General features: G+C 58.4%; 106 protein-coding genes, 1 other RNA gene, 4 pseudogenes and 1 other annotated feature (2 of these 112 cut by a window edge). Of the genes and pseudogenes, 77 read left to right on the forward strand and 34 right to left on the reverse strand.

The features are described 5' to 3' along the window. Positions 1-2,573 carry the 5' portion of a bifunctional acetaldehyde-CoA/alcohol dehydrogenase gene (gene adhE / locus B8P98_RS11415; RefSeq protein WP_025712019.1) on the reverse strand. The gene continues 103 nt to the left of window position 1, outside the view, so 2,573 of the gene's 2,676 nt are visible here — the first part of the coding sequence; it begins with the start codon at positions 2,571-2,573; its stop codon lies beyond the left edge, outside the window. A gap of 77 nt (positions 2,574-2,650) precedes the next feature. Here adhE and B8P98_RS30865 point away from each other — a divergent pair, with 77 nt between their 5' ends. The 8 genes from B8P98_RS30865 (at position 2,651) to B8P98_RS11450 (ending at position 10,909) form a co-directional block, all read left to right on the forward strand. Next, on the forward strand, positions 2,651-2,818 hold the full coding sequence (locus B8P98_RS30865; protein WP_051459233.1) for a hypothetical protein: 168 nt from the start codon (positions 2,651-2,653) through the stop codon (positions 2,816-2,818). Between the two features lie 231 nt (positions 2,819-3,049). After that, the gene (locus tag B8P98_RS11420) at positions 3,050-3,697 is read left to right on the forward strand and encodes a YchE family NAAT transporter (RefSeq protein WP_025712020.1); all 648 of its coding nucleotides are present in this window, start codon (positions 3,050-3,052) and stop codon (positions 3,695-3,697) included. A 740-nt stretch (positions 3,698-4,437) separates the two neighbouring features. Beyond that, positions 4,438-6,072, forward strand: coding sequence for an oligopeptide ABC transporter substrate-binding protein OppA (gene oppA, locus B8P98_RS11425; RefSeq protein WP_025712022.1), 1,635 nt, complete (start codon positions 4,438-4,440; stop codon positions 6,070-6,072). Between the two features lie 85 nt (positions 6,073-6,157). Then, positions 6,158-7,078, forward strand: a complete 921-nt coding sequence (gene oppB, locus B8P98_RS11430) for an oligopeptide ABC transporter permease OppB (RefSeq protein WP_080896702.1) — start codon at positions 6,158-6,160, stop codon at positions 7,076-7,078. A 14-nt stretch (positions 7,079-7,092) separates the two neighbouring features. After that, positions 7,093-8,001: an oligopeptide ABC transporter permease OppC gene (gene oppC / locus B8P98_RS11435; protein ID WP_025712024.1), complete on the forward strand. Its 909-nt coding sequence runs from the start codon at positions 7,093-7,095 to the stop codon at positions 7,999-8,001. A gap of 11 nt (positions 8,002-8,012) precedes the next feature. Then, positions 8,013-9,026, forward strand: a complete 1,014-nt coding sequence (gene oppD / locus B8P98_RS11440) for an ABC transporter ATP-binding protein (protein ID WP_004151853.1) — start codon at positions 8,013-8,015, stop codon at positions 9,024-9,026. Beyond that, a complete protein-coding gene (gene oppF / locus B8P98_RS11445) occupies positions 9,023-10,027 on the forward strand; it encodes a murein tripeptide/oligopeptide ABC transporter ATP-binding protein OppF (protein ID WP_025712025.1) in 1,005 nt (334 codons plus the stop codon). The genes oppD and oppF overlap by 4 nt, the downstream gene beginning before the upstream one ends. Positions 10,028-10,081: 54 nt before the next feature. Then, positions 10,082-10,909 (forward strand): ion transporter, encoded by an 828-nt coding sequence (locus B8P98_RS11450; RefSeq protein WP_025712026.1) that lies wholly within the window; start codon positions 10,082-10,084, stop codon positions 10,907-10,909. Positions 10,910-10,979: 70 nt separating this feature from the next. Here B8P98_RS11450 and B8P98_RS11455 read toward each other — a convergent pair whose 3' ends face one another. Further along, positions 10,980-11,309, reverse strand: a complete 330-nt coding sequence (locus B8P98_RS11455; protein ID WP_002910079.1) for an HI1450 family dsDNA-mimic protein — start codon at positions 11,307-11,309, stop codon at positions 10,980-10,982. A gap of 34 nt (positions 11,310-11,343) precedes the next feature. Further along, positions 11,344-12,804, reverse strand: coding sequence for a cardiolipin synthase (cls, locus tag B8P98_RS11460; RefSeq protein ID WP_004203158.1), 1,461 nt, complete (start codon positions 12,802-12,804; stop codon positions 11,344-11,346). A gap of 143 nt (positions 12,805-12,947) precedes the next feature. Between cls and B8P98_RS30455 the strand changes: the two genes are divergently transcribed. Then, positions 12,948-13,121 carry a YciY family protein gene (locus B8P98_RS30455; protein ID WP_132312360.1) on the forward strand — a complete coding sequence of 58 codons (174 nt, stop codon included), beginning with the start codon at positions 12,948-12,950 and terminating at the stop codon, positions 13,119-13,121. Between the two features lie 224 nt (positions 13,122-13,345). Here the strand turns inward: B8P98_RS30455 and B8P98_RS11470 are convergent. Together B8P98_RS11470 and B8P98_RS11475 are read right to left on the reverse strand one after the other, a co-directional pair. Continuing rightward, positions 13,346-13,994, reverse strand: a pseudogene (locus B8P98_RS11470) (YceI family protein). A gap of 492 nt (positions 13,995-14,486) precedes the next feature. After that, the gene (locus B8P98_RS11475) at positions 14,487-14,783 is read right to left on the reverse strand and encodes a YciI family protein (protein WP_002910042.1); all 297 of its coding nucleotides are present in this window, start codon (positions 14,781-14,783) and stop codon (positions 14,487-14,489) included. A 210-nt stretch (positions 14,784-14,993) separates the two neighbouring features. Here B8P98_RS11475 and tonB point away from each other — a divergent pair, with 210 nt between their 5' ends. Then, complete coding sequence (tonB, locus tag B8P98_RS11480) at positions 14,994-15,740, forward strand: TonB system transport protein TonB (protein ID WP_025712029.1); 747 nt, start codon at positions 14,994-14,996, stop codon at positions 15,738-15,740. A gap of 45 nt (positions 15,741-15,785) precedes the next feature. On the opposite strand, the gene B8P98_RS11485 is transcribed toward tonB, so the two are convergent. The 3 genes from B8P98_RS11485 to pfkB all read right to left on the reverse strand — a co-directional run bounded on the left by B8P98_RS11485 (position 15,786) and on the right by pfkB (position 18,074). After that, positions 15,786-16,658, reverse strand: coding sequence for a fructosamine kinase family protein (locus B8P98_RS11485; protein ID WP_080896703.1), 873 nt, complete (start codon positions 16,656-16,658; stop codon positions 15,786-15,788). 105 nt (positions 16,659-16,763) lie between these two features. Then, entirely contained in the window at positions 16,764-17,048 is a 285-nt protein-coding gene (ghoS, locus tag B8P98_RS11490; RefSeq protein ID WP_080896704.1) for a type V toxin-antitoxin system endoribonuclease antitoxin GhoS, read from the reverse strand. A gap of 93 nt (positions 17,049-17,141) precedes the next feature. Beyond that, positions 17,142-18,074 (reverse strand): 6-phosphofructokinase II, encoded by a 933-nt coding sequence (gene pfkB, locus B8P98_RS11495; RefSeq protein WP_025712032.1) that lies wholly within the window; start codon positions 18,072-18,074, stop codon positions 17,142-17,144. Positions 18,075-18,429: 355 nt separating this feature from the next. On the opposite strand from pfkB, the gene B8P98_RS11500 reads away from it, so the two are divergent. The 10 genes from B8P98_RS11500 to ihfA all read left to right on the forward strand — a co-directional run bounded on the left by B8P98_RS11500 (position 18,430) and on the right by ihfA (position 27,293). Further along, entirely contained in the window at positions 18,430-19,188 is a 759-nt protein-coding gene (locus B8P98_RS11500; protein ID WP_025712033.1) for a DUF481 domain-containing protein, read from the forward strand. Between the two features lie 270 nt (positions 19,189-19,458). Next, positions 19,459-19,692 carry a YdgH/BhsA/McbA family protein gene (locus B8P98_RS11505; protein ID WP_025712034.1) on the forward strand — a complete coding sequence of 78 codons (234 nt, stop codon included), beginning with the start codon at positions 19,459-19,461 and terminating at the stop codon, positions 19,690-19,692. 432 nt (positions 19,693-20,124) lie between these two features. Then, positions 20,125-22,053 carry a threonine--tRNA ligase gene (gene thrS, locus B8P98_RS11510; RefSeq protein ID WP_025712035.1) on the forward strand — a complete coding sequence of 643 codons (1,929 nt, stop codon included), beginning with the start codon at positions 20,125-20,127 and terminating at the stop codon, positions 22,051-22,053. A 3-nt stretch (positions 22,054-22,056) separates the two neighbouring features. Then, positions 22,057-22,599 carry a translation initiation factor IF-3 gene (gene infC, locus B8P98_RS11515; protein ID WP_004189469.1) on the forward strand — a complete coding sequence of 181 codons (543 nt, stop codon included), beginning with the start codon at positions 22,057-22,059 and terminating at the stop codon, positions 22,597-22,599. A gap of 92 nt (positions 22,600-22,691) precedes the next feature. Next, positions 22,692-22,889: a 50S ribosomal protein L35 gene (gene rpmI, locus B8P98_RS11520; RefSeq protein WP_001124225.1), complete on the forward strand. Its 198-nt coding sequence runs from the start codon at positions 22,692-22,694 to the stop codon at positions 22,887-22,889. 50 nt (positions 22,890-22,939) lie between these two features. Continuing rightward, the gene (gene rplT / locus B8P98_RS11525) at positions 22,940-23,296 is read left to right on the forward strand and encodes a 50S ribosomal protein L20 (RefSeq protein ID WP_000124850.1); all 357 of its coding nucleotides are present in this window, start codon (positions 22,940-22,942) and stop codon (positions 23,294-23,296) included. 118 nt (positions 23,297-23,414) lie between these two features. Continuing rightward, positions 23,415-23,539, forward strand: a sequence feature (Phe leader region). Continuing rightward, entirely contained in the window at positions 23,420-23,464 is a 45-nt protein-coding gene (gene pheM / locus B8P98_RS30460) for a pheST operon leader peptide PheM (protein WP_001386830.1), read from the forward strand. (Overlaps the previous feature by 45 nt.) Positions 23,540-23,602: 63 nt before the next feature. Then, the gene (pheS, locus tag B8P98_RS11530) at positions 23,603-24,586 is read left to right on the forward strand and encodes a phenylalanine--tRNA ligase subunit alpha (RefSeq protein WP_002909105.1); all 984 of its coding nucleotides are present in this window, start codon (positions 23,603-23,605) and stop codon (positions 24,584-24,586) included. 15 nt (positions 24,587-24,601) lie between these two features. Continuing rightward, positions 24,602-26,989, forward strand: coding sequence for a phenylalanine--tRNA ligase subunit beta (gene pheT, locus B8P98_RS11535; protein WP_025712037.1), 2,388 nt, complete (start codon positions 24,602-24,604; stop codon positions 26,987-26,989). A 4-nt stretch (positions 26,990-26,993) separates the two neighbouring features. Then, a complete protein-coding gene (gene ihfA, locus B8P98_RS11540) occupies positions 26,994-27,293 on the forward strand; it encodes an integration host factor subunit alpha (RefSeq protein WP_002909098.1) in 300 nt (99 codons plus the stop codon). Positions 27,294-27,345: 52 nt separating this feature from the next. Here the strand turns inward: ihfA and B8P98_RS11545 are convergent, their stop codons facing one another. From B8P98_RS11545 to B8P98_RS11555, 3 genes are read right to left on the reverse strand one after another with little or no spacing between them, the layout of a single operon-like run. After that, positions 27,346-27,699, reverse strand: a complete 354-nt coding sequence (locus tag B8P98_RS11545) for a RidA family protein (protein WP_095033015.1) — start codon at positions 27,697-27,699, stop codon at positions 27,346-27,348. Then, complete coding sequence (locus B8P98_RS11550; RefSeq protein ID WP_095033016.1) at positions 27,696-28,949, reverse strand: D-amino acid dehydrogenase; 1,254 nt, start codon at positions 28,947-28,949, stop codon at positions 27,696-27,698. Before B8P98_RS11550 ends, B8P98_RS11545 begins: the two co-directional genes overlap by 4 nt. 48 nt (positions 28,950-28,997) lie before the next feature. Beyond that, positions 28,998-29,912, reverse strand: a complete 915-nt coding sequence (locus B8P98_RS11555) for a LysR family transcriptional regulator (RefSeq protein WP_095033017.1) — start codon at positions 29,910-29,912, stop codon at positions 28,998-29,000. A gap of 278 nt (positions 29,913-30,190) precedes the next feature. Here B8P98_RS11555 and B8P98_RS11560 point away from each other — a divergent pair, with 278 nt between their 5' ends. Both B8P98_RS11560 and btuC read left to right on the forward strand, forming a co-directional pair. Next, the gene (locus tag B8P98_RS11560; protein ID WP_095033018.1) at positions 30,191-31,624 is read left to right on the forward strand and encodes a gluconate:proton symporter; all 1,434 of its coding nucleotides are present in this window, start codon (positions 30,191-30,193) and stop codon (positions 31,622-31,624) included. A 120-nt stretch (positions 31,625-31,744) separates the two neighbouring features. Beyond that, positions 31,745-32,731: a vitamin B12 ABC transporter permease BtuC gene (btuC, locus tag B8P98_RS11565; protein ID WP_095033019.1), complete on the forward strand. Its 987-nt coding sequence runs from the start codon at positions 31,745-31,747 to the stop codon at positions 32,729-32,731. Between the two features lie 36 nt (positions 32,732-32,767). On the opposite strand, the gene B8P98_RS11570 is transcribed toward btuC, so the two are convergent. Next, positions 32,768-33,568: a MetQ/NlpA family ABC transporter substrate-binding protein gene (locus B8P98_RS11570; RefSeq protein ID WP_002909085.1), complete on the reverse strand. Its 801-nt coding sequence runs from the start codon at positions 33,566-33,568 to the stop codon at positions 32,768-32,770. A 236-nt stretch (positions 33,569-33,804) separates the two neighbouring features. On the opposite strand from B8P98_RS11570, the gene B8P98_RS11575 reads away from it, so the two are divergent. The 4 genes from B8P98_RS11575 to selO all read left to right on the forward strand — a co-directional run bounded on the left by B8P98_RS11575 (position 33,805) and on the right by selO (position 37,207). Then, positions 33,805-34,356: a glutathione peroxidase gene (locus B8P98_RS11575; protein ID WP_025712043.1), complete on the forward strand. Its 552-nt coding sequence runs from the start codon at positions 33,805-33,807 to the stop codon at positions 34,354-34,356. Then, on the forward strand, positions 34,356-35,105 hold the full coding sequence (gene btuD, locus B8P98_RS11580) for a vitamin B12 ABC transporter ATP-binding protein BtuD (RefSeq protein ID WP_025712044.1): 750 nt from the start codon (positions 34,356-34,358) through the stop codon (positions 35,103-35,105). The genes B8P98_RS11575 and btuD overlap by 1 nt, the downstream gene beginning before the upstream one ends. Before the next feature lie 81 nt (positions 35,106-35,186). After that, positions 35,187-35,651, forward strand: coding sequence for an NlpC/P60 family protein (locus B8P98_RS11585; protein ID WP_025712045.1), 465 nt, complete (start codon positions 35,187-35,189; stop codon positions 35,649-35,651). 113 nt (positions 35,652-35,764) lie between these two features. Further along, positions 35,765-37,207, forward strand: a complete 1,443-nt coding sequence (gene selO, locus B8P98_RS11590) for a protein adenylyltransferase SelO (protein WP_095033020.1) — start codon at positions 35,765-35,767, stop codon at positions 37,205-37,207. Positions 37,208-37,236: 29 nt separating this feature from the next. On the opposite strand, the gene hemP is transcribed toward selO, so the two are convergent. The 4 genes from hemP to B8P98_RS30870 form a co-directional block, all read right to left on the reverse strand. Further along, positions 37,237-37,416, reverse strand: a complete 180-nt coding sequence (gene hemP, locus B8P98_RS11595; RefSeq protein WP_012967843.1) for a hemin uptake protein HemP — start codon at positions 37,414-37,416, stop codon at positions 37,237-37,239. A 156-nt stretch (positions 37,417-37,572) separates the two neighbouring features. Continuing rightward, the gene (gene aroH / locus B8P98_RS11600) at positions 37,573-38,619 is read right to left on the reverse strand and encodes a 3-deoxy-7-phosphoheptulonate synthase AroH (protein WP_095033633.1); all 1,047 of its coding nucleotides are present in this window, start codon (positions 38,617-38,619) and stop codon (positions 37,573-37,575) included. A 154-nt stretch (positions 38,620-38,773) separates the two neighbouring features. Beyond that, entirely contained in the window at positions 38,774-39,607 is an 834-nt protein-coding gene (gene ppsR, locus B8P98_RS11605; RefSeq protein ID WP_002909061.1) for a posphoenolpyruvate synthetase regulatory kinase/phosphorylase PpsR, read from the reverse strand. A gap of 144 nt (positions 39,608-39,751) precedes the next feature. Beyond that, entirely contained in the window at positions 39,752-39,871 is a 120-nt protein-coding gene (locus tag B8P98_RS30870) for a hypothetical protein (RefSeq protein ID WP_042929239.1), read from the reverse strand. Positions 39,872-39,946: 75 nt separating this feature from the next. Here B8P98_RS30870 and ppsA point away from each other — a divergent pair, with 75 nt between their 5' ends. Further along, entirely contained in the window at positions 39,947-42,325 is a 2,379-nt protein-coding gene (ppsA, locus tag B8P98_RS11615) for a phosphoenolpyruvate synthase (protein ID WP_025712050.1), read from the forward strand. An 86-nt stretch (positions 42,326-42,411) separates the two neighbouring features. On the opposite strand, the gene rprA is transcribed toward ppsA, so the two are convergent. Both rprA and ydiK read right to left on the reverse strand, forming a co-directional pair. Beyond that, positions 42,412-42,519, reverse strand: an RNA gene (rprA, locus tag B8P98_RS11620) — antisense sRNA RprA. Positions 42,520-42,710: 191 nt separating this feature from the next. Next, a complete protein-coding gene (gene ydiK / locus B8P98_RS11625; protein WP_025712051.1) occupies positions 42,711-43,823 on the reverse strand; it encodes an AI-2E family transporter YdiK in 1,113 nt (370 codons plus the stop codon). 218 nt (positions 43,824-44,041) lie between these two features. Here ydiK and ydiJ point away from each other — a divergent pair, with 218 nt between their 5' ends. From ydiJ to B8P98_RS11640, 3 genes are all read left to right on the forward strand, one after another. Beyond that, positions 44,042-47,098: a D-2-hydroxyglutarate dehydrogenase YdiJ gene (gene ydiJ, locus B8P98_RS11630; protein WP_080924314.1), complete on the forward strand. Its 3,057-nt coding sequence runs from the start codon at positions 44,042-44,044 to the stop codon at positions 47,096-47,098. After that, complete coding sequence (gene menI, locus B8P98_RS11635) at positions 47,095-47,505, forward strand: 1,4-dihydroxy-2-naphthoyl-CoA hydrolase (protein ID WP_025712054.1); 411 nt, start codon at positions 47,095-47,097, stop codon at positions 47,503-47,505. The genes ydiJ and menI overlap by 4 nt, the downstream gene beginning before the upstream one ends. Before the next feature lie 204 nt (positions 47,506-47,709). Continuing rightward, positions 47,710-47,958: a GlsB/YeaQ/YmgE family stress response membrane protein gene (locus tag B8P98_RS11640; RefSeq protein WP_002909014.1), complete on the forward strand. Its 249-nt coding sequence runs from the start codon at positions 47,710-47,712 to the stop codon at positions 47,956-47,958. Positions 47,959-48,065: 107 nt separating this feature from the next. On the opposite strand, the gene B8P98_RS11645 is transcribed toward B8P98_RS11640, so the two are convergent. Then, entirely contained in the window at positions 48,066-48,371 is a 306-nt protein-coding gene (locus tag B8P98_RS11645; RefSeq protein WP_025712055.1) for a hypothetical protein, read from the reverse strand. A 591-nt stretch (positions 48,372-48,962) separates the two neighbouring features. Between B8P98_RS11645 and B8P98_RS11660 the strand changes: the two genes are divergently transcribed. Beyond that, positions 48,963-49,940, forward strand: coding sequence for a DUF1852 domain-containing protein (locus B8P98_RS11660; protein ID WP_025712056.1), 978 nt, complete (start codon positions 48,963-48,965; stop codon positions 49,938-49,940). A gap of 24 nt (positions 49,941-49,964) precedes the next feature. Continuing rightward, entirely contained in the window at positions 49,965-50,996 is a 1,032-nt protein-coding gene (locus B8P98_RS11665; protein WP_025712057.1) for a methionine synthase, read from the forward strand. 53 nt (positions 50,997-51,049) lie between these two features. Here B8P98_RS11665 and B8P98_RS11670 read toward each other — a convergent pair whose 3' ends face one another. After that, positions 51,050-51,961: a LysR family transcriptional regulator gene (locus tag B8P98_RS11670; RefSeq protein WP_095033021.1), complete on the reverse strand. Its 912-nt coding sequence runs from the start codon at positions 51,959-51,961 to the stop codon at positions 51,050-51,052. A gap of 96 nt (positions 51,962-52,057) precedes the next feature. Here B8P98_RS11670 and B8P98_RS11675 point away from each other — a divergent pair, with 96 nt between their 5' ends. The 4 genes from B8P98_RS11675 to B8P98_RS11690 all read left to right on the forward strand — a co-directional run bounded on the left by B8P98_RS11675 (position 52,058) and on the right by B8P98_RS11690 (position 58,023). Further along, the gene (locus B8P98_RS11675; protein ID WP_095033022.1) at positions 52,058-53,059 is read left to right on the forward strand and encodes an NAD-dependent epimerase/dehydratase family protein; all 1,002 of its coding nucleotides are present in this window, start codon (positions 52,058-52,060) and stop codon (positions 53,057-53,059) included. Positions 53,060-53,213: 154 nt separating this feature from the next. Continuing rightward, positions 53,214-53,750, forward strand: coding sequence for a TetR/AcrR family transcriptional regulator (locus B8P98_RS11680; RefSeq protein WP_167382692.1), 537 nt, complete (start codon positions 53,214-53,216; stop codon positions 53,748-53,750). Positions 53,751-53,824: 74 nt separating this feature from the next. Further along, positions 53,825-54,934 carry an efflux RND transporter periplasmic adaptor subunit gene (locus B8P98_RS11685; RefSeq protein WP_095033024.1) on the forward strand — a complete coding sequence of 370 codons (1,110 nt, stop codon included), beginning with the start codon at positions 53,825-53,827 and terminating at the stop codon, positions 54,932-54,934. Further along, positions 54,931-58,023: an efflux RND transporter permease subunit gene (locus tag B8P98_RS11690; protein WP_095033025.1), complete on the forward strand. Its 3,093-nt coding sequence runs from the start codon at positions 54,931-54,933 to the stop codon at positions 58,021-58,023. Before B8P98_RS11685 ends, B8P98_RS11690 begins: the two co-directional genes overlap by 4 nt. A gap of 23 nt (positions 58,024-58,046) precedes the next feature. Here the strand turns inward: B8P98_RS11690 and lldD are convergent, their stop codons facing one another. Further along, on the reverse strand, positions 58,047-59,231 hold the full coding sequence (lldD, locus tag B8P98_RS11695; protein ID WP_025712063.1) for an FMN-dependent L-lactate dehydrogenase LldD: 1,185 nt from the start codon (positions 59,229-59,231) through the stop codon (positions 58,047-58,049). Between the two features lie 378 nt (positions 59,232-59,609). On the opposite strand from lldD, the gene B8P98_RS11700 reads away from it, so the two are divergent. The 8 genes from B8P98_RS11700 (at position 59,610) to ldtE (ending at position 66,883) form a co-directional block, all read left to right on the forward strand. Then, entirely contained in the window at positions 59,610-59,807 is a 198-nt protein-coding gene (locus B8P98_RS11700) for a hypothetical protein (RefSeq protein WP_004203090.1), read from the forward strand. A gap of 465 nt (positions 59,808-60,272) precedes the next feature. Beyond that, positions 60,273-60,650, forward strand: coding sequence for a Fe-S cluster assembly scaffold SufA (sufA, locus tag B8P98_RS11705; RefSeq protein ID WP_025712064.1), 378 nt, complete (start codon positions 60,273-60,275; stop codon positions 60,648-60,650). A 2-nt stretch (positions 60,651-60,652) separates the two neighbouring features. Continuing rightward, complete coding sequence (gene sufB, locus B8P98_RS11710) at positions 60,653-62,140, forward strand: Fe-S cluster assembly protein SufB (RefSeq protein WP_025712065.1); 1,488 nt, start codon at positions 60,653-60,655, stop codon at positions 62,138-62,140. Positions 62,141-62,156: 16 nt separating this feature from the next. Then, positions 62,157-62,903: a Fe-S cluster assembly ATPase SufC gene (gene sufC / locus B8P98_RS11715; RefSeq protein ID WP_025712066.1), complete on the forward strand. Its 747-nt coding sequence runs from the start codon at positions 62,157-62,159 to the stop codon at positions 62,901-62,903. Further along, entirely contained in the window at positions 62,878-64,152 is a 1,275-nt protein-coding gene (sufD, locus tag B8P98_RS11720) for a Fe-S cluster assembly protein SufD (protein WP_080896709.1), read from the forward strand. Before sufC ends, sufD begins: the two co-directional genes overlap by 26 nt. Beyond that, positions 64,149-65,369, forward strand: a complete 1,221-nt coding sequence (gene sufS, locus B8P98_RS11725) for a cysteine desulfurase SufS (protein WP_025712068.1) — start codon at positions 64,149-64,151, stop codon at positions 65,367-65,369. The genes sufD and sufS overlap by 4 nt, the downstream gene beginning before the upstream one ends. Before the next feature lie 11 nt (positions 65,370-65,380). Continuing rightward, a complete protein-coding gene (gene sufE, locus B8P98_RS11730; protein ID WP_025712069.1) occupies positions 65,381-65,797 on the forward strand; it encodes a cysteine desulfuration protein SufE in 417 nt (138 codons plus the stop codon). Positions 65,798-65,896: 99 nt separating this feature from the next. Then, entirely contained in the window at positions 65,897-66,883 is a 987-nt protein-coding gene (gene ldtE / locus B8P98_RS11735) for a L,D-transpeptidase LdtE (RefSeq protein ID WP_095033026.1), read from the forward strand. Between the two features lie 61 nt (positions 66,884-66,944). Here the strand turns inward: ldtE and B8P98_RS11740 are convergent, their stop codons facing one another. The 3 genes from B8P98_RS11740 to ynhH all read right to left on the reverse strand — a co-directional run bounded on the left by B8P98_RS11740 (position 66,945) and on the right by ynhH (position 69,098). Then, complete coding sequence (locus B8P98_RS11740) at positions 66,945-67,181, reverse strand: major outer membrane lipoprotein (RefSeq protein WP_002908860.1); 237 nt, start codon at positions 67,179-67,181, stop codon at positions 66,945-66,947. Positions 67,182-67,492: 311 nt separating this feature from the next. Then, positions 67,493-68,905: a pyruvate kinase PykF gene (gene pykF / locus B8P98_RS11745; RefSeq protein ID WP_025712072.1), complete on the reverse strand. Its 1,413-nt coding sequence runs from the start codon at positions 68,903-68,905 to the stop codon at positions 67,493-67,495. Positions 68,906-68,912: 7 nt separating this feature from the next. Then, a complete protein-coding gene (gene ynhH / locus B8P98_RS32130) occupies positions 68,913-69,098 on the reverse strand; it encodes a protein YnhH (protein WP_418268519.1) in 186 nt (61 codons plus the stop codon). Here ynhH and B8P98_RS30875 point away from each other — a divergent pair. Next, positions 69,043-69,174 carry a hypothetical protein gene (locus B8P98_RS30875; RefSeq protein WP_042929241.1) on the forward strand — a complete coding sequence of 44 codons (132 nt, stop codon included), beginning with the start codon at positions 69,043-69,045 and terminating at the stop codon, positions 69,172-69,174. The two genes, ynhH and B8P98_RS30875, sit on opposite strands and share 56 nt — an antisense overlap. A 236-nt stretch (positions 69,175-69,410) precedes the next feature. Then, positions 69,411-69,623, forward strand: coding sequence for a fumarate hydratase FumD (gene fumD, locus B8P98_RS11750; RefSeq protein ID WP_025712073.1), 213 nt, complete (start codon positions 69,411-69,413; stop codon positions 69,621-69,623). 17 nt (positions 69,624-69,640) lie between these two features. Here the strand turns inward: fumD and B8P98_RS11755 are convergent, their stop codons facing one another. Then, positions 69,641-70,279 carry a TetR family transcriptional regulator gene (locus B8P98_RS11755; protein ID WP_025712074.1) on the reverse strand — a complete coding sequence of 213 codons (639 nt, stop codon included), beginning with the start codon at positions 70,277-70,279 and terminating at the stop codon, positions 69,641-69,643. Between the two features lie 126 nt (positions 70,280-70,405). On the opposite strand from B8P98_RS11755, the gene B8P98_RS11760 reads away from it, so the two are divergent. From B8P98_RS11760 to B8P98_RS11775, 4 genes are all read left to right on the forward strand, one after another. Further along, positions 70,406-72,259 carry a bifunctional sugar phosphate isomerase/epimerase/4-hydroxyphenylpyruvate dioxygenase family protein gene (locus tag B8P98_RS11760; protein WP_080896711.1) on the forward strand — a complete coding sequence of 618 codons (1,854 nt, stop codon included), beginning with the start codon at positions 70,406-70,408 and terminating at the stop codon, positions 72,257-72,259. Positions 72,260-72,330: 71 nt separating this feature from the next. Next, positions 72,331-73,653 (forward strand): MFS transporter, encoded by a 1,323-nt coding sequence (locus tag B8P98_RS11765; RefSeq protein ID WP_025712076.1) that lies wholly within the window; start codon positions 72,331-72,333, stop codon positions 73,651-73,653. Positions 73,654-73,668: 15 nt separating this feature from the next. Beyond that, positions 73,669-74,505, forward strand: a complete 837-nt coding sequence (locus B8P98_RS11770; RefSeq protein WP_025712077.1) for a shikimate dehydrogenase family protein — start codon at positions 73,669-73,671, stop codon at positions 74,503-74,505. A 56-nt stretch (positions 74,506-74,561) separates the two neighbouring features. Then, a complete protein-coding gene (locus B8P98_RS11775; RefSeq protein WP_080896712.1) occupies positions 74,562-75,305 on the forward strand; it encodes a substrate-binding domain-containing protein in 744 nt (247 codons plus the stop codon). Here B8P98_RS11775 and B8P98_RS11780 read toward each other — a convergent pair. The 4 genes from B8P98_RS11780 to B8P98_RS11795 form a co-directional block, all read right to left on the reverse strand. Beyond that, complete coding sequence (locus B8P98_RS11780) at positions 75,289-76,038, reverse strand: ABC transporter ATP-binding protein (RefSeq protein WP_080896713.1); 750 nt, start codon at positions 76,036-76,038, stop codon at positions 75,289-75,291. The genes B8P98_RS11775 and B8P98_RS11780 overlap by 17 nt on opposite strands. Then, positions 76,035-77,042, reverse strand: a complete 1,008-nt coding sequence (locus B8P98_RS11785; RefSeq protein ID WP_095033027.1) for a FecCD family ABC transporter permease — start codon at positions 77,040-77,042, stop codon at positions 76,035-76,037. The genes B8P98_RS11780 and B8P98_RS11785 overlap by 4 nt, the downstream gene beginning before the upstream one ends. Next, on the reverse strand, positions 77,032-78,090 hold the full coding sequence (locus tag B8P98_RS11790) for an ABC transporter substrate-binding protein (protein WP_095033028.1): 1,059 nt from the start codon (positions 78,088-78,090) through the stop codon (positions 77,032-77,034). Before B8P98_RS11790 ends, B8P98_RS11785 begins: the two co-directional genes overlap by 11 nt. Positions 78,091-78,176: 86 nt before the next feature. Further along, positions 78,177-78,995: a DNA-binding transcriptional regulator gene (locus B8P98_RS11795; RefSeq protein WP_095033029.1), complete on the reverse strand. Its 819-nt coding sequence runs from the start codon at positions 78,993-78,995 to the stop codon at positions 78,177-78,179. A 177-nt stretch (positions 78,996-79,172) separates the two neighbouring features. Here B8P98_RS11795 and B8P98_RS11800 point away from each other — a divergent pair, with 177 nt between their 5' ends. The 8 genes from B8P98_RS11800 (at position 79,173) to B8P98_RS11835 (ending at position 87,540) form a co-directional block, all read left to right on the forward strand. Then, positions 79,173-80,837, forward strand: coding sequence for a bifunctional 3-(3-hydroxy-phenyl)propionate/3-hydroxycinnamic acid hydroxylase (locus B8P98_RS11800; protein ID WP_095033030.1), 1,665 nt, complete (start codon positions 79,173-79,175; stop codon positions 80,835-80,837). Position 80,838: 1 nt separating this feature from the next. Further along, positions 80,839-81,783: a 2,3-dihydroxyphenylpropionate/2,3-dihydroxicinnamic acid 1,2-dioxygenase gene (mhpB, locus tag B8P98_RS11805; protein WP_095033031.1), complete on the forward strand. Its 945-nt coding sequence runs from the start codon at positions 80,839-80,841 to the stop codon at positions 81,781-81,783. 17 nt (positions 81,784-81,800) lie between these two features. After that, positions 81,801-82,667: a 2-hydroxy-6-oxonona-2,4-dienedioate hydrolase gene (gene mhpC, locus B8P98_RS11810; RefSeq protein WP_095033032.1), complete on the forward strand. Its 867-nt coding sequence runs from the start codon at positions 81,801-81,803 to the stop codon at positions 82,665-82,667. Positions 82,668-82,677: 10 nt separating this feature from the next. Beyond that, entirely contained in the window at positions 82,678-83,484 is an 807-nt protein-coding gene (mhpD, locus tag B8P98_RS11815) for a 2-keto-4-pentenoate hydratase (protein ID WP_095033033.1), read from the forward strand. Further along, the gene (gene mhpF / locus B8P98_RS11820; protein WP_023297812.1) at positions 83,477-84,427 is read left to right on the forward strand and encodes an acetaldehyde dehydrogenase; all 951 of its coding nucleotides are present in this window, start codon (positions 83,477-83,479) and stop codon (positions 84,425-84,427) included. The genes mhpD and mhpF overlap by 8 nt, the downstream gene beginning before the upstream one ends. Continuing rightward, on the forward strand, positions 84,424-85,440 hold the full coding sequence (gene mhpE / locus B8P98_RS11825) for a 4-hydroxy-2-oxovalerate aldolase (RefSeq protein WP_025712089.1): 1,017 nt from the start codon (positions 84,424-84,426) through the stop codon (positions 85,438-85,440). Before mhpF ends, mhpE begins: the two co-directional genes overlap by 4 nt. Before the next feature lie 75 nt (positions 85,441-85,515). Beyond that, positions 85,516-86,712, forward strand: coding sequence for a 3-(3-hydroxy-phenyl)propionate transporter MhpT (gene mhpT / locus B8P98_RS11830; RefSeq protein ID WP_095033034.1), 1,197 nt, complete (start codon positions 85,516-85,518; stop codon positions 86,710-86,712). A 102-nt stretch (positions 86,713-86,814) separates the two neighbouring features. Continuing rightward, positions 86,815-87,540 (forward strand): polyphenol oxidase family protein, encoded by a 726-nt coding sequence (locus tag B8P98_RS11835; protein ID WP_095033035.1) that lies wholly within the window; start codon positions 86,815-86,817, stop codon positions 87,538-87,540. A 12-nt stretch (positions 87,541-87,552) separates the two neighbouring features. Here B8P98_RS11835 and B8P98_RS11840 read toward each other — a convergent pair whose 3' ends face one another. Continuing rightward, positions 87,553-89,133: a rhodanese homology domain-containing protein gene (locus B8P98_RS11840; protein WP_095033036.1), complete on the reverse strand. Its 1,581-nt coding sequence runs from the start codon at positions 89,131-89,133 to the stop codon at positions 87,553-87,555. A 5-nt stretch (positions 89,134-89,138) separates the two neighbouring features. Continuing rightward, positions 89,139-89,741 (reverse strand): cysteine dioxygenase family protein, encoded by a 603-nt coding sequence (locus tag B8P98_RS11845; RefSeq protein WP_025712092.1) that lies wholly within the window; start codon positions 89,739-89,741, stop codon positions 89,139-89,141. 107 nt (positions 89,742-89,848) lie between these two features. On the opposite strand from B8P98_RS11845, the gene B8P98_RS11850 reads away from it, so the two are divergent. From B8P98_RS11850 to B8P98_RS11890, 9 genes and pseudogenes are all read left to right on the forward strand, one after another. Further along, positions 89,849-90,742, forward strand: a complete 894-nt coding sequence (locus B8P98_RS11850) for a LysR family transcriptional regulator (protein WP_025712093.1) — start codon at positions 89,849-89,851, stop codon at positions 90,740-90,742. 144 nt (positions 90,743-90,886) lie between these two features. Continuing rightward, positions 90,887-91,982: pseudogene (locus B8P98_RS11855) on the forward strand (LLM class flavin-dependent oxidoreductase). Continuing rightward, positions 91,969-93,120, forward strand: a complete 1,152-nt coding sequence (locus B8P98_RS11860; RefSeq protein WP_167382657.1) for an acyl-CoA dehydrogenase family protein — start codon at positions 91,969-91,971, stop codon at positions 93,118-93,120. Before B8P98_RS11855 ends, B8P98_RS11860 begins: the two are co-directional and overlap by 14 nt. A gap of 5 nt (positions 93,121-93,125) precedes the next feature. After that, positions 93,126-94,088 carry an ABC transporter substrate-binding protein gene (locus tag B8P98_RS11865; RefSeq protein ID WP_023340331.1) on the forward strand — a complete coding sequence of 321 codons (963 nt, stop codon included), beginning with the start codon at positions 93,126-93,128 and terminating at the stop codon, positions 94,086-94,088. After that, a complete protein-coding gene (locus B8P98_RS11870) occupies positions 94,085-95,122 on the forward strand; it encodes an ABC transporter substrate-binding protein (protein WP_095033037.1) in 1,038 nt (345 codons plus the stop codon). Before B8P98_RS11865 ends, B8P98_RS11870 begins: the two co-directional genes overlap by 4 nt. Next, entirely contained in the window at positions 95,103-96,098 is a 996-nt protein-coding gene (locus B8P98_RS11875; protein WP_025712098.1) for an ABC transporter permease, read from the forward strand. The genes B8P98_RS11870 and B8P98_RS11875 overlap by 20 nt, the downstream gene beginning before the upstream one ends. After that, positions 96,092-96,865 carry an ABC transporter ATP-binding protein gene (locus B8P98_RS11880; RefSeq protein WP_022066096.1) on the forward strand — a complete coding sequence of 258 codons (774 nt, stop codon included), beginning with the start codon at positions 96,092-96,094 and terminating at the stop codon, positions 96,863-96,865. The genes B8P98_RS11875 and B8P98_RS11880 overlap by 7 nt, the downstream gene beginning before the upstream one ends. A 167-nt stretch (positions 96,866-97,032) precedes the next feature. Next, positions 97,033-99,201: a hypothetical protein gene (locus B8P98_RS11885; protein ID WP_227676614.1), complete on the forward strand. Its 2,169-nt coding sequence runs from the start codon at positions 97,033-97,035 to the stop codon at positions 99,199-99,201. Positions 99,202-99,269: 68 nt separating this feature from the next. Then, positions 99,270-100,946: a hypothetical protein gene (locus tag B8P98_RS11890; protein WP_227676613.1), complete on the forward strand. Its 1,677-nt coding sequence runs from the start codon at positions 99,270-99,272 to the stop codon at positions 100,944-100,946. A 66-nt stretch (positions 100,947-101,012) separates the two neighbouring features. Here the strand turns inward: B8P98_RS11890 and B8P98_RS11895 are convergent, their stop codons facing one another. Continuing rightward, positions 101,013-103,085, reverse strand: coding sequence for a TonB-dependent siderophore receptor (locus B8P98_RS11895; protein ID WP_095033040.1), 2,073 nt, complete (start codon positions 103,083-103,085; stop codon positions 101,013-101,015). A 505-nt stretch (positions 103,086-103,590) separates the two neighbouring features. Between B8P98_RS11895 and B8P98_RS11900 the strand changes: the two genes are divergently transcribed. The 9 genes and pseudogenes from B8P98_RS11900 (at position 103,591) to B8P98_RS11940 (ending at position 111,636) form a co-directional block, all read left to right on the forward strand. Next, complete coding sequence (locus tag B8P98_RS11900; protein WP_095033041.1) at positions 103,591-104,412, forward strand: ABC transporter ATP-binding protein; 822 nt, start codon at positions 103,591-103,593, stop codon at positions 104,410-104,412. Next, complete coding sequence (locus B8P98_RS11905) at positions 104,409-105,434, forward strand: FecCD family ABC transporter permease (RefSeq protein ID WP_095033042.1); 1,026 nt, start codon at positions 104,409-104,411, stop codon at positions 105,432-105,434. Before B8P98_RS11900 ends, B8P98_RS11905 begins: the two co-directional genes overlap by 4 nt. Continuing rightward, the gene (locus tag B8P98_RS11910; RefSeq protein WP_095033043.1) at positions 105,431-106,471 is read left to right on the forward strand and encodes a FecCD family ABC transporter permease; all 1,041 of its coding nucleotides are present in this window, start codon (positions 105,431-105,433) and stop codon (positions 106,469-106,471) included. The genes B8P98_RS11905 and B8P98_RS11910 overlap by 4 nt, the downstream gene beginning before the upstream one ends. Next, positions 106,461-107,438, forward strand: coding sequence for an ABC transporter substrate-binding protein (locus tag B8P98_RS11915; RefSeq protein WP_167382693.1), 978 nt, complete (start codon positions 106,461-106,463; stop codon positions 107,436-107,438). The genes B8P98_RS11910 and B8P98_RS11915 overlap by 11 nt, the downstream gene beginning before the upstream one ends. Beyond that, positions 107,404-108,337 (forward strand): annotated as a pseudogene (locus B8P98_RS11920) (MurR/RpiR family transcriptional regulator). Before B8P98_RS11915 ends, B8P98_RS11920 begins: the two are co-directional and overlap by 35 nt. Before the next feature lie 92 nt (positions 108,338-108,429). Next, on the forward strand, positions 108,430-109,197 hold the full coding sequence (locus B8P98_RS11925; protein ID WP_095033045.1) for a basic amino acid ABC transporter substrate-binding protein: 768 nt from the start codon (positions 108,430-108,432) through the stop codon (positions 109,195-109,197). Positions 109,198-109,260: 63 nt separating this feature from the next. Further along, a complete protein-coding gene (locus B8P98_RS11930; protein ID WP_008804505.1) occupies positions 109,261-110,025 on the forward strand; it encodes an amino acid ABC transporter permease in 765 nt (254 codons plus the stop codon). After that, positions 110,012-110,734 (forward strand): amino acid ABC transporter ATP-binding protein, encoded by a 723-nt coding sequence (locus B8P98_RS11935; protein WP_095033635.1) that lies wholly within the window; start codon positions 110,012-110,014, stop codon positions 110,732-110,734. The genes B8P98_RS11930 and B8P98_RS11935 overlap by 14 nt, the downstream gene beginning before the upstream one ends. Positions 110,735-111,032: 298 nt before the next feature. Continuing rightward, a pseudogene (locus B8P98_RS11940) lies at positions 111,033-111,636 on the forward strand (DUF1062 domain-containing protein). 128 nt (positions 111,637-111,764) lie between these two features. Here B8P98_RS11940 and B8P98_RS11945 read toward each other — a convergent pair. Together B8P98_RS11945 and B8P98_RS11950 are read right to left on the reverse strand one after the other, a co-directional pair. After that, on the reverse strand, positions 111,765-112,157 hold the full coding sequence (locus B8P98_RS11945; RefSeq protein WP_002908370.1) for a VOC family protein: 393 nt from the start codon (positions 112,155-112,157) through the stop codon (positions 111,765-111,767). A gap of 89 nt (positions 112,158-112,246) precedes the next feature. Further along, positions 112,247-113,446 carry an MFS transporter gene (locus tag B8P98_RS11950; protein ID WP_095033046.1) on the reverse strand — a complete coding sequence of 400 codons (1,200 nt, stop codon included), beginning with the start codon at positions 113,444-113,446 and terminating at the stop codon, positions 112,247-112,249. A 295-nt stretch (positions 113,447-113,741) separates the two neighbouring features. On the opposite strand from B8P98_RS11950, the gene B8P98_RS11955 reads away from it, so the two are divergent. Next, a protein-coding gene (locus B8P98_RS11955; protein ID WP_095033047.1) for a M20 aminoacylase family protein crosses the window boundary here: on the forward strand, positions 113,742-114,363 show its 5' portion. Its footprint extends 536 nt past the window's final position; 622 of the gene's 1,158 nt are visible here — the first part of the coding sequence; it begins with the start codon at positions 113,742-113,744; the stop codon falls past the right edge of the window.

Below are 114,363 nucleotides of genomic sequence, written 5' to 3' on the forward strand. Positions count from 1 at the left end.
AGAATCTGTTTCAGTTCGGAGATCAGCGGGTAGCGCGGGTTAGCGCCGGTGCACTGGTCGTCGAATGCATCTTCAGACAGCTTATCAACGTGGGCCAGGAAGTCAGCTTCCTGAACGCCAGCTTCGCGGATAGATTTCGGAATACCCAGCTCAGCTTTAATGCTTTCCAGCCATGCCAGCAGTTTCTCGATTTTCGCTGCGGTACGGTCGCCCGGTGCGGACAGACCCAGGTGGTCAGCGATTTCGGCGTAACGACGACGAGCCTGCGGACGGTCGTACTGGCTGAATGCGGTCTGCTTGGTCGGATTGTCATTCGCGTTGTAGCGGATAACGTTGCAGATCAGCAGGGCGTTGGCCAGACCGTGCGGAATATGGAACTGGGAACCCAGTTTGTGCGCCATGGAGTGACACACGCCGAGGAAGGCGTTCGCAAACGCGATACCGGCGATAGTTGCGGCACTGTGTACACGTTCACGGGCAACCGGGTTTTTGGAACCTTCGTGGTAAGAGGCCGGCAGGTACTCTTTCAGCAGTTTCAGAGCCTGCAGAGCCTGGCCGTCAGAGAACTCAGAAGCCAGTACGGAAACGTAAGCTTCCAGGGCGTGAGTGACGGCATCCAGACCACCGAACGCACACAGGGACTTCGGCATATCCATGACCAGGTTGGCGTCAACAATGGCCATATCCGGCGTCAGGGCATAGTCTGCCAGCGGATATTTCTGACCTGTTGCGTCATCGGTTACCACAGCAAACGGTGTCACTTCAGAACCGGTACCGGAGGTAGTGGTGATCGCCACCATCTTCGCTTTAACACCCATTTTCGGGAACTTGTAGATACGTTTACGGATATCCATAAAGCGCAGCGCCAGTTCTTCGAAGTGCGTTTCCGGATGTTCGTACATGACCCACATGATTTTCGCGGCATCCATCGGGGAACCACCACCCAGCGCGATGATCACGTCTGGTTTAAAGGAGTTCGCCAGGTCGGCACCTTTACGTACGATAGTCAGCGTCGGGTCAGCTTCAACTTCGAAGAAGACTTCAGTTTCAACACCCGCTGCTTTCAGTACGGAAGTGATCTGATCGGCATAGCCGTTGTTGAACAGGAAGCGGTCAGTCACGATCAGCGCGCGTTTGTGACCATCAGTAATCACTTCATCCAGTGCGATTGGCAGAGAGCCACGACGGAAGTAGATCGATTTCGGAAGTTTGTGCCACAACATGTTTTCAGCTCGCTTAGCAACGGTTTTCTTGTTGATCAGGTGTTTCGGACCAACGTTTTCAGAGATGGAGTTACCACCCCAGGAACCACAACCCAGAGTCAGGGAAGGCGCGAGTTTGAAGTTGTACAGGTCACCGATACCACCCTGAGATGCTGGGGTGTTGATCAGGATACGTGCGGTTTTCATCATCTGGCCAAAGTAAGCCACGCGAGCCGGCTGGTTATCCTGGTCGGTGTACAGGCAAGAGGTGTGACCGATACCGCCCATGGCAACCAGTTTTTCCGCTTTGGCTACTGCATCTTCGAAATCTTTCGCACGGTACATAGCCAGCGTCGGCGACAGTTTTTCGTGAGCAAACGGTTCGCTTTCGTCAACGTTGGTCACTTCACCGATCAGAATTTTGGTGGAGGCCGGAACAGTAAAGCCTGCCAGTTCAGCGATTTTCGCCGCTGGCTGACCAACGATAGCGGCGTTCAGCGCGCCATTTTTCAGAATGATATCCTGAACAGCTTTCAGTTCTTTACCTTGCAGCAGGTAACCGCCGTGGCTGGCGAAACGTTCGCGAACCGCGTCATAAACAGAATCAACCACAACAACAGACTGCTCAGAAGCACAGATAACGCCGTTATCGAAGGTTTTAGACATCAGTACGGATGCTACGGCGCGTTTGATGTCTGCAGTTTCATCGATTACTACCGGCGTGTTACCGGCACCAACACCGATAGCAGGTTTACCGGAGCTGTATGCTGCTTTCACCATGCCTGGACCACCGGTCGCGAGGATCAGGTTGATGTCCGGGTGGTGCATCAGGGCGTTAGACAGCTCAACAGACGGCTGATCGATCCAGCCAATCAGGTCTTTTGGCGCACCGGCAGCGATGGCAGCCTGCAGCACGATGTCAGCGGCTTTGTTGGTGGCTTCTTTAGCACGCGGATGCGGAGAGAAGATGATGGCGTTACGGGTCTTCAGGCTAATGAGCGATTTGAAGATGGCTGTGGAAGTCGGGTTAGTGGTCGGTACGATACCGCAAATGATACCGATAGGTTCAGCGATAGTGATGGTACCAAAAGTGTCGTCTTCTGACAGGACGCCACAGGTCTTTTCATCTTTATAGGCGTTGTAGATATATTCAGAAGCGAAGTGGTTTTTGATCACTTTGTCTTCTACGATACCCATTCCGGATTCGGCAACGGCCATTTTAGCGAGAGGGATTCGAGCATCTGCGGCGGCCAGAGCGGCTGCACGGAAGATTTTGTCGACTTGTTCTTGAGTGAAACTGGCATATTCACGCTGGGCTTTCTTGACACGCTCAACAAGCGCGTTCAGTTCAGCGATATTAGTAACAGCCATAATGCTCTCCTGATAATGTTAAACTTTTTTAGTAAATCAGTTGCTCGATTCGACATTATAGACAGGCTGTTAACAGCTTGCATGTAAATGTTTATGTAGAAAAATCAGGGTGCTGTTTTACCGATTTACTAAAAAAGCTTTGTCTCTTTCTCTGTCAGGTACTGCTGCCTTCCACTCTGTTGGTGTCATCAAGATTACTCACTTCTGAGTACAAAATACGTGATTTAGATCAAATATTGGCGTAGCTGATACCTTTCAGCTGGCTGCTTTTTAACCGATTCAATCAAGTGTAATGGGAGGGTTTTGAAATTAAAGAAATAGTTAGCATTAAATACACATATATCCAACATTCGATACATATCACCGGGTTATGCATATTTATAATGAATATTGCAGGCAAAAAGCGTATGTTTCGCGCAGTTATCTTATGCTGATAACAGTCAACCGCCAATTTTGATGATGCTGCGGAGCCCAATGTGACTCAATCTTTGTTCGATTTTTCTGCATATTTTAAATTTTTCATCGGCTTATTTGCGTTGGTCAACCCGGTCGGCATTATTCCGGTGTTCATTAGTATGACGAGCTACCAACCGGCAGCAGTGCGGAATAAGACCAATCTGACGGCTAACCTGTCGGTGGCGATCATCCTTCTGACATCATTGTTTCTGGGGGATGGCATTCTGCAAATTTTTGGTATTTCCATCGATTCCTTCCGCATCGCTGGTGGGATCCTGGTGGTCACTATTGCGATGTCGATGATAAGCGGCAAGCTCGGTGAAGATAAACAGAACAAGCAGGAGAAGTCAGAGACGGCGGTTCGGGAGAGTATCGGTGTCGTGCCGCTTGCGCTACCGCTAATGGCCGGGCCGGGGGCAATCAGTTCCACCATCGTTTGGGGAACCCGCTATCACTCATGGGTGCACCTGCTCGGCTTTTCTCTGGCGATTGCCGTTTTTGCCCTCTGCTGCTGGGGCATATTCCGTATGGCGCCCTGGCTGGTGCGTCTGTTAGGGCAAACGGGGATTAACGTCATCACTCGTATCATGGGCTTGCTGCTGATGGCGCTCGGTATCGAGTTCATTGTGACCGGTATTAAAGCTCTTTTCCCGGGGCTGCTTAACTAGTTATTCGCCATGCAGGCGTGACGGTTCGCGTTCACGCCTGCGCGATTATTAGCAAAACCTATTGATGAAAGCGAATTCCGCTGCCGGGATAATGTTTTGCAATGATGTCTGTAATTTCATATTTTTCATTTACATATGAAACATTTCTCTTTGTCTTCTGCTCGCGCTTTTCCCCACGGAGATGTTATTTTCCTCACATCATTCTCTGGCACTTGCTGTCGGATCATTGAAATGATATTAGTAATTTTAACAAGGCTGTAGATGAATGTGCTAAAAAGTAACCTTTTGTTAAATTTTTGTACAAAAAACCATCTTTTTGCCTGATCCCGTTCTGCTGGTCGCTGCAAATATCATATTTATATGATTAATAATGATATTTTTATATTTATGGCATGTGGCAACACCCTGTGTCGATAGCAAAACGGGCAATAAAAGAGAATCCGGTAACATATTTGCAAATTGCATTGGCGGAGGTGTTTACCTTTTGATACTTTCCGCCGTTATCGTCTGCTGAATGATATGCGTAAATGAGAATTATTTTTAATTAACTCATTTCGCCAGAACGACCCTCCAGCGAGGGCAACGAATCGACGTCAAGACTGCCAATCGAGCGGTCGTAATAAATAAGTCGGTGATAGCAATCTGCCAACCGCAAACTCCTGCGTTGGACAGATCCCGAAAACGGGGAAAAACAGGCTGGTTAAAAAACCAGTAATTATAATGACTGGAGTTACAACACAATGACCATCATCACTAAAAAACGTTTGATCGCCGCGGGAGTGCTATCCGCACTGATCGCCGGCAATATGGCTATGGCAGCGGATGTCCCGGCCGGTGTGCAGTTGGCAGATAAGCAAACGCTGGTGCGAAATAGCGGCGCCGAGCCGCAATCGCTGGACCCGAATAAAATTGAAGGGGTCCCCGAGGCGAATATTAGCCGCGATCTGTTCGAAGGTTTGTTGAATACCTCGCCGAAAGATGGCCACCCGATCCCTGGGGTGGCGGAGAGCTGGGATAATAAAGATTTTAAAGTCTGGACCTTCCATCTGCGTAAAGATGCAAAATGGTCTAACGGCGAGCCGGTGACTGCCCAGGACTTCGTTTATAGCTGGCAGCGTCTGGTGGACCCGAAAACAGCGTCTCCCTATGCCAGCTACCCGCAGTATGGTCATATCCTCAATGTTGACGAAATCATCGACGGCAAGAAAGCGCCAGGCGAGCTGGGCGTAAAAGCCATTGATGACCACACCCTGGAAGTCACTCTCAGCGAGCCGGTTCCCTATTTTTACAAACTGCTGGTTAACCCGGCGATGTCTCCTGTCTACAAACCGGCCATTGAAAAATTTGGCGAGAAGTGGACACAGCCTGGCAATATCGTCACCAATGGCGCGTATACTCTGAAAGACTGGGTGGTCAACGAACGTATTGTCATGGAGCGCAACCCGCACTACTGGGATAATGCCAAAACCGTTATCAACACCGTGACCTGGCTGCCGACCTCTTCCGAAGTGACCTATGTTAACCGCTATCGCAGTGGTGAACTGGACATGACCTATAACCAGCTGCCGATCGAACTCTTCCAGAAGCTGAAAAAAGAGATCCCCAACGAGCTGCACGTTGACCCGTATCTGTGTACCTATTATTACGAAATCAACAACCAGAAAGCGCCGTTCACCGACGTACGCGTGCGTACCGCGCTGAAGCTGGGTCTGGACCGCGACATCATTGCTAACAAGGTGAAAGGTCAGGGCGATCTGCCGGCCTATGGTTACACGCCGCCGTATACCGATGGCGCGAAACTGAGCGAGCCGGAATGGTTTACCTGGTCGCAGGAAAAACGTAATGAAGAAGCGAAGAAACTGCTGGCCGAAGCCGGCTATACCGCAGATAAACCGTTAACCTTCAACCTGCTGTATAACACCTCTGATCTGCACAAGAAGCTGGCGATTGCCGCCGCCTCGCTGTGGCGTAAAAACCTGGGCATTGACGTGAAGCTGGTCAATCAGGAGTGGAAAACGTTCCTCGATACTCGTCATCAGGGCACCTATGACGTGGCGCGCGCGGGCTGGTGCGCCGACTATAACGAGCCAACCTCCTTCCTGAACACCATGCTCTCTGACAGCTCAATGAATACCGCGCACTATAAGAGCCCGGCGTTCGATAAAATTATGGCTGAATCCGTAAAAGCGTCAGATGAAGCGCAGCGCACGGCAGCCTATGCGAAAGCGGAACAGCAGCTGGACAAAGACAGCGCGATCGTACCGGTCTATTACTACGTCAACGCCCGCCTGGTGAAACCGTGGGTAGGGGGCTACACCGGTAAAGACCCGATGGATAACGTCTATACCAAAGATCTTTACGTTATCAAACATTAATGGCAATACGTGGAGCGGGTCTTTGCTCGCTCCATCGTGTCTTATTTGAGAGCAGTGCAAAGGCACACGCCAGAAGGTACGGGCAATGTTAAAATTTATCTTACGTCGCTGTCTGGAAGCGATTCCGACGCTATTTATTCTTATTACCATCTCATTCTTCATGATGCGTCTGGCTCCGGGAAGTCCTTTTACCGGGGAACGTACGCTACCGCCTGAAGTCATGGCGAATATTGAAGCAAAATACCATTTAAACGATCCCATCATGACGCAGTACTTCAATTATCTGAAGCAGCTGGCGCATGGCGATTTTGGTCCCTCCTTTAAATACAAAGATTATTCGGTCAACGATCTGGTGGCGGCCAGCTTCCCGGTGTCGGCGAAACTGGGCTTCGCTGCCTTTTTCCTGGCGGTGGTGATCGGTGTTGCCGCCGGGGTGATAGCCGCTCTGAAGCAAAATACCCGCTGGGACTATGCCGTGATGGGGGTAGCCATGACCGGCGTGGTTATCCCGAGCTTTGTGGTGGCGCCGCTGCTGGTGATGATCTTTGCTATTACGCTGCACTGGCTACCGGGCGGCGGCTGGAACGGTGGGGCGCTGAAATTTATGATCCTGCCGATGGTGGCGCTCTCTCTGGCTTATATCGCCAGTATTGCGCGTATCACTCGCGGCTCGATGATTGAAGTCCTGCACTCTAACTTTATCCGCACCGCGCGGGCGAAAGGGCTGCCGATGCGCCGCATTATTTTCCGCCATGCGCTGAAGCCGGCATTGCTGCCGGTGCTCTCCTATATGGGGCCGGCTTTCGTGGGCATCATTACCGGCTCAATGGTCATCGAAACCATTTACGGCCTGCCGGGGATCGGTCAGCTGTTCGTTAACGGGGCACTTAACCGCGACTACTCGCTGGTGCTGAGTCTGACTATCCTGGTGGGCGCCCTGACTATCCTGTTCAACGCCATCGTTGACGTGCTGTACGCCGTTATCGATCCGAAGATTCGCTACTGAAGCCGGAGTTCGCCATGATGTTAAGTAAGAAAAATAGCGAGGCGCTGGAAAACTTCAGTGAGAAGCTGGAAGTGGAAGGGCGCAGCCTCTGGCAGGACGCGCGTCGCCGCTTTATGCATAACCGCGCTGCGGTGACCAGCCTGATTATGCTGGTGCTTATTGCACTGTTCGTTACCCTGGCGCCGATGGTGTCGTCGTTCTCCTACTTCGATACCGACTGGGGCATGATGTCTAACCCCCCGGATATGGCCTCAGGCCACTACTTCGGAACTGACTCCTCCGGACGCGATCTGCTGGTGCGCGTGGCGATCGGCGGACGTATTTCGCTGATGGTCGGGGTGGCCGCGGCGCTGGTAGCAGTGATCCTCGGCACGCTCTATGGTTCGCTTTCCGGTTATCTCGGCGGCAAAGTAGATTCGGTGATGATGCGTCTGCTGGAGATCCTCAACTCCTTCCCGTTTATGTTCTTCGTTATCCTGCTGGTCACCTTTTTTGGTCAGAACATTCTGTTGATCTTCGTGGCCATCGGCATGGTTTCCTGGCTGGATATGGCGCGTATCGTGCGCGGACAGACCTTGAGCCTGAAGCGTAAAGAGTTTATCGAAGCCGCGCAGGTCGGTGGCGTCTCCACGGCCAGCATCGTGCTGCGCCATATCGTCCCCAACGTGCTGGGGGTGGTGGTGGTATATGCCTCGCTGCTGGTTCCCAGCATGATCCTTTTCGAATCCTTCCTCAGCTTTCTCGGACTGGGAACGCAAGAGCCGCTCAGCAGCTGGGGAGCCTTGCTCAGCGATGGCGCTAACTCCATGGAAGTCTCGCCCTGGCTGCTGCTGTTCCCGGCAGGTTTCCTGGTGGTGACCCTGTTTTGTTTTAACTTTATCGGCGATGGTCTGCGTGATGCCCTCGACCCGAAAGACCGCTAAGGAGCGCTGCCATGACTATGATTGAAACGGCAAAGGCGCCGCAAGCGCAGAGTCACAGCGGCCTGCTGCTGGACGTGAAAGATCTTCGCGTCACCTTTAAAACGCCGGATGGCGATGTCACCGCCGTCAATGACCTGAACTTCACCCTGCAGGCGGGCGAGACGCTTGGCATTGTGGGCGAATCTGGCTCCGGTAAATCGCAAACCGCCTTCGCCCTGATGGGACTGCTGGCGGCCAACGGCCGTATCGGAGGATCCGCCACCTTTAACGGTCGGCAAATCCTGAATCTGCCGGAGCGCGAGCTGAATAAACTGCGCGCCGAGCAAATCTCAATGATTTTCCAGGATCCGATGACCTCTCTTAACCCGTATATGCGGGTGGGCGAGCAGCTCATGGAAGTCCTGATGTTGCACAAAGGACTGAGCAAAGCCGAGGCGTTTGAAGAGTCGGTGAAGATGCTCGATGCGGTAAAAATGCCGGAAGCGCGTAAGCGCATGAAGATGTTCCCGCATGAATTCTCCGGCGGGATGCGCCAGCGCGTGATGATTGCCATGGCGCTGCTGTGCCGGCCGCGGCTGCTGATCGCGGATGAACCCACCACCGCGCTGGACGTCACCGTGCAAGCGCAGATCATGACGCTGTTGAATGAGCTTAAACGCGAATTCAATACGGCCATCATCATGATCACCCACGACCTCGGGGTGGTAGCGGGGATCTGCGATAAAGTGCTGGTGATGTACGCCGGGCGCACCATGGAGTACGGTCAGGCGCGCGATGTTTTCTATCAACCGTCGCATCCATACTCCATTGGCCTGTTGAATGCAGTTCCTCGTCTGGATGCCGAGGGCGATGCGTTGTTAACTATCCCTGGCAACCCGCCAAACCTGCTGCGATTGCCGAAAGGCTGTCCATTCCAGCCGCGCTGCCCGCACGCCATGGAGCAGTGCAGCAGCGCACCGCCGCTGGAGTCGTTCGCGCCAGGCCGCCTGCGCGCCTGCTTTAAACCGGTGGGGGATCTGCTATGAACGCCGTAACTGAACAACGAAAAGTCCTGCTCGAGATTGCCGACCTGAAGGTGCACTTCGATATCAAAGATGGCAAACAGTGGTTCTGGCAGCCGTCGAAAACGCTGAAAGCGGTGGATGGCGTGACGCTGCGTCTTTATGAGGGGGAAACCCTCGGCGTGGTGGGGGAGTCCGGCTGCGGTAAATCAACCTTCGCCCGCGCCATTATTGGCCTGGTGAAAGCGACCGATGGCAAAGTGGCCTGGTTGGGTAAAGATCTGCTGGGCATGAAGCCGGAAGAGTGGCGCGAGGTGCGTAGCGATATTCAGATGATCTTCCAGGATCCGCTGGCTTCGCTGAACCCGCGCATGACTATCGGCGAAATTATCGCCGAACCGCTGCGTACCTATCATCCGAAGATGCCCCGTCAGGAAGTGCGCGATCGCGTCAAAGCAATGATGATGAAGGTCGGGCTGCTGCCGAACCTGATCAACCGTTATCCGCATGAGTTCTCCGGCGGTCAGTGCCAGCGCATCGGTATCGCGCGGGCGTTAATTCTTGAGCCAAAGCTGATTATCTGCGATGAACCAGTCTCCGCGCTTGATGTGTCGATTCAGGCGCAGGTGGTCAATCTGCTGCAGCAGTTGCAGCGTGAAATGGGGCTGTCGCTGATATTTATTGCCCACGATCTGGCGGTGGTTAAACATATCTCCGATCGCGTCCTGGTGATGTATCTGGGTCATGCGGTGGAGCTGGGCACTTACGACGAGGTGTACCACAATCCGCTGCATCCCTACACCAAAGCGCTGATGTCGGCGGTGCCGATCCCCGACCCGGACCTCGAGAAAACCAAAACCATCCAGTTGCTGGAGGGGGAGTTACCTTCACCCATTAACCCGCCGTCGGGCTGTGTCTTCCGCACCCGCTGCCCGCTTGCCGGGCCAGAGTGCGCCAAAACCCGCCCGGTGCTGGAGGGCAGTTTCCGCCATGCGGTTTCCTGCCTGAAGGTAGACCCGTTATAATCTCAGGGGCTGACGCAGGTCAGCCCTTTTCTTTGCGAGGTTAACGAAGTGGGTATGCTTTCTGCCGCTCGTCTGCGGCTTTATCATTTACTTTTCGATCAGAACCGACGTTCCGGCCGCCGCTTTGAAGGACTGTGCGGACTTTTCGCTTTGCTCAGCGTGCTGGTGATATTTATCGAATCGGGGCTGGGCACGCAATATCATCTGACATTAGACGAATGGCATATTTTTGTCTGGCTGGAGCTGCTGGTGACCGCGGTCTTTACCGTAGAGTACCTGCTGCGTATCGCCACCTGGCCCAATCCGCTCCACTATATTTTCAGCTTTTGGGGGTTGATTGATCTGGCGACGATTCTACCGCTGTACGTAATGTGGCTATGGCCGGAGATTAGCCTGAATTATGTCTTTGCCTGGCGAGCAATGCGGGCGATCCGCGCGCTGCGTATCCTCAAACTGTTGCGCTTTATGCCTTCGCTGAACGTATTCTGGCGGGCTATCGTCAGCGCCCGCCATCAGCTGATTCTGTTCTATTCGTTTATTGCCATTGTGATGGTCATTTTTGGCTCGCTCATGTATCTGATTGAAGGACCACAATACGGCTTTACCACACTCAATGCCTCGGTCTACTGGGCCATTGTGACCATCACCACCGTCGGCTACGGCGATATTACCCCGCACACTCCACTGGGCCGCATTCTGGCCTCAATACTCATCCTGATTGGCTATTCCATCATCGCTATTCCGACCGGGCTCATCACTACCCATATGACCAGCGCCCTGAACCGTCGGCGTCAGCATCGCTTATGCCCGCAGTGCCGGCAGGGTGAACATGATGATAACGCCCGTTTTTGCCACGCCTGCGGTCATGCGTTACCGAAGTAAGCTGGTGGCATAAAACATAAAAAAAGCCTGCCGGGAAGACCGCGGCAGGCTTTTACTCAGGCGATGAGCGTTATTCACGCCACAGAATATGACACAGCTTATGATCTTTTTCGCGGCACAGAAGCACGCGGGCGAAGATATCATTGATTTCCCCACCGTCGGTATCCGCCAGGCCAATCACCACTTCAGCGAAGAAATCCGGGTTCAGATCGTAATCCACATGCTCTTCCCAGTCTGCGGAAGGGTCAAACAGCTCGGCACCGCCGCGCTCCTCAAACTGCAGGTTAAACAGAATGATGTCCGCCGGGTCGAGGTTATCGGCCGCCAGTTCGAGAAAGATATCGTAAGCCTGCTCAAGCGTTTCGTCTTCAGTCAGGCGGTTGTTTAAATCCATATCCATGATTGCTACTCATTCGGTATCTGATGGGCACGTTTTACAGCAACGGACTGAAGAAGTAAAACAGTCGCTCGGCGATCCGCTGCCACAGGGGACGTTTTAACCAGCGACGGGCATCCAGCAGGCGCGAGCGCGAGATATAGTCATCCTGAACCGCCGCCAGATCGCTGCCGAAACCGGCGTCATCGATGACCAGCGTGATCTCGAAGTTGAGCCACAGGCTGCGCATATCCAGGTTGACGGTTCCCACCAGGCTCAGTTCGCCATCGACCAGCACGCTCTTGGTATGCAACAGTCCGCCTTCAAACTGATAAATTTTGACCCCGGCGGCCAGCAGCTCGGTGAAAAAGGCCCGGCTGGCCCAGCCCACCAGCAGCGAATCGTTCTTGCGCGGCAAAATAATGCTCACGTCGACACCGCGCTGAGCAGCGGTACAGATCGCGTGCAACAGATCGTCGCTGGGAACGAAGTAGGGCGTAGTCATTATCAGATGCTCTTTCGCCGCGTAGGCGGCGGTGAGGAGCGCCTGATGGATAAGGTCTTCCGGGAAGCCCGGGCCGGAAGCGATAGTGTGGATAGTATGTCCGCTGGCCTCTTCGAACGGCATGATATTGACGTCCGGCGGCGGTGGCAGAATGCGCTTTCCGGTTTCGATTTCCCAGTCGCAGGAGTAGACGATGCCCATGGAAGTAGCCACCGGGCCCTCCATCCGCGCCATCAGGTCAATCCATTGTCCAACCCCCGAGTCCTGTTTAAAGTAGCGCGGATCGACCATATTCATACTGCCGGTGTAGGCGATATAGTTATCGATCATCACCATTTTGCGGTGCTGACGCAGGTCCATCCGGCGCAGGAACACACGCATCAGGTTCACTTTGAGAGCCTCGACCACTTCAATGCCGGCATTGCGCATCATCGCTGCCCATGGGCTGCGGAAAAAAGCCACACTGCCCGCAGAGTCGAGCATTAACCGGCAGTGAACCCCACGGCGGGCGGCCGCCATCAGCGACTCGGCGACGCTGTCGGCCATGCCGCCGGGCTGCCAGATATAAAAGACCATCTCTATATTGTGACGGGCCAGCTGAATATCGCGGATCAGAGCCTGCATCACGTCATCAGATTCCGTCAGCAATTGCAGCTGGTTGCCTTTGACGCCACCAATCCCCTGACGCCGTTCGCATAGCTTGAACAGGGATTCGGCCACCGGGCTGTTATCTTCCGCGAAGATATGTTTGCAGGCCTTGAGGTCGTTTAACCACTTGGCCGTGGAGGGCCACATCGCTCTGGCGCGTTCAGCCCGGCGTTTGCCCAAATGCAGTTCACCGAAGGAGAGATAGGCGATGATCCCCACCAGCGGCAGGATATAAATGATCAACAGCCATGCCATAGCGGACGGGACAGCGCGGCGTTTCATTAGAATTCGTAATGTTACACCGGCGATCAACAGCCAGTACCCCAGAATGACCAGCCAGTTCACCACCGTGTAAAAGGTTGTCATAGATGTAAAATCCTTTTGAATGACGTTATGTGATGAGTTTACGCATCAGTATTTTTCTGGCAAATAAAAACGCAGCGAAAGCGGTAGTCAGTTGCTGGCAGAGGTTTATAATGGAGGCTGTTTTCACTCGTAGAGTCGTTGCAATGAAGCGTAGTAGAACGGAAGTAGGGCGCTGGCGCATGCTGAGACAGGTGAATCGCCGTAAAGCGCGCTGGCTGGAAGCCCAATCGCGCCGCAATATGCGGATCCTTGCTATCAGGAAGGGACTGGTAAAACGGCAGCGCCATGCTCTGCTGTTTATCTTCCCCGAGAGTTAAGCAAGCTGACAGACGGCACCGCACGCGGTGCCGTAGCCGTTTCCCTCTCCGCCAGATCTCTATTTATGCTATACATGCTTAGTGATTATCTGCAGAGCCTGTTCCTGTCGCGATATCCACTAACCGATAAACAGCATGGACTGATATTCAAAACCTGTGTTGATTTTACATTGCCTGCGGAATATCAGTCTTCAATAAAATCACGCCATCACCCGAGCGTAAACTTATTGGGCGTAGGCTTCAGTGGATAACGTGATGGTCACGTTATCACTCACCGCCGGTACATATTTATCCAGTTTGAAGTCGGAACGTTTAATGACCCCGGTGGCATCAAATCCAATGGCCTGCTTTTTGACCATAGGATGCATATCCTGCTTATTGAGCGTTGCATGTAGTACGACGGGTTTAGTAATGCCTTTAATGGTCAGATTACCTTCAACATCATATTTATTGCCGCCTTTACTTACTACACGGGTGCTCTGGAAAGTGGCCTCAGGAAATGTTTTGACATCGAAGTAGTCTTTGCCTAAAAATTCATCTGTTAATGCCTTGACGTGAGTGTCGATAGTTTTCACCGGCAGAGTAACATTCACAGAGGATTTCTCAGGGCTCTCTTTATCAAAAGAAAGTTTTCCTGAAACATCAGATATATAGGCGGTGGGATTAGAAAAACCAAAATGGTTCCAGGCAATAACAACCGAAGTATGCTGCGGATCGAGGCTATATTCCGTAGCAGCAGCCTGGGAAAGCGGGATATATAAGGCAAGCAGAGAAAATAATGCGGTTTTTTTCAGAGCGTTCACAAAAGAGGTCCTCAGCATGTTCAAGTACATGAATGGTAGCCCATAAAAAGACCATCGTTATTGAAAATATTTGTTATTCCTTTTCAAATTTTTTAATCGATTTTACTTAAAGCTTAATATCTGTCGGTAAGAAACCATTTCGCTGTAATTTTCTCTTTCAACTCTGTTTCGAATTTATTGGGCAATATCAGGATGTGCAGGCATATAAAGCAGGCGATAAATAAAATACATGAACATACATAACAGACGCACATAAGGTTTTTGTCATTCAACTCGCATTGACCAGGCTTGCTTATTCTGAATAAGACCGCGTTACTCTGTCAGAGAACATTCTCAGAGGCCTCTGTCGGACAGCAGGGATGCTCGTACACCTTCATGGAGGGCGGAGGTGTTGGAGCAGGAGAGGGGATGGACCTATTTTCCGGGCATGTCAGGCAGATTACAGCCAACGCTACCGTGCGGTTAAAAAGGGCGACATTTGAATGTCATGTAGCAAAATACGCCCTTTAATCGGGTAGCCTGGTCTGGTTGTGTGGTTAACCAGAACAAAAAAAGGATATTTTCAAAACACTTTTTTGTACGGCTTAACAGAGACCTGGCGGTAGACGCCGGCGGCGATATACGGATCGTCATTGGCCCAGGCCTGAGCCGCTTCCAGCGATTCAAACTCAGCAATCACCGTTGAGCCACTGAATCCCGCTGCGCCCGGTTCGTTGCTGTCAACGGCCGGCATAGGCCCGGCGGTAAGCAGCCGACCTTCATCATGTAAGAGTTGTAAACGCGCAAGATGCGCGGGGCGAACTGACAGCCGCTTTTCCAGAGAATCGGCGATATCTTCAGCGTAGATAACGTAAAGCACGGCAAAGCTCCTTATCAATAAACAGGCGAATTACGTTAAGTGAAACGGCGATGGACTGCAATGCAAAGATGCACATTGGCGTTGAATGCGCTGCCGACGCGGCTTTTTTCTGCAAATGGTGGCAAAAATTGACTCAGGTTAAGACGCCTTATTGAATATGATTGCTATTTGCATTTAAAATCGGACCATCATTTTTCAACAGAAACGACTATGAGCGCAATGACCCTTGATTTACCTCGCCGCTTCCCGTGGCCAACGCTGCTGTCCGTGGCTATCCACGGTGCCGTTGTGGCGGGGCTGCTTTATACCTCGGTACATCAGGTTATTGAACAGCCTTCTCCGACGCAGCCGATAGAGATTACGATGGTGGCGCCGGCCGATCTTGAGCCGCCCCCGGCGGCGCAGCCAGTCGTGGAGCCCGTTGTTGAACCCGAACCTGAGCCTGAACCTGAGGTGGTACCTGAACCACCGAAAGAGGCGCCGGTGGTGATCCATAAACCGGAACCTAAGCCGAAGCCCAAACCTAAACCCAAGCCAAAGCCAGAGAAAAAGGTTGAGCAGCCGAAGCGGGACGTGAAGCCGGCAGCGGAGCCGCGTCCGGCCTCGCCGTTTGAAAACAACAATACGACGCCGGCACGTACCGCACCGAGCACCTCGACCGCAGCGGCCAAACCCACGGTCACTGCCCCAAGCGGCCCGCGGGCGATCAGCCGTGTCCAGCCGACCTATCCGGCACGCGCCCAGGCGCTGCGCATTGAAGGAACGGTGCGGGTGAAGTTTGACGTTACGCCTGATGGTCGCATTGATAATCTGCAGATCCTCTCTGCTCAGCCGGCGAATATGTTCGAGCGCGAAGTGAAAAGCGCGATGCGCAGATGGCGTTATGAGCAGGCAAGACCGGGAACCGGCGTGACAATGACCATCAAATTCCGTCTGAACGGCGTCGAGATTAACTGATAATGAACCACGGCGGACCGGGACGTCCGCCGTGAACATTATTGCCTAACGCGTTTTTTCCATTAATACATCGTCCAGCGCCTGCTGGGCCGTCACCAGGTGCTGGCCACCGAACAAAATCGCCCGGTTCAACAACGTATAGAGCTGATAGATCGGCTGACGGTCGAGAAAACCTGACGGCAGCGGCGAGACGGACTGATAGCCGTCGTAGATCTGCGGGGGCTGCTCCGGATGCATCGGCAACATGGCTAAATCGCACTCACGGTCGCCCCAGTAGCAAGCGGGATCGAAAATATAGGGGCCATCCGGTCCTAAAGCGCAGTTACCTGACCACAGGTCCCCATGCAGCAACGACGGCTGCGGCTGATGGTTGGCCAGTCGCTGCTGTACCACGTCGACTAAGGTATCGATATTGCCAAAGTGCAGGCCTTTCTCCGCCGCCAGCTCCAGCTGCCAGCCGATTCGCTGCTCGGCAAAGAACACCGACCATCGGCGTTGCCAGGCGTTGGGCTGTGGCGTGGTGGAAAGATCGTTATCAAAATCCAGACCGAACTGCGGCTGATCGCTCCACTGATGGAGGTGGGCTAACTGCTGGCCAAGCAGGAATGCATTATGCGCGTCCAGCGGTCGGGGAGGGAGATACTCCATGACCACAAAGCTGTAGTCACGATCGCTGCCGACGGCGAAGACCTGCGGTATGCGAACGGTTTTGCTTCGCGACAGCAGCTCAAGCTGATCGGCCTCGGCGGTGAAGATAGGCAGGAGTTCCCGTTCGTCGCATTTCACGAAGTAATCTTTACCGCCGAAGCGTAAATGCCAGGCGGAATGGATCTCTCCGCCGGGCAGCTCGGTTTTCAGTTCGATTTCAGCGTCATCGGTATGCCAATCGCGTAAAAGAGTACTGATTGCTTGCCACATGCTGTCTCTCCCCATGTTTTCCACCATATCATAAGGTTAGCGCATTACTACCGGGTAAACCTGGAACTGACGCACAACTGACGCTTTCCGTTGCGCTAAACGCACTTATTGAGCTTTTAACCACTCGGCGAATGTGCTGACGGTGATCTCTGCCGGGCGGCCAAGGGCCGATTCCGCCAGCCCTGCGCTGAGGGCCTGCACTTCCTCTGCCTCCTGGGCGCTCAACAGACCAAAGGTGTTAGTACCCAGCTCATGGGGAGTGCCCTCTTCATCATTGAGGGTCAGTACAAACCCGGCGCGGGTAAAATGGTTGCTGACCTCGTTGATCTCCGTCAGCGCCTGCTCGTGGAAGATCACGCTGACGACCCAGGCGGTAATCTCATTGCTCATCTTTACACCCCGTTGTTATGCATGGCCTTTCCAGCATAGACCATCCTGCCAATATCGTGGTTCCCCTCCGCGGCGCGGAGGGGTCGGGGAAGATCAACGCCCGCAGAGATAATCGTAGATTTTTTGCGTATTGGCCTGCGAGCAGAGGCGGGTACCCTGGTTGATGGTCGCGGCGCTACCGGCAGCGACGCCAAAGCGTACCATGTCTTCGAGGCTGGCGTTTTCCGCCAGACGCAGGGTCATGGCGCCCACCATGCTGTCGCCGGCGCCCACGGTGCTCTGACTTTTCATCGGCGGCGGTACCACCTGAACGCTGCCGCTGGCGTCAACACCTAACGCCCCCTGCGGACCGAGTGAAACGACTACCCGACGTACTTTACCGGACTGGATCAATGACTGAGCGGCGAGGCGAACATCATCGGGTTGGCTGAGATCGCGCTGCACAAGGGCGCTAAGCTCTTTCTGGTTCGGTTTCACCAGCTCAATATTACCGACGTCCAGCGCGGCGGCCAGCGCATCACCGGAGCTGTCGATGATGCAGCGCAGCCCCTGCTGTTGCGCATTTTTCACCAGTTGCATCAGGTTTTCCACGCTGATACCTGGCGGCAGGCTGCCGCTGACCACCAGCAGAGAGCCGGGTTCGATGGTCAGGACTTTCTCTTCCAGACGGCGGAATTCATCGTCCGTCAGCGCCGCGCCGGGCATAACGAAGCGATACTGTTCGCCGCTGGCCGCCACGTGGACGTGCAGGTTTTGCCGCGTCCAGTCGCGGGTTTCGACGGTCTCGACCGGAACCTGCTCATCGGCCAGCAGAGCAGCAAGATGCTCGCCGGTGGCGCCGCCAATCGGAAAAATGGCCGTGGCTTTACCGCCAAGAAAGGTCACGGCGCGGGCGACGTTGATCCCGCCACCGCCAGGCTCAAATACCGGGGCGCTGCAGCGGAGTTTCCCTTCCGGGTAGATTTGCGGGGTCTGCGTGGCACTATCCAGCGAGGGGGCCAGCGTGAGCGTATAAATTTTGGTCATTCCTTCTCCTCCTTAATACGGTGACTGTATTTTATTTAAGCATGGCACGATGGCTCAGGGAGGGGAAGTGCCGTTCCTGAGAGATTTGCAAAGAAGCCTCCATTTTCATTATGAAATAAAGATTGTTTCCGGAGCTGTCTTATTCAAAAAACGAAAGAGTAAGTGATTGCTATGTTATTCGTGCTTTTTTATAATTTGCTACCTTTCTTAGGACCTGCACTCCGCGATCCTCGCGAAAGTTTCCGAGACCCTCAGGTCTCTTTTATGTTGTACGGACGCTAAATTCAATGAGCCGGCAAGCTTATGCCTGTTCATCATTTGTACTGTCCTAAAAAATGTATTTTAGAGAGTTATAATGAAGCTTTTAAAGACAGTACCCGCAGCGGTTATGCTGGCGGGGGGGCTTTTTGCGTCTGTTGGCGCATTGGCCGATGATTCTGTATTTACCGTCATGGATGACCCTTCCGCTGCCAAAAAACCGTTCGAAGGGGTGGTTAACGCAGGCTACCTGGCGCAGTCCGGCAACACCAAGAACTCTTCGATGACGGCCGATTCCACCCTGACCTGGTATGGCAATACCACCGCCTGGTCGCTGTGGGGCAACGCCAGCAATACCTCCTCCAACGATGAACGATCCTCAGAAAAATATGCTGTTGGGGGACGTAGCCGTTATAACCTGACCGACATGAACTACGTTTTTGGTCAGGGAAGCTGGCTAACCGACCGCTACAACGGCTATCAGCAGCGCGATGTCCTGACGGCGGGCTATGGTCGGCAGATCCTTAATGGTCCGGTGCACAGTCTGCGGTTTGAATTCGGTCCTGGCGTCCGCTATGACGAGTATACTGACGGGGATACGGACACCCAGCCGCTGGGATACGCCTCCGGCACCTGGGCCTGGCAGATGACTGATAACGCGAAATTTACGCAAGGGGTATCAGTGTTTGGCGCTGAGGACACCACGGTCAACTCTGAGAGCGCATTAAACGTGGCGATTAACGCCCATTTCGCTCTGAAGGTTGCCTACAACGTCACCTGGAACTCCGCGCCGCCTTCGTCTGCGCCGGAACATACCGACCGTCGGACCTCGCTGTCCCTCGGGTATAAAATGTAATATTTTCAGGCCGGCTTTGCCGGCCTGTTCGTTTTAGATTTAACAATAAGTGACATTATTTTTTCTGACCATTTGTTTTAGTTTTTATAAAAACAAATTGTCCTCCATTTTTTCTCCATTATTATCAGCTTTGCTGACAAATATTCATTCTATTTGACACAAAAAGCTAAATATTCGACGGACAAATATGTGATCTGGATCTATACTAACAGACACTAACCGGGTGGTGACGTTATCCGGTATGTCTTCCGTAATAAGAGAATAAACATCATGAAAAAGACACAATTTACCATCGCAGCCCTGGCGCTGTGCGTGCTTTCCTTTGGCGCGTCAGCCGCTACGCCCGTTCCGCCGTCTGGCAACCAGGATCATACGCAGATTGGCATTGCCAAAGCTACCGATGTTGAAGCCGGTTCGAATATTGCCCCCGGTTCCCATACTACCGGACAATCCATGAGCGACGCCTTTAATGTGCATACGCTGGTGGCTGGCGAGTGGTCATAATATTTCCGGTTACGATTTCGCGCTCAGTCTATTAAGCCGGATAAAGTGGTACCGGTTTAACAACCTGCGATAAACATTCAGCTGGCAATATCAACGCGCCTCTTTTATCTCGTCCGAATAATATCGCCCGGCTTCGCTGGCGATTATTACCGCGCCTTAACGGCGGATATTCTGCTTTTTATCCGTGGTCCTCTTGTTTTCTCCGCATTCTGCCATCATTTATGCTGTTGCGGCTTTAATCACGTACCAATGATGTGTAAACTACTCCCCGGTGTTATCAGCAGGCGGCGGCAGCCGGGAACGATCGCGCCGATCGTGCTCCTATTTTCGCAGAGTGAAGCGGGAACTGCGCCTTAACCTGATGATAATTATGATTATATAGTTTTGTATGTGCTCTTTCGTGTGGGGCACCACTGCAAATAAGGACATAAAATGCCTGTAATTACGCTTCCTGATGGCAGCCAACGCCATTTTGACCACGCTGTTAGTCCGATGGATGTTGCGCTGGATATCGGTCCAGGCCTGGCGAAAGCCACCATTGCCGGGCGGGTAAACGGTGAACTGGTAGACGCCTGCGATCCGATCGAAACCGATTCCACTCTCTCTATCATCACCGCGAAAGATGAAGAAGGTCTGGAGATCATTCGTCACTCCTGTGCGCACCTGTTAGGCCATGCCATCAAACAGTTGTGGCCCAATACCAAAATGGCTATCGGCCCGGTTGTCGATAATGGTTTCTACTATGACGTAGACCTCGACCACACCCTGACTCAGGAAGATATCGACGCGCTCGAAAAACGTATGCATGAGCTCGCCGAGAAAAACTACGATGTCATCAAGAAGAAAGTGAGCTGGCACGAAGCACGTGAAACCTTCGTGAAACGCGGCGAAACCTATAAAGTTTCTATTCTTGACGAAAACATTGCCCATGATGACAAGCCTGGCCTGTATCATCATGAAGAATATATCGATATGTGCCGCGGTCCGCACGTACCGAACATGCGCTTCTGCCATCACTTCAAGCTGATGAAAACGGCCGGTGCCTACTGGCGCGGCGACAGCAACAATAAAATGTTGCAGCGTATCTACGGTACCGCGTGGGCTGATAAAAAAGCGCTGAATGCTTATCTCCAGCGTCTGGAAGAAGCCGCCAAGCGTGACCACCGTAAAATCGGTAAGCAGCTCGACCTGTATCATATGCAGGAAGAAGCGCCGGGGATGGTGTTCTGGCACAATGACGGCTGGACTATCTTCCGCGAACTGGAAACTTTCGTTCGCTCTAAACTGAAAGAGTACCAGTATCAGGAAGTGAAAGGCCCGTTCATGATGGACCGTGTGCTGTGGGAAAAAACCGGCCACTGGGACAACTACAAAGATGCGATGTTTACCACCTCTTCTGAGAACCGTGAATACTGCATCAAGCCGATGAACTGCCCGGGTCATGTGCAGATCTTCAACCAGGGACTGAAATCCTACCGCGATCTGCCGCTGCGTATGGCGGAATTCGGTAGCTGTCACCGTAACGAACCATCAGGTGCGCTGCATGGTCTGATGCGTGTTCGCGGCTTTACCCAGGATGATGCGCATATTTTCTGTACTGAAGATCAGGTTCGCGATGAAGTGAACGCCTGTATTCGTATGGTCTACGATATGTACAGCACCTTTGGCTTCGAGAAGATCGTCGTCAAACTGTCTACTCGCCCGGAAAAACGTATCGGTAGCGACGAGACCTGGGATCGCGCGGAAGCGGATCTGGCGGTGGCGCTGGAAGAAAATAACATCCCATTTGAATATCAATTGGGTGAAGGGGCGTTCTACGGCCCGAAAATTGAATTTACCCTGTATGACTGCCTCGATCGTGCATGGCAGTGCGGTACCGTACAGCTGGACTTCTCTCTGCCGCAGCGTTTAAGCGCCTCCTACGTAGGCGAAAACAACGAGCGTCAGGTGCCGGTTATGATTCACCGCGCAATTCTTGGTTCTCTGGAGCGCTTCATTGGCATCCTGACCGAAGAATTTGCCGGCTTCTTCCCAACCTGGATTGCACCAGTGCAGGTAGTAGTCATGAATATTACCGATTCTCAGGCTGAATACGTTAACGAATTGACGCGTAAACTACAAAATGCGGGCATTCGTGTAAAAGCAGACTTGAGAAATGAGAAGATTGGCTTTAAAATCCGCGAGCACACTTTACGTCGTGTCCCGTATATGTTGGTCTGTGGCGACAAAGAGGTTGAGGCCGGCAAAGTGGCCGTGCGCACCCGTCGCGGGAAAGACCTCGGCAGCATGGACGTAAATGAAGTGATCGAGAAGCTGCAACAAGAGATTCGCAGCCGCAGTCTTCAACAACTGGAGGAATAAGGTATTAAAGGCGGAAAACGAGTTCAAACGGCACGTCCGAATCGTATCAATGGCGAGATTCGCGCCCAGGAAGTTCGCTTAACAGGTCTGGAAGGTGAGCAGCTGGGTATTGTGAGTCTGAGAGAAGCTATCGAAAAGGCTGAAGAGGCTGGAGTAGATTTAGTTGAAATCAGCCCTAACGCCGAGCCGCCAGTTTGTCGTATCATGGACTACGGCAAGTTCCTTTATGAAAAGAGTAAGTCTTCTAAGGAACAGAAGAAGAAGCAGAAAGTTATCCAGGTTAAGGAAATTAAATTCCGCCCTGGTACTGATGAAGGTGACTATCAGGTAAAACTCCGCAGCCTGATTCGCTTTCTCGAAGATGGCGATAAGGCCAAGATCACGCTGCGTTTCCGCGGTCGTGAGATGGCCCACCAACAGATCGGTATGGAAGTGCTTAACCGCGTGAAAGACGATCTGGTTGAACTGGCAGTAGTCGAATCCTTCCCAACGAAGATCGAAGGCCGCCAGATGATCATGGTGCTCGCTCCTAAGAAGAAACAGTAAGGCCATCAAGAAACATTTCCGGTGGGCTTCGGCTCACTGGTTTTGTTCGCCTTTGTTTCGTTTATTAACAATGCGAAGTGGAAGTTATTAAAATGCCAAAAATTAAGACCGTACGCGGTGCTGCTAAGCGCTTCAAAAAAACCGGTAAAGGTGGTTTTAAGCACAAGCACGCTAACCTGCGTCACATTCTGACTAAAAAAGCTACCAAGCGTAAACGTCACCTGCGTCCGAAAGCCATGGTTTCCAAAGGCGATCTGGGCCTGGTAATCGCGTGCCTGCCGTACGCATAAGTCGTTAACGTTTAACTTTTTTAACTTAGAATAGATACAGGAGAGCACACATGGCTCGCGTAAAACGTGGTGTAATTGCACGTGCACGTCACAAGAAAATTTTGAAACAAGCTAAAGGCTACTACGGTGCGCGTTCTCGCGTATACCGCGTTGCCTTCCAGGCTGTTATCAAAGCTGGTCAGTACGCTTACCGTGACCGTCGTCAACGTAAACGTCAGTTCCGTCAACTGTGGATTGCACGTATCAACGCAGCAGCACGTCAGAACGGTATTTCTTACAGCAAATTCATCAACGGCCTGAAAAAAGCCTCTGTTGAAATCGACCGTAAGATCCTGGCTGACATCGCTGTATTCGACAAAGTAGCGTTCACCGCTCTGGTCGAAAAAGCGAAAGCAGCTCTGGCATAAGCCAGTTGAAAGAGGGAGCTTGTCTCCCTCTTTTCGTTTCAACACCATCAATACATTGACTTTTATCGGCGCAGGCTTTTCAATACAGGTCTGACGTTTCTTACCAGACAAGGTAATGCAAGCATGAATGCTGCTATTTTCCGCTTCTTTTTTTACTTTAGCACCTGAACTCAGGAGGCTAGCGCGTGAAAGAAGAAACGGAAAACAGCGCCAGAAAGCCTCCCCTGTGGAGGCTTTTTTCGTATATGGATTCGGGATATTAATTTCACTATAACCGGTGTCTGCACCGACATAATGAGGAAAACCATGTCACATCTCGCAGAGCTGGTTGCCAGTGCCAAGGCAGCCATTAACGAGGCATCAGATGTTGCTGCGCTGGACAACGTCCGCGTGGAATACCTGGGTAAAAAAGGGCATCTGACCCTGCAAATGACCACCCTGCGCGAGTTACCGCCGGAAGAGCGTCCGGCAGCCGGTGCGGTCATCAACGAAGCGAAAGAGCAGGTGCAGCAGGCGCTGAACGCGCGCAAAGCTGAACTGGAAGGCGCGGCGCTGAACGCCCGTCTGGCCGCAGAGACCATTGACGTCTCGCTGCCGGGTCGTCGCATCGAAAATGGCGGCCTGCATCCGGTCACCCGCACCATCGACCGTATTGAAAGTTTCTTCGGTGAGCTCGGCTTTACCGTGGCGACGGGCCCGGAAATCGAGGATGATTACCACAACTTCGATGCGCTGAATATTCCGGGTCACCATCCGGCACGCGCTGACCACGACACTTTCTGGTTCGATGCCACTCGCCTGCTGCGCACCCAGACTTCCGGCGTGCAGATCCGCACCATGGAAAACCAGCAGCCGCCTATTCGTATTATCGCGCCGGGCCGCGTCTATCGTAACGACTACGATCAGACCCACACCCCGATGTTCCATCAGATGGAAGGCCTGATCGTTGATAAAAATATCAGCTTCACCAACCTGAAAGGGACGCTGCACGACTTCCTGAACAACTTCTTTGAAGAAGATCTGCAGGTGCGCTTCCGTCCGTCCTACTTCCCGTTCACCGAGCCGTCCGCGGAAGTTGACGTGATGGGTAAAAACGGTAAATGGCTGGAAGTGCTGGGCTGCGGGATGGTACACCCGAACGTGCTGCGTAACGTGGGTATCGACCCGGAAGTCTACTCCGGCTTTGCCTTCGGCATGGGCATGGAGCGTTTGACCATGCTGCGCTATGGCGTCACCGATCTGCGCGCGTTCTTCGAAAACGATCTGCGTTTCCTCAAACAGTTTAAATAAGGGCAGGACAGAACAATGAAATTCAGTGAACTGTGGTTACGCGAATGGGTTAACCCGGCGATCGACAGCGAAGCGCTTTCCGATCAGATCACCATGGCTGGCCTCGAAGTGGACGGCGTTGAGCCGGTTGCCGGTAGCTTCAACGGCGTCGTTGTCGGTGAAGTGGTGGAGTGCGGCCAGCATCCGAATGCTGACAAACTGCGGGTTACCAAAGTCAATGTCGGCGGTGAGCGTCTGCTGGATATCGTCTGCGGCGCGCCAAACTGCCGTCAGGGGCTGAAAGTCGCTGTAGCCACCATCGGCGCCGTGCTGCCGGGCGATTTTAAAATTAAGGCCGCGAAGCTGCGCGGTGAGCCGTCTGAAGGGATGCTGTGCTCCTTCTCCGAGCTGGGGATTTCCGACGACCATAGCGGGATTATCGAGCTGCCGGCCGATGCGCCGATCGGCACTGATATCCGCGAATACCTCAAGCTTGACGATAACACCATCGAAATCAGCGTTACCCCGAACCGTGCCGACTGCCTGGGCATCATCGGCGTCGCGCGCGACGTGGCTGTGCTGAACAAAGCGCCGCTGAACGCGCCGGAAATTACCCCGGTTGCCGCGACCATCAATGATGTGTTGCCGATTCAGGTTGATGCCCCGCAGGCGTGCCCGCGCTATCTCGGCCGCGTCGTGAAAGGCATCAACGTCAAAGCGCCGACGCCGTTGTGGATGAAAGAGAAACTGCGCCGCTGCGGCATCCGCTCCATCGACGCGGTGGTTGATATCACCAACTATGTGCTGCTTGAGCTGGGTCAGCCGATGCACGCCTTTGACCGCGATCGCATTGAAGGCGGGATCGTGGTGCGTATGGCGAAAGAGGGCGAAACCCTGGTGCTGCTGGATGGCTCCGAGGCTAAGCTTGACAGCGATACCCTGGTCATTGCTGACCATAATAAAGCGCTGGCGATGGGTGGGATCTTCGGCGGGGAACACTCCGGCGTGAACGGCGAAACACAAAATGTGCTGCTGGAGTCCGCCTTTTTCAGCCCGCTGTCTATTACCGGTCGCGCGCGTCGTCATGGCCTGCATACTGATGCCTCTCATCGCTATGAGCGTGGCGTCGATCCGGCGCTGCAGTATAAAGCGCTGGAGCGCGCCACTCGTCTGCTGATTGACCTCTGCGGCGGCGAAGCCGGCCCGGTAATCGACGTTACCAGCAAAGAGCATCTGCCAACACGTGCCACCATTACGCTGCGTCGCAGCAAGCTGGATCGCCTGATTGGCCATCATATCGACGACGCGCAGGTTACTGACATTCTGCAGCGCCTCGGCTGCGAAGTGACCGTTGGCGAGGGCGAATGGCAGGCGGTCGCGCCGAGCTGGCGTTTCGATATGGAGATCGAAGAAGATCTGGTTGAGGAAGTGGCTCGCGTTTACGGCTACAACAACATTCCCGATGAGCCGGTGCAAGCAGGCCTGATCATGGGGACTCACCGTGAAGCGGATCTGTCGCTGAAGCGCGTGAAAACGCTGCTGAATGACAAAGGCTATCAGGAAGTCATCACCTACAGCTTCGTCGACCCGAAAGTCCAGCAGCTGATCCACGCCGGTGAAGAGGCGCTGATCCTGCCAAGCCCGATCTCCAGCGAAATGTCGGCGATGCGCTTGTCGCTGTGGACCGGCCTGCTGGGAACCGTGGTCTACAACCAAAACCGTCAGCAGAACCGCGTGCGCATCTTTGAGAGCGGGTTGCGTTTTGTGCCAGACACCAATGCGCCGCTGGGCATTCGTCAGGATGTAATGCTGGCCGGGGCGATTTGCGGCAACCGCTACGAAGAGCACTGGACACTGGCGAAAGAGACGGTCGATTTCTATGATCTGAAGGGCGATCTGGAAGCCGTACTGGATTTAACCGGTAAATTAGCCGACATCGAATTCCGTGCCGAAGCGATCACCGCGCTGCATCCGGGACAATCCGCCGCGATTTATCTTAAAGGTGAACGTATTGGTTTCATTGGGGTTGTTCATCCGGAGCTGGAACGTAAACTGGATCTGAACGGTCGCACTCTGGTGTTCGAACTGGAGTGGAACAAGCTCGCAGACCGCGTGGTGCCTCAGGCGCGCGATATTTCCCGCTTCCCGGCGAACCGTCGCGACATCGCGGTGCTGGTCGCGGAAAACGTGGCTGCCGCCGATGTTTTAGCCGAATGTAAGAAAGTTGGCGTAAATCAGGTAGTTGGCGTAAACTTATTTGACGTGTACCGTGGTAAGGGTGTGGCGGAAGGGTATAAGAGCCTTGCGATTAGCCTGATCCTGCAGGATACCAGCCGTACACTCGAAGAAGAGGAGATTGCCGCTACCGTTGCCAGATGTGTAGAGGCATTAAAAGAGCGATTCCAGGCATCATTGAGGGATTGAACCTATGGCGCTTACAAAAGCTGAAATGTCAGAATATCTGTTTGATAAGCTTGGGCTTAGCAAGCGGGATGCCAAAGAACTGGTCGAGTTGTTTTTCGAAGAGATCCGTCGTGCTCTGGAAAACGGAGAACAGGTCAAACTCTCCGGGTTCGGCAACTTCGATTTGCGGGATAAGAACCAACGCCCGGGACGTAACCCGAAGACGGGGGAGGATATTCCCATTACAGCCCGGCGCGTGGTGACCTTCAGACCCGGTCAGAAACTGAAAAGCCGTGTCGAAAACGCGTCGCCTAAAGACAAATAATCTGAACTAATTAAAAAGGCCGCATTGCGGCCTTTTTCTTTTTTATACGTCCCTACGCTTTGACGGCGGTGAGCATGATCTCCACCAGGATTTCCGGTCGCGCCATCTCCGCCTGCACGGCCGCTCGCGCCGGACTATGGCCTTCCGGCATCCACTGCACCCACACCTCATTGAACGCGGCGAAATCACGTTCGATATTTTTCAGCCAGATTTGCGCGGAGAGAATGTGCTGCTTATCGCTCCCGGCTGCCGCCAGCAGCGCGTCGATCTTCTCCAGCACTTCGCGGGTTTGTAAAACGATATCGTCTTCATTGCTTTTCGGCGTCTGTCCGGAGAGGAACAGCAGATCGCCATACGCAACGCTGGCGGAAAGGCGAGGTTGTGGATTATTGCGAATAATGGTCATGCGGTTTGTTTCCATGTGAGACCTTCTAAAGAAATAGTGGGTGCCTGATTGTCGATTAACGCGCCCAGCACCACCGCGCTGCCGGCGGCGAGGGTAAAGCCGAGACTACCCTGGCCGAGGTTCATCCACAGATTGGGGTATCCGGCGCGCCCCAGCATCGGCGGGCCTGCTGGTGTTGACGGGCGCATGCCGGTCCAGGCTTCGGCCTTGTCCAGCCCTTCGAGTTCGGGAAAGCTGCGGGCGACGATGTTTTTCAGTGCCTGAATGCGGCTCTCGCGCAGTTCGTCGCCGTCGTAGCCGATGTCCACCATCGCCGCGATGCGCAGTTGTTGGCCAAGGCGGGCATACACGATTTTGTGCCCGTAGTCGGTGACGCTGATGTCAGGGGCAATACCTGCTTTTTCAGGATAGGGCAGGGTCAGGCTGTACCCCTTCAGGGCGCACAGCGGCACGCGAACCCCCAGATGCCCAAGCAGAGGACCACTGCCGTTACCGGCGGCAACGACATAATCATCGCCGGTGATGGTCCCGTGGCTGGTTTCCAGTGAGCTGATGCATCCGCCGCGCTTATTAAGCCGTTGCACCTCACAGTGGGTGAGCAGGCTAAAGTTGCTGCTGGCATTGAGCTTATCAAGCAGGGCAAGGCAAAACTGATGGCAATCCGCTGTTTCATCGCCCGGCGAATAAATTCCGCCCTGTAGTGAAGGGCTGATATGTCTGAGCGCCGGCTCCAGCCGCAGGCAACCGTCAGCATTCAGCGCCTGCTGATACTGAGGGTCTATGCCTTTTGCCGCTTTATTAAAATCATATGCCCGACGGTGGATAATTAATTTACCGCTGCGCCGCCAGTGGAAATCGGCAAGATTATCCTCATCCCGCCACGCCTGCATAACCTGACGGCTGAGCAATGACAGGCGCAATATATGGTCGCCATTCATTTTATTGGTCTGGCTATTACAGGCGCGCAGGAACTGCAGCAGCCAGCGCCACTGCTGGAAAGACATTCTAAGACGCATATTCAGCGGCGAATCGGCTTTGCCCATCCATTTCATTCCCTGCAGGGGAACGCCGCTATCAGCAAGGGGGGCGACGTAGCGGTAACTTAATTGTCCGCCGTTGGCAAAACTGGTGGCGCTGCCCGGTTCGGCATTGCGCTCCAGTAATTGCACCTGATGCCCGCGCTTGATCAGTTCCCAGGCTGTGGCCAGACCGACCACGCCGCCGCCGATAATGACAATGCGTTTGTTCATAACCCGATAAATCCACCGCTGATAAATTTATGGGTTATGTCAAAGCATTTACCCCAGTGGCGCAATTGACTTTTTATGGTCAGGGTATAACCGCAGGTTAATCGTTTTGAGCTGCTGACGTAGCCGCTGGCAGAGAAAATCGACAAATTTTTGCGCCATCGGGCTCAAGGAAACATCGGCCCGGCGCAGCAGGCAGAGGTTAATAGCAATTGGCGGCGTAATGGGATGGATCATCTCCGGTGCGAGATTGTGCTGGGCGGAAAAGATATCGGTGATACTGCAGCCCATGCCACGCTTCACGAACTCGGTGGCCATATAGTAGGTCTGGACGTTTAGCCGGGTGGTGGAAAAGTCGCGACGGGTGGCGATGGCGGCAGAAAGGGAGTGCGGCCCCGGTGAGATCCAGCGTTGCTGATCGATCTGGCTGATATCCACTGCCCCCTGACGATAATGACGGTCGATGTACACCAGCGGTACTTCGGCAATCAGGGTAGTAAGGATCTCCCCCTGCTGCACCGGCTGCAGCGTCAGCGCTAAATCTATCTCGCGTAAATCCAGTTTCCTGACCAGCGTCTCGGTGTGCTCGGTGGTCAGGGTCATCACCAGATTGCTGTTTTGCTGATAAAAATCGGTTACCAGCTCTGGCACCAGGCTTAATCCCAGACTTGGCAGGCAGCCTAAGGTGATTTTGGCGCGCGGATCGCGGGCCAGGTTATCGGCCAGCAGGCGCAGGTTGTCGAGGTCCTGATAAATGCTCTGCGCTTTTTCGAAAAGTGTGATCGCCTCGCTGGTCGGCAGCAGCTTGCCGCGCACCCGCTGAAAGAGGGTAAAACCCAGCTTCATTTCGGCGCTTTTTAACGCTTTGCTGGCCGCTGGCTGGGAGATATTGAGCGCTTCCGCCGCCCGCGATAAAGAGCCGCAGGTCATTACGGCGTGGAAGATTTCCAGATGACGCAGTTTCATGAACAGTTAACTCAGGGTTATAGCCTACCGATAAAAAGTCATTTTCTACTAACACTAAGTTAACATAAATTTAATCACCAATCAGCGCGCTGGTTACATATTGTGCTGTAGGTCCCGCCGGATGGCGGAATATTACGCTCTCAGAATTTTTCCTTTGTACCCAACAGACCCTCAGGCCGCGGCCAATCAATAATGAAAAAGAGGGAGGATATTTTCTGAGCAGGCCCCAATACGCCACCTGACTAATACGGTCAGATTGATTGGCATTAAGGAGTGTTATGAGTGACTCAACGCTCGCAGGCAATGCGCCTGTCAGACGAAATATCACGCGAAAAAACGTTATTATTGGTCTGTTATTGCTGCTGTTCGTGATGATTGCGCTGTGGTGCCACGGTCGACCGGGCAGCGAGCTTGGCCTGCTGGGATTTACGCCGCTGGTAGCGTTAGCGATATTATCGCTGATCGGCGTTGATATTGTGCTGGCGGTCATCTCCTCGATTATTATCGCCATGATAATGACTTCGACCGGCCTGCCGGAAATGGGCGCCATGCTGGCGAAATCCACCGGATCATTTATTGCCACCGTTGGGCTTATTATTATGCTTGGCGCCGGCGTGGGGGAAGTGGCCACCCGCACTGGCGCAGCGGTTGAGCTGGTGAAGTTCGTGGTTTATCGCATCGGGCTGTCGAGTCAGACGCGAGTGAAATTCGGTATTGTCGTCTCATCAATTTTAATTTGTGGTTCGCTGGGCACCATGGCCGGTGGTAACGCCATTATCGTGGCCGTGATCATTCCGGTGGCGGCAGCGGTACGCTTAACGCCGCCGACGGTCGCCGCGCTGATGATGACCGCCGGCTCCGTTGGGCTCTTTACCGGGCCCTTCACCCCCAGCACCGTGACAATCCTCAGCCTCGGCGGGTTGAGCTATCCGGATTATCTGCTGTACGTCGGTCTGCCGATGAGTGCGGTGACGCTGCTGGCCGGCTGGATAATGGCGGGGCGGATCCAGAAGATGACCGAAGGCAAACTGCGCTATGACGTCGATCTTTCGGAGAAGCCAAAAGAGGACCTCAGCGCCGCGCAGCAGCGTCGGCGTAAATTAAGCGCGCTGGCCTTCGCCGCGACGATCATTGTGATGGCGGTGGTTGGCGTGGTGATCAAAGCTGGCTTCAGCTTTGCGATTATCGTGATGCTGCTGGTGGCCCTGATGACCGGGCTGGTAGGCGGCCTGCGACCGACGCAGATCCTGCAGGCGCTGTATCACGGTTGCGGCCGTCTGGTGTGGATGTTTATTCTCTACTGGCTATATAACCCGATCCTGGAGCTGATGGATGGCCTGCATGCCTATCAGGGGCTGCTGGAGTATACCCAACCGCTGCTGGAGGGGATCTCCCCGGCCTGGCTGTGCTTTAGCATCTTCGCGTTCAATATTATCGGCCATGTGCCCGGTGCGGCGGTGGCCCAGATGACGTTTACCCATAAAATCTTTGGCCCGATGTTGATGGCCGCCGGCGTGCCGCCCCAGGGGACCACCGCGGTGCTGCTGGCCTCGTCTCAGGTGGACTGGTTCGGGCCGTTTCCCTCTTCGGACATGTTTGGCCAGATGGGGCTGGCGCAGTCTACGCATCTGAAATATATGCTCTATAACGGTTGGGCAATTGTGGTGGCGAATATCATCCTCTTTGCACTGCTGTTTCAGATCCTGGTGTAAAAGAAGGGGGGGCGACGCGGGGGCTTTCTCCGCGTCAACGCAGGAACATGAGGTTTTCCTTTTCTCACCGGGATACCCACCGTAAAATCAGCCTCTTGTTCCCACTGCGTAATGGAATCTATGCTGACTCTCGCCCATCTCCAACAGCGCCGCAGCCGGCGCTGGCTCTTCGGATTAACGCTGTTGCTGCTGGTCACCCTGCTGATCAGCCTGTGCGCGGGGGATCAATGGATCCCGCCAGGCGAATGGCTGAGCGCCAAAGGTCAGTTGTTTATCTGGCAGATCCGCCTGCCGCGAACCCTGGCGGTGGTGCTGGTGGGGGCGGCGCTGGCGCTCTCCGGGGCGATTATGCAGGCGCTGTTTGAAAATCCGCTGGCCGAGCCAGGTCTGCTGGGCGTCTCCAACGGCGCGGGCGTCGGGCTGATTGCCGCGGTCCTGCTGGGGAAAGGGATTCTGCCCGGCTGGGCGCTCGGCCTGTGTGCCATCTTTGGCGCGCTGCTGATCACCTTTATTCTGCTGCGTTTTGCCCGCCGCCATCTCTCCACCAGCCGTCTGCTGCTGGCGGGGGTGGCGTTGGGGATTATCTGCAGCGCCCTGATGACCTGGGCGGTCTACTTCTCTACCTCTTTTGACCTGCGGCAACTGATGTACTGGATGATGGGCGGGTTTGGCGGCGTCGACTGGCAGCAGCTGTGGCTGATGATAGCCCTCCTGCCGGTGCTCTGCTGGGTCTGTCTGCAGTCACAACCCCTGAATTTACTGGCGTTGGGCGAAGTCTCCGCCCGTCAGCTCGGGCTGCCGCTGTGGCTGTGGCGCAAATTACTGGTGGTGGCGACCGGCTGGATGGTCGGCGTTAGCGTGGCGCTGGCAGGGGCGATTGGCTTTATTGGCCTGGTGATCCCGCACATTCTGCGGCTATGCGGCTTGAGCGATCACCGGGTGTTGCTCCCGGCCTGTATGCTGGCCGGGGCGAGCGCCTTGCTGGGGGCGGATATCATTGCCCGACTGGCGCTTTCCGCCGCAGAGTTGCCGATTGGCGTGGTGACGGCGACGCTGGGCGCGCCGGTCTTTATCTGGTTGCTGCTGCGTTCGCGGGGGCGGGGATAGCGCGGCGCCGTCGGCAGGGACGGCGCCGGTTCAGGCTTACCAGCCTTTGATCGCGTCGCCCTTGTAGACTTCCTTCGCTTTTTCCGCGACTTCGCTGGTCTGGAAGGCGGCTTTCAGTTCCTGGATTTTCTTACTGTCCTTATTATCCTCGCGGGCGACAATCGCATTCACGTAAGGGGAATCCGGCCCTTCCATAAACAGACCATCGCGGGCGGCCGACAGGCCCGCCTGGGCGGAGAAGTTGGTGTTAATGATCGACAGGCTGACGTTCGGATCATCAAGGGTACGGGTCAGCTGCGGGGTATCCACTTCAACAATTTTCAGCTGTTTCGGGTTGTCGATGATATCCAGCGTGGTGGGTAAATAGCCGACGCCCGGTTTCAGCTTGAGTAATCCCTGCGCCTGGAGCAGCAGCAGGCTGCGTCCGAGGGTGGTGGTTTCATTAGAGATGGTCACCGTCGCCCCTTCGGGCAGTTCGCTGATATTTTTGATCCGGTGAGAATAGGCGGCGATAGGGAAGACAAAGGTTTTGCCGACTACCGCAAATTTATAGCCGCGCTCTTTCGACTGTGCCTCCAGATAAGGCAGGGTCTGGAAGGCGTTGGCATCGACATCCTTGTTGTTCAGCGCTTCGTTGGGCAGCACATAATCATTGAAGGAAACCACTTCGACGTCGAGATGATATTTATCCTTCGCCACCTGCTCCACCACTTTCCAGATGGCTTCGTCCGGCCCGGTATTGATAGCGACTTTCACTTTATTATCTTCATCCGGAGAGCAGGCGCTCAGCAGGGCGACAGAGGTGGCGATTAACGCCAGGCTAAACAACTTCTTCATCACTAAAACTCTCTTAAATTAACAAGTAACGAAACCATATTACATTACCGGGACACTGTACACGGAAATGGTCGACTGCCCAATTGAGAGGTTTTCATGTTGCCGGCGTCCAGCGAAGCGCTGTTACATCATGCGACAACTCGGGGGGATTGGCAGTAGAATGGCGGACGTTGAATCCGCTACAGTAGATAGGGATCACCTTCACCGGAAACCGGTTTATCCATTGAGGACAGGCTATGCAACATGACATTCTGAATACCGAAGTGACGACCATTGATGGCGAGAAGACCACCCTGGCATCCTTTGCCGGCAAGGTGCTGTTGATCGTCAATGTGGCCTCGAAATGCGGCCTGACGCCGCAGTATGAGCAGCTCGAGGATCTGCAAAAGCAGTTTGCCGGCGAGGGCTTTAGCGTGCTGGGGTTCCCCTGTAACCAGTTCCTCGGCCAGGAGCCGGGCAGTGAAGAAGAGATTAAGACCTTCTGCAGCACCACCTACGGCGTCACCTTCCCGCTGTTCAGCAAAATTGACGTTAACGGTGAACATCGCGCGCCGCTCTATCAAAAGCTGATTGCCGCCGCGCCAAAAGCGGTGGCCCCGCAAGGCAGCGGTTTTTATGAGCGGATGGCCAGCAAAGGCCGGGCGCCGCTGTATGTGGACGACATTCTGTGGAATTTCGAAAAATTCCTCGTCGATCGCGAAGGCAACGTCATTGAGCGTTTCTCCCCGGACATGACGCCGGACGATCCGCAGCTGGTGGCGGCGATTAAAGGAGCGCTGGCGAAATAATGTCCGTTTTGATGCAGCTACAGGATGTAGAGACGGCGGGGCGCCTGGCCCCGTTTTCTGCGGCCTTTCGCGCCGGGGAGATCGTCCACCTGGTGGGGCCGAACGGCGCAGGGAAGAGCACGCTGCTGACCCGCATGGCGGGGCTGTCCGACGGTCCCGGTACGGTTCATTTTAACGGACGGCTGCTTGATGAGTGGCCGGCAACCGAGCTGGCGCGCCGTCGCGGGTATTTGTGCCAACAGCAGACCCCGCCGTTCGCCATGCCGGTATGGCACTACCTGGCGCTGCATATGCAGCAGCAGGGTGATAGCGATCGTCTGAACACTATTGCGGCCAGGCTCGGTCTGGACAATAAGCTCGGCCGTCAGGTCAATCAGCTCTCAGGCGGTGAGTGGCAGCGCGTGCGGCTGGCGGCAGTGATCCTGCAGATCGATCCCTTGAGTAATCCCGCGGGTCAACTGCTGCTGCTGGATGAGCCGATGAACAGTCTGGATGTGGCCCAGCAGGCGGCGCTGGATCGGCTGTTACACGAGCTGAGCGCGGCGGGCATTGCGGTGGTGATGAGTAGCCACGATCTCAACCATACCCTGCGTCATGCCGGACAGAGCTGGCTGCTCTGCCAGGGCGACGCCATCGCCTGCGGAGAGACCGCCGAGGTGTTGAACGAGGAAAATTTAACCGCCGCCTATGCGATCCCGTTCCAGCGCGTGGAGGTGGCCGGTCATATTATGCTCATCGCGTCACAGTAGCACGCAGTCACCTTGTCAGTGTATTGATAAACAAGCTAAATTATTGCGATAAAGAGATTAGGGACAGAGGGATTATCTGAAATGCGCTTCTGGTTCATGTTGGCGGTGGCGTTAATTTTAGCTGGCTGCAGCAGCCACCGGGCACCGCCGCCGAATCCACGGCTGGCTGACTCCATTACGGTGGTGGCGAATCTGAACGAGCAGCTGCGCAGCTGGCGCGGCGCACCGTATCGCTATGGCGGCATGACGCCGCGCGGCGTTGACTGCTCCGGCTTCGTGGTGCGCACGTTTCGCGATAAATTTGCCCTCCAGCTGCCGCGGGAAACCCGCGAGCAGGCGGAAATCGGTACCCGCATCGATAAGCGCGATCTGCTGCCCGGCGATCTGGTGTTCTTCAAAACCGGCTCAGGCGAGAGCGGTTTACACGTTGGCATCTACGATACCGACAACCAGTTTATTCATGCCTCCACCAGCCAGGGCGTCACCCGTTCCTCGCTGGATAACGTCTACTGGAACAAAAAGTTCTGGCAGGCGCGGCGCATCTGACGCCATTCAGAACGCAGAGGGAAGCGAGAGCTTCCCTTTTTTATGCCGATAACCCTGTTTTCCGCCCGTGTTAATCCGCGGTTCCAGGCACTACACTGGAGAGAGGAGGAACCATGACCCTTTCTTTTACCACCCACTGGCGGGATGAACTGCCGGACTTTTACACTTCCCTGTCACCAACGCCTCTGGATAACGCCCGACTCATCTGGCGCAACGCCCCGCTGGCACAGCAGCTGGGGGTGCCCGACGCCCTGTTTGCGCCTGAAAACGGCGCCGGCGTCTGGGGCGGCGAAGCGCTGCTGCCGGGCATGTCGCCGCTGGCGCAGGTTTATAGCGGCCATCAGTTTGGCGCCTGGGCCGGCCAGCTGGGTGACGGACGCGGGATCCTGCTCGGCGAGCAGCAGCTGGCGGATGGTCGCCGTTACGACTGGCATCTGAAAGGCGCTGGCCTGACGCCCTATTCGCGGATGGGGGACGGCCGCGCCGTGCTGCGCTCGACGATCCGGGAAAGTCTGGCGTCAGAGGCGATGCACGCTCTGGGCATCCCGACGACGCGCGCCCTGGCGATGGTGACCAGCGATACCCCGGTCTACCGCGAACGCGTGGAGCCTGGCGCGATGCTGATGCGGGTGGCTGAGAGCCATGTGCGCTTCGGCCATTTCGAACATTTTTACTATCGCCGTGAGCCGCAGAAAGTCCAGCAACTGGCCGACTATGTTATTCGCCACCACTGGCCGCAGCTGCAGAATGAGGCAGACAAGTATCTGTTATGGTTCCGTGACGTTGTCACGCACACCGCACAGACCATTGCCAGCTGGCAAACCGTCGGATTTGCTCATGGGGTGATGAATACCGACAACATGTCGATTCTCGGTCTGACCATCGACTACGGCCCTTATGGCTTTCTTGACGATTTTCAGCCGGACTTCATCTGCAACCACTCTGATTACCAGGGGCGCTACAGTTTTGAAAACCAGCCGGCGGTGGGGCTGTGGAATCTGCAGCGTCTCGCCCAGTCGCTGTCGCCGTTTATCAGCGCTGAGTCACTGAACGCGGCGCTGGATGAGTATCAGCACGCCTTGTTGACCGCTTATGGCCAGCGGATGCGCGATAAGCTCGGCCTGTTCAGCCAGCAGAAAGGGGATAACGACCTGCTGGACGGACTGTTTGCCCTGATGATCCGCGAGAAGAGCGACTATACCCGGACGTTCCGCCTGCTGAGCCACAGCGAACAGCTCAGCGCCGCCTCACCGCTGCGCGACGAGTTTATCGACCGGGCAGCCTTTGACAGCTGGTTCGCTGGATATCGCGCGCGGCTGCGTGATGAACAGGTGGACGACGCTCAGCGCCAGCAGCGGATGCAGGAAGTCAACCCGGCACTGGTATTACGTAACTGGCTGGCGCAGCGGGCGATCGAGCAGGCTGAGGCGGGCGATATGGGCGAGCTGGAGCGCCTGCATGCCGCGCTGGCTGATCCTTTTACCGATCGCGAGGACGACTACGTCCGCCGCCCTCCGGACTGGGGGAAACGTCTGGAAGTCAGCTGCTCAAGCTGACTTGCCTCGCCCCGCGTTCAGCGGGGCGCTTATTTGGTCAGAATTAACTTCCCGGCGTTGGTCTGACGCAGCAGATAGCGCTGGCCGCCATGTTCAATGACTACCCGTCCTTCGCTACCTAACAGCACCCGACTGCTGATCTGCCTGTCCGTCGCTACGGGATAGGGGGCATTGTCTTTTGGTTTTTCAGCTGTGGCAGTGTTATCCATACGCGTCATAGCTCTCAAAATAAAAATCAAAGCAACAATGATAATCATTATCAATAATGTTGTTTTTAACGGCAAGCGTTATTTATCGTGTTACCGGATTTGGTAGGGGTAAGGCGGGAACGTCAAAGCCCACCGCAGGCGCGGTGGGCGGAACGGTTACAGACGGGTGGCGGTGGCGGCGGCCAGTTCGCTCAATAATCTTTCACTGTCTTCCCAGCTCAGGCAGGGGTCGGTGATCGACTGGCCCCAGGCCAGCGGCTGGCCGGGGACCACTTTCTGGGTGCCTTCCTGCAGGAAGCTTTCGGCCATAATCCCGGCGATAGCGGTGGAGCCCGCGCGAATTTGCTGACAGATATCGGCGCACACCTCCAGCTGGCGGCGGTGCTGCTTCTGGCAGTTACCATGGCTGAAATCCACCACCAATTGCTCCGGCAAATCAAACTCCCGTAGCGCCTCGCCGGCGGCTGCGATATCCTCGGCGTGATAGTTTGGCCGTTTGCCGCCGCGCATAATGATATGTCCGTAGGGGTTGCCGCTGGTCTGGTAAATCGTCATCTGCCCCTGCTTGTCCGGGGAGAGGAACATATGGCTGGCGCGGGAGGCACGGATGGCGTCGACCGCGATGCGCGTATTGCCGTCGGTGCCGTTTTTAAACCCGACCGGGCAGGAGAGCGCTGAAGCCATTTCGCGGTGGATCTGGCTTTCGGTGGTTCGCGCGCCGATGGCCCCCCAGCTGATGAGATCGGCGATAAACTGACCGGTCACCATATCGAGAAACTCGGTGGCCGTCGGCACGCCCAGCTCATTGACCTGCAGCAGCAGGCGCCGCGCCAGCTCAATTCCGTGGTTGACCCGGTAGCTGCCGTTGAGATCCGGATCGGAGATTAACCCTTTCCAGCCGACCACGGTACGGGGTTTTTCAAAGTAGGTGCGCATCACGATCTCCAGCTGCGGCTGGTAGCGCTCGCGCATGGTCTGCAGGCGGCGGGCATACTCCATCGCCGCGTCGGTGTCGTGAATGGAACAGGGGCCGATAATCACCAGCAGGCGGCGGTCTTCGCCGTTAAGGATTTTTTCAATTCGGCGGCGGGAGGCCGAGACGTGGGCAGCCACGTCGGCCGTCACCGGATGGCGCTGGGCCAGCTCCACGGGCGTTACCAGGCTCTCAATGCGCGCGGTACGCAATTCGTCTGTTTTATTCATTGGGGTCTCAAAAATCTGTTTCTTCCGCGGCGAAAATGCCGGGAAGTGATGCGCATCACGATAAACCAATCCCTGCTTATTGCAAGAGCAGGGCATGATCCTGTATAGGCCACGGGTGATAGCATAAACAAATTTTTAATAATGTACTAGTGTGTTAGTACATTCTGCGATTCAGCCCCATGATGTCCATGATTTTTGTCGCAATTTCCTCAACAGAATAATTGGTACTGTTCAGGCACGGGATTTTATTCTTGCGATACAGGGCCTCCACTTCGGTCACCTCCATCCGACACTGACGCAGAGAGGCGTAGCGGCTGTTCTCCCGACGCTCTTCGCGGATCGCCGCCAGCCGTTCGGGGTTGATGGTCAGGCCGAACATCTTATGCTGCAGGGGTTTCAGCGACGCCGGGAGAACCAGATTATCCATATCGTCGGCGATAAACGGATAGTTGGCGGCGCGAATACCGTACTGCATGGCGAGGTACAGGCTGGTGGGGGTTTTACCGCAGCGCGACACACCGAGAAGGATCACCTGGGCCTGGTCAAGATTGCGCAGAGAGATGCCGTCGTCGTGGGCAAGGGTGTAATCGATGGCGGCGATACGTGCATCATACTTAATCAGGTTGCCGGGGTTCAGGCCGTGGGTGCGGTGCGCCACCGGCGTCGGGTCGAGGTTGAGCTCCTGCTGCAGCGGGGCTACCAGCGCCTGGACGATGTCCTGACAAAAGCCCTCGCTTTGCAGGATAATGTCGCGGATTTCCGGGATCACGATGGAATAGAACACCAGCGGGCGAATCCCCGTTTGCTGATAGATGGCGTCGATCTGCTCTTTTACCGCCCGCGCACGGCTAATGTTTTCAACAAACGGCAGAGTCACGCTGCTGATGGCGACCGGGAATTGCGACATCACGGCATGCCCCAGCACCTCCGCCGTAATGGCGGTACCGTCAGAAATATAAAATACGTGGCGATCTACAGCACTTTCCATTTTGACCATCCGGTATAATGAGTTTAATTGCCTGAAAGCGGATATTAAATTTAAGCATATCCCTGTTTGATTTGTCTCTTGTTAAAATTGAAACGCTATTTTTGTTTTTAATGAAAAGGGTGGTTCATTTTCTTTTTGTTGTCGTTATTTCCAGCGTTTTTCAGCAGAATTCCTAAAAATCATCAGGTTAGCTATATCGCGGGAACAGTCCGAAAAAAGAAAAAATAATTTGCTTGAACGATTCACCGTTTTTTTCAGTTCCATAAATATGTCAGGATAATCCTGCAGTCGATCGTGAAATTTTTTTCACTGGTATTAAATCACAAAAGGATTGTCTCGATGTCCAACAATGGCTCGTCACCGCTGGTGCTTTGGTATAACCAACTCGGCATGAATGATGTAGACAGAGTTGGGGGCAAAAATGCCTCCCTTGGTGAAATGATTACGAACCTGTCCGGTATGGGTGTTTCCGTACCTAACGGGTTTGCCACCACCGCTGATGCTTTTAATCAGTTCCTCGACCAAAGCGGTGTTAACCAGCGCATCTATGCGCTGCTGGATGAAACCGACATTGACGACGTTTCCGCATTAGCGAAAGCGGGCGCGCAGATCCGACAGTGGATCATCGACACGCCGTTCCAGAGCGAACTGGAAACCGCGATTCGCGATGCTTATGACCTGCTGTCCGCTGATAATGCCGAGGCCTCGTTCGCCGTGCGTTCTTCCGCCACTGCGGAAGATATGCCGGACGCCTCCTTCGCCGGGCAGCAAGAGACATTCCTCAACGTGCAGGGCTTTGACGCCGTGCTCGTTGCCGTGAAGCACGTGTTTGCTTCACTGTTTAACGATCGCGCGATCTCCTATCGCGTGCATCAGGGTTACGATCACCGCGGCGTGGCGCTCTCTGCCGGGGTGCAGAGGATGGTTCGTTCCGATCTGGCCTCCTCCGGCGTCATGTTCTCCATCGATACCGAATCCGGCTTCGACCAGGTGGTGTTTATCACCTCGGCGTGGGGGCTTGGCGAGATGGTGGTGCAGGGCGCGGTGAACCCGGACGAATTCTACGTCCACAAACCGACGCTGGCCGCGGGCCGCCCGGCGATTGTGCGCCGCACCATGGGGTCGAAAAAGATCCGTATGGTTTATGCGCCGACCCAGGAGCACGGCAAGCAGGTACGTATCGAAGATGTGCCGCAGGCGCAGCGCGATATCTTCTCGTTAACCAACGAGGAGGTGCAGGAGCTGGCGAAGCAGGCGGTGCAGATTGAGAAGCACTATGGTCGTCCGATGGATATCGAGTGGGCGAAAGATGGTCACACTGGCAAGCTGTTTATCGTCCAGGCGCGTCCGGAAACCGTGCGTTCCCGCGGTCAGGTGATGGAGCGTTACACCCTCCATGCCCAGGGGCAGATCATCGCCGAAGGGCGCGCCATTGGTCACCGGATCGGCGCTGGCCCGGTTAAAGTTATTCACGATATCAGCGAGATGAACCGCATTGAGCCAGGCGACGTGCTGGTCACCGACATGACCGACCCGGACTGGGAACCGATCATGAAGAAAGCCTCGGCGATTGTCACCAACCGCGGTGGGCGTACCTGCCACGCGGCGATTATCGCCCGTGAGCTGGGGATCCCGGCGGTGGTCGGCTGCGGCGATGCTACCGATCGCATTCAGGAGAACCAGAATGTCACCGTCTCCTGCGCCGAAGGCGACACCGGCTATGTCTACGCCGAGCTACTGGACTTCAGCGTTAAGAGCTCCAGCGTTGGAGACATGCCGGATCTGCCGCTGAAGGTGATGATGAACGTCGGCAACCCCGATCGCGCGTTTGACTTTGCCTGCCTGCCGAACGAAGGCGTGGGCCTGGCGCGTCTGGAATTCATCATCAACCGTATGATTGGCGTTCACCCGCGTGCGCTGCTGGAATTCGACGACCAGGAGCCGGGGCTGCAGAATGAAATCCGCGAGTTGATGAAAGGCTACGATTCGCCGAGAGAGTTCTACGTTGGCCGCCTGACCGAAGGGATCGCTACCCTTGGCGCCGCCTTCTACCCGAAACGGGTGATTGTGCGTCTGTCGGACTTCAAATCGAACGAATACGCCAACCTGGTGGGCGGCGAGCGTTATGAGCCGGAAGAAGAGAACCCGATGCTCGGCTTCCGCGGCGCCGGACGCTACGTTTCCGAAAGCTTCCGCGATTGCTTCGCGCTGGAGTGTGAAGCGATGAAGCGCGTGCGTAACGACATGGGACTGACCAATGTCGAAGTGATGGTGCCGTTCGTCCGTACCGTCGCGCAGGCGAAAGCGGTGGTCGAAGAGCTGGAGCGTCAGGGGCTGAAGCGCGGCGAGAACGGGCTGAAGATCATCATGATGTGCGAGATCCCGTCTAACGCGCTGCTGGCCGAGCAGTTCCTTGAGTACTTCGACGGCTTCTCCATCGGTTCGAACGACATGACCCAGCTGGCGCTCGGCCTGGATCGCGACTCTGGCGTGGTTTCTGAACTGTTCGATGAACGCAACGACGCGGTGAAAGCATTGCTGTCGATGGCGATCCGCGCAGCGAAAAAACAGGGTAAATACGTCGGCATCTGCGGCCAGGGGCCGTCCGACCACGAAGACTTTGCCGCCTGGCTGATGGAGGAAGGGATTGATAGCCTGTCCCTCAACCCGGATACCGTAGTGCAAACCTGGTTAGGTCTGGCGGAACTGAAAAAATAAGTTCGCCCTGACAGCACTCATCCCCGGCAGCGATGCCGGGGATTTTTTTTGCCGGTGACAGGCTGCCCGGTGTCGTGATGCGCAGGACAAAAAAAAGCCCATCGTGGGAGATGGGCAAAGACTACACACAGCAATTCGTTGTTTCACTCAGGGGATTTCCATGCTTATAAATCAAGGTGTTGATTTATAACCGTGAGCTAATAGTAGGCAGTGGGGCCTTTGCCGTCGATCAGATTCCTCTCAATAGTTAAATTGTTGTGAAGGACCGGGGGACAAGAGGGAGGGAAGTGGCGTACAAGGGCAGCGTTTTAACGGCGATAGATAAATTTTGCTTAACAATTATCCCGGCGGGGGAAACAGGCGGGTCTCCCCGCCTGATACGGGATTACTTACGCCCGGCTTCCAGCTCGCTGAGCTCTTCAAGGACGACATCAGGGTCTTTCGGCGGTGGAGGCACTTCGTGTACCCAGGCATCATACAGACGCCAGGAGACGGCGAGCAGCACCGGACCGATAAACAGGCCGATCATGCCGAAGGCGATCAGGCCGCCAATGACGCCGGTGAGGATAAGGATCATCGGCAGGTCGGCGCCCATGCGGATGAGCACCGGACGAATGACGTTGTCCATGGTGCCGACCACGCAGCTCCACACCAGCAGCACGGTGCCCCAGGTAGTGTCCCCGCTCCAGTAAAGCCAGATAATCGACGGCACCAGAACCAGCAAAGGCCCGAGCTGGACCAGACAGGTAAAGATCATCACCACGGTCAGCAGAGCAGCGTAGGGCACGCCGGAGAGGGCAAGGCCAATCCCGCCCAGCACCGCCTGGGTGAGGGCCGTCACCACCACGCCCAGCGCCACGGCGCGTACGGCCTGGCCGGCCAGCAGCACCGCGGCATCACCGCGTTTGGCCGCCAGGCGCGTGGCGAAGTAGCGGAGGCCATAGGCCACCTGCTCGCCGCGCCAGTAGAGCAGCGCGCTGAACAACAGCATCAGACCGCAGTAGACCAGCAGCTTGCCAATATGCGCCGCTTGCCCGACGAACCAGCTGGTGGTGGTGCCGATATACGGGCGAACTTTGGCCATAATCGCCGAGCCGCCCATATCCAGCAGGCCGTGCCAGGCGGAGTAGAGCTTATCGCCCACCAGCGGTACGCTGTTCAGCCAGGCAAAATCCGGCAGCGTCACATTTCCACTGCTGATGAGTTTGATCAGCGGGACGCTGTTATCCACCAGACTGTTGACCAGCAGAGCAATAGGAATAACGAATAGCAAAAACAGCAGCAGGGTCATTGCCAGCACCGCCAGCATCCGTTTGCCGAACAGCATGCGCTGCAGACGCAGCAGCACCGGCCAGGTAGCGATCACCACCGTACCGGCCCAGGCGAAGGACAGAATAAACGGCTGCACAACCCACAGGCAGGAAATGATAATCAGGGCCAGGAACAGCACCGACAGCAGTATTTGCGGAATGTCCCGAGGCTGATGGGGGTTTATCATAGAGAAATTTTACCTTTCCAGTCGCGCCAAAATGCTGGCGCCGCGTAAATCCATGTACTGATAATAATATCAATAATTTTGCCGGGCTGATTTTGCACAGAAAACACGTGGGCGCATATGAAAAAAATGTGATAAAAAGTTGAATGCGCTACGCAAACGTTTAGTTAGCACCAACACAATATTTTCAAACACAACATAGTCAGGCAGGGTCAAGTGTGATGATCCCACAAATTTCTCAGGCGCCAGGGGTAGTTCAGCTGGTGCTGAATTTTTTGCAGGTACTGGAGCAACAGGGTTTTACCGGCGATACCGCCACCAGCTATGCCGACAGGCTGACGATGGCTACCGACAACAGCGTCTATCAGCTGCTGCCGGATGCAGTCCTTTTTCCGCGTTCTACAGCGGACGTGGCCTTGCTGGCGCGCGTCGCCGCGGAACCACGCTTTAAATCGCTGATCTTTACCCCGCGCGGCGGCGGCACCGGCACCAACGGCCAGGCGCTGAACGGCGGGATTATTGTCGATATGTCCCGCTATATGAATCGCATCATCGAGATTAACCCCGAAGAGGGCTGGGTGCGCGTCGAAGCCGGGGTCATCAAAGATCAGCTGAACCAGTTTCTTAAGCCCTATGGCTACTTCTTTTCCCCGGAGCTTTCCACCAGCAACCGCGCCACGCTGGGCGGGATGATAAACACCGACGCGTCCGGACAGGGATCGCTGGTGTACGGTAAAACGTCAGATCACGTGCTCGGCCTGCGGGCGGTGCTGATGGGTGGCGATATCCTCGATACCCAGGCGGTGCCGGTGGCGCTGGCGGAGACGCTGGGCAATACCCCATCGACGATTGGCCGGATCTACAACACGGTCTACCAGCGCTGCAAGGCGCAGCGTGAACTGATCATTGATAAGTTTCCCAAACTCAACCGCTTTCTCACCGGATACGATCTGCGCCACGTCTTTAACGACGAGATGAGCGAGTTCGACCTGACCCGTATCCTGACCGGTTCAGAAGGCACGCTGGCATTTATTACCGAAGCGCGGCTGGATATCACCCGCCTGCCGAAGGTGCGCCGCCTGGTCAACGTCAAATACGACTCCTTTGACTCTGCGCTGCGTAACGCGCCCTTTATGGTCGAAGCGAAAGCCCTGTCGGTGGAAACTGTCGACTCTAAAGTCCTCAATCTGGCGCGCGAAGATATCGTCTGGCATTCGGTGAACGAACTGATCACCGATGTGCCGGATAAAGAAATGCTCGGGCTCAATATCGTCGAGTTCGCCGGAGATGACGCGGCGCTGATTGACCAGCAGGTCACCACCCTGTGCCAGCGGCTGGATGAGCTGATGGCCGGTAGCGAGGCGGGCGTCATCGGCTGGCAGGTCTGTCACGATCTCGATGGCGTGGAGCGTATCTACGCCATGCGCAAGAAGGCCGTCGGCCTGTTGGGCAATGCTAAGGGTGCCGCTAAGCCGATCCCGTTTGCCGAGGATACCTGCGTACCGCCCGAACACCTGGCGGATTATATTGTCGAGTTCCGCGCGCTGCTCGACAGCCACGGCCTGAGCTACGGCATGTTTGGTCACGTGGATGCCGGGGTGCTGCACGTGCGCCCGGCGCTGGATATGTGCGATCCGCAGCAGGAGGTGCTGATGAAGCAGATCTCCGACGACGTGGTGGCGCTGACGGCGAAGTATGGTGGCCTGCTGTGGGGCGAACATGGCAAAGGCTTCCGCGCGGAGTACAGCCCGGCCTTCTTTGGCGAGGCGCTGTACGGCGAACTCAGGAAAATCAAAGCGGCCTTTGATCCCGATAACCGACTGAATCCGGGGAAAATCTGTCCTCCGGAAGGCGTTGATGCCCCGATGATGAAAGTCGATGCGGTGAAGCGCGGCACCTGGGATCGGCAGATCCCCATCGCGGTGCGCAGCAGCTGGCGCGGGGCGATGGAGTGCAATGGCAACGGGTTGTGCTTCAACTTTGATGTCAAGAGCCCGATGTGTCCGTCGATGAAAGTCAGCAACCAGCGCATCCACTCGCCGAAAGGGCGGGCGACGCTGGTCCGCGAATGGCTGCGCCTGCTGGCCGACCGCGGCGTCGATCCCAACCAGCTGGAGAAGGCGCTGCCGGAGCAGGGCGTCAGCCTGCGTTCGCTGGTAGCCCGCACGCGAAACAGCTGGCATGCGCGCAAAGGCGAATATGACTTCTCGCACGAGGTCAAAGAGGCGATGTCCGGCTGTCTGGCCTGTAAAGCCTGTTCGACCCAGTGCCCAATTAAAATCGATGTTCCGGAGTTTCGCTCACGCTTCCTGCAGCTGTATCACAGCCGCTATTTGCGTCCGGTGCGCGATCATCTGGTCGCGTCGGTCGAATCCTATGCGCCGCTGATGGCGCAGGCGCCGAAGACCTTTAACTTCTTCATTAACCAGCCGTGGCTGAAAAAGCTGTCGGAGAAGCACATCGGGATGGTTGATCTGCCGCTGCTTTCGGCGCCGTCGCTGAAGCAGCAGATGGCCGGCCACCGCTCTGCCAACATGACCCTGGAGCAGCTCGAAGCGCTGAGCGCTGAGCAGAAAGCGAAGATGGTGCTGGTGGTGCAGGATCCGTTCACCAGCTACTACGACGCCCAGGTGGTGGCTGACTTTATTCGCCTCGTCGAAGCGCTAGGCTATCAGCCGGTGCTGCTGCCATTCTCGCCGAACGGCAAAGCGCAGCATATCAAAGGGTTCCTCACCCGCTTCGCGCGCACCGCGCAGAAGACGGCGGACTTCCTCAACCGCGTGGCGCAGCTGGGCATGCCGCTGGTGGGTGTCGATCCGGCGCTGGTGCTTTGTTACCGTGATGAGTACAAGCAAGCGCTCGGCGACAAGCGCGGCGATTTTCAGGTGCTGTTAGTGCATGAGTGGTTGCCGAAGGCCCTGACGACGGCTGCCCGTCCGGATCAGGGAGGGGAGCCCTGGTACCTGTTCGGCCACTGTACGGAAGTGACCGCGCTACCGGCGGCGACGAAACAGTGGGCCGATATTTTTGCCCACTTTGGCGCAAAACTGGAAAACGTCAGCGTCGGGTGCTGCGGGATGGCAGGCACCTATGGGCATGAGGTGAAAAACCATGCCAACTCGCTGGCTATTTACGCGCTCTCCTGGCAACAGGCGATGCAGCGGCTGCCGCGTAACCGCTGTCTGGTGACGGGCTACTCCTGCCGCAGTCAGGTGAAGCGCATTGAAGGCAGCGGCGTTCGCCACCCGCTGCAGGCGTTACTGGAGATAATAGGATGATTTGGAAACGTCAGGCCACGCTGGAGCAGCTCAACCGGCTCGGTGAGGGAAATATGGTAGGGCTGCTGGATATTCGCTTTGAGACGTTTACCGACGACACGCTGGAGGCGACCATGCCAGTGGATGGCCGCACCCAGCAGCCGTTTGGCCTGCTGCACGGCGGAGCGTCGGTGGTGCTGGCGGAGACCCTGGGGTCGGTGGCGGGTTATCTGTGCAGCGAAGGCGAACAGAAGGTGGTGGGGCTGGAGGTTAATGCCAACCACATTCGTTCGGCCCGCGGAGGCCGGGTGCGCGGGGTGTGCAAGGCGCTGCACGTAGGCGCTCGCCATCAGGTCTGGCAAATTGAGATTTTCGATGAACAGGCGCGATTGTGTTGCGCCTCGCGGTTAACCACCGCGGTAATATAAGTTCATCATCGGGGAGGCGAATAGCCTCCCACTTTTTAGGGTAATCAGCGAGGATGATTTGTCAGCGTGAGATATTTTGTCATCCGAGCCACCGCGCCGCGGCAAGGAATTATCTAATAAATATATAATTGCCGATCCACTCTCGTTATATATGCTACTCTTTTCAATACTAAATGCTTAAAGGTAACAAGAGGACGGTTAACCATGGGTATTCTTTCCTGGATCATTTTTGGACTTATTGCCGGTATTTTAGCCAAGTGGATTATGCCGGGGAAAGACGGCGGCGGGTTTATTGTAACGGTTATTCTGGGGATCATCGGTGCGGTGGTCGGCGGCTGGATCAGTACCCTGTTTGGTTTTGGTAAGGTCGATGGCTTTAATTTCGGTAGCTTCGTGGTAGCGGTTATCGGTGCGCTGGTCGTGCTGTTTATCTACCGTAAAGTGCGTAGCTAATCACCAGCCAGTCTGCTTTAACGACGTAAACAAAGGCTGCCGCGATAAGCGGCAGCTTTTTTTATGGCTCGCGGCAAAGTGGAATGCCGTCAGCACTTTCAGTCGGCTCACTCTCCAACGGGCACCACCTCAACGTGAACTTCGTAGTGTTTCGCCTGACTGGCGGGGATCAACGTGGTCAGTTTGTTAATGGTTTCCACCGGCGTATCGGTCGCTACCGTGGCCGAAAACAGCACCGGTCTGTGCGGCGGTAGCTGCGGCGGGAACGGCGGCAGCGGGCCACGGCCCATCTCCAGCGGAGGGCGGGCTCCGTTATCAACGGCGGGCGCCGGGACGTCGGTTTTATCGGCCGCAAAGGCGCTGGCGGCGGCAACCGCGGCGATAGCGAACAGGGCAGTTAGCGCTTTTTTCATCTGGTATTCCTCCATAAGCAAGTAGCAAAAGAGTAGAGGGCGGCGGCAGGCAGGACAATCCCATACGGCGCGAATCCTCTGAATCTCCTTTTTTCTTCGCGAATGTGAAGGTCAGATGAGAGCTTGTGTCATTGGGGAAGCATCTTAGTTCAGCAGCACGCTCATAATGAGCAGCACGGCCATGCACATCGACATAATACTGATATCAACAATCATTATTTACGACAACAGCTCCAGCTAAACGGGTACGGCGGCAACGTCAAAGCACGTATTAGAATGGTTAAAGATTGTACCCTGGTATACATTCACCGAACAAATGATTATTGACCGGACGCTGCTTAAACTGGCGTCTGTGATCGCGGCGCAATGGCGCACGCCCGTTCCGCACCTCGCTATCGCCAGCGAACGGACCAACATGAGGATGGCTCATGTTGCAATGAATTTAAGTCGCTTTCCCTCCATCGCTGACTCTGGCAAAAATAGACTCATTAACGAATCAACAACATTTATCGGTTGAAGCGCGCCAGGCCTGACTTTGCCTTGCCTGGGAGAGTATTACGCTTATGCCCGACACCAGGATGGACTATCGCCATGAATAACGAATTTACCTATACGATTACCCGCAGCCGGTTTGATGAAAATTATAACCCTGCGGAAAATACGCGTATTACCACCAACTTTGCCAATTTGGCCAGAGGGGAGAACCGTCAGGAAAATCTGCGCAATACGTTAATCATGATGAATAACCGCTTTAATACCCTGGCGCACTGGGATAATCCCCACAGCGATCGTTATGCGATCGAACTGGATATTATTTCTGTCGAGATGAATATTGCTCAGGAGGCCAGCTTTCCGGTAATAGAGATCCTGCAAACGCATATTGTCGATAACAAGACCGGTGAACGCCATGCCGGCATCGTCGGCAATAACTTCTCCTCCTATGTCCGGGATTATGATTTTAGCGTGCTGCTGCTGGAACATAATAAAGACCAAAGTACCTTCAGCGTGCCGGAAAACTTTGGCGAGCTGCATGGCAATATCTTTAAAGATTTCGTGCAATCCAGCGCCTGGCGGGCCAGCTTCAGCAAGGCGCCGGTGATTTGCCTGAGCGTGTCCAGTAAAGATGTGTATCGCCGCACCGGCAATGAACATCCGGTCCTCGGCATTGAATATGCTCAGGAAGGTGTCTCGCTGACCGAGCGCTATTTCAGCAAAATGGGTCTGCAGGTGCGCTATTTTATGCCGAAACACAGCGTTGCGCCGTTGGCCTTTTATTTTACCGGCGATCTGCTCAGCGATTACACCAGCCTGGAACTGATCGCAACCATCAGCACGATGGAGACGTTTCAGAAAATATATCGCCCGGAGATTTACAATGCCAATTCCGCGGCAGGCCAATACTATCAGCCCAATCTTCATCACCAGGATCATTCATTAACCAAAATTGTTTATGACCGGGAAGAGCGCAGCCTGCTGGCGATAGAGCAGGGTAAATTTACCCAACAGCATTTTATTAATCCGCACAAGACGTTGCTTGAGCAATGGTCTGCTAATTTCGCGCTGTGCTAATTTAAAAACAGAAGGTTCCTTATTATGAAAACATGGCTTCCCACTTCGACCGCCGGCAGTTTACCTAAACCCTCCTGGCTGGCGCAGCCAGAAACGCTGTGGTCGCCCTGGAAACTGTCCAGCGAAGAATTACTGGCCGGCAAGCGCGACGCCCTGCGTTTATCCCTCGATGACCAGCTGCGCGCCGGGATCGATATCGTCAGCGACGGCGAGCAGACGCGTCAACACTTTGTCACGACCTTTATTGAGCATCTCAGCGGCGTTGATTTTACCAAACGCGAGATCGTGAAAATTCGTAACCGCTATGAGGCGAGCGTCCCGACGGTGGTAGGCGCCGTGGAGCGCCAGAAACCGGTCTTCGTGGAGGACGCACGCTATTTGCGCCAGCTCACTCGTCAGCCGATTAAATGGGCACTGCCGGGCCCGATGACGATGATTGATACCCTGTATGACAACCACTATAAAAGCCGGGAAAAACTGGCCTGGGAGTTTGCCAAAATCCTCAATCAGGAGGCGAAAGAGCTCGAGGCCGCCGGGGTTGATATTATTCAGTTCGATGAGCCGGCCTTTAACGTCTTCTTCGATGAAGTCAACGACTGGGGGATCGCCGCGTTAGAACGCGCCACCGAAGGGCTGAAGTGTGAGACGGCGGTCCATATCTGCTACGGCTATGGCATCAAAGCGAATACCGACTGGAAAAAGACGCTGGGCTCCGAGTGGCGCCAGTATGAAGAGGCCTTCCCGCAACTGCAGAAGTCGTCCCTCGATATTATCTCTCTCGAGTGCCATAACTCGCGGGTGCCGATGGACCTGCTGGAACTGATCCGCGGTAAAAAAGTGATGGTCGGGGCGATCGATGTCGCCAGCCATGCTATCGAAACCCCGGAAGAGGTGGCCGGTACCCTGCGCAAGGCGCTGGCGTTCGTCGATGCCGATAAACTCTACCCATCCACCAACTGCGGTATGGCGCCGCTGCCGCGCCATGTCGCGACCGGCAAACTGCATGCTCTGAGCGCCGGCGCCGAGATCGTTCGCCGCGAGCTGGCGGCCAGGTAAGGCGGGGGCGTTCCCGCGACCTTCCCCGGGCGAGACAGGCGTGCGCCCGGGGATCAGATCGTCATCGGGCCGGCGATGTACGCCTGCAACCCCTGGGCGAGAAAATCAAATACCCGCTTGCAGGCGGGGCTGTGACGCAGGTCCTCATGCATCACCAGCCAGGTGTCAAGATCCAGAGAAAAGTCGGCTGCCAGCACTCGCTGCAGGGGAATAATGCCATTAGCAAGGGGCACCTGGCAGATGCCAATCCCCGCCCCGGCGCGGATCAGGTTCAGCTGGGCGAGGTCGCTATCGGTCCGCATCGCGAAGGCCTCGCGCTGAAAACGGGGGTAGCGCGCCAGGGCCCGGCGAACGAGGGGCGTGGCGCTGTCGAAACCAATCAGCGCGTGGCCGGCCAGATCGTCGAGGGTAGCGGGCTGCCCCTGGCGCGTCAGGTAGGCGGCGGTAGCATGTAACCCAAGCTCGATCCTGCCGAGACGGCGGGCGATAAGCTGCTCCTGCTGCGGGGCGACCATCCGCACTGCGATATCCGCCTCCCGGTGAAGCAGATCCTGAACACGATTGGAGAGCATCAGCTCGATGACGATATGCGGGCACGCTTGCCTGAGCCGGGCAACCAGCGGCGGCAGCACCTCGGCGCCGACCACCTCGCTGGCGGCCACCCGCACCACCCCCCGCAGATCGGCGCTGTCGCGACTAAAGTTAGCCGCCGTGCGTGCCAGCGCCCGGGCGGTGTTGTCCATTGCCTCGGCGTGTACCCGCAGCGCCAGCGCCGCGTCGGTCGCCAGCAGGCCGGTCTGCGAGCGGGTAAATAAGGCCTGGCCGAGCGCGGCCTCCAGCCCGGCAATATGGCGCCCCGCCGTCGGCTGGGTGATGTTCAGGGTGCGCGATGCGCCTGATAAGGAGCCTTCCTGCAGCACGGCGAGAAAAGTTCGGTACCACTCCCAGGGAATAGAGGTATTCATACAAAAATGTATAGCTGCTCGATGATGGTATGCAATTTCATTTGATATGAGCCGCAGGTAGGCTGTCAAGCATCCATTCGCACACGGGGAAAGATGATGAACAGCAGCGGCAAGGTCCTGATTCTGGGAGCAAGCGGGGGCATCGGCGGGGAAGTGGCGCGCCGGCTGGTGGCGAACAACTGGCAGGTTCGGGCGCTCAAGCGCGGGGCTCAGATTCGCGATCCCGCTGATGGCATCCAGTGGATAGCTGGCGACGCGCTGGATGCCGGACAGGTTGCGGCGGCGGCTGCCGGTTGCGACGTTATCGTCCATGCGGTGAACCCGCCGGGCTACCGGCACTGGCGGCAGCAGGTATTGCCCATGCTGCGCAATACTTTGCTGGCCGCCGAGCAGCAGCAGGCGTTAGTTGTCCTGCCCGGCACAGCCTACAACTATGGACCGGATGCGTTTCCGCTGATTGACGAAGCGGCCCCTCAGCAACCGGTGACCCGTAAAGGTGCCGTTCGGGTGGAGATGGAGCAGGCGCTGGAGGATTACGTGCAGCGTGGTGGCCGGGTGTTGATTGTCCGGGCGGGCGATTTTTTTGGTCCGCGCGCCGGGAATAACTGGTTTTCTCAGGGGCTGATCAAGCCTGGTCAGCTTCCCCGCATCATTCGCTACCCGGGGACGATCGGCGTAGGGCATCAGTGGGCCTGGCTGCCCGACGTCGCCGCCACCATTGCCGCGCTGCTGGCCCGCCGACATGAGCTTGAGCCGTTTGCCCGCTTTCATATGCAGGGCCACTGGGACCCAGACGGCAGCGAAATGAGTCAGGCTATCCAGCGGGTGGTCGCCCGCTATGGCGGCAGGGCGGCAGTGAAATCCTTTCCCTGGCGGCTGGTGAAGCTGGCGGCGCCCTTCAACGCCACTCTGCGCGAAATGGTCGAGATGCACTATCTCTGGCGTCTGCCGGTACGCCTGCGCAACGATAAACTGGTTGATTTTCTGGGCGCGGAGCCGCATACCCCACTCGACAGCGCGGTGCTTCAGACGCTGCAAGGCCTGGGGTGTCTGCCCGCTGGCGAGATAAACACCGAGATGCGCGAGAGCGGATCATAGCCAGGGGTGATATTGTGACTAAATCATAATAACGTCACTCGTTGTCAAACGATAGCGATCGCATTAAGCTAAACGGATGAAGAAAAATACCCCCACCCCTGCAAGCCGTGGTCCCCATGACCACAGCGTTCGGGATCAGATTCTTGACGCGGCCATGGCGCACTTTAGTCGCTATGGCTATGAGAAAACGACGGTCACCGATCTCGCCAAAGCGATAGGCTTTTCCAAAGCCTATATCTATAAATTCTTCGATTCCAAGCAGGCGATTGGCGAGGCGATTTGCGCCAGCCGGCTGGAGAGGATCATGGTGGCTGTCAGCGAGGCCATCGCCGATGCGCCCTCCGCCAGTGAGAAACTGCGCCGCCTGTTCCGGGCGCTGACCGAGGCCGGCAGTGAACTGTTTTTCGAGGATCGCAAACTGTACGACATCGCCGCCGTCGCGGCGCGCGATAAATGGCCTTCAACGGAACAGTATGCCGGTCATCTGCAGCAGCTGATTGGTCAAATCCTTGTCGAAGGCCGCCAGGCGGGTGAGTTCGAGCGCAAAACCCCGCTGGATGAGGCGACCCTGGCGGTCTATATGGTGATGTGTCCTTTCATCAACCCGGTGCAGTTGCAATACAATCTCGACACCGCACCCACCGCGGCGGTGCTGCTTGCCTCCCTGATCCTGAGAAGTCTCTCCCCCTGATTAGTGACCATTGACTTTATTGGTCACTAGTCTGAGAATGCGCTCACCATCCGGTCTTTTCATTAAGGTGACCCATGCTCAGGCTCAACGCCGTCCATTTTGCCGTCTGCTTCCTGCCGCTGGCCCTCGCGGGCTGCGGCGAACCTGCCGATCATGACGACCCCCGCATCCGGCCGCCGCTGGTTCGGGTAGCGACCGTCGAGCGCGCCGAGGCCAGCTCGCGGGCCTTTACCGGCGTGGTGGTGGCCCGAACTCAAAGCGACCTTGGTTTTCGGGTGTCGGGAAAAGTCCTTGAACGGCTGGTGGAGACCGGGCAGAGCGTCAGGCGCGGTCAACTGCTGCTGCGCCTGGATCCGGCTGACTTAACCCTGCAGGCGCAGTCGCAACAGCGGGCCGTGGATGCTGCGCGGGCGCGGGCCAGGAAAGCGGCCAACGATCTGGCCCGCTATCGCGGCCTGGTGGCGAGCGGCGCCGTTTCGGCCGCGGAGTTTGACCAGATTAACGCCGCGGCAGAGGCGGCGAGAGCCGACCTGAGCGCGGCTCAGGCGCAGGCCAATGTGGCGCAAAACGCCACCGGCTATGCCGGACTGCTGGCAGACGCTGACGGTGTGGTAGTGGAAACGCTCGCCGAGCCGGGGCAGGTGGTCAGCGCCGGGCAGGTGGTGATCCGCCTGGCGCGGGCGGGGCAGCGTGAGGCGCGAGTTCAGCTGCCAGAGACGCTGCGCCCGGCGGTCGGCAGCGAGGCGCTGGCGATACGCTATGGTAGCGAATCTCAGCCGGTCACCGCGACCCTGCGACTGCTTTCGGACGCGGCTGACGCCACCACCCGCACCTTTGAAGCGCGCTACGTGCTGAACGGCGCCCTGGCCAACGCCCCGCTGGGATCTACCGTGACCCTGCGCATCGGCAACGGCCAGGCGCCAGGCGAGGTGCTGGAGGTGCCCCTGGCGTCGCTCTACGATCCGGGCAACGGCCCGGGCGTCTGGCGTATTGCCTCCCGTCCGGCTACCGTCTCCTGGCAACCGGTGACCGTGCTCGGCCTGAATGATGAAACGGCGCGGGTGAGCGGCCCGCTGAAGCCCGGCGAACCGATCGTCGCCCTGGGCGCCCATCTCCTGCACCAGGGTGAAGTGGTGCGGCTGGCGGAACGACGCGAGCATGATGCCGCCGGGAGCCAGCCATGAGCGCCGGGCGTTTTAATCTCTCCGCGCTGGCCGTCCGCGAGCGGTCGGTGACCCTGTTTTTAATTATCCTCATCTCCGTCGCCGGGCTGGTGGCGTTCTTCGGACTCGGGCGGGCGGAAGATCCGCCCTTCACGGTCAAGCAAATGACGGTCATTACCGTCTGGCCCGGCGCCACCGCGCAGGAGATGCAGGATCAGGTCGCCGAGCCGCTGGAAAAACGGCTCCAGGAGCTGAAGTGGTACGATCGCACTGAGACCTATACCCGCCCTGGCATGGCGTTGATCACCTTGTCGCTGCAGGATCAGACCCCGCCGTCCGAGGTGCCGGAGCAGTTTTATCAGGCGCGCAAAAAGCTCGGGGATGAGGCGAAAAACCTGCCTGCCGGCGTCTCCGGCCCGATGATGAATGACGAATTCGCCGATGTCACCTTTGCCCTCTTTGCTCTGAAAGCGCGGGGAGAGCCGCCGCGGCAACTGGTGCGTGACGCCGAAGCCCTGCGCCAGCAGCTGCTGCATGTACCCGGGGTGAAAAAAGTGAATATCCTCGGCGAACAGGCGGAGCGCATTTATCTCTCGTTTTCTCATGATCGTCTCGCCACCCTGGGCCTTTCGCCAGAGGCGATTTTTGCCGCGCTGAACAGCCAGAATGTGCTGACCGCCGCCGGGGCTATCGAGACCCGGGGCGGGCAGATCTTCATCCGCCTCGACGGGGCGTTCGACCGCCTGCAGCCGATCCGCGACACGCCGATTATTGCCGGGGGCAGAACGCTGAAACTGGCCGATGTCGCCACGGTTGAGCGAGGGTATGAAGATCCCGCGACCTTCCTGATCCGCAATCAGGGCGAACCGGCGCTGCTGCTGGGGGTGGTGATGCGCGAGGGCTGGAATGGTCTGGCGCTGGGGAAAGCGCTGGACGCCGAAACGGCCAGCATCAATCAGAGCCTGCCGCTCGGCATGTCGTTGACCAAAGTGACCGATCAGTCGGTGAATATCAGCGCCGCAGTCGATGAGTTCATGATCAAATTCTTTGTCGCCCTGCTGGTGGTGATGGCGGTGTGCTTTGTCAGCATGGGGTGGCGCGTGGGGGTGGTGGTCGCGGCGGCGGTGCCTTTAACCCTGGCCGTGGTGTTTGTGGTAATGGAGGCGACCGGCAAAAACTTCGACCGCATCACTCTCGGCTCGCTGATCCTCGCCCTGGGCCTGCTGGTGGATGATGCCATCATTGCCATCGAAATGATGGTGGTCAAAATGGAGGAGGGGTACGACCGCCTCAAAGCCTCCGCCTATGCCTGGAGCCATACCGCGGCGCCCATGCTGGCCGGTACCCTGGTGACGGCCGTGGGCTTTATGCCCAATGGATTTGCGCAGTCCACCGCCGGGGAGTACGCCAGCAACGTGTTCTGGATCGTCGGTATCGCGCTGATTGCCTCCTGGATTGTGGCGGTGATTTTTACCCCCTGGCTGGGGGTGCACCTGTTGCCGGACAGAAAGCCCGCGGCGGCAGGCCACGCCGCGCTGTATGACACCCCGCGCTATCAGCGCTTCCGTCGGCTGCTGACCCGGGTTATCGCCCGCAAATGGCGCGTGGCCGCCAGCGTGGTGGTGCTGTTTATGGTGGCGATACTGGGAATGAGCGTGGTGAAAAAGCAGTTTTTCCCCACCTCCGATCGTCCGGAAGTACTGGTTGAAGTACAGATGCCTTACGGGTCGTCGATTATCCAGACCAGCGCCGCGACGGCGAAAATTGAGCACTGGCTGCAGCAGCAGCCGGAGGCGAAGATTGTCACCAGCTATATCGGCCAGGGCGCGCCGCGCTTTTACCTGGCGATGGCCCCGGAGTTGCCCGATCCCTCCTTTGCCAAACTGGTGGTGTTGACCGACGGTCAGGACGCCCGCGAGGCGCTCAAGCGGCGGCTGCGGGAGGCGGTGGCCAATGGCCTGGCGCCGGAAGCGCGGGTGCGCGTCACTCAGCTGGTGTTTGGCCCTTATTCGCCTTATCCGGTCGCCTGGCGGGTAATGGGACCCGATCCGCACACTCTGCGCGACATCGCCGATCGGGTTAAATCGGTGCTGCAGGCCAGTCCGCTGATGCGCACCGTCAATACCGACTGGGGGTCGCGGGTGCCAGTGATGCATTTCAGCCTCAATCAGGACCGGCTGCAGGCGAGCGGACTCAGCTCCCAGTCTGTCGCCCAGCAGCTGCAGTTCCTGCTGTCAGGGATCCCCATCACCACCGTCCGGGAAGATATTCGCGCCGTGCAGGTCATCGGGCGCGCAGCGGGCGATATCCGGCTGGACCCGGCGAAAATCGCCGACTTCACCCTGGTGGGTAGCGGCGGGCAGCGGGTTCCCTTGTCACAGATTGGCGACGTGGCGATCAGAATGGAGGACCCGCTGCTTCGCCGTCGCGATCGCATGCCGACGATCACCGTCCGGGGAGATGTCGCGGATAACCTGCAGCCGCCGGATGTCTCCACCGCGCTGATGAAGCCGCTGCAGCCCATTATCGACGCGCTGCCGCCGGGGTATCGCATCGAGACCGCGGGGTCGATAGAAGAGTCAGGCAAAGCCACCCGGGCGATGGTGCCGTTATTTCCGATCATGATCGCCCTCACGCTGCTGATCATTATCCTGCAGGTGCGCTCGCTGTCGGCGATGGTCATGGTTTTCCTCACCGCGCCGCTGGGGCTGATTGGCGTGGTGCCGACGCTGCTCCTGTTCAATCAGCCGTTTGGCATCAATGCCCTTGTGGGCCTGATTGCACTATCGGGGATCCTGATGCGCAATACGCTGATCCTGATTGGCCAAATTCATCATAACGAGCAGGCGGGGCTCGATCCGTTTCACGCGGTGGTGGAGGCGACGGTGCAGCGCGCCCGCCCGGTTCTGTTGACCGCGCTGGCAGCGATCCTGGCGTTCATTCCGCTCACCCATTCGGTCTTCTGGGGAACGCTGGCCTATACGTTGATCGGCGGGACGCTGGGGGGAACCATCATGACCCTGATCTTCCTGCCAGCCATGTACGCGATCTGGTTCCGCATCCGTCCGGTGCCGGCGGTACAACAGCCGGCGCTGAATGCTCAGGGGTAACCCGGGCCTGGCCAGGGATGCGCTCAGGCGGTTAGGGATACCGGCACCGCCTGGGTGCGGTGTTGGTCCCGTTCGAGGCGGTCGAGGCAATCGAGGCTGATGGCCGATGGCGAGGTCGCGCCGGTGAGGGTCATGGTGACCTTCATATCCTCGGCAAATAAGTGCAGCAGATGCGCCACGCCCGCTTCGCCCGCCGCGGCCAGGGCATAAATATAGGCCCGACCGAGCAGCACGCCCTTCGCGCCGAGGGCCAGCAGGCGAATGACGTCCACGCCGGACCGCACTCCGGAGTCCGCAAGTACCGTCAGATCGTCACCGACCGCGTCCACCACCCTTGGTAGCGCCCTGGCAGTGGGGATGGCGCCATCGAGCTGTCTGCCGCCATGATTCGACACCACAATGCCATCGGCGCCGAGGCGCACGGCATTGCGCGCATCGTCGGCATCGAGGATCCCTTTGATGATTAATTTCCCTTGCCAGCTGTCGCGGATCCACTCCAGATCGTGCCAGGCGATGGACGGGTCGAAGTTGTTGCTGATGAACCCCATATAGTCGTTCATGGTCATTTTATGGCCGGTGTAGGCTTCGATATTACCAAACGACAAAGGCCTGCCCGCCAGCCCGACGTTCATTGCCCAGCGTGGATGAGTACAGGCCTGGAGATACTGTCGCAGGGTGGCGTGCGGCCCGGACATCCCTGAGCGGTTATCGCGATACCGCGAGCCGGGGATCGGCATATCGACGGTGAATACCAGGGTTTTCATGCCAGCAGCCCACGCGCGCTCCAGCGCATTGCGCATGTAGCCGCGATCTTTCAGCACGTACAGCTGGGACCAGAGCGCGCCGCTGGCCTGGCTTGCCACCTCTTCAATGGAGCAGACCGACACCGTGGATAAGGTGTACGGGATGCCTGCGCGGGAGGCGGCGCGGGCCGCCTGGACTTCGCCGCGGCGGGCGTACATTCCGGTGGCGCCGACCGGCCCCAGCGCCACGGGCATCGCCCATGCTGCATCAAGGATCGTGGTGGCCAGCGTCGGTTCGCCCGCCCCGCACAGCACGCGCTGGCGAAGGGCTACCGAGGCAAGCTCGGTAGCGTTGGCGTTCATGGTATTTTCCGCCACCGCGCCACCGTCAATATAATCAAACAGAAAGCGTGGCAGACGGCGGCGAGCGGCTTCGCGATAATCACTGGGGGCTGAAACAATCATTATTATGTCCTTATCTTTTTAAACCTAAGTGGATGTTCTGCAGGTAAAAAAACTATAGGCTTCTGAAAAACGCGGGGGAAATGAAATATTAGCATCCTCGCTATTCCCTGAGGGAATAATCCAGAATTATCGCTGCGGGTATTATTTCGTTTTAGGGTCAGGCGGTAACGACGTTATTTTGTTTATTTTCGCGCAACGTGAAGCCGGCAAAATAAAGACCCGGCATGAGGCGACAGCGCTTTGCGCCATCGCCACCAGGGGGAAGGAGAGGTCAGCGCGGCGCCCGCGTTTTCCGGGAGGTGTAAAGAAGATGAATTTGAAATTGAGCTGGTGGTATCTTTTGCTAGCCTTTCTGAGGAGGACAGACGGAGCGATAGCATGAAAGATAAAGACGAACAAACGGCATTGATTGGCATGGCCATCGGCGCGGCGGTCATTAGCTTAGTGGCTACACAGAAGCAGATTAATCAAGGGAGTATCGTGGATGAACTGGTGAGACTGGGCAGACAGAAGGGGGACGGGGTGGAAGATGAGGTTTTTGTTCAAGCCGCCCGCCTGGTCAGAAAAGGCACCTAGCCAGCCGCTACCCTGCCAGGCAATCCCTTTACCCGTTTCATCACGGTTTTCATTGCCGTGATCGCAGCCAGGCGAGCTGCGATTGTCTCTTGCCGAAAGCGTCACAGGCTGGCGCTTTCTCATCCTGAACGACTGGCTCTGCGCCTTATCGGCCTTTAGGTGACGCTGTCACTTTTCCTTCTCCCGCTTGCCCGATAAACAGGAACCGGGTCATCTGCTATTGCATAAATCGGTATTTTCGATACATCTTTACCATTGCGTGCGGATATAGAACGATTTCAGAATAACATATTATAAATCAAAAGATTAAGTTCACCCTGCCCACCCTGATAATCCCCGGGCGAGGGTCTATGCTTATAAAAAGCGCTAAAGGGGGCAATACCCCTGCTGCAGAAGGGTTGAAGTGATAATCATTATCACTAACATGGCGGTATGCCTTGATGGCGCCAACCTGGAGGTCTATCGATGGAAGTACAAGCAGGAACCTTTAATCCCGCCGATTTCAGCTGGCAGGGACTGACCATGACGCCGGCCGCTGCCGCGCATATCCGCGATCTGATGCGCAAGCAGCCGGACAAAAAAGGGCTACGGCTGGGGATCAAAACCAGCGGCTGCGCCGGTTTTGCCTATGTGCTCGAAATGATTGCCGAGCCGGCAGCCGACGATCTGCTCTTTGAGTCTGACGGGGCGAAGCTGTGGGCACCGCTGCAGGCGATGCCGTTCATTGACGGCACGGAGCTGGATTACGTCCGGGAAGGTTTAAATGAAATCTTTAAATTTCATAACCCGAAAGCGCAGCACGAATGCGGCTGTGGCGAAAGTTTTGGGGTGCAGGCGGAGTAACTATGTCGCGTAATACTGAAGCAACTGACGATGTCAAAACCTGGACCGGCGGCCCGCTCAACTACAAAGAAGGCTTTTTTACTCGCCTGCAAACCGATGAGCTGGCCAAAGGCATTAATGAAGAGGTCGTTCGGGCTATCTCCGCTCGCCGCAATGAGCCGCAGTGGATGCTGGAATTTCGGCTCAATGCCTACCGGGCATGGCTGGAAATGGAGGAGCCGCACTGGCTGAAGGCGCATTACGATAAGCTGAATTATCAGGATTACAGCTACTATTCCGCTCCCTCCTGCGGTAACTGCGATGACACCTGCGCCTCCGAGCCCGGCGCGGTGCAGCAGACCGGGGCCAATACCTTCCTGACCAGCGAGGTGGAAGAAGCCTTTAACCAGCTGGGCGTGCCGGTACGTGAAGGGCGCGAGGTGGCGGTGGATGCGATATTCGACTCGGTGTCGGTGGCGACCACCTACCGCGAAAAGCTGGCCGAGCAGGGGATCATCTTCTGTTCTTTCGGCGAGGCGATCCACGACCATCCGGAACTGGTGAAAAAGTATCTTGGGACCGTAGTGCCAGGCAACGACAACTTTTTTGCCGCGCTGAACGCTGCGGTCGCTTCTGATGGCACCTTTATCTACGTGCCGAAAGGCGTCCGCTGCCCGATGGAGCTGTCGACCTATTTCCGTATCAACGCCGAAAAAACCGGGCAGTTTGAACGCACCATTCTGGTGGCCGATGAAGGTAGCTATGTGAGCTATATCGAAGGCTGCTCGGCGCCGGTGCGCGACAGCTATCAGCTGCACGCCGCGGTGGTGGAAGTCATCATCCATAAAGATGCGGAGGTGAAATACTCCACGGTGCAGAACTGGTTCCCCGGCGATAACAACACCGGCGGCATTCTCAACTTCGTCACCAAGCGTGCGCTGTGCGAAGGGGAGAACAGCAAGATGTCATGGACCCAGTCGGAAACCGGCTCGGCCATCACCTGGAAATACCCCAGCTGCATCCTGCGCGGCGATAACTCGATCGGCGAATTCTTCTCGGTAGCGCTGACCAGCGGTCACCAGCAGGCGGACACCGGCACCAAAATGATCCATATCGGCAAGAACACCCGCTCGACCATTATTTCGAAGGGGATCTCCGCCGGGCACAGCCAGAACAGCTATCGCGGGCTGGTCAAAATCATGCCGACCGCCACTAACGCCCGCAACTACACCCAGTGCGATTCGATGCTGATCGGCCCGGACTGCGGGGCCCATACCTTCCCGTATGTTGAATGCCGCAACAACAGCGCCCAGCTGGAGCACGAGGCGACCACCTCGCGGATTGGCGAAGATCAACTGTTCTACTGCCTGCAGCGAGGGATCAGTGAAGACGATGCCATCTCGATGATCGTCAACGGCTTCTGTAAAGACGTCTTCTCTGAACTGCCGCTGGAGTTCGCTGTAGAGGCGCAAAAATTGCTGGCCATTAGCCTTGAACACAGCGTCGGCTGATAATTAAGGAAAAAAGATGTTAAGTATTCAAGATTTACACGTCGCCGTCGAAGAGAAAGCGATCCTGCGCGGGCTCAACCTTGAGGTGCGCCCGGGCGAGGTCCACGCCATTATGGGGCCGAACGGCTCAGGCAAAAGTACGCTTTCGGCCACCCTGGCCGGTCGTGAGGATTACGAGGTCACCGGCGGGCGCATTGAGTTTAAGGGTAAAGACCTGCTGGAACTCGCCCCGGAAGATCGCGCCGGAGAAGGCATCTTTATGGCTTTCCAGTATCCGGTGGAAATTCCCGGCGTCAGCAATCAGTTCTTTCTGCAGACCGCGCTGAATGCCGTGCGCAACTATCGCGGCCAGGAGGCGCTGGATCGTTTCGATTTTCAGGATTTAATGGAAGAGAAAATCAAGCTGCTGAAGATGCCGGAAGATCTCCTGACCCGTTCGGTCAACGTTGGTTTCTCCGGCGGTGAGAAAAAGCGTAACGACATTCTGCAGATGGCGGTGCTTGAGCCTGAGCTGTGCATTCTCGATGAATCGGATTCCGGGCTGGATATTGATGCCCTGAAGATTGTCTCAGACGGCGTCAACTCGCTGCGCGACGGCAAACGCGCCTTTATCATCGTCACCCACTATCAGCGCATCCTTGACTATATCAAGCCGGATTACGTCCACGTGCTGTATCAGGGGCGGATCGTGAAGTCGGGCGATTTCACTCTGGTCAAACAACTGGAGGAGCAGGGCTATGGCTGGCTTACCGAACAGCAGTAACGCGCTGCAGCAGTGGCACCATCTGTTTGAAGCGCAGGCTGGCCAGCGTACGGCTGAGGCCAGCCAGCATCTGCAGCAGCTGCTGCGCCTGGGGCTGCCGACGCGCAAGCACGAGGACTGGAAATACACCCCGCTGGATGCGCTACTGAACGGCCGCTTTGTCGCTGAAGAGGGGGCGTCTCTCAGCGCTGAACAGCGCGATGCCCTGGCGCTGCCGCTGGATGCCTGGCGGCTAGTGTTTATCGACGGCCGCTACCATCCGGAGCTGAGCGACGATCTCGCCGCCAGCGGCGTGGAGGTTAGCGTTGATATCCAGCGCCAGCATCTGCCGGATGCTTTGCGTCCGGAGGTGTTTCTCCATCTGACCGAAAGTCTGGCGCAGACGGTGACCCGCCTTCGCGTACCGCGCAACCGTCGCCTGGATAAGCCGTTGCTGCTGATGCATATCACCCGCGGCCTGGCCGGCGAGGCGCTGAATACCGCCCATTATCGCCACCACCTGGCCCTGGAGAGTGGGGCGGAGGCGACTGTGGTCGAGCACTACCTCAGCCTCAATGAGCAGCCGCACTTCACCGGCGGGCGACTGACCATGACGGTGGCCGATAACGCGCACCTCCAACATATCAAGCTGGCGTTTGAGAATGCGCTCAGCTACCACTTCGCCCATAACGACCTGCTGCTGGGCCGCGATGCCTCGGCTTTCAGCAGCAGTTTCCTGCTCGGCGGTCAGGTGCTGCGTCATCATACCAGCACCCGCCTGGGCGGCGAAAACAGCAACCTGCGCCTCAATTCGCTGGCGATGCCGGTGAACAATGAGGTCTGCGACAGCCGCACCTGGCTCGACCATCAGGTCGGCTACTGCACCAGCCGCCAGCTGCACAAAACCATCGTCAGCGATAAGGGCCGGGCGGTATTTAACGGGCTGATCAACGTCGCGCCGCACGCGCTGAAAACCGACGGCCAGATGACCAACAACAATCTGCTGCTCGGACGGCTGGCGGAGGTCGACACTAAACCGCAGCTGGAGATTTACGCCGATGACGTGAAATGCAGCCACGGGGCGACGGTGGGGCGCATTGACGAAGAACAGCTGTTCTATCTGCGCTCGCGCGGTATTGAACAGCAGGCGGCGCAGCAGATGATCCTCTATGCCTTCGCCGCCGAGCTCACCGAGGCTATCCGCAGCGATGCGCTCAGAGAGCAGGTGCTGGCGCGGATTGGACAGCGTTTGCCGGGAGGCACGGTATGACATTTTCAGTTGAACGGGTTCGCGCCGATTTTCCGGTACTCAGCCGGGAGGTTAACGGCCAGCCGCTGGTCTATCTTGACAGCGCCGCCAGCGCCCAGAAACCGGAAGCAGTGATCGACGCCGAAGCGGAATTTTATCGCCACGGCTATGCGGCGGTGCACCGCGGGATCCATACCCTCAGCGCGGAAGCCACCGCGCGAATGGAAGCCGTGCGCCAGCAGGCGGCCGGCTTCCTCAACGCCGGATCGGCGGAGGAACTGGTGTTTGTCCGCGGCACCACCGAAGGCATCAACCTGGTGGCCAACAGCTGGGGAAACGCCAACGTCGGCGCCGGGGATAACATCATCATCAGCGAGATGGAGCACCACGCCAACATTGTGCCGTGGCAGATGCTCTGCGCCCGGGTCGGGGCTGAGCTGCGGGTGATCCCCCTGAACCCGGACGGCACCCTGCAACTGGACGTCGTTCCGGGACTGTTTGATCAGCGTACCCGCCTGCTGGCGATTACCGAGGTTTCCAACGTGCTGGGGACGGAAAACCCGCTGGCGGCGCTGATTGCCCTCGCGCATCAGCATGGCGCGAAAGTGCTGGTGGATGGCGCCCAGGCGGTGATGCACCACCCGGTGGACGTCCAGGCGCTGGGCTGCGATTTTTATGTTTTCTCCGGACACAAACTGTATGGCCCAACCGGGATCGGCGTGCTCTACGCCCGGGCCGAACTGCTGCAGGCGATGCCGCCGTGGGAAGGGGGCGGGTCGATGATCGCCACCGTCAGCCTGACGGAGGGCACCACCTGGAATCAGGCGCCGTGGCGCTTTGAGGCCGGTACACCCAATACCGGGGGGATCATTGGCCTCGGCGCGGCGCTGACCTACGTCAGCCAGCTTGGGCTGACGCAGATTGCCGAGTATGAGCAGACCCTGATGCGCTACGCTCTCGATGCCCTGCGCGCGGTGCCGGATCTGATCCTTTACGGTCCCGCGCAGCGTAAAGGGGTGATTGCCTTTAACCTCGGTCAGCATCATGCCTATGACGTCGGCAGCTTCCTCGATAACTACGGGATCGCCGTGCGAACCGGCCACCACTGTGCGATGCCGCTGATGGCCCGGTATCAGGTACCGGCTATGTGTCGGGCCTCGCTGGCGATGTACAATACCACGGAAGAGGTGGACCGCCTGGTGGCCGGCCTCCAGCGGATCCACAAACTGTTAGGGTAAAGGACGTGACAATGGTGGCATTACCGGACAAAGACAAACTATTGCGTAACTTTAGCCGTTGCGCCAACTGGGAAGAGAAGTATCTCTATATCATTGAGCTGGGCCAGCGGCTGGCGCCGCTAAGCCCGGAGGAGCACAGCCCGCAGCACATTATTCAGGGCTGCCAAAGCCAGGTGTGGATCGTGATGGACCAGGATCCCTCCGGCGTTATCACCTTGCGCGGCGACAGCGATGCGGCGATCGTCAAAGGGCTGATTGCGGTGGTGTTTATCCTTTATGACCGGATGACCGCTCAGGACATCACCGAGTTCGACGTGCGCCCGTGGTTTGAAAAAATGGCGCTCACCCAGCATCTCACCCCCTCCCGCTCGCAAGGCCTCGAAGCCATGATACGCGCGATACGCGCGAAAGCCGCAAATATTAGCTAGAATAAACAGGTAGATTTCATTCTGTTACGTCCGGCAGGGGACTGACCCTGCCGCCGTTCAGTCTCCTGGCGTTTTATCAGCGAAAGAAGGAATCTCAGTATGAAACGCAAAACGATGATCACCTTAGCCCTTCTCAGCGCCCTTGGCGCCTCCACGGCCGCCTGGGCCGTTGATTACCCGCTTCCTCCCGCCAACAGTCGGCTGATTGGACAGAATCAGTACTGGACGGTCCAGGAGGGAGATCGCAACCTGCAGGCGATTGCGCGCCATTTCGATACCGCGGCGATGCTGATCCTCGAAGCCAACGATACGATTGCGCCGGTGCAGCCGAAGCCCGGCACCCAGGTCTTGATCCCTTCTCAGATGCTGCTGCCCGACGTGCCGAGGGAAGGCATTGTCGTCAACCTTGCCGAACTGCGGCTGTATTATTTCCCGCCGGGAGAGAATCAGGTGCAGGTCTATCCGCTGGGCATTGGCCAGTTAGGGCTGGAAACGCCGGAGATGACCACCCGCGTTGGGCAGAAGATCCCCAATCCGACCTGGACGCCCACCGCGGGCATCCGCGCGCGCTCGCTGGAAAAAGGGGTGACGCTGCCGGCGGTGGTGCCGGCCGGGCCGAACAATCCCCTGGGCCGCTATGCGCTGCGTCTGGCCTACGGTAACGGTGAATATTTGATTCATGGCACTAATGCCCCGGACAGCGTTGGGCTGCGCGTCAGCTCGGGCTGTATGCGAATGAACGCCGATGACATCAAAGCGCTGTTCAGCCAGGTGAAAACCGGGACGCCGGTACGGATTATCAATCAGCCGGTGAAGTTTGCCGTCGAACCGGATGGGAAACGCTACGTAGAGGTCCACAGGCCGCTATCGCAGACCGAAGGGGAAAACACCCGGACTATCGCTTACACGCTGCCTGCGGCGTTTCACGCCTTCGCAGAGGATAAAGCGGTAGATGACCTGCAGCTGAAAAAAGCGATGTCGAGAAGGGCGGGCTATCCGGTGGTGGTATCGGCGGGGGCGGGTAGCGCGGCGACGTCGCTGTCGGCGCAGAACAGTTCATCTGACAACAGCCTGCTTACCCAATAGCCCTCATCACGAGGGCAAAAAAAATGGCGCACAGAGTGCGCCATTTTTATTACCAGAACTCTTACTTACGGTAAGAGTGAGCCTGGTTGTCCAGACGCTGGTTAGCGCGAGCTGCGTCGTCTTTAGCAGCCTGAACGTCGGAACGCATTGCGTTCACGTCGTTGCTCAGCTGGTCAACTTTAGCGTTCAGAGTCTGAACGTCAGAAGACAGCTGATCGATTTTAGCATTGCTGGAGCAACCAGCCAGCAGAGTAGAACCCAGGATTACCGCGCCCAGTACCAGTTTAGTACGATTCATTATTAATACCCTCTAGATTGAGTTAATCTCCATGTAGCGTTACAAGTATTACACAAAGTTTTTTGGGATGAGAATATTTTTTTTACCTGAACGCACTTATTTTTGATCGTTCGCTCAAAGAAGCATCGAATTGAACAAAATCGCTGAAAAAGCCGAGTGAAAACAGCGCGCTTCCATCGGATTCATCTTAGATAATCTCTTATTAAATAGTAAATTCCGATTTGCATTTTTAATAGGAAGAGCTAATCAATGAATAAAAAAAGCGCCCCAAGAGGCGCTTTATTAAAAAAAACCAATTAACCTGTAAATTATTACAGCACGTGTACGGAAGCCGTATTAGTGGTACCACTCGGCACTAATGCGCCGGAGACCATCACTACCACGTCGCCTTTACGCGCGAGGCCGCTTTTCAGCGCCAGATCTTTGCCCAGATGATAGAAGTCATCGGTAGAGGCAATCTCTTCCACCAGCTGCGGCACAACGCCTTTGCTCAGCACCAGCTGGCGAGCAGTGGTTTCGTTGGTGGTCAGGGCCAGAATGGTGGCATCCGGGAAGTATTTGCGCACCGCGCGTGCGGATTTACCGCCCTGGGTGGCGACCACGATCAGCGGCGCTTCCAGTTTCTCAGCGGTTTCTACCGCGCCGCGGCACACCGCTTCGGTGATGCGCAGTTTACGGTTGTCGTTGTTGAAGTCCAGACGGCTGGTCATTACGCGGTCGGTACGTTCGCAGATGGTCGCCATGATAGTGACCGCTTCCAGCGGGTATTTACCTTTCGCGGATTCGCCGGACAGCATAACCGCATCGGTGCCGTCGAGAATGGCGTTAGCCACGTCGCCGGCTTCAGCGCGGGTCGGACGCGGGTTCTTGATCATGGAGTCCAGCATCTGGGTGGCGGTGATAACCACTTTACGCGCGCGGATACATTTTTCGATGATCATTTTCTGGGCGAAGATAACTTCTTCAACCGGGATCTCAACGCCCATGTCGCCACGAGCTACCATGATGCCGTCAGACGCTTCGAGGATTTCGTCGAAGTTGTTCAGGCCTTCCTGGTTTTCAATTTTGGAGATGATCTGGATGTTTTCGCCGCCGTGGGCTTTCAGGTGCTCACGGATTTCGACGACGTCAGAACGTTTACGGATGAAGGAGGCCGCGACGAAGTCCACGCCTTGTTCGCAACCGAAGATCAGGTCCTGTTTGTCTTTTTCCGCCAGCGCCGGCAGGGCGATGGAGACGCCAGGCAGGTTCACGCCTTTGTTCTCGCCAAGGTCGCCGTTGTTCAGCACTTTACAGATAACTTTGTTGCCTTCGATAGCCGTCACTTCCATGCCGATCAGACCGTCGTCCACCAGAACGGTGTTGCCGACGGTAAGGTCAGAGGTGAAGCCTTCATAGGTTACCGCGACGATTTCGTTATTACCGATGACGGATTTATCGGTGGTGAAGGTGAAGGTCTGGCCGGCTTTTAGGGAGACGTCATTGCCGCCTTCCAGCTTGATGGTACGAATTTCCGGTCCTTTGGTGTCCAGCAGAATAGCGGCTTTCTTACCGGTTTTGCTCATCACATTGCGCAGATTCTGGATGCGCTGACCGTGTTCCGCATAGTCACCGTGGGAGAAGTTCAGACGCATCACGTTCATGCCGGCTTCCAGCATTTTGGTCAGCATCTCTTCAGATTCGGTTTTCGGACCGATGGTGCAAACAATTTTGGTCTTTTTCATGACAGTTTTAGTCTTTAAGTTGTGAAGGATATGGAATTCGCGCTCCGCGGGCGCACTGCCGGGGAGCCAAACCTGTATTACGAAAGTTGCTAAGCCACGCCCTAAGGATAGGTGACAACCCCGGAGCGTGCAGAAGAATGTGTGCTGGCGGTTCAGCCCATGAAATGTGGCAAGGTGTTATGCGTTTTATCATGCAGTCCAATGCGCTGAAACCATTCAAGAAAGAATCGAAGCGCATTATACGCTGCCGAAATCAAAAAAGAAAATAAAAACCTCGTTTCAAAATATGGACAAAACGCGTAACAAAACCAGCACGATATGCATAAAACTACGCAACACATTTTTTCATCAGCCGGTATGAAAAGGGACGGCAGAACCGGTTTTTTCCCGCGCCTTGAGCAGATAAAACATGCCTTTGACCACGGCGGCGGGGGATGATTTGCGTTGCCGAAAAAATCTATCAATAATGAATTGATTGATAATGATAAAATGCGAGCCGAACTCAATGGGAAATAAAGCGAAAGACGACGAGCTGTACCAGGAAATGTGCCGCGTGGTGGGCAAAGTGGTACTGGAAATGCGTGACCTGGGCCAGGAGCCGAAACACATTGTCATCGCCGGCGTGCTACGCACCTCGCTGGCGAACAGCAAAATTCAGCGTTCGCCGCTTACCGTGGAGGCGATGACCAAAGTCATCCACGCCCTTTCCGGGCACTAACGTCTTACGCCTTCGGGTCAGGAAATCACGAAGCGGACCACCGCCCGGACGGCAATGTCGCAGTGGTGGGCCACCATCGCTTCATCGTCGATGGCCGGCAGCGGGTCGTCAAGATACAGGCTGCTGAAGGTATAGAAATTCGACACCTGATAGAAGCTGAAGCTGCTGATTAACCGGTGCACATCGCGCGCGTCAAGGCCCGCCTGGAAGACACCCTGCTGCTGGCCGCGCAGTAAAATATCTTCCAGAATCGACAGGGCGGTACGATTCAGCGGTTTCAGCTCACCCGAGGTTTTTAACCACTTGCCGCGCTGCATATTCTCCATGCAAATGACGCGCATATAGTCCGCATGGGTGGCGTGATAGCGCACGCTCCAGCGCACCAGCCGTACCAGCGCCTCCACCGGCGGTACATTCTCCAGCCCCAGCTGCTGCTCGGTTTCGCGGATCCGCGCATACACATGCTGCAGCACCTCCTGATAGAGCTGCTCTTTGTTTTTAAAGTAGTAGACCACCATGCGTTTAGTGGTCTGCGCCTCGGTGGCGATCTGCTCCATGCGGGCGCCTGACAGCCCGTGTTCGGCAAAGACGGCGATGGCAGCGCTGAAGATCCGCGCCTTCAGCGATTGTGCTTCATCATGAGCAACGACGGTCATGGCAACTCCTTTTTCTTGGGTGACAAAAAATACACATAATGATCACAATTTAGCAACCTAGTATGGCGTAAATGAACCAAATGATACATAGTCAAGGCTCACGACAGCTGTTGACCCGAGGACCTTATGCTGCGCTCTATCGCCACCGTTTCGATTTCCGGCACTCTGCCTGAGAAGCTGCACGCTATTGCGGCGGCGGGCTACCAGGGAGTGGAAATTTTCGAAAACGATCTGCTCTATTATACGGGGACGCCGGCGCAAATCCGCCAGCTGGCCGCTGATTTAGGGTTAAAAATCACGCTTTTTCAACCCTTTCGCGACTTCGAAGGCGCCAGCCGGGCGCAGTTTGCGGCCAATATGGCCCGCGCCCGACGCAAATTTGCCCTGATGCATGAGCTGGGCTGCGACACGCTGCTGCTGTGCAGTAACGTGCAGCCGGACTGCTCGGCGGACAGCGAATTGCAGGTTGCGGACCTGCGGGCGCTGGCGACCCTGGCGGAGGAAGAGGGGATCGCTATCGGCTACGAGGCGCTGGCCTGGGGAACCCATGTGAACCGCTGGCAGCAGGCCTGGGATCGGGTGCAGCAGGTCAACAGTCCGGCGCTGGGCCTGGTGCTCGACAGTTTTCACATTCTGGCCCGCGGCGACACGCTGGACGCGTTGCCGACGGTGCCGGTGGAAAAAATCACCTTCGTACAACTTGCTGATGCGCCATACATGAAAATGGATCTGCTGGAGTGGAGCCGCCACTTTCGCTGCTTCCCCGGACAGGGCGAGCTGCCGCTGGAGGCGTTTGCCGAGCAGGTAACCCGCTGTGGCTACCGCGGCCCCTGGTCGCTGGAGATCTTCAACGACGGATTTCGCGCCTCGCCGAACGGCGCGACGGCCAAAGACGGCTACCGTTCGCTGCTGTGGCTGGAAGAGCAGACCCGCCGCCGGCTTCCGGCGTGCGATGCCGACCTGTTTTCACCGCCGCCGCTGCCGGTCTATCACCGGCTGGAGTTTATCGAGTTTGCCGCCAGCGCCGCCGAGGCGCAGCGCCTCGGGCAGCACCTGCAGGGGCTGGGTTTTCAGCACGAGGGAAGCCACCGTTCCAAGCAGGTGACGCTGTGGCGCAACGGTGGCGCGCGGGTCGTTATCAACCATCAGCCCCACAGCTGGGCCGATCACTTTTATCAACGCCACGGGGTATCGCTCTGCGCGATGGCGCTACGCGTCGAGCACAGCGCGCCGATTGTCGCCCGCGCCCGCGCGCTGGGGTACGCCACCTGGCAGGGCGACGCCGGGCCGAACGAAACGCCGATCCCGGCGATTTGCGCCCCCGACGGCAGCCTTATCTATCTCATTGACGCCGGGGAGGCGATCTACGAGCGCGACTTTCACCTGCGTGACGGGTTGACGATGCGCGAGGATTATCTCGGCATTGACCATCTGGCGCTGGGGATGGAAGCCGACAGCCGCGACAACTGGGTGATGTTCTTCCGCACTGTATTTGGTTTTACCCTTGAACATGAACAAACGCTGCCGGACCCGTATGGACTAGTACGCAGCCTGGCGGTGCGCAGTCCGCAGGGCGATATCCGCCTGGCGCTGAATATTTCCCAGAGCCGGGCGACGCAGATCGCCCGCTCGGTCGCCTGCTATCAGGGCGCGGGGCTGCAGCATGCGGCCTTTGCCTGTCGCGACCTGCAGAACACCTGCGATCAGCTTACCGAGATTGCCCGCTATGCGCTGCCGATCCCGGCTAATTACTATGATGATCTCCTGGCGCGCTTTGGCGGCGAGCTGGACGTCGCGCAGCTTCAGCGCCAGCAGCTTCTCTATGACCGCGATCCGCAGGGCGGGGATTTCCTGCATCTTTACACCCGGCCCTTTACCGCCGGGCGCTTTTTCTTTGAGTTAACCGAACGGCGGGCTGGCTACGCGCTCTATGGCGCGGCGAACGCAGCCGTTCGTCTGGCGGCGATGCAGTATTGTTAGCCTGAATCAAATGGTTCATTATGCGTTAAACACAATAACAACACCCTCTGTACCCGAGACAGGAACCGACTATGAGCTCATATAGCCCAAATCCGACGGCTGCCGCCCAGCCCGCCGTCACCGCGCGTCGCTCCCGGCGGCGCATTGGCATCCTTGCGCTGTTGGCCGTGGGGACCATGATTAACTATCTCGATCGCACCGTGCTGGGGATCGCCGCCCCAAAGCTCACCGGTGAGCTGGGGATCGACCCGGCAATCATGGGTATCCTCTTCTCCGCCTTCGCCTGGACTTACGCCCTGGCGCAAATCCCCGGCGGGCTGTTTCTTGACCGTTTTGGCAACAAAGTGACCTACTTTTTGTCGCTGACCCTGTGGTCGCTGTTTACCCTGTTTCACGGCATGGCGGTGGGGCTGAAGACGCTGCTGCTGTGCCGCTTCGGGCTCGGCATCAGCGAAGCGCCGTGCTTTCCGGTCAACAGCCGGGTGGTCAGCGCCTGGTTCCCACAACAGGAGCGAGCAAAGGCCACGGCGGTCTACACCGTGGGGGAGTATCTCGGGCTGGCCTGCTTTGCGCCGCTGCTGTTCTGGATCATGGACGGCTTTGGCTGGCGGGTGCTGTTCGTCAGCGTCGGCGCGGTCGGTATTCTGTTTGCCCTGGTGTGGTGGCGCTGCTATCGCGAACCGCATGAAGATCCGCGCCTCAGCCAGCAGGAGCGTGAGCATATCGAAAACGGCGGCGGCCTGAGCGCGCCAACGGACCAGCAGGTGGCGTTCAGCTGGCCGCTGGTCCGCCAGCTGCTGAGTAAACGGCAGATCATCGGCGCCAGCATCGGCCAGTTTGCCGGCAATACCGTGCTGGTGTTCTTTCTCACCTGGTTCCCGACCTGGCTGGCCACCGAGCGGCATATGCCGTGGCTGAAGGTCGGCTTCTTCTCCATCCTGCCGTTTGTCGCCGCCGCCGGCGGGGTGATGTTTGGCGGCTGGATCTCCGACAAACTGCTCAAGGCCACCGGGTCGGCCAACCTCGGCCGTAAACTGCCGATCGTCGCCGGCCTGCTGATGGCCAGCTGCATCATTACCGCCAACTGGCTGCAGAGCGATCTGGCGGTGATCCTGGTGATGTCATTTGCCTTTTTCGGCCAGGGGATGGTGGGCCTTGGCTGGACGCTGATCTCCGATATCGCTCCGAAGGGGCTGGGCGGCCTGACCGGCGGTCTGTTTAACTTCTGCGCCAACCTCGCGGGGATCCTGACCCCGCTGGTGATCGGCTTTATCGTTGCCGGGTTCGGCAATTTTTTCTACGCGTTGATCTACATCGGCGGCGCCGCGCTGCTGGGCGTGGTGGCCTATCTGTTTATCCTCGGCGACGTCAAACGTATTGAGTTATCGCAGTAAGCAAAGGAGCAAGGCATGGTGATTAGTGGGAATACGCGGCTGATAGCGCACCTTGGCTATCCGACCGCCAGTTTTAAGGCGCCGATGATCTATAACCCATGGTTCGTTGACCAGCAGGTGGACGTGAAGGTGGTGCCGATGGGGGTCAGGCCGGAGGACTACGCCGCGTTTATTCCGCCGCTGTTTACGATGACCAACATCATCGGCGCGCTGGTGACGATGCCGCATAAAATCGCCACCTGCGATCTGGTGCAGCGCCTGAGCCCGACGGCGGCCATCGCAGGCGCCTGCAACGCCATCCGTCTCGAGGCCGACGGCAGCCTGAGCGGAGACATGTTCGATGGCGAGGGATTTGTGCTGGGCCTGCGTCGTAAAGGGTTTAACCCGCAGGGGACGCGGGCGCTGGTGGTCGGTAGCGGCGGGGTGGGGTCGGCTATCGCCGCCTCCCTCGCAGCGGCAGGGGTCAGCGCCCTGACGCTGTACGACACCCGTCCTGAGGTGGCGCACGCCCTCGCCGGTCGGCTGCTCCAGCACTATCCGCAGCTCGATATCACCCTGATGCAGCCCGATCCTGCCGGACACGAGCTGGTGGTCAACGCCACCCCGCTGGGGATGAAGGCCAGCGATCCGCTACCGCTGGACGTCGACCGTCTGGCGCCGGGCACCTGGGTGGGAGAGGTGGTGATGACCCAGGAGTACACTCCACTGCTGCGGGCCGCTCAGGCGCGGCAGTGCCCTATCCAGCGCGGGACCGACATGCTGTTTGAAATGATCCCCGCCTATTTGCGCTTTTTCGACCTGCCGGTAGCCACCCCCGAGCAGCTGCGGGCCCTGGCAGAAATTCGCTACTGACGCGCCGTCAATCCGGGTAATATAGCGCTATATTATCCGGTTTATAGCGACATCCTATGACAAACACCTCTCTCACGCTGCTGGCGGCGGGAAGCCTGAGAAGCGCTTTCCTGCCGCTGGTGGCGCACTTTCAGCAGCATACTGGCCTGGCGGTCGATGCGCAGTTTGGCCCTGCCGGCCTGCTGCGCGAGCGAATCGAAGCCGGGGCGCCATGCGCGGTTTTTGCGTCCGCTAACGCGGCGCACCCGCAGGCGCTGCTGCAGGCGGGTCTGGCGCAGGAATGCCAGGGATTTGCCGGCAACCAGCTGATGCTGACCGCCCGGCGCTCACCGGACAACGATGGCCTGGACTGGCTGACGCTGCTCAGCACGCCCCGCCTGCGGCTGGCCACCTCTACGCCGGGCTGCGATCCGTCGGGAGATTATACCTGGCAGCTGTTCGCCCAAATTGAGGCACGCCACCCTGGGTTGGGCAATGCGATAGCCGGGCGGGCGCAGCCGCTGGTCGGCGGCAGAGACGCACTGAGCGTGCCGCCGGGAGAGATAGCCGGCGCGTGGCTTATTCGTCAGAATCTGGCGGATCTGTTTATCGGCTATGCGCACTATGGCCCCGCGCTGGCCGCCTGCGACGATCTGCGTACCCTGACTATCCCGGCACCGTGGAATATTCGCTGTGATTACCAGCTGGCGCGCCTCAGCGCTGACCCCGCCGCGCTGGCCCTGTATCGCTTTATCCTCGGCGACGTTGGCCAGGCCTGTCTCCGGCAGGCGGGTTTTATGCCGTTCAGCGACGCAGCGTAAACCCGGGCGCCAGCAGAGGGGACGCGGAGGCGGGATGGTGGATCAGGCGTACCGGCAGGCCGTAGGCTTGCCGGAGATGCGTTTCGCTCAGTACGTCGGCGGTCTCGCCCGCCAGCCACTGGCCCTCCGGCAGAAGCAGCAGCGTATGGCTGGCCACCTGTAGGGCGTGGTTGGGATCATGGGTGGTGAACAGGACGGTGCGCGTCTGGCGATGAGCGAGGTCGACGATCAGCTGCAATACCACCTGCTGGTTACCGAGGTCCAGCGCCGAGCAGGGCTCATCCAGCAGGATATTCTGGCTGGCGCTGACCAGCGCGCGGGCAATCAGCACCAGCTGTTGCTGACCGCCGGAGAGGGCGCCGAAGTCATCCCCGGCCAGGGCGGCAATCCCCAGCTGCGCCAGCGCCTGCTCAACCCGCCGGGCATCCTCCTCGTCCGGCTGGGCAAAGAGATCCACGTGACGGGCGCGGCCCATCAGCACCACATCGCTCACGCGCCAGCGGAAAGCGGGACGAAACGACTGCGGGACCAGGGCGACGCCCCCCTCGCACTGCACCTCGCCGCCCAGCGGCGGCAGCACGCCGGTCAGGGTATCCAGCAGGGTACTTTTTCCCCGGCCATTGGCGCCCAGCACCGCCCAGATCTCACCGGGACGGCAGGCCAGCGTAAGCGGGTCGAAAAGCGGCTGGCGGTGGCCGTAGCGTAGCGTTTGCAGCGATAATGAGCTGTTCATCGGGCCGTACTCCGGCGCCGGGATTGCACCAGTAAAAAGGTAAACAGCGGCGCCCCGAGCAGGGCAGTGATGATCCCGATCGGGATCTCCGCCTGGGTGAGCGTGCGCGCCAGATCGTCCACCACCAGCATCAGGGCGGCGCCGAGCCAGAAGGCGGTGGGCAGCAGGCGACGATGGTCTGCGCCCACCAGCAGGCGGGCGAGGTGCGGGACCACCAGACCCATCCAGGCGATGCTGCCGCTGACCGCCACCTGGGCTGCCACCAGCACCGCGCAGCAGACCAGTACGCCGCGACGTAGCGCAGCCACCGGAACGCCAAGACTGCGGGCATCGCGCTCCTCCAGCGCCAGCAGGTTGATCCGCCAGCGCAGCTTCCACAGCACCCCGGCGGCAAGCGCCATGGGCAGGGACATAAGCAGTACCTTATGCCAGCTGGCGGTCGCGAAGCTGCCGAGCAGCCAGAAGACAATGTTCGGTAGCGTCTCTTCGCTGTCGGCGAGGTACTGCATCAGGCTGACCAGCGCGGCGAAGAAGCCGCTGAGAATGATCCCGGACAGAATCAGCCCCAGCGTGCTTTCTCGTCCCTGCAGGGCGGCGAGGGCGTAAATCAGCCCCAGCGCGACGAGACCGAAGAAAAAGGTCGAGGCCATCATCAGCAGACTGCCAACGCCCAACAGGATCGCCAGCGTGCCGCCGAAGGCGGATCCGGAGGTCACCCCGATGATGTGTGGATCCACCAGCGGGTTCTGGAACACGCCCTGCAAGGTGGCGCCGCACAGCCCCAGCGCTCCCCCGGCCAGCAGGGCCATGACCACGCGCGGCAGGCGAACCGACCAGACGATCTGCCCGATCACCCCTTCACCTGGCGGCAGATGGACCAGGGTGTGCCCAACGGCGCGCAGGCTTAACGGGTACTGGCCGAAACAAAGAGAGACGACAGCGATCGCCAGCGTCGCCAGCGCCAGGCTACCCTGCAACCGCCAGGGATGGCGGTTAGCGCGCATCTGGCGTCCACGCCACGCGGTAAAAACGCTGATAGTAATCCCTGGCTTTACTGTCCACATCGATGTTCTGATAGCGCGAAGGATAGAGTTTTTTCGCCATCCACAGCTCGCCCAGCGCCAGGGCCTCCGGCATCGGGTAACCCCAGGCTTTGGCGTACTCCGGCATCAGCCACACGCGGTGGTGTTTCACCGCATCGATCGCCTGCCACTGCGGATCGTTCTCTATCTGTTTGACCACCTGCGGATAACGGTCCTGGACGAAGATCACCTGCGGGTTCCACTCCAGCACCTGCTCAAGCGACACCTGACGGGCGCCTTTTACGCTGGCGGCCGCCACGTTCAGCGCCCCGGCGTGCGCCATCATCAGCCCGGTGTATTTACCGGCGCCGTAGGTATTCAGATCGGGGTTGGCCATATACACCCGCACCCGCTGGTTCGGTGGAATATCGGCCACCGGCGCATTGGCTTGTTTACGCGCCTCGAAGGTGTAGTGAATCAGCGCCTCGGCCTCGGGCTGGCGTTCGACGACCTCGCCGATAAGGCGGATCCCCTCCACCAGCCCGGCGTTATAGGCCTGCTCTTCGTCTGCCATGGCGGGGTTCATTTTATTTTTTTCACCCGCGGCGTCCTGGCGCAGCGAGATGGCCACCACCGGGATCCCTGCCTGTTGGATCTGCGCGATCATCGCCGGCGGCGCATAGTTGGCGACAAAAACCACCTGCGGACGCAGCGCCAGCAGGCTTTCAATATTGACCTGGGTGAGATCGCCCGGGGTCGCCAGTTGCCCGATCTCAGGCATAAAGCGGGCGAACTGCGGCCCGAGCTGTTTCTGCCAGCTGCTTAAGACGCCGACGATATCCTCGGCGGCATGCAGTTGCACCAGCAGGTTGAGCGTCTGATGTTGCAGAACCACGACGCGGGTGATGTGGTCGGGGAGCGTGACCTGGCGACCCAGCTGGTCGGTGACGGTGCGGTCGGCAAAGGCCTGGCCGGTGAACAGGCTGGCGCTGAGCAGCGTCAGGCCCAGCAGTAAGGGGTGTTTTGACATGGTGTGGCCCGAATGGCGTGAAAAATTCGCTATGTATTAAATTATATAACGTCGCCGGGCGCAATGGTTGATCGCGTTTACCCTCATCACGAACAAGGCATTTCGTACCACACTTCTTCCTCTTCCATGCGGGCCTCTATCTGGCTCGCCACCCTCTGCAGGGCGGAAAGATGCTTCTGCGCCGCCTGCTCAATGGTCATCGCGCTGGCGATATAGACCAGGTTCAGGCAGCCGATAACCCGCTGCTGGCTGCAGACCGGCACGGCGATGGAGGCGATTTTCTCCTCCTGCTGCCAGCCGCGGAAGTTTTCACCGTAGCCGTTCTGGCGGGTGCGGGCGAGGATCGCCGCCAGCCGTTCCGGTTCGCGGGCCAGCTGATACTCAGCCTCCGGACGGGCGGCCAGCATGCTGACGATGGCGTCGCGTTCCGCGTCGGGGGCAAAGGCCAGCCACGTCAGCCCGGAGGCGGTGAGCAGCAGCGGCAGCCGCCGTCCGACCATCGCGCGGTGAAACGACAACCGGCTGAAGCGGTGGGTGGTCTCGCGCACCACCATGGCGTCGACGTCTAGGGTGGTGATGTCTGTCGGCCATTGCACCTCGCGTAGCAGCTCGCCGAGCAGCGGCGTGGCGAGGGCAGAAATCCAATGTTCGTCACGAAATCCATCGCTCAGCTGGCGGACGTTAATGGTCAAACGGAAGCTGTCATCGGAGCGGCTGCGGCGGACAAAACCCTCCTCCTGCAGCGTCTCCAGCAGCCGGCGCACGGTGGTGCGATGCAGGCCGCTAAACTCCGCCAGCAGGCCCGGCGTCGCGCCGCCGTCAAATTTATTTAACAATTTTAATAACAACAAACCCCGGCTTAACCCGCGCACCGTTTTGTACGCTGTGGACCCATCGTCATGCATAAATCCTTCCTTAAAATGCTTTATAAACAGCGCTGTGCACCTGGTGCACATTCGGTGATGTTTTGATTGTAGCCGAAAACCCCCGCCCTATACTCAGCCCATTATAAAAATACGTTTACACATGATTAACAAATTGCCTGTCAGTCGGGCAGTTTCCGAGTCGTGAGGTCGCTGAGAATGACAACATCTACACCCGATATTCAACCCGCCGTGCAGCATACCGCTCAGGTCGCCATCGCCGGCGCCGGTCCGGTTGGCCTGATGATGGCCAACTACCTTGGCCAGATGGGCATCAGCGTGCTGCTGGTGGAAAAGCTCGACACACTGATCGATTACCCGCGGGCCATCGGCATTGACGATGAATCCCTGCGGGCGATGCAGGCGGTGGGACTGGTGAATGACGTGCTGCCGCACACCACGCCGTGGCACGCCATGCGCTTTCTGACCCCGAAGGGGCGCTGCTTTGCCGATATCCAGCCGATGACCGATGAGTTTGGCTGGTCGCGGCGCAACGCCTTCATTCAGCCCCAGGTCGATGCGGTGATGTATCACGGTCTGCAGCGTTTCCCGCAGGTCCGCTGCCTCTTCTCCCGCGAAGTAGAAGCCTTTAGCCAGAACGGTGACGGTGTCACGTTAAATCTTAAAGGACCGGACGGCGAGCGGGAGACGGTGCGCGCTGACTGGCTGGTGGCCTGCGACGGCGGCGCCAGCTTTATTCGTCGTACGCTGAACGTCCCCTTCGAAGGCAAGACCGCGCCGAATCAGTGGATCGTCATCGATATCGCCAACGACCCGCTGGCCACCCCGCACGTATACCTGTGCTGCGACCCGGTGCGACCCTACGTTTCCGCCGCGCTGCCCCATGGCGTGCGCCGCTTTGAATTCATGGTGATGCCCGGAGAAACCGAAGCCCAGCTCAGCGAGCCGCACAATATGCGTCGTCTGCTGAGCAAAGTGCTGCCGGACCCGGATCGCGTCGAGCTGATCCGCCAGCGGGTCTACACCCATAACGCCCGCCTTGCCGAGCGCTTTCGCATCGACCGCGTGCTGCTGGCCGGCGATGCGGCGCACATCATGCCGGTCTGGCAGGGGCAGGGATATAACAGCGGCATGCGCGACGCCTTCAACCTGGCGTGGAAGCTGGCGCTGGTGGTCAATGGCAAAGCGGGAGAGACGCTGCTCGACAGCTACCAGCAGGAGCGTCGCGACCACGCGAAAGCGATGATTGACCTGTCGGTTACCGCCGGCCATGTGCTGGCGCCGCCGAAGCGCTGGCAGGGGGCCGCGCGCGACGGCCTCTCCTGGCTGCTGAACTACCTGCCGCCGGTGAAGCGCTACTTCCTCGAAATGCGCTTTAAGCCAATGCCGCAATACCGCGAGGGGGCGCTGCTGACCGACGGCGCCAGCAAAACCTCGCCGGTGGGCAAAATGTTTATTCAACCGCAGGTGACGCTGGAGAGCGGTGAGAGCGTACTGCTCGACGACGTCATCGGCGCGAATTTCGCCATTATCGGCTGGGGCTGCAACCCGCAGTGGGGGCTCGACGCCGGGCAGATCGCCCGCTGGCGCGCGATTGGCGTGCGCTTTATCCAGGTGGTGCCCGAGGTGCAGATCCATCGCGAGCAGGATAACGCCCCCGGCACGCTGCGGGTTGGCGATACGCAAAACCGCCTCAAAAGCTGGTTTGCACTGCATAACACCGCCATCGCCGTGGTCAGGCCGGACCGCTTTGTCGCCGCTCTCGCCATCCCGCAAACCCTCGGCGCGCAGCTGACCGCTCTGGCGGAAAAAATGACCCTCGCAACCGGGGATACCGCCCACGCTGAAGAGAAGGTGGCCTGATATGGATGCCTATTTGCACTGTCTCTCCCACACTCCGCTGGTGGGATTCGTGGACCCGGAGCAGGCGGTCCTCGATGAAGTGAACCGGGTGATTGCCGACGCCCGGCGGCGGATCGCTGAATTCGATCCAGAGCTGGTGGTGCTCTTCGCCCCCGATCACTACAACGGTTTTTTCTATGACGTGATGCCGCCGTTCTGCCTCGGGGTCGGCGTCACCGCGATTGGCGACTTCGCCAGCGCCGCCGGCGACCTGCCGGTGCCCGCCGAGCTGGCGGAAGCCTGCGCCCACGCCATCCTCAACAGCGGTATCGACCTGGCGGTGTCGTACAACATGCAGGTGGACCATGGCTTCGCCCAGCCGCTGGAGTTTCTGCTGGGTGGCCTGGACCACGTGCCGGTGCTGCCGGTGTTTATTAACGGCGTCGCCGCGCCGCTGCCGGGTTTTCAACGCACCCGGCTGCTGGGTGAGGCGATGGGCCGCTTTCTCAATACCCTCAATAAGCGGGTGCTGATCCTCGGCTCGGGCGGACTCTCGCACCAGCCGCCGGTGCCGGAGCTGGCGAAGGCCGACGCTCATCTGCGCGATCGCCTGCTCGGCGGCGGAAAACAGCTGCCGCCGGACGAACGCGAACGGCGCCAGCAGCGGGTGATCAATGCCGCCCGACGGTTTACCGAAGACCCGCACTCGCTCCATCCCCTAAACCCGGTCTGGGACAACCGCTTTATGAGCCTGCTGGAGCAGGGGCGGCTGAGCGAACTGGACGCGATCGGCAATGACGAGCTGTCGGCGATGGCCGGGAAATCGACGCACGAAATTAAGACCTGGGTGGCCGCTTTTGCCGCGCTATCCGCTTTTGGCCCCTGGCGCAGTGAAGGCCGCTATTACCGGCCGATCCCCGAGTGGATCGCCGGATTCGGCTCGCTGAGCGCCACCACCGAGATTTGATTAACCGGGAGACTAACATGAGCTATCAACCGCAAACTGAAGCCGCCACCAGCCGATTCCTCAATGTCGACGAGGGGGGCCGCACGCTGCGTATCCATATCAATGACTGCGGCGACGGGAAAGAGACCGTGGTCATGCTGCACGGCTCCGGGCCGGGGGCCACCGGCTGGGCTAACTTCAGCCGCAATATTGACCCGCTGGTCGAGGCGGGCTATCGCGTGCTGCTCCTCGACTGTCCGGGGTGGGGCAAAAGCGATGCTATCGTCAACAGCGGCTCGCGTTCGGACCTCAACGCCCGCATTCTGAAAAGCGTGGTCGATCAGCTGGGGATCGATAAAGTCCATCTGCTGGGCAACTCGATGGGCGGCCATAGCGCGGTGGCCTTCACCTTGAGCTGGCCGGAGCGGGTGGCTAAGCTGGTGCTGATGGGCGGGGGCACCGGCGGCATGAGCCTGTTCACGCCGATGCCGACCGAGGGCATCAAGCTGCTGAACGCCCTGTACCGCGAGCCGACCATTGAAAACCTCAAAAAGATGATGAGCATCTTCGTCTTCGACACCCGCGACCTCACCGAGGCGCTGTTCGAGGCGCGTCTCAACAATATGCTGTCACGCCGCGACCATCTGGACAACTTCGTCAAGAGCCTGGAAGCCAACCCGAAGCAGTTTCCTGACTTTGGCCCGCGGCTGGGCGAAATCAGCGCGCCAACTCTGATCGTCTGGGGACGCAATGACCGCTTCGTGCCGATGGACGCCGGGTTGCGCCTGCTCGCCGGGATCGCCGGTTCGGAACTGCATATTTACCGCGACTGCGGCCACTGGGCGCAGTGGGAACATGCCGACAATTTTAATCAGCTGGTGCTCAATTTCCTCGCACGGGCTTAAGGAGTTAATGATGACTTTTTCTCTTGACGCGCTGGCCCGGCAGCTGCGCGACGCGGAACAGAGCGGCCAGGCGATCGCCCCGCTGCGCGATATCCTCGGCGTCGACAATGCCGACGCCGCCTATGCCATCCAGCGTCTGAACGTCCAGCACCACGTGGCCCATGGCCGGCGGGTGGTGGGGCGCAAGGTGGGCCTGACCCATCCCAAAGTGCAGCAGCAGCTGGGGGTCAACCAGCCCGACTTCGGCACCCTGTTTGCCGACATGTGCTACGGCGATAACGCCGAGGTGCCGTTTGGCCGCGTGCTGCGGCCCAAAGTGGAGGCCGAGATCGCCCTGGTGCTGAAGCAGGATCTGCCGCATGCCGATACCACCTTTGATGAGCTGTATAACGCCATCGAATGGGTGCTGCCGGCGCTGGAGGTGGTGGGCAGCCGCATTCGCGACTGGTCAATCGGCTTTGTCGACACCGTCGCCGATAACGCCTCCTGTGGCCTGTACGTCATTGGCGGCCCGGCGCAGCGCCCGGCGGGACTGGATCTGAAGCAGTGCGCCATGCACATGACCCGCAACCAGGAGCTGGTCTCCAGCGGCCGGGGCAGCGAGTGCCTGGGGCATCCGCTGAACGCCGCAGTCTGGCTGGCGCGCAAGCTGGCCAGCCTCGGCGAACCGCTGCGGGCGGGGGATATCGTGCTGACCGGGGCGTTAGGCCCGATGGTGACGATTAACGAGGGGGACAGCTTTGTCGCCCATATCGAAGGTATTGGCTCAGTCGCGGCACGCTTCGTCGCCGCCGGAGAAGGACAACGTGATGCGTAAACGTAAAGTTGCCATTATCGGCTCCGGGAATATCGGTACCGATTTAATGATTAAAATCCTGCGCCACGGCCAGCATCTGGAGATGGCGGTGATGGTCGGCATCGACCCGCAGTCGGATGGCCTGGCCCGCGCCCGGCGCATGGGCGTCGCGACCACCCATGAAGGGGTGGGCGGTCTGATGCAGATGGCGGAGTTTGCCGACATCGATTTTGTTTTTGACGCCACCAGCGCCGGGGCGCACATCAAAAACGATGCCGCACTGCGCGAAGCGAAGCCGGGGATCCGCGTCATCGACCTGACGCCGGCGGCGATTGGCCCGTACTGCGTGCCGGTGGTCAACCTCGCGGCTAATCTCCACCAGGGCAACGTCAATATGGTGACCTGCGGCGGGCAGGCGACCATCCCGATGGTCGCCGCGGTCTCGCGAGTGGCGAAGGTGCATTACGCGGAGATCGTGGCCTCGATCGCCAGCCAATCCGCCGGGCCGGGCACACGGGCCAATATCGACGAATTTACCGAAACCACCTCGCAGGCGATTGAAAAAGTCGGCGGCGCGGGCAAGGGCAAAGCGATTATCGTGCTGAACCCGGCGGAGCCGCCGCTGATGATGCGCGATACCGTGTATGTGCTGAGCGAGCTGGCGTCGCAGGAGGCGATTGCCGCCTCGATCGCCGAGATGGCGGCGGCGGTGCAGGCTTACGTCCCGGGCTACCGGCTGAAGCAGCAGGTGCAGTTTGAGGTTATCCCCGAGGATAAGCCGGTCAACCTGCCCGGCGTCGGCTGTTTTTCCGGCCTGAAAACCGCGGTTTACCTCGAAGTGGAAGGGGCGGCGCACTATCTGCCAGCGTACGCGGGCAACCTCGATATTATGACCTCGGCGGCGCTGGCGACGGCGGAGCAAATGGCCGGGGCAATGCACAGCGCGGCGGGAGCGACAGCATGAACGGTAAAAAACTATATATCTCGGACGTGACGCTGCGCGATGGCATGCACGCCATTCGTCACCAGTATTCCCTGGCGCAGGTGCAGCAGATCGCCGGCGCGCTGGATAAGGCTGGGGTCGACTCCATCGAAGTGGCCCATGGCGATGGCCTGCAGGGATCCAGCTTCAACTACGGCTTTGGCGCTCACAGCGACATCGCGTGGATTGAAGCGGCAGCGGATGTCGTGAGCCAGGCGAAAATCGCCACCTTACTGCTGCCGGGCATCGGCACGCTGCACGATCTGAAAGCAGCGTATCAGGCCGGGGCGAGGGTGGTGCGGGTCGCCACCCACTGCAGCGAAGCGGACGTCGCCGCGCAGCATATTGCCTTTGCCCGCGAGCTGGGGATGGACACCGTCGGTTTTCTGATGATGAGCCATATGATCTCCCCGCAGCAACTGGCGCAGCAGGCGCTGAAGATGGAATCTTATGGCGCGACCTGTATCTATGTGGTGGATTCCGGCGGGGCGATGAACATGAACGACATTCGCGACCGCTTCCGTGCCCTGAAGGCGGTACTGAAGCCGGAGACCGCCACCGGGATGCATGCTCACCATAACCTGAGCCTCGGCGTGGCGAACTCGATCGTCGCGGTGGAAGAGGGGTGCGATCGCATAGACGCCAGCCTGGCCGGGATGGGGGCGGGGGCGGGCAATGCGCCGCTGGAGGTATTTATTGCCGCCGCCGACAAGCTCGGCTGGCAGCATGGCACCGATCTCTACGCCCTGATGAACGCGGCCGATGAGCTGGTGCGGCCGCTGCAGGACCGCCCGGTGCGCGTCGACCGCGAAACGCTGGCGCTGGGCTATGCCGGAGTCTACTCCAGCTTCCTGCGCCACAGCGAAGCGGCGGCTGCGCGCTATGGCCTCAGCGCGGTGGATATTCTCGTCGAGCTGGGCAAGCGGCGGATGGTCGGCGGCCAGGAGGATATGATCGTCGACGTCGCGCTGGATCTGCTTAACCGCAATAAATAACGACAAACGCGCGGCTGACAACGCATCAGCCGCCAGTCACCTGCTCCGCTTATCCGGCTATCGCCAAGGTACCCTATGACCAAGATAACGACTGCAACCCCCTCACGCCTGGTGGCCACCATCGGGTTCTGTTTTATGGTGGCCCTGATGGAAGGGCTGGATCTGCAGGCGGCGGGGATCGCCGCCGTCGGCATGGCGCAGGCCTTTGCGCTGGATAAAATGCAGATGGGCTGGATCTTCAGCGCCGGGATCCTCGGCCTGCTGCCCGGCGCGCTGGTGGGCGGCATGCTGGCGGACCGCCACGGACGTAAGCGCATTCTGCTGGGGTCGGTGCTGCTGTTTGGCCTGTTCTCGCTGGCCACCGCGCTGGCATGGAGCTTCCCGACGCTGCTGCTGGCGCGCCTGCTCACCGGCGTCGGGCTCGGCGCAGCCTTGCCGAACCTGATTGCCTTAACCTCGGAAGCCGCTGGCCCCCGCTTTCGCGGCCGGGCGGTGAGCCTGATGTACTGCGGCGTGCCCATCGGCGCCGCGCTGGCGGCAGCGCTGGGCTTTTCCGGTCTCGCCGCGGCCTGGCAGACCATTTTCTGGATTGGCGGCGTGGTCCCGCTGCTGCTGATCCCGCTGCTGATGCGCTGGCTGCCGGAGTCGCAGGCGTTTCAGCGCGCGGAGGCCAGCGCGCCGCTGCGCAGCCTGTTTGCCCCAGGCCAGGCCGCCGCCACGCTGCTGCTGTGGCTGGGCTATTTCTTCACCCTGCTGGTGGTCTATATGCTGATCAACTGGCTGCCGATGCTGCTGGTGGGCCAGGGATTCCGCGCCAGCCAGGCGGCGGGGGTGATGTTCTCTCTGCAGATCGGCGCCGCCTGCGGCACGCTGCTGCTGGGGGCGCTAATGGATAAACTCACCCCGCTGCGGATGTCGCTCCTGATCTACAGCGGGATTCTGGCTTCCCTGCTGGCGCTGGGCAGCGCGTCGTCGCTGAGTGGAATGTTGCTGGCGGGGTTTGTCGCCGGGCTGTTTGCCACAGGCGGACAAAGTGTGCTGTACGCTCTGGCGCCGCTTTTTTACCCCGCGGCCATCCGCGCCACCGGGGTGGGCACCGCCGTGGCGGTGGGCCGTCTTGGGGCGATGAGCGGCCCGCTGCTGGCTGGCAAGATGCTGGCCCTCGGCACCGGCACCGTCGGGGTGATGGCGGCCTCGGCGCCGGGCATTGTGCTGGCTGGGGTGGCGGTGTTCTGGCTGATGCATCGCCAGCAGCGCGCCGTGATTGTCTGAGACGCATCCGGCGGTCTGGCAAAAAAATGCCGGGTCGCCGCCTTGCCTGTCCGCGTCACCTGGCCTAAGGTAAGACATCATTCCCTGACGCTTATCGTCCCTATGGCTTACACCTCCCGTTTGCTCAATGCTATCCCTGGCATCCGCCACGCCTTTCTCGATGTCCACGAAACCGCCGCCTTTCCCTATGCCGAGCTGGCGCCGGTGAAGCTGGTGCACGGCAATGAGGTTCATCACTATCAGCAGCCGCTGCCGACGCGTCCGCACGCCGACGCGGTGTTTACCGCCGTGGCGGGGCAAAAGGTGGGGGTAGTGACCGCCGACTGCCTGCCAATGCTGATCGCCTCCCGCGACGGTCGCTTCGTCTGCAGCGTGCATGCCGGCTGGCAGGGGCTGGTCAGCGGCATTGTCGACAACAGTCTGGCCTGTTTTCGCCAGCAGGGGGTGGCATTGGCCGATCTGGTCATCGCCGTCGGGCCGCATATTCACCCTTGCTGTTACGAAGTCTCCGCCGGATTTTATCAGCAACTGCTGGATCAGCCCGGCGGTGATCGGGTGGCGCGCCATCGCCAGCGGCTGTTTCATTCCCGTTCGGGCCCGGTCAGCGATCCGCTCAAAGCCGCTGCACGCGGCAGCGATAATCTGTGGTTTGATCTGCGCGCCTTTGCCGACGCGATCTTCGCAGAGTCGGGAGTGGCGCCGGCGAGCGTTGAATGGCTGGGGAGCTGCACCTACTGCACCCCGCAGTCGCTGGGCTCCTACCGGCGCCGGACCCATTTCCCGGCGCCGAAGAGCTTTCAGTATTCGTGGATCATGCGCGAGGCCTGAGGGGCGCTCGCGTTAGAGCACCCGAAAACCGTGGGTGCCGTCGCGGGCCAGCTGATCCACCAGGCCGTACTCCCATTCCAGATAGGCCTGCATGGCCTCGGCGGAATTATCGGTTCCTTCGTACGGACGACGATAGCGGTCCCGGCGCTCGACGGCGAGGCCGCTGTCGCCATGCGCCAGCGGCAGACCGGCGGCGATCCACGCCAGCGTCCCACCGGTAAGCAATTGCACCGGTTTACCGGTCAAGGCCGCCACCTCCGGCACCGCGTAGCGGGCCAGCAGACTGCTGCCGCAGGTCACCACGTAACGTTGGGCGGGAGGGATCACATCCAGGGCCTGGCGCAGCTGCGAGCGCGTTAGCCACCACGCGCCGGGGATATGGCGAGCGACAAAGTTGGCGCTGGTGGTAAAATCGAGCACCACCGTACCGGGTTCGTCGAGCTGGTGCGCCAGCTGCGCCGGGCTTATCTCCTTCGCCTGCGGGCCGGGCGGCACCTCGGCGGCCGGCACCCCGCGTTCGCTCAACTGGCTGGCCGACAGCGCGCTCAGCCGCGCCGTCTCCCAGCCCATCTGCGCCAGCCACGAGCCGGTAATCGCCGCCCGGATGCCATCGTCATCCAGCAGCACAATTCGCGCCCCTCGTACGCTGGCGAAGTGATCGGTCTCCTGCACCAGCTGGCCGCCTGGCGCGCTCAGGCTGCCGGGATAGTGACCCGCCGCGTACTCCTCGGGGCTGCGGACATCAAACAGGAAGGTAGTGCGGTCGCTCTGCTGCAGCCAGCGTTGCAGCGTGGCCTCATCGATGACCGCCACCCCGGCCCGTTCGGCAAGATGCGCCACCTCAGCGGCCCGGACGCCGGAGGCGCGGGCGGAGGGATCGTATTGCCGCTGCTGCTGGTGCGCCAGTGTCTGGCCGGCCAGCGTCCAGCCGATAGTGCCATTGCGCAGGGCATGGACCGGGTTTGGCACGCCGGCGTTGATCAGCGACTGGGTGCCGATGATGCTGCGGGTGCGTCCGGCGCAGTTGACGATAACCGGCGTCTGCGGGGAGGGCGTCAGGCTCTCCACCCGCAGGGCCAGCTCGCCGCCGGGCACGCTGATGCTGCCGGGGATGCTCATGGTCTGGTACTCATCAAAGCGCCGGGCGTCGACGATCACTACCTCCTGCCGGCTGTCGATGAGCGCCTGAACCTCCCGGGCGCTGAGCGACGGCGTGTGGCGCACGCTTTCCACCAGTTCACCAAAGGCTTTGCTGGCGGAGTTGACGTCCTGAAACAGCTCGCCGCCGCTGCGGCGCCAGCCGGCGAGCCCCTCTGCCAGCAGGGCCACATCCTGATAGCCCCAGGCCCGCAGCCGTTCGACGGCGATCTCCGCCAGCCCTTCGCCATTGTCGTAGACGGTGATCGGGGTGGTGAAGCGCGGTATCCGCCGGCGGACCTCCAGCTCCAGTTTGCTGAACGGCAGATTGACGGCAAACAGCGGATGATCGGTGGCGAAATCGGCCTCTTCGCGGACGTCGATCAGCGCCAGTTCACGACGGTCGAGCAGCGCCTGGCGGATCCCGGCGGCCTGGCGATAAGCGTAGGTGGACATAGTGGTTATCCTTGATGTTCGCGGGAGGAATCCCAGATATTGGGTAAATGGCGGTTGGAGTAGCCGGAGATAAACGGTTTCTGCTGGCCTTCCGGGGTATACACGGCGCGCTTCACCGCGCCGATATTGCCGCCGTAGATGTGAATGCTGATGGAGGCGCGATCCGCCAGCGCATTGCTGACGCGATGAATATCGCCATCGTCAGCGGAGACTTTCTCCACCTGGCCTGCTTCCAGAAGCGTGGCGGCGCCCAGTGCGCGCGGGATGCCATCGGCATCCAGCTGGTAGCGCTGGTTTTCCTCCGCGCCGCGCAGCATCCCAATGGCTCCCCACACCCGGTGGTCATGGATCGGCGTCGCTTGCCCCGGTCCCCAGACGAAGCTGACAATCGAGAAGCGCTCCCCGGAGTCAGCATGCAGCAGATACTGCTGGTAATGGTGCGGATGCGGCAGGGTGTACTCTTCCGGCAGCCAGTCGTCGTAACGCACCAGCGCCGCCAGCCGCTGCGCCACGGCGTCAAGCAGCGGGGCGGTCTGGTGGTGTTCGCGGTGCAGGCGGTCAACCTCATGTATGAAATGGCGTAATTTTTCCAGTCGTGGTGCAGTCATGTGCGGTTCCTGTCAGAGGGACTGGTCAAAACGCTAACAGAGGCGTTAATATTATTTAAATGCAATTTACGCATATATTAATATGCAAAATTCACATTAAGGAACCTATGCGCATCGACGACATTGACGCTCTGCTGGCCACGGTCCAGTTTTCTTCCCTCAATCAGGCCGCGGAATATCTGGGGATCACCCAGTCGGCCATCACCCGGCGCCTGCAGCGTCTGGAACAGGAGCTGAACGTGACGCTGTTGGAGCGCCAGACCCGCCCGCTGACCCTGACTGCCGCCGGACACCGGGTGTACGAGCAGTGTCTGAGCATTAAGCGTGAGACGAAAAAACTCTACAGCCTGTTGGATCCGGAAGGCGAACCGCGCGGTGCGCTGCGTCTCGGCGTACCGCAGAGCATCAGCGAGATCGCGCTACCGGCGGCGCTGTCGGCCCTGAGCCAGCAGTTTCCCGGACTGTCGCCCCAGGTGACCTGCGGCTGGAGCGGCCAGCTGCAGCGTCGGCTGGAAAACGGCGAGCTGGACGGCATGCTGGCGATGGGGCCGGCCCAGCAAAACTTCGCCGAGGGCTACAGCGGGCGCCTGCTGTGTCCGCTGGAGGTGGTGCCGATCGCCGCCCGGCGTTTGAATTTGCGCGCGTCATCGCTGCGGGAGTGCGCCGAACAGGGCTGGATCCTTAACCCCGACGGCTGTGGCCTGCGCGCCGGGCTGATTCGCGAGCTGCAGAGCCAGGGATTGCGGCTGACGCTCAACGTTGAGAGCGCAGGTGCGCAGCTGCAGATGGCGCTGGTGGCGCAGGGTCTGGGGCTGGGTCTGGTGCCGCGGGCGGCGCTGGCGGCCAGCCCGTGGCGGGAAGAGCTTATGGTGCTGGAGCTCAGCGATTTTCAGCCTGCGGTTTCGCTGTGGCTTATCCACGCCCGGTATCTGGCCAACCTGCAGTCGCCGCTGACCTTTTTTGCCAGCAAAATGGTGCAACGGCTGACCGTATCCGACTGAAAATAGTATGTATTTTTGTTTAATGCTTATTCAGCATATTAAGATATGATAAAAATGCATTTTGCTCATTAACTCACTCTGTATAGGGTAATGACCAGCGCCGCCGTCGCGGCCACGCCATTACCCTGACGCAAGGAGTTGTTCATGAGCATTCAGTTTCTCGGCATGATTGGCCACCGCCTCTCTTCCGAAACGATTGCCCCGGTGGGGCCAATCTTTGACCGCGACTATATCGTTCGCTTTGCGCAAACCCATGAGGCCGCCGGGTTTGATCGCCTGCTGGTGGGCCACTGGTCCGATCAACCCGACGGCTTTCTGGTGACGGCCCTGGCCGGGCTGTCGACGCAGAAAATTCATTACCTGCTGGCCCATCGCCCCGGTTTTGTTTCGCCGACCCTCGCCGCGCGCAAATTCGCCACCCTTGAGCACCTGCTGGGGGGCCGGCTGGCGGTGCATATCATCAGCGGCGGCAACGATGCCGAGCAGCGCCGGGATGGCGATTATCTCGACCACGACCAGCGCTACGCCCGCACCGATGCCTTCCTCGACACCGTGCGCCAGGTGTGGACCAGCGAGCAGCCGGTGGATATTCACAACGATTTCTATCAGGCCGAGCAGGCCTGGTCCGCCATTCGCCCGCTGCAAAAACCGCATCTTCCCATCTACTTTGGCGGCTCGTCGGAAGCGGCCATCGCCGTCGCCGGCAAACATGCCGATGTCTTCGCGCTGTGGGGCGAGTCGCTGGCGCAAACCGGGGAGACCATCCAGCGCGTGCGCGCCGAAGCGGCGAAACACCAGCGTGATATTGGCTTCAGCGTCTCGTTCCGGCCGATTATTGCCGACAGCGAAGCCGAAGCCTGGGAGAAAGCCGAGCATATCCTGCACGTCGCCACCGAGCAGGCGGCACAGCGCGGGGGCGGTTTCAAAGCCAAACCGGACAGCATTGGCGCCCAGCGGCTGCGGGCCACCGCGGCGCAGGGCAGGGTGGTGGACAAACGCCTGTGGACCGGCATCGCCCAGCTGGTGGGCGGCGGACATAACTCCACTGCGCTGGTGGGCACTCCGGAGCAGGTGGCGGATGCGCTGCTCGATTACTACGACCTCGGGGTGCGCAACTTCCTGATCCGCGGATTCGACCCGCTGAACGACGCGGCCGACTATGGCCGGGCGCTGCTGCCGATCGCCCGGGAAAAAGCCGCGCAGCGTGCGCTAGCGGAGCGCGCATCGTGATCCAGCCTGAGCGCGACGACTGGGCCCGGCAGCTGACGGCGCTCCGCCAGCAGATGGCCGAGCAGGCGGCCAGCCTCGACGCCAGCGGCGAGTTTCCCCGGCGTAATATCGACCATCTGCGCGCTGGGGGCTGGTTAAGTCTCGCCGTGCCGTCATCCTGCGGCGGCGCGGGCGCCAGCCTGGCTCAGCTGCAGCAGGCCATCGCCGCCATCGCCTGGGGAGAGCCGGCGACAGCGCTGATCGTCTGCATGCAGTATCTGCACCATTTGCGGCTGGCGGAAAACGACGCCTGGCACGCGCCGCTGCGCCAGCAGGTTTTTCACGATGCTGTCGAACAGGGTGGCCTGATCAACAGCCTGCGCGTCGAGCCTGAACTGGGCTCCCCGGCGCGGGGCGGCCTGCCGGATACCGTGGCAACCCGCTGCGCGGAGGGCTGGGACATCAGCGGCCATAAAATCTATACCACCGGCATTGAAGGGCTGCGCTGGCTGGCGGTGTGGGCCAGAAGCGATGATAACCCGCCGCTGGTGGGCACCTGGCTGGTGCCTGGCGACAGCCCGGGTATCAGCGTGGTGAAAAGCTGGGATCACGCCGGGATGCGGGCCACCGGCAGCCATGAAGTTATTTTTAACCACGTGCGGGTGGCGGCAGAGCACGCGGTGGATGTCTGGCCGGCCGATGCGCCCCCCGCCGCTCAGGCCGAACCGTTTCGCCTGTTCGCCAACCGGCAGACGGCGCTGCTGGCGGCGATCTATGACAGCATCGCCCGCGCCGCTCACGACTGGCTGGTGACGTGGCTGGCGGGGCGGGTGCCGGCCGGTCTCGGGCATCCGCTTTCCCGACTGCCGCGGGTGCAGGAGAAAGTCGGGCAGATCGCCGGGCTGCTGCTGGTCAACCGCAGCCTGCTGGAGCAGGCCGCCGCGCTGCGCTTTTCCGCCATCGAGGCCAATCTGGCGAAAGTTACCATCACCGACAACGCCATTCAGGCGGTGAATTTCGCGCTCGAGCTGACCGGCAATCATGGCCTGAGCCGTCAAAACCCGCTGGAACGCCACTACCGCAACGTCCTCTGCGGACGAGTACATACCCCACAGAGCGACAGCGCCTGGCTGGCAGCCGGCAACTTCGTCTTTCAATCACAAGGATAATCACGATGCGTCTATCATTTTCAGGCCGGGTGGCGGCAGCGCTGATGCTGCTGGCGCTGGGCGGCTACGCGACAGCGCAGGAGCGGATCACCCTGCGTATCGCCGATCAAAAAGGCGGCATGCGTTCGCAGCTGGAGGCGGCCAACGCCCTGCAAAATCTCCCTTACGACATTAAATGGGCCGAGTTCCCGGCCGCCGCGCCGCTGGCGGAAGCCCTCAACGCGGGCGCCGTGGACGCGGGGATCATCGGCGATGCGCCGTTGCTCTTTGCCCTCGCCAACGGTGCGCCGGTGAAAGCCATTGCCGTGGATAAAAGCAACCCGGCGGGGACCGCGGTGCTGGTTTCCCCCGGCAGCACGTTAAAAAGCGGCGCCGATTTAAAAGGCAAACGCATCGCCACCGGTAAAGGGTCGATTGGTCATTTCGTGGCGTTGAAAGCGCTGGAGCAGGCGGGGATTTCACCGAAGGAGGTGCAGTGGGTTTTCCTCGGCCCGGTGGACGCCAAAGTGGCGCTGCTTAACGGTTCGGTAGACGCCTGGGCGACCTGGGAGCCCTACACCACCCAAATGGTGAAGACCAACGAGGGGCAGATTCTGGTGAGCGGCAAAGGGCTGCTGCCGGGGAATACCTTCCTCGCGGCAACGGATTCCGCGCTGAACGATCCGCAAAAACGCGCCGCGCTGCAGGATTATCTCCAGCGCCTGGCCGGCGCTGAGCGCTGGGCCTACGCCAATCTCGACAGCTACGGCAAAACGCTGGGGGAGATCATCCGCTTCCCGGCGGAGATCGCCCGCGCGCAGTTTGCCAACCGCCAGTCGCAATGGCAGCCGCTGGCAGAGGAAACCGTGACCCAGCAGCAGGCAACGGCGGACTTTTATCTCGCCAACGGCCTGATCCGCACCCGGCTGGACGTGAAGCCGACCTTTGACCGCCGTTTTAGCGTGCCCGCCGCCGAGGTGACGCCATGACCCGATCCGCTTTTTCCCGCCGCCGTTTTTTACAGCTCAGCGGCGGCCTGGCGCTGGCCGGGGTCTCTCTGCCGCTGTGGGCTCACGATATGGCGAACATGGCCAGCGGCGATGCCCATCCGGCGCTGCGCCTGCCAGAGCCCTACAAGATCAAGCTGGCGATCAATAAAAGCGCGGTATGCCTCGCGCCGGTCGCCGTCGCCGAGCAGCAGAAGATTTTCAGTAAATATAACCTCGACGTTGAGTTTGTTAACTTCGGCAACTCCACTGATGTGCTGCTGGAGGCGATCGCCACCGGTAAGGCCGACGCCGGGGTGGGGATGGCGCTGCGCTGGCTGAAGGCGCTGGAGCAGGGCTTTGACGTCAAGCTCACCGCCGGGACCCACGGCGGCTGTCTGAACCTGCTGACGGCCAAAGACTCGCCGTTCGGCGGCCTCGAGAGCCTGAAGGGACAAACCATCGGCGTCACCGACATGGCCGGGCCGGATAAAAACTTCTTCGCCATCCTGCTTAAGCGCCACGGTATCGACCCGATCGGCGACGTGCAGTGGAAAGTCTACCCGGCGGATCTGCTCAGCGTGGCGCTGGACAAACGCGAAATCGCCGCCATCAGCGGCAGCGAGCCGTTCAGCTATCGGCTGCTGGAGACCGGCAAGTATCAGCTGATCGCCAGCAATATGACCGGAGATTATGCCAACCTCAGCTGCTGCGTGCTGGGGGTGAGCGGGAGCCTGGCGCGGGACCATAAACCGGCGGCCGCGGCGCTCACTCAGGCGATCCTGGAGGCGCACAGCTATGCCGCCGCGCACCCGGAAAGCGTGGCGCAATCCTTCCTCGCCCATGCGCTCAACACCAATGAAGCGGAGGTGAGCGGCATCCTGCACGGCCAGGGCCACGGCCATCACGCGGTGGGCGAAGCGTTCGTGAAAGAGCTGACGCAGTACGCGGTCGACCTGCAGCGGGTGCAGGTGATCAAGCCGGGTACCGATCCCCATCAGTTCGCGGAGAGTATCTATGCCAACGTATTCGCCTGAGCAGGCTCTGGCGCGCCCCACCGGCCGCGCGCCGCTGTGGGGAGAGGGGCTGCTGGCCGCCGCGCTGTGGCTGCTGGGCGGTCTGTTTACCCTGGCCTGGCCCGACGCCGGACGGCGCTGGCCGTTTAGCGAAGGCTGGGCGCTGGCGCAGTTCACCTTCGGCGGCGGCTTGCTGCTGCTGGCGCTGAGCTATCGCTACTGGCGAGCGCGCGGCGCCCGCGTGCTGCATGCCGGCAAGTGGCTGGCGCTGCTGCCGGTGCTGTTTGCTGTCTGGGAAGGGCTGACCGCCAAGAGTGCCGTACTGCCGGTGCCGTTTTTCGCGCCGCCGCAGGCGCTGATCGAGGTGCTACACGACGACTGGCCGCGCCTGCTCGACAGCCTGCTGCACTCCCTGGGGCTGCTGGGGCTCGGCGTGCTGCTGGGCACCAGCAGCGGGTTCATCACCGGTCTGGCCATCGGCTGGTCACAACGGATTGGCTACTGGGTTCATCCGGTGTTACGTCTGCTGGGGCCGGTGCCGTCCACCGCGCTGCTGCCGCTGTGCCTGTTTATTTTTCCCTCGAGCTTCGGCGCCAGCGTGTTTTTGATCGCGCTGAGCACCTGGTTCCCGGTGACGGTGCTGACCTGGTCCGGAGTGATGGGCATTGATAAAGCGTGGTACGACGTGGCGCGGACCCTCGGCGCCAGCCAGCGTTTCCTGATCCTGCGGGTGGCGATCCCCGCCGCGCTGCCGAACGTCTTTGTCGGCCTGTTTATGGGGCTAGGCGCGTCGTTTTCGGTGCTGATTGTCGCCGAAATGGTTGGGGTAAAGTCGGGGATCGGCTTTTACCTCCAGTGGGCTCAGGGCTGGGCGGCCTATCCGAATATGTACGCCGCGCTGCTGGTGATGGCGTTGTTATGCTCCGGCCTGATAAGCGGATTATTTATGCTGCGTGACCGGCTGCTGAGCTGGCAGCGGGGAGGGATGCAATGGTAACCGAGACGATAGCGCGCGGCGCGGCGGTGTCCATCAGCCATCTTCATCATGCGTTTACGCTTGGCAAACAGACGGTACCGGTGCTGGAGAATATCAGTCTGCAGCTGCGACCGGGGGAAAGCGTGGCGCTGCTGGGCCCTTCCGGCTGCGGTAAATCAACCCTGCTGCGGCTGCTGGCCGGGCTGGAAGCGCCGCAGAGCGGACAGATGCAGATCGACGGCGCGCCGCTCGGCGCCCCGGGGCCGGAGCGAATTCTGGTATTTCAGGATCCGACGCTCTACCCATGGCTGACGGTACGGCAGAACGTGCTGCTGGGCCCGCAGGCGCAGGGCAAAAAGGGGCTGGAGGCGAAGGCAGACGCGCTGATTGACCGCATCGGGCTGCAGGCCTTCAGCGAGGCGTGGCCGCGTCAGCTGTCCGGGGGGATGGCGCAGCGTGCGGCGCTGGCGCGCGCCTTGTTGAACGAACCGCGTCTCCTGCTGCTCGACGAGCCGTTGGGTAAGCTGGATTCCCTGACCCGCATCAGCATGCAGCGGGAGCTGATCGCCCTCTGGCAGCAGCAGGGGTATACCAGCCTGCTGGTGACCCACGATATCGAGGAGGCGCTGCTGCTGTGCGAGCGAGTGCTGGTGATGTCGCCGCGTCCGGGGCGAATTATCGCCGAGTTCGCGCTGCCGCTGGATTTTCCCCGTCATCGCGATAACCCGCAGCTGCTGCAGCATCGTCAGGATATATTGCGCATCCTCGGCCAGGAGGAGGACTGGTAGGGCGGAATACCGGGCTTGTGTGGCCCGGTGATTTCTTTTTCAGAAGCTTACGGGCGCGCTACTCATGCGTGATTGGCTTTGCACCAGCGAATAATATGCTTATCACTTTACCTGCTTTTTGACGATAATATCTTTCCGACAAATTTACTCAAAACAAGGAATTAGTTTTGCGAAAGATACCTCTCGCCATTATTTGTATGGCTTATCCCTCAGTGGCTTTTTTACAACCTGCCCCGACGGAATTATCCCCTCCAATAACATTCATTGCGCAAATAGATAAAATTGAAGTCAATAAAACCGCTATTGGCAAAGAGATGAAACTGCTACTGGCCGATCGTTTCTATTTTAAAACTAAAACGCCCTGTCAGCGGGATACGCTTTCGGCGCGCCCGCAATCCTTCGGTTTGACGCCTAAAGACTATGTCGAAAAAATACGAAGTCTGGTACCCGCGATGCTCGACGAACGCTATTTTTATCTCACCGTCGATCAATGTGATGGCGAAGGGACATCGATGCTGACCGGCATGGAACTCTGTACCGAGGCATTGTGCGGCGCAGAATATATGAAAAAATCGCCTTATCTGTGGCTGAATGAAAAAATAACAAGAACAGTGAAACGTCGGGCGGAATCCTTTGTAGAGCTCCCTCTGCCTTATGATAAAGATAAAAAATTATGGCAAGTCGTGGGCTGGTATATAGAAGCGCAGGCGGATAATACGCAACCACTCCCGCATACGCACAAAGCATTTACGGGCTATACCGATGACGAAGCTTTCAAATCACAAAAATTTATCGGTGAGATGACCTCATGGTATCGCAGCGGCAACGTCAGCAGTACTGCCACTTATAATCAAGAGGGCAAGCTGCAGGGCCGCTATGACACCTATTTCGATGAAAAAGGTAAAAAAGCGGAAACCGCGGTGTTTAGTAATGGCTTAATGAATGGCGAGTATAGTGTCTTTTATCAGAATGGGGCGATAGAAAGTCAGCGCCAGTTTGTCGACAATAAAATTGTGGATGGTGAATGCCCTCATTATTATGAAGACGGTCGCCTGAAACAGCAGCACAGCTATCTTAACCAACAGCTGGATGGCCCGGCCTATGAATATTTTCCCGATGGTAAAGTGAAAGAGAAGAACATCTACCGTCAGGGCAAGGTTGTCGGCGAGTCAATGACTTACTATCCATCGGGACAAGTGCGTTTCATCTCGCATAAAAACGACAAAGGTAATAATGACGGCGTGACAGAAGAGTACAGCAGCGAAGGAAAATTGATATCCACCGCAACCTATAAAGACGGTAAACAGCTGGCGAAAAAAAACTGGTATGAGAACGGCCAGTTAAAGCAGGAGATCCTCTTCGATAATGCCGGGCGCCGGGAGGGCGTATCCCGAGAGTGGTTTGCCAACGGCAAGCTGTATACCGCCGTGAGCTATAAACAAGGCATTAAGGAGGGGCGCTCTGAAGAGTGGCAGGAAAACGGTCAGCCGAAATCCCTTTTTATGTATAAAGATGGCAAGCTCGACGGGGAGTATCAGTACTGGAATGAGCGGGGTAAACTCCTCTATACCACCCTGTATAAGGCTGACAAAAAGAATGGCCCGGACCGGCGCTGGAGCGAAGATACCGGAAAAATGATCGAAGAAACAATTTATGTCGACGACGTCAGAAATGGCATGAATAAAACATTTAACGATCGGACGGGAAAATTATTGACGGCAGTGCCGTATATTGACGGTGAGAGGAATGGTACTGAGGAAACCTATGGTCCCGATGGCGTCAAAGCGATCCGCTGTTATCAGAAAAATGAACAGCTGGCGGTATTGTATGCCCCCGTTGCCACGACAGAGAAAGCGAGTCAGGGAGATGCTGTCGCGCAGTATAAACTCGGTGAATATCATCTTGCCTGCATGGATTATGCAACGGCAGTAGCATGGCTGGAAAAATCCGCTAAACAGGATAACGCCGCAGCACTGCGGCGATTGGCGCAGTCCTACGATAACGGTTACGGTGTGGTCAAAGATAAAAATCAGTACCGTGATTATTTATTAAAAGCGGCAACGCTGGGGGACGATCAAGCGCAACTGGAGATCGGCTATCTTTATCTGACCGGTAACGGGGTCGCGAAGAATTTACCCGAGGCTTATCAGTGGTATGTGAAATCAGCTGCTCAGGGCAATCCCCAGGCGAATTATCATTTGGGTTTAATGTATCAGAACGGCGATGGCGTTGAAAAAAATGCCGAAAAGGCTAAGCAGTATTTCATTATTGCCGCGCAGGGCGGGATGAAAGAGGCGCTTGTCGCGCTCAAGCCGTATTTGAAAATGGAAAAATAAAATTAAAAGGAATTATGAGAATGAAAACTACACTTGCTCAGCTGTCGCTATTATCCCTGGCTTCGCTGTTGACCACCCAGGCCATGGCACAACATCAGGCGCCGCAGGACGTCTATTCCGTTGTTGAACGTAAGCTTGAAAAGGCGGTGCCGCTTGCTGACAACGCCGAATTTTCGGCACAAGACCCGTGGTTTGAATTGCAAAGAGAGCTGTTTATGTACGGCCCGATGGCGCGGGCCGATGCGTTACTGAAAAAGCTGGATACCCAATCCAAAGCGGCAAAGAATGCGCTTAATTTTTCCGCCAGCTGGCTTGCTGAAAACGACTCCCCGGAGGCGGCACTGGATTTTTTACATAAAATCGGTCTTAGCCAACCCGCGTCATTCACCTCCTATGAGAGTTATATCAACACATGGGTTAACAATAAGCAGCCGGAACCGGCCCTGGCGCTGCTGGATAAATCGGATCCGACGATAAAAGCCTACTATTATCCCACTGTTTTTACCGCTTATCGGTCAGACCCTGCTAAAGCTGCCGCGCTATATGAGAAAAATTATGCAACTGAAAGGGAGTTTTTGCCTTCGCAGTTAAAGATGCTGGTGATGATTGCGAAGGGTTATCAGGATAAAAAGGATATCGCCAATGCCACCGCTTATGCCGATAAAGCGCTGGCCATGATGGATGCGATTATCGCTGAGCGGAAAATTTCAGATGTTCACTACTATAAACAATACATTGATTTAATAGATCTTTATGCCTTTGTGGGTAATAAAAATAAAGCGCTGGAACTGGTCGCCAGGTTAACAAAGGCCACCGGTAATGACGGCAGTTATTATGAACAGTCGTTACCGGGACTACTGGCGTTTTATAAAAACAATGGCCTGACGCAACAATACGCGTCGCTGCTTTCGGCAAGAGTGGCCCAGATTGATAAAGATTTTGCTTTCGAACCAAAGCCGCAGAATGAGTTGAGTCTGATTCAACTACTTCATGAGGTGGATGAACTGGCGCTGCTCGAACAGCGAGTGGACAAGCTGATGACGGCCGCGGAATATGCCTGCTATAGCAGTGATTATTGCTATGAAAATAAAATGCAGGCGTTGCAGTATCTCTATGAACGTAAACAGGATGCGCTGGCCAATAACTATTTAAACATGCTGATCGCCGAATCCCAGCGGCTGGAGTTTGATTCATGGGAGAGCGCGACAAAGCAGATTGCGAAAAGCCTGAGGAATATGGGCCGCGTGGCGGAGATGCAGAAACTGGCTGCCAATGCTGAACCTGTTTATCTCGCGGAAGCGAAAAACAATCCGGGCAGAAGAATGGCAAGACCGTTTCAGACGCTGGCGGAACTATACAGCTATGCCAATGACACGGCTAACGCTCACCGGGTATTGCATGAGCATGTCCCGGACTTCGAAGCTGAAAATATGATTGATTTTTATATGCGGGCCAGCGAGTGGGACAAAGCCCGGGAGTTGCTGGTGCTGGAAGAGCGGGTTGATAGCCAAAACATTATCCTGTTGCAGAATATATGCGAAACCAACACGCTGGTATGCCAGCAACACCTCACGTTTACCTTGAATAAACTGACCACCCAGGTGCCGATGACGATTAAAGATACCGGCGGCAATGAACAACTGTATGCGGTAGGGAGAATCTTTCATTCTCTGGGCATAACACCGACGCCTGAACAGCAGCAGATCATCGACAAGTTGTATGAGAACGCCGGCGCAAGGAAGTAAAACCGTCCGCGTTAATTCACTACTGACCGTCCCCGGCAGCGCAACGCCGCCGGGGAGCATAAAGGTTTAAAAATCCATCTTCACCGTGAACTGCACTTCGCGCGGGTCGCCAATCTGGTTGCCGAGGTTATTGGTGCCGATCGAGGAAGTGTAATAGGTCTTATCAAACAGGTTCTTCACATTCACCTGCAGTGTCACCGGATACTGCAGCTTCATCTTATAGGCGGCGAACACATCCGCCACCGCATAGCCCTGCAGATAATAATCCGCGCCGTTAGTGCCGGAGCGCTTACTGACCGCATGGCCGCCGCCGCCGACGGTCAGGGTGTTGCTGTTATAGACGTTATGAATGTCATAGGTCAGGAACAGCGAGCCGGTATGTTTCGGCACGTTTGGCAGCGGTTTCCCCGCGTAATCCGGATCTTCCAGCACTTTGGCGTCGGTGTAGCCGTAGCTGGCGATCACGCTGAGGTTATCGGTGATGGACCCGGCCAGGTCCACTTCCACGCCCTGGGAACGCACCTTGCCCGCCGTTTTGGCCACTGTCTCATCGCCAATGCTCTCGGTGTACAGCACGTTACGCTTGTGAATATCAAACAGCGCAATATTGGCGGTAATGCCGTTTAACAGGTCGAATTTGGCGCCGACTTCGTAGGAGGTGGACTCTTCCGGCGGCAGCTCGCCGATATAGCTGGCGATCGACGACTGCGGCATAAACGACTGGGCGACGTTGGCGAACAGGGAGACGTTCGGCGTCACTTTGTAGACCAGGCCGGCTTTCGGCGTCCATTTCTCATCGCGGCTGTCGGTATTGACGTTAAACGGTCGGCCTTTACCGGCGTACTGGGTGTAGTACTGGTAGCGCACGCCAGCGACGGCGATCCAGTTGTCAGTCAGGTACAGCGCGTCCTGCACGTAAGCGGCATAGCTCTCCTGCTGGATACGCTGATCGCTGTCGGATGCGGAGACGGTATTACAGGTGTCGAGGGTGCCGTAGACCGGATGATAGATGTTAAAGCCTTTCACGTTCTTGCAGCGCAGCATATCGGTGCGCAGCAGATCGTAATTCTCATAGGCGACGCCGGTCAGCAGTTCGTTATAAAAGCCGCCCACCACCACGTTGCCCTGCAGGTCAGCGCGGGTGGAGTGCATCTTCTGCGTTGAACCGTGGGTACCGTCGACCCGGCGGGTGAGGTTGCCGGTCGCCGAATCATAGGCCATCACCCGCGCCTGGTTATCGTTGTAATTATCCTGGCTGTAGCTGTAGTCGAAGCGCGCGGTCCAGGCGTCGTTAAGGCGATACTCGGCGTTGAGCTGAGCGAGATCGGAATAGCCATCGGTAATATTAAACGCTTCATCGAAGCGGGTTTTGCGATCGACGTTCACCGCATGGCCGGTATTCAGATCGAAAATAGTGCCGCGGTCAAAGGGCGCGCTGTAGTCGCGGTGCGAATAGGACGCGGTCACCGTCGCCCGTTCACCAAACCAGGTCAGGGAAGGGGCGATAAAGCTGCTTTTGTTTTTACCAAAATTGCGCCAGTAATCCTCATTCTGGTATTCCCCAATCAGCCGGTACGCCAGATTCGTGCCTTCGATGGGGCCGGTGACGTCGAAGCTGCCGGTACCGCCGCCAAAGCTGGTGGAGGTCGCGGAAACCGAACCGGAGAACTGCCGCTCCGGCCGTTTGGTGATGACGTTGATCAACCCGCCGGGGTCGAGGATACCGTACAGCGTCGAGGCTGGCCCCTTCAGAACTTCCACCCGTTCGGTGGCGGCGTTAAAGCTGCGTGGCAGCACGGTGCGCAGGCCGTTGGTCATGATCGAGCCGTCGCGGTTGGCGCCGAAGCCGCGGCGGGTAAAGGCGTCCTGGGTACCGCCGAGGGTGTTGGTCTGCACCACGTTAGCGACGTTATACAGCGCCTCGTCGAGTGAGGTGGCGTGCTGATCTTCCAGTACCCGATCGCTGACGGTATTAACCACCTGCGGAATATCCAGCAGCGGCATCGAGGTCAGCGTCGCGGTGGCGGAGCTGAGTGGCTGATAGCCTCTGGTGGCGCTCTGCTGCGCGCCGTCGGCCACCACGGTGATGGTCTCTTCCGCGTCGTTGTTACTTTTCGCCGCGCTATTGTCGGCGGCCATTAATCCCGGTGAGGCTAAAAAAAGAAGCGAAAAAAGCGCGCGCCCTTGCAAGGCTCTGCAGGCGACATGGGGTTGAGTCATTATCTGTTTCTCGTGAACGAATCTGCCTTTGCGGTCAGATTAAGCCAATAAAATCATTGCCCTGAATAATAAAAGCACTCTGTTTAGCGTCTGAATGCGCCTTCAGATGTGTAATTGAGAATCATTCAATCATGAAGAGATGTAGTAGTAAACGTTATGTAAGATAAAAAATTGGCGGTGGGAAATGGCGGGGTTATCACGTCTTTTCAATGAGGTGGTGTGTTGTTATTTTATTGATATTAAATGATTTAATTGGTTTTACTGTTGCGCAGCCTCGCTGTAGTGCTCGCGACGGACGGATGACGATGGCGAGTATTGACTACTACATCTATCCCCGTCATGATCAAAAGAGAATGAGATTTATTTTTGTTTGACTGCAGACTGTTCAGCGATGGCCTGGAACGCTGCGGCGCAGGAGCGAGTTATGCCACAGCGGGTGAAACCTGCAGAGCAGGGGATCGTACTGGATGCCCTGTCGGCCGGATACGGCCAGACCCTGATCGTTGACGATATCAACCTGACCATTCCCACCGGCAAAATGACGGTGCTGGCCGGGGCGAACGGTTCCGGTAAATCCACGTTGCTCTCGACCATCGCCAGAATGCTGAAACCGCTCGGCGGTTGCGTGCGTCTGGACGGGCAAGCCATTCACCAGATGCCGACAAAGGCCGTCTCGCGCCAGCTGGGCATCCTGCCGCAATCGCCGCTGACCCCGGAAGGGTTAACGGTTTTCGAGCTGGTCTCGCGCGGGCGCTACCCGTGGCAGGGGCTGATGCGCCAGTGGTCCGAGGCCGATGAGCAGGCGGTGGAGGAGGCGCTGCGCTTAACCGGTACCGCCGAATTCGCCCATCTGCCGGTGGACAGCCTCTCCGGCGGCCAGCGTCAGCGCTGCTGGATCGCCATGGCGCTGGCCCAGCAAACGGCCACCATTCTGCTCGATGAGCCGACCACCTGGCTCGATCTGCGCTATCAGGTCGATATCCTCGAGCTGCTCCAGACCCTCACCCGCGAACATGGCCGCACGGTGGTGACGGTGCTCCATGACCTAAACTTTGCCGTGAACTACGCCGATCTGCTGGTGTTCCTCAAACAGGGGCGCATCGCCGGCACGATTAGCGACAACGACGTCTGTAGCCCCGAGCTGATTAAACGTGTGTTTGACGTTGACGTGCAGATGTCGATTAACCCGCAAACCGGCAAACCGTTCTTTATGCCGTTTCGCGCCCGCCAGGCCGTTGACGCATGAGCGCCGCCGTTCTGTACGCCGCGCGGCGTCATGCCCGCCCCCGACTGGCGCTCTTTCTGCTAACGCTGCTGCTTATCGCCGCCTCGCTGGTGCATCTTGGTTTGGGCGCCCGCTGGATCGCCCCACAGACGGTGCTGCAGGCGCTGCTGGAGTACAATCCGCGCAATTTCGACCAGCGGATTATCGTCGATCTGCGCCTGGTGCGGCTGGCGGCAGCGCTGCTGACCGGCGCGGCGCTCGGCGTCGCCGGGCTGCTGCTGCAGACGGTGATCCGTAACCCACTTGGCGAGCCGCATATTCTCGGCCTTAACGCCGGCGCCTCGCTGGCGGTGGTGGCGACCTCTGCGCTGGGCCTGTCTCTCGGCGCTTTTCCCGCCGGGCGCCCGCTGACCGCCGCCTGCGGCGCGGCGCTGCTGTTCGGCGGCGTGTTGGCGCTGGCCTCTGCCGGGCGCGGCGGGGCGACGCCGCTGCGCATCACGTTGTGCGGAGTGGCGCTGTCAGCGTTTGCGTCGGCGGTGACGGCGGCGATATTGATCCTCGATGAACAGACGCTGCTGGCGATGCGTACCTGGCTGGCCGGCGACCTGGCCGGACTGAACTGGAGCACGCTGCAGACGGCGCTGGTTCCGGCGCTGATCGGCCTTGGCGTCGCGCTGCTCATTGCCCCACGGCTTAATGTGCTGGCGCTGGGGGATAAGGTGGCGCTGGGCCTTGGCGTTAATCTCGTCCAGACGAGGCTGCTGGGCCTGCTGGCGATTGCGCTGCTGTGCGGTGCGGCGGTGGCGGTGGCCGGGCCGATCGGTTTTGTCGGGCTGGTGGTGCCGCACGTGGTGCGCCGTCTGGTGACGGAAGATATCCGTCTGGCGCTGCCCCTGGCGGCGCCGGTGGGGGCGCTGGTGCTGGTGCTGGCTGACATCGCCGCCCGGACGCTGGTCGCGCCGCAGGAGCTGGCGACCGGAGCGATGACCGCCCTGGTGGGTGCGCCGCTGTTTATCTTTATCGCCGCGAGGTTTTTTAAATGAAGCGCGCCGTTCACCGGGCCGGTTTTCGGCCGCTGGTTATCGCCTCCCGCCAGCTGCTGCTGCGCCCGGCGGCGCTAAAAGTTGCCGCCATCATGATGCTGATGCTGCTGGCGCTCGGGCTGTACAGCCTCAGCCGCGGCAGCTATCCGTTGCCCGCGTCGACGCTGCTGACGCCGCAGCGGTTGGGCGAGCAGCCGCGCTTTATTCTGTTTGATATCCGCCTGCCGCGGATCCTGATGGCGCTGCTGTGCGGGGCCATGCTGGGGCTGGCCGGGGCGGCGATGCAGAGCATCACCCGTAACGGGCTGGCCGACCCGGGGCTGATTGGCGTCAAAGAGGGGGCCAGCATCGTGGTGCTGGCGCTGGTGCTGTTTTTCCCGGCGGTAGGCCTGGTCTGGCGGCCGCTGGCGGGAATGGTCGGCGGCGTGGCGGTGGCCCTGCTGGTCCTGACCCTGGCGCGCGACTGCGCGCGGCCGCGCTTTATTTTAATTGGCATCGGCGTCTCCTGGACCCTGGCGGCCGCGGTCGGCATCTTTATGACCACCGCCGACGTTCGCGACGTGCAGACGGCGATGATCTGGCTGGCGGGCAGCCTGCAGGCCGCCACCTGGCCGCTGCTGGCGGTGGCCGTTTGCTGGGCGCTGCCCGGGGCCATCATCCTGTTCTGTACCGCCCGGGCGGCGGACGTGGCGCTGCTGGGCGACCGGACCGCCATCGGCCTTGGCGTACGTCTGCAGCAACTGACGGTGCTGCGCTTTTTCGCGCCGGTGCTGCTGACCTCGGCCAGCGTCTCCTGCGTCGGCAGCCTGGGCTTTGTGGGCCTGATGGCGCCGCATATGGCGCGTTTCGTGCTGCGCGGCGGCCAGGTATCGCTGCTGTGCGGCAGCGCGCTGATTGGCGCCTTGCTGGTGCTGGCGACCGATACCCTTGGCCGGCTGGCGTTTGCCCCGCTGCAGATCCCGGCGGGGATTGTTATTGCCCTGGTGGGCTGCCCGTTCTTTGTTGTCTTGCTCTGGCGTCGCCGTGATGCCCTTTAACCAGGAAGGTAGTATGCGTTGGTTCGTCTCATTGCTGCTGTTGCTGACGGGGGCCGTCAGCGCCGCCGCCCCACAAACTCAAACTTTCACCGATGATTTAGGCCGCACGGTCACCGTGCCGCTGCATCCGCAGCGTATCGTTTCGATGCACGATCTCGATATTACCATTCCGCTGATTGAGCTTGGGGCGCCGCCGATCGCCAGCCACGGCCGGACGCGCCCGGACGGCAGCCACTATCTGCGATCCAGCGCCCAGCTTACCGGCGTCGATTTCGACAACAGCGAGATTCGCTTTATTGGCACCGCCGATATCGATCTGGAAGCGGTAGCCGCCGCCAGGCCGGATCTGATTATCACCGAGCCCAGCCGCCACGTGTCGGTAGAGCAACTGGAGAAGATTGCCCCGACGGTGAGCATCGACCATCTGCAGGGCAGCGCCCCGGAGATTTACCGCAAGCTGGCGCAACTGACCGGCACCCAGCCGCGGCTGGCGATCCTCGAGCGCCGCTATCAGGAACAAATCAGACAGCTGAAAGCGATGGTCAACCCACCGCAGTACAGCGTCTCAGTGATCCAGGCGAACAACGGCAAGGTCACGGTGCATCATTCGTATCATGCGCTGGGCCGGGTGCTGCGCGACGCCGGGTTCCGCTTTCCGCCGCTGATTGAGCGGATCCCCGACGGCCAGCGCATTGACGTCAGCGCGGAACAGCTGCCGGAGCTGGACGCCGATTTTGTCTTCGCCACCTGGCGGTCGGATACCGGCGGTAAGCCGCAGGATGAGCTGCAGGCGATGGAAGGCGTGATGCCCGGCTGGTGCGACTTTATGCGTGCCTGCCGCACCGGACACTATATTTTGCTGCCGCGGGAAGAGGTGATCTCTAACTCCTATGCCGCGCTGTCTCTGATGGTGGCCCAGGTGCAGTCGCATATTGCCGGCAGACCGATCCCGGCGGAGGCTAAATGAAAAGCGCGGTAAAAAAAGAGAAGGGCAAAGTCGATCTGTTCGGCGAACGCTATCGCGCCCGGGCGCACCAGCTTTCCCCCCGGCTGCGGGCCGTGGTCAGCTATATCAACGACAACCGCGAGGTGGTGCTGGAGCATACGGCGATGGAGATCGCCACGGCGACCCAGACCTCCGACGCCACGGTGGTGCGCGCCATCCAGGCGCTGGGCTTCGCCGGGCTACGCGAGCTTAAGCAGACTATGGAGCGCTGGTTCGGCACCTCGGTCACCTCGGCGGAAAAGATGCGCTCGACGGTCACGGCGCTCTCCAGCGACGTTAACTCCAGTATTGATTTTGTGCTTGAAGGCCATCAGCGGGTCTGCGAGGTCCTGTCGCGAGCCGACAACCGCGCGGCGGTGGCCCAGGCGGTGGCATTGCTCAGCGACGCGCGGCAGGTAGGGATCTTCGGCATCGGCGCCTCGGGGATCCTCGCCGAGTACACCGCCCGGCTGTTCAGCCGCATTGGCCTGCCGGCGTATGTGATGAACCGCACGGGCTTCAGCCTCGCCGAGCAGCTTATCGGCCTGCAGCGCGGCGATGTGCTGATCATGATGGGGCAAAAGTCTCCCCATCGCGAAGGGATGACCACCCTGCGCGAGGCCAAGCGGCTGGGTATCCCGACCATCCTGCTGACCCAGGCGGTGGATTCGCGCTTCAGCCAGGAGGCGCAGGTAGTGATCGACGTCCCGCGCGGCGGCGACAGCAGCCGGATGCCGCTGCACGGCACGGTGCTGGTCTGTCTGGAGATGATTATCCTGTCGGTGGCCTCCACCACGCCACAAAAAACGGTGAAATCCCTGAAGCGAATCAACGACCTGCACCGGGCCATTGGTAAATCCGGCGGTAAACGCGGCAGTTAATAAGATAATTCACCAGCGGGAAGGTTTCCGGTTGCATATAAAAGTCAGTGTGTGTATTTTTATGCAAAATAAATGCATAAAAAGGATATCTCATGATCAAGAATTTGCTCAAAGCGTGTTGCATGATGGCCGCGCTGACGGCAGCCGGCCAGGCGGCTGCGGAAACCTATACCGTCGGCTCCGGCGGCACCTACCGGCCGTTTGAATTTGAAAACAGCCAGAAACAGCTGGAAGGTTTCGACATCGACATCATCAAGGCCATCGCCAAAGCCGAAGGCTTTGACGTCAAGCTGGTCAATACCCCCTGGGAAGGCATCTTCGCCACGCTGAACACCGGCGACCGCGACATCATCATCTCCGGGATCACCATCACCGATAAACGCAAACAGATGGTCGATTTCTCCGCGCCGTACTTCCCGGCCGAGCAGTCTATCGTCGTCGCCCAGGACTCGCAGGTGGATTCGCTGGCAGCCCTGAAAAACGAGAAGGTCGGGGTGGTGAACTCCAGTACCGGCGATATCGTGGTTTCTGAGGTGCTGGGCAAAAACAGCACCGCGATCAAGCGCTTCGACAACACCCCGCTGATGCTCCAGGAGCTGTTTGAGGACGGCGTCAGCGCCGCGGTTGGCGACGTCGGGGTGGTGAAGTACTACATCAAACAGCACCCGGAGAAGCAGTTCAAGCTGGTGCCGGATGCCAAATTTGAGCGTCAGTATTTCGGTATTGCGGTGGCGAAAGGCAACAGCGAACTGCTGGGCAAAATCAACGCCGGGCTGCAAAAAATCGTTGCTGACGGGACTTACGCCAAAATCTATAAAACCTGGTTCGACGACAACGTGCCGACGCTGCCAGCGCAATAATCCACCATTTTCAGTGACCACGGCTATCGCCCAGGCGATAGCCGTATTTTTTAGGGAAGGACTATGACGGGATTCCGTTGGGAGATCATCGAGGAGTACGGCCCGCTGTTTGTGGACGGCGCCCTGATGACGATTAAATGTACCATTATCTGCGTGATCCTCGGGACGCTGTGGGGGTTAACGCTAGGACTGGGGCGGATGGCGAAGGCCGAGCACGGGCCGTGGAAATATATTCTCCGCTACCTGGTGCAGTTTCCGGTGCGCTTTTACGTCAGCGCCTTTCGCGGTACGCCGCTGTTCGTGCAGATCATGGTGGTGCACTTTGCGCTGGTGCCGCTGTTTATCAACCCGCGCGACGGCCTGCTGGTGACCGGCGGCCTGATGAGCGCCGACTTTGCCCGCGAACTGCGCGCCAGCTACGGGGCGTTCCTCTCCTGCATCGTGGCGATCACCCTTAACGCCGGAGCCTATGTGTCGGAGATTTTCCGCGCCGGCATCCAGTCGATCGACAAGGGGCAGATGGAGGCCTCCCGCGCGCTGGGCATGCCGTGGTGGAAAACCATGCGCAAGGTGATCCTCCCGCAGGCGTTTCGCCGCATTCTGCCGCCGCTGGGCAACAACGCCATCGCCATTGTCAAAGACTCGTCGCTGGCCTCGGCGATCGGCCTGGCCGATCTGGCCTACGCCGCGCGCACCGTCTCCGGCGCCTACGCCACCTACTGGGAACCCTACCTGACCATCTCTCTGGTCTACTGGGTGATCACCTTCCTGCTGGCGCAGCTGGTTAACCGTCTGGAAAAGAGGTTTGGCAAAAGTGATTCACATTAATAACTTACATAAGCGCTTCGGCGACAGCCACGTGCTGCGCGGCATCAGCTGCGATATTAAACCGCAGGAAGTGGTGTGCATCATCGGCCCATCCGGCTCGGGGAAAAGCACCTTCCTGCGCTGCATGAACGCCCTGGAGACGGTCAGCGACGGCGAGGTGGTAGTTAACGGCTTTGCCGCCCACGACCGGACCACCGACCTCAACAAGATGCGCGAAAGCGTCGGCATGGTGTTCCAGCGTTTTAACCTGTTCCCGCACATGACGGTGCTGGAAAATCTGATCATGGCGCCGATGAATCTGCGCAATATGCCGCGCCAGCAGGCAGTCGACCTGGCGGAGGCCTTGCTGGCGAAGGTGGGCTTAAGCGATAAGCGCGACGCCTGGCCCGCGAGCCTGTCCGGCGGCCAGCAGCAGCGGGTTGCCATCGCCCGCGCGCTGGCGATGAAGCCGTCGATTATGCTGTTCGATGAGCCCACGTCGGCGCTGGATCCAGAGCTGGTGGGCGACGTGCTGGAGGTGATGAAGAACCTCGCCAGCGAGGGGATGACCATGGTGATCGTGACCCACGAGATGGGATTTGCCCGCGAAGTGGCCGACCGGGTGATCTTCATCGACCAGGGCGTGATTCAGGAAGAGGGCAAGCCGGGGCAGATCTTTAGCGCGCCGACCAACCCACGCACCGCCGCGTTCCTCAGCAAGGTGCTGTAAACCGGGCGGGCTGGCGCGATGCCAGCCCGCTGAGCATTCCGGGTGTATTGACGAAGCTTTTAATCATCCGCGCAAACATTGACTGGGCTCATATATCCCGCGATAACCCCTTTGTTAATCTCAGGGTGTCGATTAGGACTTCTCCAGGAAAATAACGTTGGAAATCTTTTTTTAACCCACTGAAAAATAGCGATTAACTATTTTTCATACGCCAAAAATCATGGTCCGTTAATGACGGACTCGGTTTCGTATGGGTTAAAAAAGGTACGTTATGACAGTTACATGGACGGTCACGCCCGTGGGGTATCAGCACATTGCCAAACGCTGCCCCGCCTGCAATGTAAAACGCGACTTCGCGACTTCGCGACTTCGCGCCTTCCGGCGCCATCCGGGTGAATTCGCAAAAGAAGCTGCTGGATATCTGGAGCATCTATAAATGCACGCGCTGCGATTACACCTGGAATATCGCCCTGTTTTCCAGGCTGCACGTCAGCAAGATAAACCGTGAACTGCTTCAGCGCCTGCTGCAGAACGATGCAGCCATGGTTCACTATTATGCCGCTGACCTCGCGACGCTGAAGCGCAACCGCGCCGAGCCGTCGGGGCAACCTGATTTTCGTATTCAGGAGCAATGGTCGGTGACGCTGATGGCGTGCCCGCGGATAACGGTGCGCGTCAGAGTCAGTCAGCCATTTCGCGTCAGCCTGCTATCAATACTGAAAAAACAGCTCAAGCTGAGTACGGCTGAAATCCGGTGGTTGGTCGCGACAGGGCATATCGAGGGTATTTCACTAAAACAGCTCAAGACGAAAAAGCTGAAGGCGATGGAATATCGTTTTCAGCTGGCGGCGGAAACGCTGTATGCGCGACGCCGGATTACGTTATCACTTTGCGGTAGATAACTTGCCGGGAAGATAAGCCGCAGCGCTTGAGCTGCTGGCTTTTTTATTCCTCGGTGAATAAGGACGGCGAAGTTGGCCGTCCTGACTCCCTTATCTCCGCCTGCAAAAGCCACCTCCGCTGCAGCCATTCAATCTGCAGACGCATAGTAAACAAACGCCAGCTTATTGCCGTCGGGATCGCGGACGTAGGCGCTGTGAAAACCGTCGCCATACTGCGGCCGGTGACCGGGACCGCCTTCGTCACGTCCGCCGAGTTGCAGGGCGAGGGCATGCAGTTCCGCAATATGTGCGACGGAGCGGGCGTTAAGCGCCACCATCGTTCCATTGCCCACCCCGGCAGGCTGCTGGTCAAAAGGAACGCCCACGCACAGCCCACAGGTGTGATTGCCGTTGAAGGTCCCCCAGGACGCCCCCTGTTCGTTACGGCCGGCTTTGACGTGTCCCAGCAGCGCCATTAACGGGTCATAGAATTTGATGGCGCGTGGCAGGTCATTGGTTCCAAGCATGATGTATGAAAACATGATGTCCTCCTGGAGCAGGTTTGATGGCGTAAAACCTCAGCCTGGTTGCTGGCGAGCGGGCTGGCTGGCGCCAGGCCAGCCCCTCAAAACTACCGTGCGGACTCCGTCGCCTCATCCATCTCCTCTTCCTGCTCACTGGCAAGCAGGGTTTTCTCGTTTTTACACAGACACTGGATCAGCAGGAACAGCACGCCGCTGGCCACCAGGGTGGCGATCAGGCCATCGTAACCGGTGATGCCGATCAGCATGCCGCTGACCACCGGCCCGGCGACGCTGCCGGCGGACCAGAAGAAGCCGAACAGGGCGTTAATCATAATCAGCTTCTGCCCATTGAAGGTTTTCCCCGCCCGCACCAGCGACAGGGTATAGAGCGCGCCCGCCGCGGCGCCCAGCAGCAGACAAATGGCCATCAGCTGGAGGCGTGAACCGAGCATCAGCGGCAGGGCCAGCAGCGCCAGGCTGAAGACCACCGCGCAGCTCAGATGCACGCGGCGGATACCGACCCGGTCGGCCAGCCAGCCGAGCGGGGTCTGGAACATCGCATCCCCGGTGAGCACCACGGTGACCAGCAGCACCGCCATCCCTTCATTCAGCCCTTTGTCCATGCCGTACAGCGGCAGCAGGGCAAGGATGCTGGCGTCGAAGAAGGCGAAGCAGAAGACCCCGGAGGCCAGCACCGGCAGGAAGGCGCCAAGGCTGCGCCAGCTGGCGCGCTCCCCAAGGCTTTCGCGGGTGCCGGTGGGCAGATGGCGCAGCATCAGCAGGCAGACCGCGGTGACCGCGACAATTGCTATCAGCGCTGAGGTTTGCCAGGCGGGGCCGACGGAGATCAGCAGCGGCCCGGCCAGCTGGCAGCCGGTAAAGGCCGAGGCGTAGATGCCGGTGAGGGTGGCGCGCTGGCTGCCCGCTGCACCGCCGGTGATCCAGCTTTCGCCCAGCACGATAATGACCCCGGAGGCCAGGCCGGTCAGCAGGCGCGGCAGCAGAAGCAGCGCCATATCGGTGGTCATGCATGAGGCGATGGTCGCCAGCGCCAGCAGGATCAGGCTGCCGCTCAGCAGCACGCCCATTTCAACGCGCCGGCACAGCGCAGGAGAGAGGAAGGAGGAGATCATCATGCCGGCGGGCGGCAGGGCGGCCAGCAGGCCGACGTACAGCGGCGCGATCTGCTGCTGCGCCAGCTCAAGACTGATTAACGGCACCGTATAGCCGGTGATAAATCCCACGAGCGACGCGGCCATGATCATCGCCAGCGTGGGTGCGAGACGATTCTGGTCTGGGTTAAACATTTTATTTCCGATTACGGCGAGGTCAGTAGTGGATCCTTCGGCAAAATGCCGTCCTGATCTGCATAATAATTAATCGCCTGGCCGTTGTCACCGTTGAAATCACTACCAAAAAAGGACCGCAGGGCGGCAGAAGGGCTGTACGCCGCGCCGCCGCCGCATTTCGTGACGTTGTCAGCGTGTTAACGACAGGATATAACGGAGGGAGCGGCAGCGCCCCGACGCCGGTGAGCGACGGGGAAAAACGCGACGCATGACCGATTATTCAGCATTACGCTATGCAGGAAAGGAGTAATACATGGCTGTATCGCCGTCACTGATCGCCGAAGCCACAGGCTGGCGACGTGAATTTCACGCCGCGCCTGAGCTTGGATATCAGGAGCAGGAGACCTCACGCCGCGTTGCGGAGCTGCTGGCCTCGTTTGGGCTACAGGTTCACCGCGGGCTGGCCGGCACCGGCATCGTGGCGACCCTGGAAAACGGCCCCGGGCCGGTCATCGGCCTGCGCGCCGATATGGACGCCCTGCCGATCACCGAGCTGGGGAGCGTCAGCTACCGTTCGCGCCGCCCCGGGGTGATGCACGCCTGCGGCCACGACGGCCATACCGCGATGCTGCTGGCGGCCGCCGCCCATCTGGCGCAGACCCGTCGGTTCAGCGGCACCGTCCACTTTGTCTTTCAGCCGGCGGAAGAGAACCTCGGCGGCGCGCGCAAAATGGTGGAAGAGGGGCTATTTGAACGCTTCCCGATGGATGCCATCTATGCGCTGCATAACTGGCCGGGGATCCCCCTTGGCGAAGTGGCGCTCAGCGATGGCGCGATGATGGCCTCGCTGGATGCCTTCGAGATCACCCTGCGCGGGAAAAGCTGTCATGCGGCGATGCCGGAGAGCGGGGCCGATCCGATCGTCGCGGCGGCGC

This window comes from Klebsiella quasivariicola, from assembly GCF_002269255.1.
Taxonomy (GTDB): domain Bacteria; phylum Pseudomonadota; class Gammaproteobacteria; order Enterobacterales; family Enterobacteriaceae; genus Klebsiella; species Klebsiella quasivariicola.

Coding starts and splice junctions, on each gene's coding strand:
- pfkB (WP_025712032.1), bottom strand. CDS start 18,074: ATGACCAAAATTTATACGCTCACGCTGGCCCCCTCGCTGGATAGTGCC.
- B8P98_RS11840 (WP_095033036.1), bottom strand. CDS start 89,133: ATGTCCACCTACGCTTATCGCCAGGCCGCCGGGATCCGCCAGGCGCTG.
- B8P98_RS11680 (WP_167382692.1), top strand. CDS start 53,214: ATGGCGCACTTTAGTCGCTATGGCTATGAGAAAACGACGGTCACCGAT.
- B8P98_RS11675 (WP_095033022.1), top strand. CDS start 52,058: ATGAACAGCAGCGGCAAGGTCCTGATTCTGGGAGCAAGCGGGGGCATC.
- B8P98_RS11905 (WP_095033042.1), top strand. CDS start 104,409: ATGAGCGCCGCCGTTCTGTACGCCGCGCGGCGTCATGCCCGCCCCCGA.
- cls (WP_004203158.1), bottom strand. CDS start 12,804: ATGACAACCTTTTACACGGTGGTGAACTGGCTGGTCATTCTGGGGTAC.
- oppB (WP_080896702.1), top strand. CDS start 6,158: ATGTTAAAATTTATCTTACGTCGCTGTCTGGAAGCGATTCCGACGCTA.
- B8P98_RS11800 (WP_095033030.1), top strand. CDS start 79,173: ATGACAACATCTACACCCGATATTCAACCCGCCGTGCAGCATACCGCT.
- B8P98_RS11895 (WP_095033040.1), bottom strand. CDS start 103,085: ATGGCCGCCGACAATAGCGCGGCGAAAAGTAACAACGACGCGGAAGAG.
- B8P98_RS11850 (WP_025712093.1), top strand. CDS start 89,849: ATGCGCATCGACGACATTGACGCTCTGCTGGCCACGGTCCAGTTTTCT.
- oppF (WP_025712025.1), top strand. CDS start 9,023: ATGAACGCCGTAACTGAACAACGAAAAGTCCTGCTCGAGATTGCCGAC.
- B8P98_RS11835 (WP_095033035.1), top strand. CDS start 86,815: ATGGCTTACACCTCCCGTTTGCTCAATGCTATCCCTGGCATCCGCCAC.
- thrS (WP_025712035.1), top strand. CDS start 20,125: ATGCCTGTAATTACGCTTCCTGATGGCAGCCAACGCCATTTTGACCAC.
- B8P98_RS11795 (WP_095033029.1), bottom strand. CDS start 78,995: ATGCATGACGATGGGTCCACAGCGTACAAAACGGTGCGCGGGTTAAGC.
- mhpC (WP_095033032.1), top strand. CDS start 81,801: ATGAGCTATCAACCGCAAACTGAAGCCGCCACCAGCCGATTCCTCAAT.
- B8P98_RS11875 (WP_025712098.1), top strand. CDS start 95,103: ATGCCAACGTATTCGCCTGAGCAGGCTCTGGCGCGCCCCACCGGCCGC.
- B8P98_RS11545 (WP_095033015.1), bottom strand. CDS start 27,699: ATGACCATTATTCGCAATAATCCACAACCTCGCCTTTCCGCCAGCGTT.
- B8P98_RS11925 (WP_095033045.1), top strand. CDS start 108,430: ATGATCAAGAATTTGCTCAAAGCGTGTTGCATGATGGCCGCGCTGACG.
- B8P98_RS11670 (WP_095033021.1), bottom strand. CDS start 51,961: ATGAATACCTCTATTCCCTGGGAGTGGTACCGAACTTTTCTCGCCGTG.
- pheT (WP_025712037.1), top strand. CDS start 24,602: ATGAAATTCAGTGAACTGTGGTTACGCGAATGGGTTAACCCGGCGATC.
- mhpT (WP_095033034.1), top strand. CDS start 85,516: ATGACCAAGATAACGACTGCAACCCCCTCACGCCTGGTGGCCACCATC.
- lldD (WP_025712063.1), bottom strand. CDS start 59,231: ATGATTGTTTCAGCCCCCAGTGATTATCGCGAAGCCGCTCGCCGCCGT.
- B8P98_RS11915 (WP_167382693.1), top strand. CDS start 106,461: ATGCCCTTTAACCAGGAAGGTAGTATGCGTTGGTTCGTCTCATTGCTG.
- sufC (WP_025712066.1), top strand. CDS start 62,157: ATGTTAAGTATTCAAGATTTACACGTCGCCGTCGAAGAGAAAGCGATC.
- B8P98_RS11760 (WP_080896711.1), top strand. CDS start 70,406: ATGCTGCGCTCTATCGCCACCGTTTCGATTTCCGGCACTCTGCCTGAG.
- B8P98_RS11765 (WP_025712076.1), top strand. CDS start 72,331: ATGAGCTCATATAGCCCAAATCCGACGGCTGCCGCCCAGCCCGCCGTC.
- aroH (WP_095033633.1), bottom strand. CDS start 38,619: ATGAATAAAACAGACGAATTGCGTACCGCGCGCATTGAGAGCCTGGTA.
- sufD (WP_080896709.1), top strand. CDS start 62,878: ATGGCTGGCTTACCGAACAGCAGTAACGCGCTGCAGCAGTGGCACCAT.
- btuC (WP_095033019.1), top strand. CDS start 31,745: ATGCTGACTCTCGCCCATCTCCAACAGCGCCGCAGCCGGCGCTGGCTC.
- ydiJ (WP_080924314.1), top strand. CDS start 44,042: ATGATCCCACAAATTTCTCAGGCGCCAGGGGTAGTTCAGCTGGTGCTG.
- B8P98_RS11450 (WP_025712026.1), top strand. CDS start 10,082: ATGCTTTCTGCCGCTCGTCTGCGGCTTTATCATTTACTTTTCGATCAG.
- B8P98_RS11700 (WP_004203090.1), top strand. CDS start 59,610: ATGAAAGATAAAGACGAACAAACGGCATTGATTGGCATGGCCATCGGC.
- selO (WP_095033020.1), top strand. CDS start 35,765: ATGACCCTTTCTTTTACCACCCACTGGCGGGATGAACTGCCGGACTTT.
- B8P98_RS11660 (WP_025712056.1), top strand. CDS start 48,963: ATGAATAACGAATTTACCTATACGATTACCCGCAGCCGGTTTGATGAA.
- B8P98_RS11740 (WP_002908860.1), bottom strand. CDS start 67,181: ATGAATCGTACTAAACTGGTACTGGGCGCGGTAATCCTGGGTTCTACT.
- pheS (WP_002909105.1), top strand. CDS start 23,603: ATGTCACATCTCGCAGAGCTGGTTGCCAGTGCCAAGGCAGCCATTAAC.
- B8P98_RS30875 (WP_042929241.1), top strand. CDS start 69,043: ATGTGTGCTGGCGGTTCAGCCCATGAAATGTGGCAAGGTGTTATGCGT.
- B8P98_RS11585 (WP_025712045.1), top strand. CDS start 35,187: ATGCGCTTCTGGTTCATGTTGGCGGTGGCGTTAATTTTAGCTGGCTGC.
- oppC (WP_025712024.1), top strand. CDS start 7,093: ATGATGTTAAGTAAGAAAAATAGCGAGGCGCTGGAAAACTTCAGTGAG.
- sufS (WP_025712068.1), top strand. CDS start 64,149: ATGACATTTTCAGTTGAACGGGTTCGCGCCGATTTTCCGGTACTCAGC.
- B8P98_RS11845 (WP_025712092.1), bottom strand. CDS start 89,741: ATGACTGCACCACGACTGGAAAAATTACGCCATTTCATACATGAGGTT.
- B8P98_RS11665 (WP_025712057.1), top strand. CDS start 49,965: ATGAAAACATGGCTTCCCACTTCGACCGCCGGCAGTTTACCTAAACCC.
- B8P98_RS11550 (WP_095033016.1), bottom strand. CDS start 28,949: ATGAACAAACGCATTGTCATTATCGGCGGCGGCGTGGTCGGTCTGGCC.
- B8P98_RS11485 (WP_080896703.1), bottom strand. CDS start 16,658: ATGTGGCAAGCAATCAGTACTCTTTTACGCGATTGGCATACCGATGAC.
- B8P98_RS11865 (WP_023340331.1), top strand. CDS start 93,126: ATGCGTCTATCATTTTCAGGCCGGGTGGCGGCAGCGCTGATGCTGCTG.
- B8P98_RS11880 (WP_022066096.1), top strand. CDS start 96,092: ATGGTAACCGAGACGATAGCGCGCGGCGCGGCGGTGTCCATCAGCCAT.
- B8P98_RS11770 (WP_025712077.1), top strand. CDS start 73,669: ATGGTGATTAGTGGGAATACGCGGCTGATAGCGCACCTTGGCTATCCG.
- mhpD (WP_095033033.1), top strand. CDS start 82,678: ATGACTTTTTCTCTTGACGCGCTGGCCCGGCAGCTGCGCGACGCGGAA.
- rplT (WP_000124850.1), top strand. CDS start 22,940: ATGGCTCGCGTAAAACGTGGTGTAATTGCACGTGCACGTCACAAGAAA.
- B8P98_RS11685 (WP_095033024.1), top strand. CDS start 53,825: ATGCTCAGGCTCAACGCCGTCCATTTTGCCGTCTGCTTCCTGCCGCTG.
- B8P98_RS11780 (WP_080896713.1), bottom strand. CDS start 76,038: ATGAACAGCTCATTATCGCTGCAAACGCTACGCTACGGCCACCGCCAG.
- menI (WP_025712054.1), top strand. CDS start 47,095: ATGATTTGGAAACGTCAGGCCACGCTGGAGCAGCTCAACCGGCTCGGT.
- B8P98_RS11570 (WP_002909085.1), bottom strand. CDS start 33,568: ATGAAGAAGTTGTTTAGCCTGGCGTTAATCGCCACCTCTGTCGCCCTG.
- ppsA (WP_025712050.1), top strand. CDS start 39,947: ATGTCCAACAATGGCTCGTCACCGCTGGTGCTTTGGTATAACCAACTC.
- ydiK (WP_025712051.1), bottom strand. CDS start 43,823: ATGATAAACCCCCATCAGCCTCGGGACATTCCGCAAATACTGCTGTCG.
- B8P98_RS11930 (WP_008804505.1), top strand. CDS start 109,261: ATGACGGGATTCCGTTGGGAGATCATCGAGGAGTACGGCCCGCTGTTT.
- hemP (WP_012967843.1), bottom strand. CDS start 37,416: ATGGATAACACTGCCACAGCTGAAAAACCAAAAGACAATGCCCCCTAT.
- B8P98_RS11900 (WP_095033041.1), top strand. CDS start 103,591: ATGCCACAGCGGGTGAAACCTGCAGAGCAGGGGATCGTACTGGATGCC.
- B8P98_RS11560 (WP_095033018.1), top strand. CDS start 30,191: ATGAGTGACTCAACGCTCGCAGGCAATGCGCCTGTCAGACGAAATATC.
- B8P98_RS11870 (WP_095033037.1), top strand. CDS start 94,085: ATGACCCGATCCGCTTTTTCCCGCCGCCGTTTTTTACAGCTCAGCGGC.
- sufB (WP_025712065.1), top strand. CDS start 60,653: ATGTCGCGTAATACTGAAGCAACTGACGATGTCAAAACCTGGACCGGC.
- tonB (WP_025712029.1), top strand. CDS start 14,994: ATGAGCGCAATGACCCTTGATTTACCTCGCCGCTTCCCGTGGCCAACG.
- B8P98_RS11945 (WP_002908370.1), bottom strand. CDS start 112,157: ATGTTTTCATACATCATGCTTGGAACCAATGACCTGCCACGCGCCATC.
- btuD (WP_025712044.1), top strand. CDS start 34,356: ATGTCCGTTTTGATGCAGCTACAGGATGTAGAGACGGCGGGGCGCCTG.
- oppD (WP_004151853.1), top strand. CDS start 8,013: ATGACTATGATTGAAACGGCAAAGGCGCCGCAAGCGCAGAGTCACAGC.
- sufA (WP_025712064.1), top strand. CDS start 60,273: ATGGAAGTACAAGCAGGAACCTTTAATCCCGCCGATTTCAGCTGGCAG.
- B8P98_RS11500 (WP_025712033.1), top strand. CDS start 18,430: ATGAAGCTTTTAAAGACAGTACCCGCAGCGGTTATGCTGGCGGGGGGG.
- B8P98_RS11690 (WP_095033025.1), top strand. CDS start 54,931: ATGAGCGCCGGGCGTTTTAATCTCTCCGCGCTGGCCGTCCGCGAGCGG.
- fumD (WP_025712073.1), top strand. CDS start 69,411: ATGGGAAATAAAGCGAAAGACGACGAGCTGTACCAGGAAATGTGCCGC.
- oppA (WP_025712022.1), top strand. CDS start 4,438: ATGACCATCATCACTAAAAAACGTTTGATCGCCGCGGGAGTGCTATCC.
- ppsR (WP_002909061.1), bottom strand. CDS start 39,607: ATGGAAAGTGCTGTAGATCGCCACGTATTTTATATTTCTGACGGTACC.
- B8P98_RS11575 (WP_025712043.1), top strand. CDS start 33,805: ATGCAACATGACATTCTGAATACCGAAGTGACGACCATTGATGGCGAG.
- sufE (WP_025712069.1), top strand. CDS start 65,381: ATGGTGGCATTACCGGACAAAGACAAACTATTGCGTAACTTTAGCCGT.
- rpmI (WP_001124225.1), top strand. CDS start 22,692: ATGCCAAAAATTAAGACCGTACGCGGTGCTGCTAAGCGCTTCAAAAAA.
- B8P98_RS11910 (WP_095033043.1), top strand. CDS start 105,431: ATGAAGCGCGCCGTTCACCGGGCCGGTTTTCGGCCGCTGGTTATCGCC.
- ldtE (WP_095033026.1), top strand. CDS start 65,897: ATGAAACGCAAAACGATGATCACCTTAGCCCTTCTCAGCGCCCTTGGC.
- B8P98_RS11645 (WP_025712055.1), bottom strand. CDS start 48,371: ATGAAAAAAGCGCTAACTGCCCTGTTCGCTATCGCCGCGGTTGCCGCC.
- B8P98_RS30455 (WP_132312360.1), top strand. CDS start 12,948: ATGAAGCGTAGTAGAACGGAAGTAGGGCGCTGGCGCATGCTGAGACAG.
- B8P98_RS11775 (WP_080896712.1), top strand. CDS start 74,562: ATGACAAACACCTCTCTCACGCTGCTGGCGGCGGGAAGCCTGAGAAGC.
- B8P98_RS11505 (WP_025712034.1), top strand. CDS start 19,459: ATGAAAAAGACACAATTTACCATCGCAGCCCTGGCGCTGTGCGTGCTT.
- B8P98_RS11640 (WP_002909014.1), top strand. CDS start 47,710: ATGGGTATTCTTTCCTGGATCATTTTTGGACTTATTGCCGGTATTTTA.
- ihfA (WP_002909098.1), top strand. CDS start 26,994: ATGGCGCTTACAAAAGCTGAAATGTCAGAATATCTGTTTGATAAGCTT.
- mhpF (WP_023297812.1), top strand. CDS start 83,477: ATGCGTAAACGTAAAGTTGCCATTATCGGCTCCGGGAATATCGGTACC.
- B8P98_RS11785 (WP_095033027.1), bottom strand. CDS start 77,042: ATGCGCGCTAACCGCCATCCCTGGCGGTTGCAGGGTAGCCTGGCGCTG.
- mhpE (WP_025712089.1), top strand. CDS start 84,424: ATGAACGGTAAAAAACTATATATCTCGGACGTGACGCTGCGCGATGGC.
- B8P98_RS11755 (WP_025712074.1), bottom strand. CDS start 70,279: ATGACCGTCGTTGCTCATGATGAAGCACAATCGCTGAAGGCGCGGATC.
- mhpB (WP_095033031.1), top strand. CDS start 80,839: ATGGATGCCTATTTGCACTGTCTCTCCCACACTCCGCTGGTGGGATTC.
- B8P98_RS11950 (WP_095033046.1), bottom strand. CDS start 113,446: ATGTTTAACCCAGACCAGAATCGTCTCGCACCCACGCTGGCGATGATC.
- pykF (WP_025712072.1), bottom strand. CDS start 68,905: ATGAAAAAGACCAAAATTGTTTGCACCATCGGTCCGAAAACCGAATCT.
- B8P98_RS11555 (WP_095033017.1), bottom strand. CDS start 29,912: ATGAAACTGCGTCATCTGGAAATCTTCCACGCCGTAATGACCTGCGGC.
- ghoS (WP_080896704.1), bottom strand. CDS start 17,048: ATGAGCAATGAGATTACCGCCTGGGTCGTCAGCGTGATCTTCCACGAG.
- B8P98_RS30870 (WP_042929239.1), bottom strand. CDS start 39,871: ATGGAACTGAAAAAAACGGTGAATCGTTCAAGCAAATTATTTTTTCTT.
- ynhH (WP_418268519.1), bottom strand. CDS start 69,098: ATGATAAAACGCATAACACCTTGCCACATTTCATGGGCTGAACCGCCA.
- B8P98_RS11455 (WP_002910079.1), bottom strand. CDS start 11,309: ATGGATATGGATTTAAACAACCGCCTGACTGAAGACGAAACGCTTGAG.
- B8P98_RS11790 (WP_095033028.1), bottom strand. CDS start 78,090: ATGTCAAAACACCCCTTACTGCTGGGCCTGACGCTGCTCAGCGCCAGC.